This window comes from Paludisphaera rhizosphaerae (assembly GCF_011065895.1).
Lineage (GTDB): Bacteria > Planctomycetota > Planctomycetia > Isosphaerales > Isosphaeraceae > Paludisphaera > Paludisphaera rhizosphaerae.
In genome coordinates, this window is sequence record NZ_JAALCR010000019.1 from 57,534 (window position 1) to 157,058 (window position 99,525).

Consider the following 99,525-nt stretch of genomic DNA (forward strand, 5'->3'; position numbering starts at 1 on the left):
TGGCATCGCTGCGGGTCCTGCATGCGGATCGAGCCGCGTCGCCGTCGGGCACCCTCGCCGTTGGCCGGGCACCTAAGGGAGAGTAACGCCGAGGCGGCGAGGAGTCCATGCCCCGCCCGAAGTCGTCGTCCTGGATCGTGGGGACGGACCGGCGGTCGGGTCGCGATGCGGTCTCCGATCACAGAGAAGCAGGCTCCCAAAGTGAATCAGACGACCGCCCCTTGCGAGACGGCCGTCCGATGGACCGAGGGGGAAGGCGATGCAGCGTCGACGGCCGCGGGGCGGTCACTTCAGGTTGATTTCGATCGGCGTCTGCCCCTTGGCGACGGTCGCCTCCACGCCTGAGGTCGCGGCGTCGCTGTACTTCTTGGGGACGAGGTCCTTGGTCGGCTTGTAGCCGGGAGAGGAGCCCGGCATCACGTCGACCGGCTGGTTGTTGGCGACGACTCGCACCCGGTGGTGGCCGAGCACGGCTCCGTCGCCCTCTCCGAAGGTGCTCAGGCCGAAGGTGCCGTCGGATTTGATGGCGCCCGACGCCGTGTGACCGCCGTCGGAGACGAAGCTGATCGTCCCGGAGTCCAGCGGCTTGCCCTTGTAAGAGACGGTGCCCGTGACGGGGGTCGTCTCGGGATGTTCGACGTCGGTCCCGCCGCAGCCCGGCCCCGCCGCGAGGCCGAGAGAGCATGCGATGGCGAACGCGACGGGCCTGCGCCATTTCGCTTTCATCGTGGTGGTCCTCGTGAGGATCGGCGTCCCGGGTCAGTAAGCGTCGGAGCTGACGACCTCGCCGGCCGCCCTCGTGGAGAGCGCCCAGTAGACGGGAGGCGCGATCGACTCTTTGAGGAATCGGACGGAGCCGTCGGCGAAGCCCACGTTGATGCCGCCGGGGTGCTTGCTTCGGAAACCGAAGCAGTAGGCCCAGTTCGCGCGATCGAGGTTCGCCTTCTGGTTCATCGGGATGCTGGTGACGGCCACCGACGAGTTGCTCTCGGACCAGGCGTTCCAGTTGCAGGTGTTGGGGAGGGCTTCTCCGGCGAGCATCGTGTTGCTTGTACCGTCGACGACGCCCGCGATGGTGACGGCCATCTGGGCCCGCCAGAACATGCCTCGGGCCGTCGGCTGGCCGTTGACGAGGTCGCCCAGCGTGGCCGCCGCGCCGGGGTAGGCGCTCGTCATGTTGTCGCCCAGGTTCCCCTTGTAGCAGGTGCCGCCGATCCACCACAGCTTCATCTCGGCCCCGATCGTGCCGGCGTAGCCGTTCCAGTCGGACTGGCCCTGTTGCACGGCCGGTCCATCGTAGCTGGGGCAGATGTACGAGGAGATCTGCAGGGCCATCACCGTCGTGTTGTTGAACGAGTAGGCGGCCCGGTCGGCGGCGAAGTTGTACGCGTTGAAGGCCTGCATCTGCTCGATCTGCGGCAGGATCTGAACCATCCAGCTCGTCCGATAGTCGGAGTTGCCGAACCAGTTCGGGACGCCGCCGATCTGCGTCGGGAACACCCCGTTGACGTCCTCGTAATTGTGGCAGGCCAGGCCGATCTGCTTGAGGTTGTTGACGCACTGGGCCCTGCGGGCGGCCTCGCGCGCCGCCTGAACCGCGGGGAGCAACAAGGCGATGAGCACGGCGATGATCGCGATCACCACCAACAACTCGATGAGCGTGAAGGCGCGACGACGGTTACGCAACATGGCACGACCCTGCTGGTGAAGTGAGGTGAGGAAGTGGCAGATGTGATGTTCTTTAATAAATCCTCTGGTCCAGGTGTGCAAGGAAAAAGATGCATGAATCCCATGGATTTCGCGAGAGCCATGGATCGCGGCGATTGGCGCGCGATTCGCTTTGTCGGCCCGGGAAAACGAAAAAGTTAAGAATCCAGATGTAAGTGGTAAGCGATTCGTCATGGTCGCTCCCTGCTCATCAGTCATGCTGCCCGTTCCTGGCTGGTAAGTGCATACAATGGCGATGGTTGGGCGGCGCGCACTCTCGCGTGGTCGTGGCGGCGGCGTCCGCCGCGTGGTAACTTCCGGAGTGCGTCGATCGGGGACGGAGGACGACGGGAGGGGCCCATGCGAAGTCGAGTGGCGAGGATCGGCTCGGCGTTGGCGATCATCGGATTCATCGGAGCGGCCGCGGCGGACGATCGGGTGCAGACGAAGCTGGGGACCGTCGAGGGGACGACGCGGCCGAACGGCGTTCGGGCGTTCCTGGGGATCCCGTTCGCCGAGCCTCCCCTGGGCGACCTGCGCTGGAAGCCTCCTCAGCCGGCGAAGCCGTGGGAAGGCGTTCGATCGGCCAGGGCGTTCGCGCCGGCGCCGGTCCAGAACCGGGGCGTCGCCCTGATCACCGGGGCCTCCAATCTCAGCGAAGATTGCTTGTACTTGAACGTGTGGACGCCTGCGAAGGACTCCGGCGACAGGCTGCCGGTGATGGTCTGGATCTACGGCGGGGCGTTCATGATGGGGGCCACGAGCACGCCGGCCTACGAGGGCGCGCGGCTGGCCGAGAAGGGGGTCGTGGTCGTCTCGGTCGCCTATCGCGTGGGGCCGCTGGGGTTCCTGGCGCATCCGGATCTGAGCAAGGAGGCCGGCGGCGTCTCAGGCAACTACGGGCTCCGCGATCAGGTCGCCGGGCTGGAGTGGGTCCGCGACAACATCGAGGCCTTCGGCGGCGACCCCAAGAACGTGACGATCTTCGGCGAATCGGCCGGGGGGATCTCGGTCAGCATGCTGGCGGCCTCGCCGAAGGCCCGAGGGCTGTTTCACCGGGCGATCTCGCAGAGCGGCGGCTCGTTCGGCCCCCCCAAGTCGGCGAACGAGGGAGGCCAGAACGGCCGTCCGCTGCGGCTGGCCGAGTCCGAGGGCGTCCGCTACCTCGAAGACCTGGAGGTCGCCGACCTCGCCGCCGCGCGGGCCTTGCCGGCGGCCGATCTCCTGAAACTCCAGCGCTGGTGGTGGCCGAACTTCGACGGCGACGTCCTCCCCGGCGACCAGTACGAGCTGTACCGCGCGGGCAAGTTCAACGACACGCCCGTCCTGGTCGGCTGGAACTCCGACGAAGGGGCGATGTTCGTCCAGCCCAACGGACCGGCGACGACCCCCGAGGGCTTCGCGGCGGTCGTCCGAGCCGGCTACGGCGAGCACGCCGACCGCATCCTGTCCGCCTATCCCCACGCCAACGCCGATGAGGCTTTCCGATCGGCCAAGGCTCTGTTCCGCGACGCCGCCTTCGGCTGGCACACCTGGACCTGGGCCCGGCTCCAATCCGAGAAGGGGGACGGCAAGGCGTTCGTCTACTACTTCGACCTGCACGCCCCGGGTGCCGACGGGGCCTCGCACGCGGCGGAGATCCCCTTCGTCTTCCGTCGCCTGAACATCCTGGGCGGCCTCCTGCGCAAGACCCGTCCCGAGGACGAGGCCGCGTCCGATCTGATGAGCGACTACTGGGTCCAGTTCGCCAGGACTGGAGACCCCAACCGCCCCGGTCTTCCTCGGTGGCCCGCCTTTGACGCGGCCGACGCCAAGCTCATGACCTTCGACGCGACCCCATCCGCCCGAGGCGTCCCGAACGTGCCCCAGTTGGAGGCGCTTGAGGCTTATTACGCCTGGCGTCGCGAACGGGCTCGCAAGCCGAAAGCCGCCGCGCCCGTCGGAGCCGTTCCGGCCACGCCGTGAGTCGTGGTCCGATCCCGTCGATCACGTCCGCGGGTCGCCGCCGATCCAGAAGCGGCCCATCGGGGTCATGGAGACGATGGCGTAGGCCGGGCGGGTGTGGTGGTCGGGGGAGTAGGCCATGGCGACGGCTCGGTAGCGGCCGTTGGCGAGGGCCTGGTCGGTGGAGACGCTCCAGTGGCCGGTGGCGTCGGCTGTGACGACGTCGTAGACGTTGATCCTGGTCAGGTCGGACGTCGGGCCGATGTAGACGCGGACCTTGGCGTTGGGGGCGGCCGTTCCGGAGAACGTCGGCGAGTCTCCCTGAACGACCATGTCCGGGCCGAAGTTCTCAAGCTGCCGCTGGCCGCTGGCGGTGGTCGGCGTGTAGGTCGAAGGGGTCCCGTTGGTCAGGTTCCCTTCCGTCGCCAGGTCGTAGACCAGCGGCGTCTGATCGGCGAGCGTCGTCGCGATGAAGTTCCGATACCAGAGGGCCACGCCCGTCACGCCGCTGTGGGTGGCGTTGGTCGCCGTCAGGTTGTAGTAGTGGATCGGCGAATCGCTCTGGTTGGGGATTGGAACCTGTCCCCAGAGGTTGTAGCCGCTGGCTGTGATCTTGGTCACGTCCTGAATCTTGGTGTGCTGGTAGAAGACCTCGGCCTCGTCGACGTCGGCCGGGACGGTCACGGTCGGGTCCTTGGCCCGAGCCTGGTAGTTGTTCACGATCATCCGCGCCAGGACGCCGACCGGGTTGCTGGCGGTGCTCATCTGGCCGGGGACGTAGTTGTTGGCCGCGTGGGGGTCCAGCATCGTGTCCTTGATCCAGCCCCCCTTGAGCTGCGCCGGGGCGTCCTTTTCAAGCTGCTGGAGCGCGACCATGTTGACCACGGTCCCCTGGCTGTGGCCGACCATGTGGAGGTCGACCACCGTGTCGGCGGGAAGCTGATCGAGGATCTTCTCGATCTGGTTGGCCAGCTTGAAGCCCTGGGGCGCGGCGTGCCCCGGCTGGTTGCTTTCGTCGATCCAGTTGAACGGGATGACGGCGTCGTAGCCCCCCTGCTCCATCAGTTTGCCGATCTGGAGCTGCCAAGGCGCGCCGTAGGTCCAGCTCTGGTTGATGATGCCGCCGTGCGAGACCACGCCGATGGTGAACTTGCGGAACTCGGCCGTGCGCGTCGGGTCGGTGGTCGCGCCGGCGGTATATTCCGGATTCGAGACGACCAGCACGTAGGGCCTGGCCGGGTCGATCGTCAGGCCGTCGTCGACGGGGATCGTCAGGTCGTGCTCGCCGACCGTCTTGGCCGAGTCGGGCGCCGTATAGGTCGTGACGAGTTGGTCGGACGCGTCGAAGGTGGGGTCGGCCGATCGGTAGACGCCGAACGTCAGGCCGGCGGCGGGCTCCGTGGCCTTGTAGTGGATTGTGACCGACTTCGAGTCCGTGGTTGTGGCCGATTGCATCTCGACCGCCGAGGCCGCCACAACCTGCTTGGCCGGCTGGCTCGTCGCCGAGGCCGTCGCGGACGCCGTGGCCGTCGCGACGGCCGGGATCGCCGCGGCGATTTCGGATGCGGTCGTTGACGCCTGGGTCGTGACCGAGGAGATCGCCGCGCGCAGGGCGGCCGTCGCCGAGGCCGCCTCGGCCTTCAACGTCGTCGCGGAATCGGTTGCGCTTGCGGACGAGGACGAGGACGAGGACGAAGATGTCTCGGCGCTCCTCATGGTGGCCGGGTCCTCGGCGGTCCACGAGGAGGTTTCAGCGGGCGCGAGGGTGGGGCTCACCTGGGCCAGCAGCGCCGAGGCCGTCGAGAGGGCCAGCCGGGTTTCCAGCGCCTCGGGCGAACCAGGGCGCAGGGACGAAGAACGTCGCCGGCCTATTTCTCGATCGTTTCTCAGGAACGCGAACATCGACGGACACTCCCCAGGATCGGGTCGGACGCTGGTCAGCCCCGCGAGACGGCCGGCTCGGGCTCGGCTGCGTCGACGCGGAGGTGGGGCGGCGGGACGGCGGCCCGCTTCGGGGCGTTGCGGCCCCTCGACCCGATCATCAGGTTTCGTATGTAGATGAAAACGCCCATCGACTGGCCCACGGCGAAGACCGGATCGCCGCGGGAGATTGCGTAGAAGAGAAGCGCGACCGCCCCGATGATGCTCAACCACCAGAAGGCGGCGGGGACCACCACGGCGCCCTCGCGCTCGGACGCCAGCCACTGCACGAGGAACCGCGCGGTGAAGACCCCCTGCCCCACGAAGCCGACGACCAGCCAGAAGTGCGTAGATGACAGGGACATGACCTCAGCCGGCCCTCCGGCCGGCGACCTGCCGGGAGGGGACGGCCGCGACCGCCGATTCGCCCGACGCGACGTTCGGGTCGACGCCTCGGGGCTCGAAGGCGTCGTAACGGACCGAGCGCCGCATCAGCCAGGCGACGCCCAGCAGGTCGACGACCACGCCGAACGATCGGTTGCGGAAGTTGTAGTGCGACGCCCCGTGCGGCCGGGCGCGATGGTTCACGGGGACCTGAACGATCCGGGCCCCTTCGCGGAGCAGGAGCGGACCCAGGAACCGGTGCGATCCCCGGAACATCGGCAGCCGCAGGGCCAGGTCGCGGCGGAAGATGCGGGTCGAACAGCCGGTGTCGCGGACGTCCTGCCCGAGCGCCGCGTTGCGGACCCGGTTGGCCCATCGACTGACGATCCGGCGGCTCCATTTATCCTGACGCTCGCGACGCCAGCCCAGGGCGGCGTCGTGGCCGGGGATCGCCCGCCAGAGGGTCGCCAGGTCGGCCGGGTCGTTTTGCAGGTCGGCGTCGAGGGTGGCGATCCACTCGCCCCTCGCGGCGCGAAAGCCGGCGGCGGTGGCGGCGGATTGGCCGACGTTGGCTCGCAGGCGGATCGGCCGAAGCTCCGGGAAGTCGACCTCCAGCCCGCGGAGGACGGCCGGCGTGTCGTCGGTCGATCCGTCGTCGATCACGAGGATCTCGAAGCCTCCCAGCCGCGTGCCGCGGGGCTCGCCGTCGGCGCAGAGCGGCCGGAGCGCGGCGGCGACCTCGGCCGCAAGCCGGGGGAGGCTCGCGGCCTCGTTCTTGGCCGGCGCGATCACGGAGAGGACCGGCGGCGGGCCTGACGGGCCGTCGAGGGATTCAGGCGCGTCCAGCCGCCACGTCCTGGCGGCAGCCTGGCCTGACTGGGCGGCGAAATGCGGCCGTCCCGAGGGAATCGGCGTCACGGCGAACCTCCTTGCTCGTCCGAGCGACCGCCCTGATGTTCGTGACGAACCGGGGGCGAAGTGGACCGGCGGACCGGGCTTATGAGCATCCCTGCTCTACCCTCTCGCCGCCGAGCGAGCCGGTTCGTTCTCAGAACGAGATCGATTCCGGCGGTCGGCATTCTCCACGGATTCCCCGATTCGTCCAGGCTGAATTTCGGGGTTGAAACGGTTTGAGCGGTTCGCCGGAAATACGGCGCGAACGTCGGGAAATAACGATCACGGCGCTGGCGCCAAACCCACCAACGCTCCGCCAGCCCAGCGATTCCACCGTCAGGAGCACCGAGGGCCTTATTCGGAAGACCGAACTGCCACCGAGGGCCTTCCTGACGGCCACTTCCCGATGGCCGGCCGCACGGCTAGGATCTGGCTCGGGTGGGCCGGCTTCGTCCCGCCATCCCCCTTCCTGGAACGTTGAGGAGCTTCGTGATGAGAAAGTGGGTCCTCTCGGCCTTGCTCTTCGTCGCGGCGACACTGGCGTGGCATCCTGCGGCACGGTCCCAGGAGCGTCCGGCTCGGCCTCCGGAGTTCGTCTCGCCCGAGGTCACGTCGGAGAAGAAGGTGACGTTCCGCGTGCACGCTCCGAAGGCCGAAGCGGTCCGGCTCACCGGCGGCGACATGCCCGGCGTGGGCGGGGGCGTGAACATGACGAAGTCCGACGCCGGCGTCTGGGAGGCGACCGTCGGCCCGGTCCCCCCCGGTGCCTATCGCTACAAGTTCCTCGTCGACGGACTGGCCGTGGACGACCCCCGCAACCCCGCGACGAGCGAGTCCAACGCGACGACCTGGAGCCTCGCCTACGTCCCCGGCTCCGACTCATCGGACGCGAAGGAGGTCCCTCACGGCGCGGTGGCCGAGGTCTTCTATCCATCTTCGACGCTCAAGCGGATGCGTCGGATGCACGTCTACACGCCGCCGGGGTACGAGAAGGGGAACGCTTCTTACCCCGTGTTCTACCTGCTCCACGGCGCGTCCGACAGCGACGACTCATGGACCACGGTCGGCCGGGCCGGCTTCATCCTGGACAACCTGATCGCCGAGGGCAAGGCGAAGCCCATGATCGTGGTGATGCCCGCGGGCCATACCGGGCCCATGCGCCCCCGGCCGCAGGCGGGCTCTCCCGAGCGCCGGGTCGACGAGTTCATCGACGAGTTCGCCAAGGACATTCGCCCGTACGTGGAGAAGACCTACCGCACCGCCGAAGGCCGGGGCAACCGCGCGATCGCCGGGCTGTCGATGGGGGGCGGTCAGACGCTCAACGTGACGGTCACGAACCTGGGCGACTACGGCTACATCGGCGTGTTCAGCTCGGGCGTCTTCGGCATCGTCGGCGGCCGTGACGGCGGCGAGCCCAACACCCGATGGGAGGACGACCACCGCGCGACCCTGGACGACGCTGGGCTTAAGCAGGGCCTGCGCCTGGTCTGGTTCGGCTGCGGCAAGGAGGATTTCCTGGTGAAGACCTCCGAGGCGACCGCCGCCATGCTCCGCAACCACAAGTTCGACGTGACGTCCGTCGATTCCGACGGCGGCCACACCTGGGCCAACTGGCGCGCCTACCTCGCCCAGTTCGCCCCGCTCCTGTTCAGGGGCGAATGACCTCGAGGCGGAATGCGGTCTGAATGATCGAACAGGGGAAAATCGGTGTTGGGAAAGTCGAGTAGGGTGGGCATTGCTCATGTCCGAATCCCTTGGCGGACATGGGCTTGAGGAAAGGTGGGCGGTGCCCGCCCAGCTCGGCTGCCGGCCCGATCTTCCAGATCAGGTCGTCCGTGGCGGCACCGATGACGCCCGGCCTTCTATCTACCGATGAACGAAGCTAGGATCCCCTCGTTCACGAACAACTTCGTCCCAAGCGCATTGGCCACCAGGTTACCACCGGCGTGGTGGAGGGCGACCACCTTCCAGGCGTCGTTGAAGACGGGCGAGCCGCTCGAACCTGGCAGGGTGTCGGTCGTGTATTGGAGTCGGTGGTCGAAGATGTTCACTACCTGATTGGCAGTCAAGGCAACCTGCTTCGGGCCGCCCGCCGGGTGCTGGACGATCGTGACGTGGTCGCCCACCTTCGGCGGCGTCGTCGCCCACTCCAGTTGCCCCCAATCGCCGAGGGGTCGCGCCGGGTCGTCTACGACCTCAACGATGCACCAGTCTAGTTCCTCGTTCACTCGGGTGGTCTCCGGCCTGAGCCGATAGGGTGCGAGGGCCTGGAGCCGCCCACCGAAGTCTTCCTCGAAATTGAACTCGATCCGGCTCTCGGCGGCGGTCCGGGCATCGGGGATGACGTGGTGATTGGTCACCATGATGTTCCCCGCGAGCAGGAACCCGCTGCCCATCCCATGCGGGGTCACGACCCGTCCTACAGCCTTCGACGCCTGTAACCCCCGTTGCAGCCAGGCGATGCTCTTGAGGTGGCTGACGGCGCCTAGGATCTTCTCCAGGCCGCCTGCGTCCGGCACTGGGGCCGAGATAGGCTCGATCGGGAACGGCCGCACCGTCGCCCGCGAATCGACCACGTCGATGAACTCCAAGACTCGATCTTTGAGCCGAGCGCGGCTGACCGAGGCGTCATCGCCGGAGATCAGCCCCTGCCGCTCCTTCTGCCGGATGTCGTTCAGGGAGGAAATATGGAGGATGCATTCATGAAGCAGACGACGATCCGGCACCGACTTGATCCAGCTCTTCAACTGGTCCAAGGCCACGTCGAGCCGTCCCTCTTCCACGAGATCGCGCAGCGAATCGAAAAAGTCCCGCCCATCGATCAGGCTCATTGACCGACCCTCATCACCTGGGCAACGCGTGCAGTCTCGTGTAGAGCCGAGTCAGCATCGGCGCGAACGCGAAAGTCAGGACGACCCCCACCACTTCGCCGAGGATGTAGAGATACCGCTCGTCCTGGCATTCTACTGAGAGCCGATCGGCGGCGACCAGACCCAGCCCCGTGGCCAGCTTCAGGCCCCAGAGCGGCAAGAGCGGGATCGCGCCGCCAAACAGTCCCATCGCGGTGTCGATGGCTGGCCCCGAGCGCCGGACCCGCGTTGCCAGGATGACGAACGGAACCGTAGCCGCGAAGGCGAAGAGGTAGATCGGGCTGTCCACCGGCGTCTGAGACCCTGCCAGGAACGCCAAGTCACGCGAGATCAGGCCGGGGTTCACATCCCCGGCCAGGCTCAGTTCCTTGTTCCCGAACCAGCCGCTGGCGAACAGTTGCTTCAGCAGGACCAGGCCTCCCACGACGGCGACGAAATAGGAGCGGGGCCGCGTCGGCACCGCGCGCAGAATATACAACGCCTGGGCCAGGCAGGTCACGGCGAAGACGAACGCTACCCAGTAGTCGGCGCTACGAGTCGGGTATTTGTATTTATGGAGATTAAAGTACTTCGTGAGTAGTTCCAGATTCCTGCTTGCCTGTTCCGGCTTGCCGACACGTCGGTAGTCGAGCAACGGTGTGGTGAAAACTTTATCCGAGTTCGGATACGGCCCGGTCGAGTATTTCTTGAGGAAAAACAGAAGGAGCAAACCCGCGTCTCGTTGGCCCGGTTTCGAGACGCCGGCAGGGGTATGATCGCGCTCGACCCTGTCTAGGTGCTTTTCCGCTGCGGCGACGATCCGACTCTGAGCCTCCTCGGGCGAAGCAAGTGTAGAATTCTGCTTCAAATAACCATTATTGTAGTCGACTTCGTCATGTATAGCTAGATTCATCCAAGCCATTCTATTCGAATTATTAGCTGCCGCGTTGATTATATTCGAGTCCTCCAGGAATGTATCCCTGTTGACCGCGCGGGTAATCTTACACTCCAGGAGGTTGCTGATCACCATGGGAGGCAGTAACAGAGCCGTCAGGCAAGCGAAGTAGGCCGGGAGGATGCGCCAATCGCAGGCGCGGCGGTACCAGGGGAGGCGGTTGAAGACGCGGACCTGGAGGTAGATCCAACCGACGGCCATCGGGGAGGCGACTACGAAGAAGGTCTGTAGGGCGCGGTCGGTGTCGAGAACAGCCGACGGGCCGACCGGGTAGGCGGTTACGCCCAGGAGGCTCAGGAGCAGGACGATTAGGCTGAAGGCCGCGAGATAGTGGACCCGCATCAACCATAGTTCGGGATGATTTTTGAGCAAGTGAGCATCTATTCGGTGCCAGGTACTTAGGAGGCGACTCATCACAGGGTATCCTCCTCGGTCGTTAAGAATCTCCGAGTCGAGCGGGTCAGGTCCCGGAAGGCGCGGATCGCGACCCCATTGTCCAGCAGCCAGCGGAGCAGGTCCTTGCCTTCGACCTTCGACGGCGTCTGGATGACGAGGCTCCCCGCGAGCCGCTCGACGTTGAGGACGATCGAGTCGGGGGGATCGGAGAGGAGTTCCACGGCCGGGTTGGCGGGGATCAGCTCGAAGCGGTTGCGCTTGCCGGCCAGATCGTCGGCCCGGCCAGCGAACACGGCCTGGCCGTCGCGGAAGAAGAGAAGGCGGTCGACGATCGGCTCGACCTCGTCGACGTGCTGCGAGCTGATCAGGACCGCAAGCGGTACCGTTTCCGACGAGGCGAACGCACGCAGGTCGCGTAGGAACCCTTGCATCGACACGATGTCCAAGTGGGCCAGCGGTTCGTCGAGTATCAGCAGTCGTGGCCTTCGGACCAGCGCCCGAGCCAGCTCGAAGCGAATCCGGAACCCCCCGGAGATCTCGTCCCAGCGATAATCCGCGTAGCGCCGGAGTCCCAGCCGTTCCAGGACCAAATTCACCTGGATCTGGTTGGTCTCGCCCTTGAGGCCATGCTCCGATGCGGTCAGGTGGAGGTTGTCCGCCAATTTGCCGTACCAGCGCGGAGGATACTGGGGGATATAGGCGATTTGATCCCGGATCGCCGACCAGTCCAACCCTCCGGAGTCGAGGGCCGGGTACGCGATCACCCCCTTGTCCACGGCGAGCTCGCCAGCGACGATCCGCAAGAGAGTCGTCTTGCCGCTCCCGTTGACGCCGAGCAGGCCGGTTATCTCCCGCGTGTTCAACTCAAGGTCGATCCCGGCGAGCCGGAAACCGCGATAAGTCTTGGTCAGGCCGACGCCCCGGAAGACGGGCTTCGCTGCCGACGACGATCCGATCGGCTCTTGAGGCAGGAAAGCCTCGGGCCTGAACTCATCGCGGATCTCGTCGCGAAGTCCGAGGATGCCCATGAACAGGTTCTTCCATCGCACCTCATAATCATTCCGGGTGATGCTATCTTGCCGATGCTCCTGCTGCAGCTCCTTCGCAGCGCGCGAGAAGAAGATGGCCCTGTGTGCGTGCTTGCGGTCGAGCGAGAATTCCTTGGCGAAGTCGAGCAGCCGGTCCGCTATGTGTTTGAGATCGTGCCTAGGGTCCACGAGCAGGTGCTCGAGTTGCTCCGTCCTCTTGTCGATCTCGGCGTTGAGGTCTTCTACGGTCACCATACGCCGTCCCCCGCCGACCGCGAAGAGGTCGCCTTTTCATCCTTCTTGGTCTATCGCCCGATCCGGGCCTCGGGCTTGAGCCGAACGGCGAAAGGAAAGGTTTGATCGGGTCGCACAAGAATGTTTAAGTTCAGTATCTCGCTTTGTGGCCGAGGTGATTCGCGCCGATATGAGAATGGACTGCTGTCAGACGACAACTCGGGCTAACAGGCCGATGGCTGCCTTCTCGGCTCGTATCGCATGGCCACGGCTCCTGAACCGAGTTCCAGCCGGTCCACGAGTTTCAGGTCGACGTACTTCGCCAGGCCCGCGAACAGGGTCGGCCCGTGGCCCACGATTATGGGGTGCACGACGAACTCGTACTCATCGATCAGGTCCATCTCCGCCAACGCCATCGGGAGCTGCACGCCTCCCACGAACAGTCCCCTGCCTGGCTGTTGCTTGAGCTGCTGAACGGCCTTTTCCAGGTCTCCGCGGACGATTTCCGCGTTCCAATCGACCCGGTCCAGGGTGCTCGTCACCACGTACTTCTTCGCCGCGTCGATCGTCCGGGCGAAGGGGGCCATCCAGTCGGGTCTCGCTTCCGCCTCCACACCCGGCTGCGGCCGAAACGCCGCCTCCATCATCTGGTAGATCACCCGGCCGAAGAGGAGGGCGTCGGCCCTCTCGAGGTTCTCGACCGCGTGACGATGCAATTCCTCGTCGGGTCCGATCGTCCGATGATCGCAGCACCCGTCCAGGGTGACGTTGATGGAATACCGAAGCGGTTGCATCACGTGTGAATTCCGATCGCCAGAGGAATGACCCACCTCAAAGCCGAGCGGGCCTGACCTTTCGCCCGGCCAGCCCCGCGTCCGTGGCCTATTCTCCAACAGAGGCGTCAGGCGGTCACGGGAATATCCGCATGACTGTGTGACGTCCGCAGGAGCCATGCCACCCATGTCGAACCGTCGTACGTCCCGTTTCACCCTGAGCGTTGAGGACATCGAGCCTCGAATATGCCCGAGCAGCGGCTTCTTCGGGAATGTCTTCGACATCATGAAGGTGTTCCAGCAAATCGGGGAGCAGCAAAGAGCGACGGTCCGCGAATCGCGCGAGCTGACGCGGGAAGCTCAGCACGAGGCGATACAGGCGGAAGCCGCCAAGATCCGGGAAGCCGCAAACGTCGCGTTCGCGACGGGGATCTCCCAGGGAGCCGTGTCGATCGCCAGCGGGGCGGTCTCCGTGGGCTCAAGCCAGGCCAAGATTTCAGCCCTCGGGGAGGCCGGCAAGCTGACGCCCGAGGGTCGGACGGTTGGAGTGACGGGCCAGACCGGGAGCCTGGCTCAGATTCTCGGGGGGATCGGCCAGCTGGGACACAGTGCTTTGCTTGCCATCAGCGACGCCCACCTGGCGGAACAAAAGGTTCTGCTCGCCGAGGCTCGCGAGCGCCAGGCGAACCAGGCGCAATCCTTCGACAAGGAAATGGCGGAGTTGCAGCAGCAGATGGCCGCGACAATGCAGAAGATCCAGGAACAGTTGGCACGAATGCAGGAGGCCCAGGCGCAAATCATCGCGAACCTCAGGCGAGTTTGAACGGCCCCGGGCTTGAGCGAGGACTGCGATTGGCCCCTGCGGTCGAGCTCGGCTGTCTGACGGATCGAGGAGATGCGCCGGTTGGTGCGGGGGAGAACCCGGAAACCACGCCGGCTGGGTCGGAATGGTCGTCGAGCGTGCGGCTCCAGGGACCATGATATCCCTAGAGAACAGTGGAGATCGGGCGCGGCGGATACGGCGGACAAGGCGGCGAGACGAGAGTAAAGCGATCGAACGAAGCCGCCTGGTTGGCGCGTCGACTGCAGCGTAACGTTCTTTGGCAATTCGGTTTACGCGTTCGATTGGGTCCGGTTTCGCGGGGCGAACCAACCCAATCGAAGCCGCCGACGTTTCCATCCTCACGGGTTATCCCAACTCGCGATGTGTGGCGTGCGCCATCCGTGTCGGATCGCCTTTTGTGTTCTGGGGAGAACGGTCTGGGGAACAGGTCGGGCATGACTTCCGGAGGCTCTTTCGCGTAGGATGACAGGTATCCAGTCGGGCGAGAGTCAGGTCAGGGGAGAGACGCCGTGAGCCGATGCTTCGGTCTCAAATTCGGATGTGCGTGGATCTTGGCTCTGGCCGTGACGACAGCGACGCGCGGCGACGATCCCGTCAAGCTGCCGGCGCCGGCTTCGCGGACGGTCGATTTCGGCCGCGACGTCGCCCCGCTCCTGGAGAACCGGTGCTACTCCTGCCACGGCCCCAAGAAGCAGAAGGCAGGGCTCGCTCTGCACGAGCAGGCCAAGGCGATGACCGGCGGCGACGGCGGGCCGGTGATCGTCCCCAGCAAGTCGGCCGAGAGCCCTTTGATCCTGGCCGTGGCGCGGGTCGAGGAAGACTCGGCCATGCCCCCGGAAGGCGTCGGCGATCCGCTGACCGCCGAGGAGGTCGGCGTCCTCCGCGCCTGGATCGACCAGGGGGCGAAGTGGGCCGGCGGCGGTCCGGTGAAGGCCGCGGCCCCCGACCACTGGTCGTTCATCCCCCCGAAGTCCCCGCGCGTCCCCGACGTCAAGCTCGCCGACTGGGCCCGGAACCCGATCGACCGCTTCGTCCTGGCCCGGCTGGAGAAGGAAGGGCTGAAGCCCTCGCCCGAGGCCGACCGCCGCACCCTGATCCGCCGAGTTAGCCTGGATCTCGTCGGTCTGCCGCCAACCCCCGCGGAAGTCGACGCTTTCCTCGCCGACACCCGCTCCGACGCCTATGAGCGCCTGATCGACCGCCTGCTGGATTCGCCCCGACACGGCGAGCAATGGGGCCGCCACTGGCTCGACCGCGCCCGATTCGCCGACACCAACGGCTATGAGAAGGACCGCGAACGCTCCATCTGGCCCTATCGCGACTGGGTCGTCCGCGCCATCAACGCCGACATGCCCTTCGACCGCTTCACCGTCGAGCAGATCGCCGGCGACCTTCTTCCGAACCCGACGCCCGACCAGATCACGGCCACGGGATTTCATCGCAACACGATGATCAACGAGGAAGGGGGCATCGACGTCGAGGAGTTCCGGTTCGCCGCCGTCGTCGACCGGATCGCCACCACCGGGGCCACCTGGCTCGGCCTCACGATCCAGTGCGCCCAGTGCCACACCCATAAGTACGACCCGATCACCCAGCGCGAGTATTACCAGCTCTTCGCCTTCCTCAACAACGCCGACGAGCCCGAGGTCGACGTCCCCAACCCGGACATCGCCGCCCGTCGCGAGGCCGTCGAGACGAAGGCCCGCGAGATGGAGGACGCTCTCGCCTCCCGGTATCCCGCCGAGGGCCCGGACTCGCTCCATGCGAAGCTGGCCGCCTGGGAGAAGACGATCCACCCCGCATCCTGGACGATCGTCCCGCCGGAGAAGGTCGTCTCCAAGAAGCACGCCACGATGACCGTCCTGCCCGACGGTTCCGTCCTGGCGACGGGCGACAAGCCGAACAACGACGTGTACGACGTGGACCTGAAGGTGGACGGCAAGGCGTCGGCGATCCGGCTGGAAGTCCTCCCCGACCCCAGCCTCCCCGAAGGCGGCCCCGGCCGCGCTCCCCTGTTCCGCGTCGGCGACTTCCTGCTGACCGAGGTCGTGGCGACGGCTCGTCCCGAGGGCTCGACCGAGGCGCCCCGGAAGCTGAAGTTCGCCCAGGTCACCCAGGACTTCGCCGCCAAGGGTTATGAAGCGGCGAAGGCGATCGACGGCGTGACCGACACCGGCTGGAGCGTCAACGGCGGCGTCGGCCGGGCGCACGCGGCGGTCTTCGAGCTGGCCGAGGAGATCGACGGCCCGACCGAGCTGCACGTCACGCTCCACCAGGAGTTCATCCACCAGACGACCATCGGCCGGTTCCGCCTCTCCGTCGCCCCCGGCCCCCGGCCGGTCGTCGCCAGCGGCCTGCCGGCGGAGGTCGAGGAGACCCTGACGCTCGACGCCGCGAAGCGATCGCCCGAACAGGTGAAAGCGCTCACGAAGTATTATCTGTCGATCGCCCCCGAGACGGCCGAGGCCCGCAAGCCGATCGCCGCCCTGCGGGCGACGGAGCCGAAGTTCGCGACGACGATGGTGATGCAGGAGCGCGACCCCGCCCACGCGAGGACGACCCGCATCCACAAGCGGGGCGAGTTCCTCAAGCCGACGGACCCCGTCGAGCCCGGCGTGCCGGCCGTGCTCCACCCGCTCCCCCAGGGCGCGCCGGCGAACCGGCTGACGTTCGCCCGCTGGCTGGTCGCGCCGGGGAATCCACTGGTCGGCCGCGTGGTGATGAACCAGTTCTGGCAGACCTACTTCGGCCGCGGCCTGGTCACCACGCCCGAGGACTTCGGCCTCCAGGGGAGCAAGCCCTCGCATCCGGAGCTGCTCGACTGGCTGGCGACGGAGTTCCCCCGCCGGGGCTGGAGCATGAAGGACATGCACCGGCTGATCGTCACCAGCGCGACGTATCGGCAGTCGAGCCTGGCCACGCCCGAGATGATCGCCCGCGACCCGAAGAACGACCTGCTGGCGCGCGGGCCTCGCTTCCGCGTCGGCGCCGAGACGATCCGCGACATCGCGCTGGACGCCGCCGGCCTGCTCGACGACCGCATCGGCGGCCGGAGCGTGAAGCCGCCCCAGCCCGACGGCGCGACCTCGCTGGCCTACGGCTCGGAGGCTTGGAAGCCCAGCGTCGGCGCCGACCGCTACCGCCGCGGCCTCTACACGTACCTGAAACGGACGGCCCCGTTCGCCGCGTTCATGACCATGGACGCCCCCAGCCCGGACGTCGCCTGCACGCGGAGGGAGCGGTCCAACACCCCGCTCCAGGCCCTCACCATGCTCAACGACGTCGTCTTCGTCGAGGCCGCTCAGGCCCTGGCGCGGCGGATCGTCCGCGAGGCCCCCTCGCCCTCGCCCGAGGCCCGGCTCGACCGCGCGTACCTCCTCGTCCTGGGCCGGCTCCCTCGCGACGAAGAGCGCTCGCGCGTGCTGGCCTACCAGGCCGAGCAACTCGGCCGCTTCCGCGAAGGACGCCTCGACGCTGCCAAGATGACCGGCGCGTCGAACGCAACCCCGCCCACGCCGGCCCTCGCCGCCCCCACCGGCGTCGACCTCCCCGACCTCGCCTCCTGGACGGCCGTCGCCCGCGTGATCCTGAACCTGGATGAGGCTGTGACCAAGGAGTGAAGTTCAACCCGTCTGCTGCGGCATCTCCCGGGCCAACGTCTCCATGTAGGCGTTCGGATCGAACCCGTGGGCCTTCGCCAGCGCGGCGAGGGCCTTGGCCGTTGCGGGGGCGGCACCGGTCTCGATGCGACGCAAGTGGCGGGCAGTGAGTCCGTCGATGTCCGATTGCGCGAGGCTCGCGGCTTCGCGAACGCGGCGGATCGCGGCTCCGTATCGCTTGTTGAAATCCGCGTTCCGCCTCTGCGCCTTGTGCAATTCGGCCGTGTCGACGACCTGAAGGAACTGGTCCCACCCCAGATGGACGTCCAGATCCGGCCAGTAGAGGAACGAGCCGTCCGGGTCCACCTCAAAGTTGCGGAGCGTCTCGAAGGCCTGATCACGCAGAGCGGAAACCGAGGAGATCGGAACCTCCAGCTTCCGCAGCCTCGGGCCGACGACGACGAGCGTGCGGCCGTCGAGGTAGGCGTCCACGATTACACCCCGAGATTCAGCCAGGCCGATGCGTTCGAGGAGTTCGATCAACTGCGGGGATTTCAGGTCGTTCACCTCCCGAATGTAGTACCGGGTCTTGGTCGTCATCCCAAGCTCCTGAACCCAACGGCCCAGTCGATCGGGCGGTGTGGAGGGCTCAGTAAGTAGGAGACGAGGCATCCCTGAGAGCCGCGATTTGATCTCTGGACCGGGCAAGACGATCTCGTCGTTGACGTGCGACAGGAGATAGCCTTGGACCTGTCGGGCCTTCAACTCGTCCGATGGGGATGCGATGGGCCAGGAGTCGGCCGTAGTGAATCGGCGCAGCGTCCCGTGCTTCCTCGCTGCTTTGCGGTAGGCGTCCAGGATTTCGGGCGAGGTCGTATAGAATCCCGCAATTCGTCGCTCTTTGGTCCTGGCGCTCATCGATTCACCTTCGCTTCCCACTCCGCCTGCAATTGAATTCTGTGGGCGGCGACCAACTCCGCGAGCCGTCGCAGCAATCTGGTCCCTGGCCTGTTTCCCCACTTCAATTCGAACATACGGGCCTCGCCTTCGGCGAAGTAAACCCTCATCTCCCACTCCCCGCGTCGCTTGACATGGAAATGCGGCGGGTCGTGGTCGTTCGAGTAGAACCAGCACTGCAAGCCGTCGATCTCGAAGCAGTCGACCTTGGACATGTTCAACCTGCCCGTCCCAGACGAATGCTAGTCCGCCGGCGGACATTTTTCAACGCTGTTTTGGGTTGAAAAATGTCCGCATGGAGAGGGGCTGGGTCTCATGAGATAGCGAGCTTGCCCCTTGGGAAGGTACTCCCGCCGTCGTCCGAGCCCTCGCTCACTCGTCGCCGGATGGGCCGTACATGCCTGGGACGGGGATGTCGTTGAGGCGGAGGTAGGCGCAGACGTGGGCGCGGTGGTGGATCAGGTGGTTCATGATGTAGACGCGCATCATTGTGGCGCGGGGCATGCTGAAGAACTCCTTCCCGCCCTGGGCGAGCGTCCAGGTCACGCCCATGTCCTCGTCCTTGGCCTGGGCGATCGCCTCGCGGGCGGCGGCCACGTTTCGGTCGAAGCACTCCACGATCTCCCGGGTCGTCTTGAACTCGGGAGACTTGTGCGGTTCGCCGTCGATCGGGGCGATGTCGAAGACCGTCTTCGTCAAGACCTCGACCGCCCAGCAAGGGATGTCGGCGATGTGGTTGGCGTTCCAGCCGATCGTGTTCGACTTCGGGTGCGACTTCCAGTCGAGCTTGTCGTCGGGGATCCGCTCCAGCACCTTGCGGGTGCTGGCCATCTCCTGATCGAACTCGGGCAGAAGCGTTTCCGCGTAGCTCATGACGAATCCCCTGAACGGAAGGAGTGGGAGTTTCGAGGGATTGAAGCCTGGATTCGATCGGTTGTCAACGCCTGTCCACTGAATATTTGAACAGAATTTGTGATCGCTGGATGAAGCCGATCCGTTCCGTCTTGCCGACACGGGGGCGAACCTGCCAGGGTGGTGGGGCGTCGGTACGACGGTGAATCCCGGAATCGATTGTGGAACGGAAGCATGGATCGTCTCCAGAAGGACCTGTTGCGGCAGGGTGTTCGTGAGGAGCTGGGGCCGATGCTCCGGCTGGCGGGGCCGGTGGTCTCGGCCGAGCTGGGCTGGATGGCGATGGGGATCGTCGACACGATCTTCGTCGGCCGGCTGGGGGCGGAGGCCATCGGCGCGGTCAGCCTGGGGAATGCGCTCTACTTCGCGGTCGCCATCTTCGGGATGGGGCTTTTGCTGGGGCTCGACGCCCTGGTCTCGCAGGCGTACGGGGCCGGCGACCTCCACGAGTGCCACGACTGGCTCGTGCAGGGGCTCTACCTCGGCCTGGTCGTCTGCCCGGCGTCGATGGCCCTCCTGTGGTGGGTCGATTCGGTGTCGGACCGGATGGGGTTCAATCCCGAGGTTCTGGCGCAGGCCCGGCCGTTCCTGCGGGCCTCGATGTGGGGGACTCCCGCCCTGTTCACCTACGCGGCCTTCCGGCGCTACTTGCAGGGGATGGGCTTGGTGAAGCCGGTGATGGCCGCCCTGATCTCGGCGAACCTCGTCAACGCGCTGATGGACTGGATCCTCATCTACGGCCATCTCGGCGCGCCGGAGATGGGCGTGGCGGGCTCGGGCTGGGCGACGATGATCTCGCGCTGCTACATGGCCTCGTTCCTGGTCGTCTATGCGATCGGGCGCGACCTGCGGACGGGCCGGGGGCTGATCCGGACGAGCCTGGCGCCGAGGCTCGCGGCGATCCGCCGGCTGTTCTCCATCGGCCTGCCGGCGGCGACGCACATCCTGCTGGAGGTCGGCGTCTTCGCGCTGGCGACGATGCTGGCGGGGCGGCTCGACGCCGCGTCGCTGGCGGCGCATCACGTCGTGCTGGACGTGGCGAGCGTGACGTTCATGATCCCCCTGGGCCTGGCGACCGCCGGCGCGATCCGCGTCGGCCAGGCGATCGGCCGGGGCGAGCCGGCGGCGGCCTCGCGCGCCGGCTGGACGGCCCTGCTCCTGGGCGCGAGCTTCATGGCGACGTCCGGGCTGGTCATGGCGATCATCCCCGGCCCGCTCTCGACGCTGTTCACCGACGACGCGCGGGTGGTCGCGCTGGCCTCGCGGCTGATGCTGCTGGCGGCGGCCTTCCAGCTCTTCGACGGCCTCCAGGGGGTCGCCACCGGCGCGCTCCGGGGGGCCGGCGACACCCGCACGGCCATGATCTGCACGCTCTGCTGCTACTGGGCCGTCGGCCTGCCCGTGGGCTGGTCGCTGGCCTTCCGCGACGACCGGGGCGTCTTCGGCCTCTGGATCGGCCTGACCCTGGGCCTGTTCATCGCCGGCGTCGTCCTGCTCTGGGCCTGGAGCCGACGTGCCGCCGCCCTGGCGCGCGGGGAGTTCTCCCTGGCCGGGGCCGGCGTGGGGCACTGAACGCAGCAACGTTGGAGGGGGCTGATTCTCAGGCCGAGCGCCGGAGCCGCAAGGCCGCGGCCCCGCCGGCGATCAGGGCGACCAGCCAGGTACTCGGCTCGGGCGTCGCGATCGGCGTGAAGGAGGTGATCGTCCCGGTGCCGTTGTAGAACTGGCCGTCGGCGTCGTAGCGCAGGGTGGCGGTCGAGGTGCCAGGCTCGAAATTGAGCGTCCTCAGATCGGCAAGGTCCTGCGACGACGAGGGGGTGTACGACATGATGGCGAAGTTCGCCCCCCCCAGGGCCGGGAGATTGAGCGCCACCGACCCGAGGAACATGATCTCGTCCTGGCGCGGCCCCGTGGGATCCGACAACCATGTGGGCGACACACCTACGTACATGTTGTGCATGGCGGATCTGGGGTCCTGGCTCAACATCTCGATGGTATGGCCGCCGGCGTTCAGGGTCATGTCGGCGTACTGACTGACTCGGGCCCAGGTATTCCCGGTCGAGATGTATTCCGTCGGCTTTGAATTGAAAGTGACCGTGCCGCGGAACTCCCGCGAGCCGTTGAAGGGGTTGTTCAACGTCCCGGTGAAGGAGTAGGAGATCGGGCTGGCGGCGGCGGGGCTGGCGGCGAGAAGCAGGAGCGCGAACGTGACGGCCAGCGCGAGGTGGCTCCTCATGGTGGAATCCTTTCCGGCGTGTGTGGCTGCGAAGCCTTAACCTCCCATCGATGAGGGAATTAGAACCTCGTCGTGTTAATCCGACAAGGTTGATCGGTCGTGGGATGCCGTGGTGAGTTGCTCACGCTGGCTTCGCGACTGGCGGCGGTTTCGCATTTCGACCGGGCGTGCGACGTCGCATTCCTCTGGCGGGTGAGCCTGGAACGGGACGGCGGGGGCGTGGAACGTCGGTTGTAATCCGGATTCGAGGATCAACTCTTACCGCCGACGGACAAGTTTCCGGCTTTCCTCCTCGCGCCAGGGACATCCGGAGCCCCTAGTTCGGTAGAGGGTGTTCTCTGGCAATCCGGCGGTCGGTCCTGGGGCGGCGAAGCTTCGTCCTCGCTCGACACCGATAGCACACGACGGAAGCTATTTCTAGATTGACGGTTATGGTCGGGTGCCATGGCCACGCTTGCGTGGCCATGCGATCGGCGACGGTCATGCAACCGTCCCCTGCCGGTTCATGGCCACGCAAGCGTGGCCATGGCACCCAGCGACACGTGGTTGTCGGCTGAGTAGGAAAAGCCGAGACAGGCCACCGATGGACACGGATGAACACAGATGGGAGCCAGGGAGAGAAGGAGGGCAAGCATCCCTGAGGATCTCTTCCTCCCTTATCTGCGTCCATCCGAGTTCATCTGTGGCCGTTTTCCCGCCTGGAGTCACGGGTTGTGCGAATGCCCCGCGGATTCTCGAGAGCGACATCGAGATCCCTTGCGGACGGACTCGATGTCGCGTGGTTGCCCCCGCCGGTCCATGGCCACGCAAGCGTGGCCATGGCACCCGGAGTTGTCTTTTGCTCGGTGGAGTTGAGCGAAGAGCGCCGCGAATTTGACCGAACGAAGCCGTTGGCCGGGCAGGATTTTGGGTGTCTATGTCCTTGTCTTGAAATCGGTTGCGTCAGGTGGGTTCGCACGTCGTCGGGCGCGAGGGAAGCCAATCGAAGCCGGGCGTCTTAGAGGCGGCAGATTTGCAGCTCGCGTTCGTAGACGGTCTCGGGCGGCAGGCGGTCGTGCAGCTCGATGAGCAGTTCCTCGTGGCCCAGCAGCTCGGTCTTCCAGGCGGTGCGGTCGACGTACTGGAGTTGGTCGAACTTCTCCCTGGGGAAGTCGAGGCCGTTCCAGTCGATGTCCTCGTAATGGGGGACCCAGCCGATCGGGGTTTCCTTGCCCACGGCGCGGCCGCGGACGCGGTCGATGATCCAGCGGAGGACGCGCATGTTCTCGCCGAAGCCGGGCCAGATGAAGCCCCCCTGCTCGTCCTTGCGAAACCAGTTGACGTGGAAGATGCGGGGGGTCTCGGAGAAGTCGCGCTGCATGCGGATCCAGTGGCGGAAGTATTCCCCCATGTGGTAGCCGCAGAAGGGGAGCATGGCCATGGGGTCGCGACGCACCTTGCCGACCTCGCCGACGGCCGCGGCCGTCTTCTCGGAACTCATCGTGGCGCCGACGTAGACGCCGGCGCTCCAGTTGAAGGCCTGGTAGACGAGCGGGATGGTGGTCGCTCGACGGCCGCCGAAGATGATGGCGCTGATGGGGACGCCGGCCGGGTCTTCCCAGGCCGGGTCGATCGTCGGGCACTGCGAGGCCGGCGCGGTGAACCGCGAGTTCGGGTGCGCTGCCTTGGCTCCGGTCTCGCGGGCGATCTCGGGCGTCCAGGGGTTGCCCCGCCAGTCGGTGCATTCGGCGGGGGGCTCGTCGGTCATCCCCTCCCACCAGACGCCCCCCTCGGGGGTCAGGGCGACGTTCGTGAAGATCGTGTTCCGCGCGAGCGAGGCCATCGCGTTGGGGTTGGTCTTCTTGGACGTCCCCGGCGCCACGCCGAAGAAGCCGGCCTCGGGGTTGATCGCCCGCAGCCGGCCGCTGGAGTCGGGCTTCAGCCAGGCGATGTCGTCGCCGACCGTCCAGACCTTCCAGCCCTCGAACCCCTTCGGCGGCACCAACATCGCGAAGTTGGTCTTGCCGCAGGCGGACGGGAAGGCGGCCGCGACGTACGTCTTCTCCCCCCTGGGGTCCTCGATGCCGAGGATCAGCATGTGCTCGGCCATCCAGCCCTCGTCACGCGCCATGTTCGACGCGATCCGAAGCGCGAAGCACTTCTTGCCCAGCAGCGCGTTGCCGCCGTAGCCGGAGCCGTAAGACCAGATCTCGCGGGTCTCGGGGAAGTGGACGATGTACTTCTCCGGGTTGCACGGCCAGGGGACGTCCTTCCTCCCCGGCGTCAGCGGCATCCCGACCGTGTGCATGCAGGGCACGACCCGTTTGTCTCCCTTGTCGATCTCGGCGATGACCGGCAGACCGATCCGGGCCATGATCCGCGTGTTCACGACGACGTAAGGCGAGTCGGTCAACTGGACGCCGATCCGGGACATCGGCGAGCCGATCGGCCCCATGCTGAACGGGAGGACGTACATCGTCCGCCCGCGCATCGAGCCGTCGAACAGGGTCTTGAGCCGCCGCTTCATCGCGAACGGCTCTTCCCAGTTGTTCGTCGGCCCGGCGGCGTCTCGCGAGTAAGAGCAGATGAAGGTCCGGTCCTCCACCCGCGCCACGTCGTCGGGGGCCGACCGCGCGTAATAGCAGCCCGGCCAGAGGTCCTGGTTAAGCCGGATCAGCGAGCCCGACGCGACCATCTGATCGCAGAGCGCGTCGTACTCCTGCTGCGAGCCGTCGACCCAGTGGATGGCGTCTGGCTTGGTGAGCCTCGCCATTTTCTCGACCCATCGCAGAAGGTGGACGTTCTTGCTGAGAGGGGCGGACGGGTCGCGATCGAGAGCCATGCTGATGGTCCTTCGTCCCGAAGAAATGCGTCGCGCCGCTGACGACCGACGCCCGGCCGAAGCCGCGCGGGGCGGCGAAAAGGCTTCAGGGCGTGGTCCTGGGCTCGTCGGGGGACGCGGCGTTCCCACAGTCATGAGGATAACGCCCGGTCGCGTCGGCCGAAATCCGGAAAGCCTCGGATCACGGGAGCGTCACTCTCGATTCGGGATTATCAAGGCCGATCTTCAGGCTCAGTCCGACCGCCCTGCGAGGGGTCGTCCCCGGCCGGTGTCGTCGAGGTGCGACCCCTCGCCTCGGCCTCGTTCGCGCCTTCGAGTTGAGTCGGTTGCGCGAGGCGGTTGCAGAACTCGTCGAGTCGCAGCGGGCGGTCGATCACCTTGAGCCATTGCGTCGGTTGGTCCAGCGGCAGCTTCGCAGCCTCGGAGAGGCGGAGAACGTTGTTCCAGGAGCCGAACAGAATCGTCGCCGCCACGGCGCCCTGGACGAAGCCGGCCCGGTCGGCCTGGACGGCCAGGCCGGCCGTCAGCATGAGCAACGCCCAGAAGTGGAAGGCGTACAGGAACGTCTCATCGCCATAGATGAGATGCAAGACGACCTGAGCCGCCAAAACCATCCCAAGCATCAGCCGAAAACGAGCCGGCGCTGGTCCCCGCACCAGGGCCGCCAGCCCCGCCGCCAGGACGAGTAGCCAGGCGACGGCCGCCGCGACGGCCGGCCTTCCCGCGGCCAAAATCGAGGCTCCCTGGAACGAGAGAACCCGGAAGCCCGGCTCCTTCTCCACGGTGACTCCAAGAGGGGCGACGACGGGATGCACCAACTCGCCCGCCAGTGCGCCTCGGGGCGCAACCAGGTAGTCTGCTTCACCCCTCAGGATGGTTGGCTTCAAGAAGAAGGAAGGCATCCGAGTGAAGAGGGCCTTTTCCACGAACCAGCCTGCGATGGTGATCGCGGCCGTCGCGGCGACGATCGCCGCCGCCCTGTTGAGGGGCCTGTGGAACGCAGCCAGCGCGATTCCGGCCGACCAGTTCGTGATCGTGATTCCCAGGCTGAAGATCCCGGAGAGCAAGAACCAGAGGTCGCCGGCCGACCCTCGAGCCGCGGCCGCCGCCGTCGCAAAGCACGCCAGCAGCGAGAGCGCGCCCAGCAGGTAGGTTTCCGGAACCGTCGTCCAGAAGAGCAAGGAGGAACTCGACAGCGCAAGCAGGCAGACAAGGACTGCAGCGCGTCGCGGAGATCCCAGCAGGCGTTGGATTGTGTACAGAAGCGATACCGAGGCCGCGGCGGTCGCCGCGTTGCAGATCCAGATCGCCTGTAGCCGACTCGCCCCCAGGGCGACGAAGGCCCGGGCGACCGGCATGACCAACAGGCAGTAGAGGGGGTGGACCGTCAGCCGCCAGTGGACGCCTTCGGGATCAAGCGAGTCGCCGAGGACGCGGAAGCCGTCCGCTTCCAGCAACTGCCCCGTGATCCCCAATCGAGCGAGCGAGTCGCCGAAGACCGCGAGAATCAGTAGAAAGACCCCCACCGTCGCCCCGGCCATGACGGCGGCGAGCGCGAGATCAACGCGGTCCAACACGTCACCGGTTTTTATATGAGTTCGGTCAGCTTTTTTCAGCGTAAGCGGGGCCCTCGCGCGCATTCGCACCAAGTGCCGGCCTGCCGGGCTCTTCGACGTCGAAGCCATGCGGACTTCCTCGCGGTCGTTGGATTTGATCGACGTTCTGTGAGTCGCGATGCACGGAATCATCGCCGACCGGTCATGAAGACGCTCTAAAAGGTTTCCTAGGTCACGGTTCATAGGGGAGGCGTAGCCATATCGCCTAAGGTCGGCGGTGAAAAGTGTGGCTTAGGCTTGTTTCAAGGCGGGCGCGTCCGGCATAACTCGGGAGCTCGGCGGGGCCAGGCTCCTTTATTGAGCCGAAGGTTCGAAACATGACGATGCTTGCGACGGTCGTCGAACGTCCGCTTTGCGTGGACCTCGACGGCACTCTGATTGCGTCGGATATGCTCTGGGAATCGCTGTTCGACGTGGCGAAGAAGCGGCCGTCGGACCTGATGAAGCTGCCGACGTGGTTCGTCGACGGTCGGGCGATGCTCAAGCGGCGCCTTGCCGATCGGTCGGACGTCGATGTGACGCTCCTCCCCTACCGCGCCGACGTGCTCGAGTTCCTCCGACGGGAGCGGGCTCGGGGGAGGCGGGTCGTGCTTGCGACGGCCGCCGACGAGCGGATCGCCAACGAGATCGCCGAGCACCTTGAGGTCTTCGACGAGGTGATCGCCTCGGACGGCCAGCGGAACCTCAAGGGCCGGGCCAAGCGCGAGGTTCTGGAGGCTCGCTTCGGAGCCGGGGGGTTCGACTACATCGGCGACTCGACGTCGGACTGCGAGGTCTGGTCGTCCGCCGCGGACGCCCTCGTCGTTGGCGGTCGTCTCGTCAGGAGGTGCAGGGGGATTGTGAGAGAACCAGCGATGGTCTTCGAAACCCAGAGCAGGATTCGGCCGCTGATCCGGGCGATGCGGCCTCACCAGTGGGCCAAGAACGTCCTCCTGTTCGTCGTGCCGCTGGTCGCGCATGCCTTCGACGTTGCGACGTGGATGGCGGCGGCGGTCGCGTTCGTCTGCTTCAGCCTGACTGCCTCATCCGTCTACATTCTCAACGACCTGCTCGACCTGGAAGCTGATCGAAGGCACGTCCGGAAGCGGCTGCGGCCTTTCGCCAGCGGCGCGGCGTCGATCCCGGCCGGCGTCGCGGTCAGCCTCGCGTCGCTCGCCGCGGCCGCGGCGCTGGCCGCGACCCTCCCTCCCGCCTTCGGCGGGCTGCTGCTGCTTTACCTCGTCCTGACCACGCTCTATTCGACCGTCTTCAAGCGAAGGTTGATGATCGACGTGGTCTGCCTTGCAGGTCTTTACACTCTTCGGATCGTGGCCGGCGGCGCGGCCGTCTCCATCGTTCCGTCGCACTGGCTGCTCGCCTTTTCGATGTTCTTCTTTCTCAGCCTGGCCTTCGCCAAGCGATACTCCGAGCTGTCGCGCTGTCGCGTGGCGGGTCGGCTCCCCGGCCGAGGCTACGGGTTGGAAGACCTGGACCTGATCCGTTCGCTTGGGCCGACGAGTTCCTACGTCTGCGTTCTCGTGTTCGCGATGTACCTCAACAGCCCGGACGTTCACTCCCACTACCGCCGGCCCGAGATCCTCTGGCTCATGAGCCCAGTGCTTCTTTACTGGCTCTCCCGGCTTTGGTTTCTTGCGTGCCGCAAGCAACTCGACGAGGACCCCGTCCTGTTCGCGCTCCACGATCGGATCAGCCGCGTTTGCGGGGTGATCATGGCCATCCTCTTCGCCGCGGCGATCTGATCCTCGGCTCCTTCTTCCTTTCCCCTTGGGATTGTGCCCCCCGGCGCGGGGGAGCTATCTTCGACGGCTCCTCTCAGGACGGTCGAACAGGGAAGGAAGGGAGATCCGAGCATGATCTGGGATCGATGGGTGTTCCGTCTCGTCGCGGCCGCGTGCGCGACGGCCTCGGCCGTCGCGCCGGCCAGGGCCTGCACCAGCATCCTCGTGAGCCGCGGCGCCTCGCGCGACGGCTCGGTGATGGTGACGTACTCGGCCGACGCCCCGTTTATGCCCAAGCTCCTGCGGGTGGCCGGCGGGAAGTGGCCGGCCGGCTCGACGGTCGAGGTCAAGGCCTGGGAGGACGACGAGGTCCGAGGCACGATCCCCCAGGCCGAGCGGACCTACACGGTCGTCGGCCTGATGAACGAGAACCAGGTCTCGCTGGTGGAGACCACCACCGGCGGCCGCTCGGAGCTGGTCGATCCGAAGGGGAAGCTCGACTACGACGCCCTGATGATGCTGGTCCTCCAGCGCGCCAAGACCGCCCGCGAGGCGATCGGCCTGGTCGACTCGCTCTGCCGCGAGCACGGCTACAGCAGCTCGGGCGAGAGCTTCTCCATCGCCGACAAGAACGAGGTCTGGCTGATGGAGCTGATCGGCAAGGGCCCCGGGACCAAGGGGATCGTCTGGGTCGCCGCGCGCGTCCCCGACGGCTGCATCACGGCCCACGCCAACATGAGCCGGATCACCACCTTCCCGATGAACGATCCGGAGAACTGGCTCCACTCGCCGGACGTCATCCAGTTCGCCGCCGATCGCGGCTACTACCGGACCGATTCGGGCAAGCCGTTCAGCTTCCGCGACGCCTATCATCCGGATCAATCCGCCTCGGCCCGACGCGCCTGCGCAGGGAGGGTCTGGAGCGTCTACCGGCGGTCGACTCCGTCGGCGAACTTCTCCGACGCCTGGTTCCGCGGCGAGGAAGGGTCTGAGGACTACCCCCTCTTCATCAAGCCCGACCGACCGCTGGAACTCGCCGACGTTATGGGCCTGATGCGCGACCACTACGAAGGGACCCCCTACGACATGACCAAGGGGGTCGACGCCGGACCGTTCGGCAGCCCCCTGCGGGCCCGCGACCTGAAGTTTAAGGTCGACGGCAAGGACTACATGTGGGAGCGGCCGATCTCCACCCAGCAGGCCGGCTTCGTGGTCGTCAACCAGATGCGGGCGAACCTCCCCGACGCCGTCGGCGGGGTCTCGTGGTTCACCCCCGACGAGGCGTCGACCTCGTGCTTCACCCCCCTGTACTGCTCGATCGACGCCCTCCCCGCGTCTTACGTGAGCGGCGACTACGGCAAGTTTTCGTGGGATTCGGCCTGGTGGGTCACGAACCTGGTCTCCAACCTGACCTACGACCGCTGGTCGCGCGTCTTCCCCGACGTCAAGAAGGCCCAGGCCGAGCGTGAGGGGGCCCTGCTGAAGATGCAGCCGGTCGTCGAGGAGACCGCGACGAAGCTGGCGGCCGACGACCCGACGCTCACGCGGGCGTTCCTCACCAATTACTCCGTCTCCACGGCCTACGCCGTCTTCCGCCGCTGGCGCGAGCTGGCCGAGGCGATTCTCACCAAGCACGTCGACGCCTACCAGAAAGACGACCGGGGCGAAGCCCAGGCCCCCGGATATTCCCCCGAATGGCTCCGCAAGGTCGTCGCCGGAGAATCCGGCGCACGCCTTAAACTGCCCGCGAACGTCGGCGGCGCCGACCACTGAGCGCGCGGTTCAAGTTGGCGATTGAAAAACGCCCGGTCGCGCCGGACAATGGAGTTTCGCGCGAACACGAATGAAAGGCCCGCATGTTTCGCGGGGCCCCCAACGGGCCCCGGCGGGCTTCTTCCACGCGGCACAAGGGGAAGGGCGATGGAGATTCACCGTCACTTCGAGAAGCGACGGCGGCCCGGAGCGAGCAGGGCGTCCACGTCGTCGGCTGCAGCCGTGGTCGCGACGATCTGGGCCCTGGCGATCTCGGCTTCGGTCGGACTCGCCAAGGACGGCCGGCTGCCCGACCCCCGCCTGGAACTCGCCAAGGGCGCCCACGTCAGCGTCATCGGCAACACGCTCCCCGACCGCATGCAGCACACCGGCTGGCTCGAAGCCGTCATGCACAGCCGGTTCCCCGATCACGAGCTGACCGTCCGCAACCTGGCTTTTTCCGGCGACGAGCTGACGATCCGCCTCCGCTCCGCCGCCTTCGGCACGCCCGACGAATGGCTGACGAAGAACCGAACGGACGTCGTCTGCGCGTTCTTCGGCTACAACGAGTCGTACGGCGGTCTGGCCCAGTTCCGGACGGACCTCGACGAATTCATCAAGCACACGCTGGCGCAGAAGTACAACGGCGAGTCGGCCCCGAAGCTCGTCCTCTTCTCTCCGATCGCCTTCGAGGATCTGCACGACCCCTCGCTCCCCGACGGCAAGGACGTCAACCTCCGGCTGGAGCGGCTCACGGCCGTCATGTCCGACCTGGCCGAGACCCGCAACATCCGGTTCATCGACCTGTTCCACCCGACCCAGAAGCTCTACGCCAAGGCCGAGAAGCCGCTGACCATCAACGGCATCCACCTCACCTCCGAGGGAGACAAGGCGGTCGCCGAGATCGTCGAACGGGCTCTCTTCGGCGACAACAAGGTGCAGGATCCTGTCCAGTTCGCCAAGCTGCACAAGGCCGTCCTCGACAAGTCCGACGTCTGGTTCAACCGCTATCGGACGGTCGACGGCTACTCCATCTACGGCGGCCGCGCCGACCTCGCCTTCGTCGAGAAGCAGACCAACCGCGTGGTCGCCCAGCGTGAGATGGAAGTCCTCGACGTGATGACGGCCAACCGCGACAAGCAGATCTGGGCCATCGCCCAGGGGGGCGACCCCGGTCCGGTCGACGACTCCAACACCCCGCCGTTCATCCCGGTCGTCACCAACAAGCCCGGCGCGGGGCCCGACGGCGCCCACATCTATCAGGGCGGTGAGGAAGCCATCTCCAAGATGACCCCCGGCAAGAGCCTGAAGGTCAACCTGTTCGCCTCCGAGGAGACGTTTCCCGACCTGGCCAAGCCGGTGCAGATGACGTTTGACGCCAAGGGCCGGCTCTGGGTCGCCTGCTGGCCGACCTATCCGCACTGGAAGCCCAAGTCCCCTCGCAACGACAAGATCATCATCCTGGAAGACACCGACGGCGACGGCAAGGCCGACAAGCAGACCACCTTCGCCGACGACCTCCACTGCCCGACCGGCTTCGAGATCATCCCCCAGGGCGTGCTGGTCGCCCAGGCCCCCGACATCATGCTGCTGAAGGACACGAACGGCGACGACAAGGCCGACGAGCGCGTCCGCGTTCTGAGCGGCGTCGACTCGGCCGACACCCACCACACCTCCAACAGCTTCCGCGTCGGTCCCGGCGGCGACGTCTACTTCCAGGAAGGGACGTTCCACCACTCCCAGATCGAGACCCCGTTCGGCCCGCCGATCCGCAACGCCAACGCCGGCGTCTATCGGTACGAGCCGAGGTCGCAGAAGATCGACGTCTACGTCACGTACCCGTTCGCCAACCCTCACGGCCACGTCTTCGACCGCTGGGGGCAGGACTTCGTCACCGACGGCACGGGCAACGTCAACTACTACGCCACGGCCTTCTCGGGGCACCTGGAGTTTCCCGACAAGCACCGGCCGGTGAAGCCGTACTTCCAGCAGCGCACCCGCCCGTGCGCCGGGACCGAGATCCTCTCCAGCAAGCACTTCCCCGAAGACTGGCAGGGCGACCTGCTGGTCTGCAACGTGATCGGCTTCCAGGGGATCCACCGCTACAAGTACCAGGACGCCGGATCCGGCTTCACGGCCGTCGAGCAGGAGCCGCTGGTCTTCTCCAGCGACACCAACTTCCGGCCCTCCGACGTTGAGACCGGCCCTGACGGCGCTATCTACTTCCTCGACTGGCACAACCCGCTGATCGGCCACATGCAGCACAACCTGCGGGATCCCAGCCGAGACGCGACCCACGGCCGGATCTACCGCGTCACCTACGAGGGCCGGCCGCTCTCGGAGAAGGCCGTCATCGCGGGCCGGTCGATCGAGGAGCAGCTTGAGCTGCTGAAGTCGCCCGAGGACCGCGTCCGCTACCGCGTGAAGGCCGCCCTGTGCGCCACCGACCCGGCGAAGGTCCTGCCCGCTCTGGCCTCCTGGCTGAACAAGCTCGACCCCAACGATCCGGCGCTTGAGCATCACGTCCTGGAAGCCCTGTGGGTCCACCAGACGTACGACCTGGTGAACCTGGACCTCCTCCGTCGCTGCCTGACGGCGACCGACCCCCGGGCTCGCGCCGCCGCCGTCCGCGTTCTCTGCTGCTGGCGAGACCGGGTGCCCGACGTGATCGACGTCCTCCGCAAGCTGGCTCGCGACGAAAACCCGCGCGTCCGGCTGGAAGTCGTCCGCGCGGCGAGCTTCTTCGAGGAGCCTGACGCCCTGGACGTCGCCCTGAGCACGACTGAGCTTCCTTCCGACTACTACCTGGATTACACCCGCGGCGAAACCCTCCGGGCGCTGGAGCCGGTGGTGAAGAAGGCTCTGCGGGAGGGCCGCGAGATCGAGTTCCGCAGCGAGGCCGCCGCTCGCTACTTCCTCGACCGCGCCGCGGCCGAGGATCTGATCCAGATGAAGCGGACGGCTCCGGTCCTCCGCGAGATCCTCTTCCGCTCCGGCGTCCGCGAGGACGACCGCCGCAAGGCCCTGGCCGAGCTTTCGGCCTCGCTGGGCTTCACCCCGGCGAAGGTGCTGGCGGAACAGCTTTCGGCCCGCGACGCCGAGGGCGCGGCGGCGATCGACGACGCGGTGGCGATGGAACTGGCCCGAATGCTCGGCGAGCGCGACCGGGCCGAGCTGACCGCCGTTCGGCCGCTGGCCGAGACCCTGGCGACCTCCGCCAAGTCTCCCATCGTCCGCCGGATCGGCCTGGCGACGCTGGTCGCCGCCGACGGCTCGGCCGACCCCGCGTGGACGCTCTCGCTCCGCTCGGCCGCCGGCCTCCGCGACTTCCTGGCCGCGGCCCCGCTGATCCGCGACCCGATCGTCCGCTCGGGCCTCTACTCGAAAATCGAGCCTCTGCTGCACGACCTTCCCGCGAACCTCGCCGGTCCCAAGGGGGGCAAGGGGACGGTCGGCCGCTACGTCCGCGTCGCCCTTCCCCGCCGCGGGACGTTGACCCTGGCGGAAGTCGAGGTGATGAGCGACGGCCGCAACATCGCCCTCGGCTGCAAGGCCTCGCAGAAGAACACCGCCAACGACGGCGTGGCCTCCCGGGCCGTCGACGGCCAGACCTCCGGTCTGTACAGCATGAGCAGCCAGACCCACACCCAGGAGAACACCGACTCCCCCTGGTGGGAGGTCGACCTCGGCGACGAGTACCCGATCGAGGCGATCGTGATCCACAACCGCCGCGATGGGAACCTCGGCCGTCGGCTCCAGGGATATGAGCTGTCGATCCTCGACGGTTCTCGCCAGGTCGTCGACCGCCGGGCCGACCTGCCGGCGCCCGAGACCAAGGCCCGCCAGGACTATGCGGGCGACGGCCCCGCCGGCGTGGTCCGACGCGCCGCGATGGACGCCCTGACCACCCTCCGCGGCCATGAGGCCGAGACCTTCCGGGCCCTGGCGAAGTTCGTCCGCGACGGCGTCGACCGTCCGGCCGCCATCCTGGCCATCCAGAAACTGCCGGCGACCACCTGGCCGTCCGACGAACTCCCGACGCTGGCCGACGCCCTCCTGAAGAACGTCGCCGCGATCCCCGTCGCCGACCGTCGCACCCCCGCGGCGCTCGACGCCCTGCAACTCGGGGACATGATCGCCGCCAATCTTCCGGCCGACCGGTCCAAGGCCGTCCGCAAGGCGCTCGGCGAACTGGGCGTCCGGGCGATCCGGATCGGCACGGTTCTCGAACAGATGCGCTACGACGTCGACCGGATCGTCGTCCAGGCGGGTCGGCCCGTCGAGTTCGTCTTCGAGAACGTCGACGTGATGCCCCACAACTTCGTGGTGACCCAGGCCGGGTCGCTCGAAGAGGTGGGCCAACTCGCCGAGGCCACCGGCCTCCAGCCCGACGCGATGAAGCGGCAGTACGTTCCGCCCTCGAACAAGATCCTGCTGGCGAGCAAGCTGCTCCAGCCCCGCGAGGTCGAGCGGATCGCCTTCACTGCGCCGACGACCCCGGGCGTGCTGCCTTACGTCTGCACGTACCCCGGCCACTGGCGGCGGATGTACGGGGCCCTCTACGTCGTGGAGGACCTGGACGAGTATCTCGCCTCGCCCGAGGGCTATCTGGCCGCCCACCCGCTGCCGATCGCCGACGAGATGCTGAAGTCGACGCGGCCCCGGACGGAGTGGACCTTCGACGACCTCAAGGCGTCGATCGCCCAGCTCGACCCCGCCGCCTCGGGCGACGTGGGCCGGTCGTACCAGAACGGCCGCCAGCTCTTCCAACTGGCCTCGTGCGCCTCGTGCCACCAGGTCGGCGGCGTCGGCGCCGTGTTCGGCCCGGATCTGGCGAAGCTCGATCCCAAGCAGACCCCGGCCGACCTGTTGAAGAACGTTCTCGACCCCTCGGCGAACATCAACGACAAGTACGCCGGCTACGCCCTCGAGCTGTCCTCCGGCCAGGTCGCCAACGGTCTGATCGTCGAGGAGACGGCCGACGCCATCAAGCTCGTGGAGAACCCGCTGGCCAGCGTCGTCCCGCGGGTCATCCCCAAGGCCGAGGTCGAAGCGCGGGCCAAGTCCAAGGTCTCGATCATGCCCAAGGGCCTGCTTGACAAGCTGACCCGCGAGGAGATCCTGGACCTCATCGCGTACGTCGCCGCCGCCGGCGATCCCAACCATCCTCTCTTCCGCTCCGCCCACGCCGGCCACGGCCATGGGCATGGGCCGGCTCACCCCCCTGCCGCTGCTGCGAGCGGCTCTGGGCACTGAGCCCGGCCAGGTCCGACGCGGGGAGTTGCCCTTGGGGTCCATGGCCACGCAAGCGTGGCCATGGACCGGCATGGGATGATCGCGCGGCCGTCGCCGATTGCATGGCCACGCAAGCTTGGCCATGGACCCCAGCAAGCGGATCTGGATACCGAGCGAGACCGATTCGCCGCGCCTCCTGGACTCTCCGTTTGGCCGTGGATTTGCGGGAATGGCGTTCCATCTCAACGAGGAGCCGACGATGTCGAACGCCCCCGAACTCATCCTGCGCAACGGCCGAATTGCTACCCTCGATACTCACAAGCCGTTTGCGCAGGCCGTGGCGATCGCCGGCGGCCGATTCGTCGCCGTGGGCGACGACGCCGAGGTGATGAGGCTCAAGACCGACGCGACGAAGGTCGTCGACCTTCAGGGCCGCACGGCCGTCCCGGGCCTGAACGACTCCCACCTGCACCTGATCCGGGGCGGACTCAACTACAACATGGAGCTGCGCTGGGACGGCGTCCCCAGCCTGGCCGACGCCCTGCGGATGCTCAAGGAACAGGCCCGGCGCACGCCGCCGCCGCAGTGGGTCCGGGTCGTCGGCGGCTGGAACGAATTCCAGTTCGCCGAGCGTCGGCTCCCCACGCTGGCGGAGATCAACGCCGCCGCGCCCGAGACTCCCGTCTTCATCCTTCACCTGTACGACAGCGCCCTGCTCAACGCCGCCGCCCTCCGCGCCTGCGGATACACCAAGGACACGCCAAACCCGCCCGGCGGTGAGATTCAGCGCGGCAAGAACGGCGAGCCCACCGGCCTCCTGATCGCGCGCCCCAACGCCAGCATCCTCTACTCGACCCTGGCCAAGGGGCCCAAGCTTCCCCCCGAATTCCAGGAGAACTCCACCCGGCATTTCATGCGCGAGATGAACCGACTGGGGATCACCAGCGCCATCGACGCCGGCGGCGGGTTCCAGAACTACCCCGAGGATTACCAGGTGGTCGACGCCCTCCACAAGAAGGGCGAGATGACCGTCCGCATCGCCTACAACCTCTTCACCCAGCGCCCCAAGCACGAGTTCGACGACTTCTCCAAATGGGTCGCGATGACCAAGCCCGGAGCCGGTGACGACCTCTACCGGGTGAACGGCGCGGGCGAGATGCTCGTCTTCTCGGCGGCCGATTTCGAGGACTTCCTCGAACCTCGCCCCGACCTGCCGGACACGCTGGAGGACGAGCTGCACAAGGTCGTGAAGCTCCTGGCCGAGCACCGTTGGCCTTTCCGCATCCACGCGACGTATAACGAGTCAATCACCCGTTTCCTCGACGTGTTCGAGCGGGTCGACCGCGAGGTCCCCTTCGACGGCCTGCGCTGGTTCTTCGACCACGCGGAGACGATCGACGAGCGGAACCTGGAGCGTGTGAAGGCCCTGCAAGGCGGGATCGCCGTGCAGCACCGGATGGCCTACCAGGGCGAGTACTTCATCGACCGTTACGGCGCCGAGGCCGTCGCGCATTCGCCGCCGTTCAAGAAGATGCTGGCGATGGGCGTCCCCGTCGGCGCGGGGACCGACGCCACCCGCGTCGCCAGCTACAACCCCTGGGTCGCCCTGTACTGGTTGACCGCCGGCAAGACGGTCGGCGGCGCGACGCTCTACCCTGAGGCGAACCGCCTGGACCGCACGGAAGCCCTCCGTCGCTACACCCACGGCAGCGCCTGGTTCTCCGGCGAGGAAGATTCCAAAGGCCTTGTGGCGCCCGGATACCTGGCCGACCTCGCGGTCCTCAGCGACGACTACTTCTCGGTCCCCGAGGAACAGATCAAGGGGATTGAATCCGTTCTGACCATCCTCGGCGGCAGGCCCGTCTACGCCCGCGACGAGTTCCGCGACCTTGACCCGCCCGTGCTCCCCGTCATGCCGGACTGGTCGCCGGTGAAGTTCTACGGCGGTTACTATTCCGCGGCCGCCTCGTCCGCGGTCGTCCAACGCGCCTGTTGTTCGCCTTCGCCGTCAAGGCTCCATGCCTGGCTCCACAAGCTCGGCGGCGCCTTCGACGGGCCTCGCGGCTTCGGGCTCGGCTGCGACTGCTTCGCATTCTGACGACTTCAACACGACGGCGAGGAGATCAAAACGGGGTGCCATGCCCACGCTCGTCGTGGGCATTCGATCGGCGACGGTCGCGCAATCTTCATACGCCGATCCATGGCCGCGCAAGCGTAGCCAGGCCGCCCCGAGTTAGGTAGAGAGCGGACCTCGAAACAACTCGGTGCTGCTGGTTGATGGGTTTCAAGAAAGGCGAAGATATGGGTAGACGTCGAATCGTCCTGCGCCTCGCGTGCCTCGTCGCGGCTTCTATTCCCGTCGCGCAAACCTTGGCGCAGGAGCCGGTGAAAGAGACCGTCCTGACCGCCCCGCGCGGGCTGCCGGTGAAGGTTCGGATGGAGGGGCCGTACACGGCCGTCGCCTCGCTGCAGGTCGTCTGCTACTTCAAGCACAAGCCGACGGGCGACTTCGCCAGGGGCGCTCCGGTCGAGCTGGACAAGCACATGGGCGGCGTGATCGCCTCGCTCCGCGATCGCGAGGAGTTTCGCGGCGATCCGCTGGAAACGATCCTGCTGACGCCCCCGCCGAACGCCATCAAGGCCCAGGCGCTCTTGCTGATCGGCCTGGGGGATGAGGCGATGCTCTCGACGGGCCTGATGGAGCAAGTCGGCCGCGCTGCGGTCCGCGAGGCGTCCCGGCTGCGGGCGGCGACCGTCGCCTTCGCCCCGCTCATCCGCGACCAGGGGAACGACACGATCGGCACGGGCGAGATCGAGCGGGCCGTCACCCGCGGCGTGTTCCTCGCCTACGACACCGAGAAGCGGCTTCAGGAGCAGGGGCTCGCCCCCGCATGGACGCTCGAAAGCTGGGAGGTCGAGGCCGGGCCCGCCTTCTACGACGAGACGATCGCCGGCGTCCAGAAGGCGATCGCTGAGGCCGCGGCCGCCATCGCTGCTCGATCGACCGAGCCCTATCGTCGGCCCGCACGATGAGGATCAACCCCTTCGCCTCCGGTTTGTGCGATGGTATGGTTGGCGAGGAAACATCGGCTTCAACGCGAGGCTTCGCATGGACTCAGCGGGCGACTTCTCCCACATCCCGGTGATCGACGTCGCCGAGCTTGTCGCGGGCGCGCCGGGGCGGTTCGAGGTCGCCGAACGCCTGGGCGAGGCGTGTCGCGAGAGCGGCTTCTTCTACGTCGTCGGCCACGGCGTCGACGATGACTTGCAGGGGCGCTTATATGAATTGAGCCGCACCTTCTTCGCGCGGCCCGTCGAGGAGAAGATGCGGATCCGGATGGCCCTCGGCGGTCGGGCCTGGCGGGGATACTTTCGCGTCGGCGACGAGCTGACCTCGGGCAAGCCCGACCAGAAGGAGGGCGTCTACTTCGGCGCCGAGCTTTCGCCCGACGATCCCCGCACCCTGGCCGGCAAGCCGCTGCACGGCCCCAACCTCTTCCCCGTCGAGCCGCCGGGCTTTCGCGAGGCCGTCCTCGACTACATGGCCGCGCTCACGACGCTGGGCCATCGCCTGATGGCGGGCCTCGCGCTGAGCCTGGGGCTGGAGGAGTCGTACTTCGCCGAGACGCTCACCGGCGACCCTCTCGCACTCTTCCGCATCTTCAACTATCCGCCGCCCGCCGATACCTCGCTCTGGGGCGTCGGCGAGCACACCGACTACGGCCTGCTGACGATCCTGCTCCAGGACGACGCCGGCGGCCTTGAGGTGAAGTCGCGGTCGCAGTGGGTCCCAGCGCCTCCCCTGCCCGGCTCGTTCGTCTGCAACATCGGCGACATGCTCGACCGGATGACCGGCGGCCTGTATCGCTCGACGCCGCATCGCGTTCGCAACCCCGCCCCACGCGACCGGCTCTCGTTCCCGTTCTTCTTCGACCCGTCCTTCGACGCGCCCGTTCGACCGATCGCGATCCCCGGCTGCAGCCCGATCGCCGATGACAGGGACGAGCGCTGGGACCGCGCCAGCGTCCACGCCTTCCAGGGGACCTACGGCGATTACCTGCTCGCCAAGGTCGGCAAGGTGTTCCCGGAGCTGCGGGCGTCGGTGCTGTGACCTGAATGTTCTTCAGCCATGAATCGGAGTCCTCGACCATGAACCTCGACGAGATCCACAAGGCCAAGGCCGATCACCCGATCCACGAGCTGTTCGCTCGCCGCTGGAGCCCTTACGCGTACTCCGACAAACCCGTCTCCGACGCCGATCTGCGGTCGTTGTTCGAGGCGTCGCGGTGGGCGGCCTCGTCGTACAATGAGCAGCCGTGGTCTTACATCGTGGCGACGAAGGCCGACCCGGAGGCTCATGCGAAGCTTCTCTCGTGTCTCGTCGAGGGGAACCAGGCCTGGGCGGCCATTGCGCCGGTGCTGGCGATCGGCTGCACCAGCCTGCACTTCAAGCATAACGGCAAGCGGAACGCGGCCGCCGAGCACGACCTGGGCGCGGCCAGCTTCAGCCTGGCCCTCCAGGCCGTGGCGCTGGGGCTGCACGCCCACCAGATGATCGGCATCCACCCGGATCGCGTCCGCGAACTTTACAAGGTTCCTGAGGGCGTCGAGCCGCTGACGGGCATCGCCGTCGGCTACCTTGGCGACATCAACGACCTCCCGGAGAACATCCGCGGCCGCGACACCGCCGCCAAGCCGCGCAAGCCGCTTGCGGAGTTCGTCTTCGGCGAGGCCTGGGGGACGACCTCGCCGCAGATCGGTTGATGCGATTCAACAGCCGACCTTGGCCGTCGCGCGGAGTTTCGCGATAATGGAGATCAGCAAGATCGAGTGGTCCGAATCCTCCCCCGCCCAGCGAGGCTGTATCCGATGTCGCGCAACACGCCCTTCGATCGCCTGGCTGCCTGGAATCTGCACCGCACGCGCCGGCACTTCTTCCGGGAATGCGGCGTGGGTGTTGGGAAGATGGCGCTGGCGTCGCTGCTGATGCAGCAGTCGCAGGGGGGCGCACGGGCTTCCGAGATTGCGATCCCGGGCGATCCGATGGCGCCTCGGGCCCCGCATTACGCCCCCAAGGCGAAGCGGGTGATCTTCATGTTCATGGCTGGAGCGCCCAGCCAGCTTGATCTCTTCGACAACAAGCTGGAACTGACCCGGCACGACGGCAAGCCCATCCCCGCCGAGGTCGTGAAGGACCAGCGCTACGCTTTCATCCGACCCGACGCCAGCCTGATGTCGTCGCGGTACAAGTTCGGCCGGTACGGCGAGTCCGGGGCCGAACTGTCGGAGATGCTGCCGAACCTGGCGAAGGTGGTCGACGACATCGCCCTCGTCAAGTCGATGCACACCGACCAGTTCAATCACGCCCCCGCGCAGATCTTCATGGAGACCGGCTCGCCCTTCCCGGGCCGGCCGGCGATCGGCTCGTGGGCCGTCTACGGGTTGGGGAGCGAGTCGACCGACCTGCCGGGCTTCGTCGTCCTGTCGTCGGGCGCCGGCCTCAGCGGCGGGGCGGCGCTCTGGTCCAGCGGGTTCCTCCCCACGTCGTTCCAGGGGGTGCCGTTCCGCTCGAAGGGAGACCCGATCCTCGACGTCGCCAGCCCGTCGGGCGTTGATCGCCGCTTCGACCGCGACTCGCTCGACCTGATCCGCGACCTCAACCGCGACCATCTCGGAGCCGTGGGCGATCCCGAGATCGCCACCCGCGTCGCTGCTTACGAGATGGCCTTCCGCATGCAGGCCAGCGCTCCGGAACTGATGGATCTCTCAGGCGAGGACCCCGAGACCCTGGCCCTCTACGGCGTCACCCCGGGCAAGCCGTCGTTCGCGATGAACTGCCTCCTCGCGCGGCGACTGGTCGAGCGCGGCGTTCGGTTCATCAACCTCTTCCACGAAGGTTGGGACCACCACTCGGACGTCGCAGGCGGCCTGAAGGGCCAGTGCGGGGCGACCGACAGAGGCTCCGCCGCCCTGGTGATGGACCTGAAGCGCCGGGGGCTGCTGGAAGACACCCTGGTCGTCTGGGGGGGCGAATTCGGCCGCACGCCGATGGTCGAATCCAACGCGGCGCTCGGCCGCAGCATGGGCCGCGACCACCACCCGCAGGCGTTCACCATGTGGCTCGCCGGCGGCGGGATCAAGCCGGGGCAGACCATCGGCCGGACCGACGACCTGGGCTTCCACATCGTCGAGGACCCGATCCACGTCCACGACCTCCAGGCCACCATCCTCCACCTGCTGGGCTTCGACCACACCCGACTCACCTTCCGCTCGCAGGGCCGCGACTTCCGACTCACGGACGTTCACGGTGAGGTCGTCAAGAAGCTCCTGGCCTGACGACCGACTCGGTTGGTATGCTTCTTGCCCGTGAGGAGTACGATCGGCGCGGCCCACCCGCGCGCCGAAATCGAGTCATCGCGAAAAGGGAGTGTCCAGATGAGTGGTATCAGGCGATTCGGCGCGGCGGCGACTCTCGGAGCCATGCTGGCGGTCGGCGGGGCCTCCGCCTGGGGGCTGCAGGAACCGGGACCCATCGAGCGCGCCGGCGCGTCCCTCGACGAGGCCGGTCGATCGCTCCGTCAGGGGCTTGAACGCGGCTTCAACCGCACCCGCGAGGCCGTCCGCGAGTCGTTCGAGCGGACCCGCGACAAGGTCAACGACATGAGCATCGAGGCCCGCGTCTACGGCCGCCTCCACTGGGACAAGATGCTGGAGTCCAGCACCTTCGACATCTCGTCCGAGGGGCCCGGAATCCTCACCATCCGCGGCTCGGTCCCCAGCGCCGAGGCTCGCAAGCACGCCGTCGACCTGGCCGCCGACACCGTGGGCGTCACCCGCGTCGTCGACCAACTCGCCGTGCAGACGACCACCCGGACGATCGAGAGCGAAACGGCCCCGGCCCCGGGCTCGACACCGGCCACGCGAGTCCGTCCCGCCCCGGCTCCACGAGCGACGCCGGCTCCTGAGCCAAAGCCCGAGTGACCGACACCGCTCGATCGCTTGTGACGTGTCGAATGCACCGACGCCCGGCTCGACGCCGGGCGTCGTCATGCGCGGGCTATCACACCCGCAGGAACGTCTTCGTCCGGTAGAGGTGATAGAGGAACAGCCACTTCAGGACGAGCACGCCGATCGCGCCGACGATCGCCGCGACGGGCGCGCTCATCAGCGCCATCGTCCCACCCAGGAAATACGTGCGGATGTCCGGGAACTTCACGATGCTCTGGACCACGTAGATCGTGATGGCGTTCATGCCGATCACGACGAAGAAGAAAGACCACCCGCGCAGCTTCCAGACGTCGATCACCAGGTAGAACAGCCCCAGCAGCACGAGGCTGAACCCGCCGGCGACCAGGACGAAACTGCTGGTCCACAGGTTCTTGATGACCGGGAAGACGTGCCCCCAGCCGTAGCCGGCCGCGACACAGAGCACACCCGCGCCCAGCAGGCCGAGGGCCTTCATCCCGGGCTTACGCGCTGAGAGGAGCCACTCGCCGGCCAGCACTCCCAGGAGCGCCGTGGCGACGGCCGGGATGGTGGAGAGCAGTCCCTCGTTATCGCCCGTGCCGTAGTAGCTCGGCATGATCCGTCCCGGCAGGACGTGGCGGTCGACCCAGCCGACGAGATTCGTCGCCTTGGAGTAATCGCCGCGCATGTGGGTCTCGGGCGCGGGGACGAGAGCCAGCAGGGCCCAGTAGCCAAGCAGGATCGCCACGGCTGTGATCGCCTGCGTGCGCACCGAGGTGAACAGATAGAGAAGCGAGGCGACGCAGTAGCAGACGGCGATCCGCTGAAGCACGCCCACGTATCGCAGGTTGGCCCAGTCCCACTTGAGCGCGCCGTTGTAGATGAACGCGATCACGAGCATCAGCGCCGTGCGGCGGAGCGTCCGCCAGAGGGCGTGGCCGCGGGGGCTGTCGCCGGTCTGGTACTTCTTCAGCGAGAAGGGAACCACGGTCCCAACGACGAAGAGGAAGAGCGGGAAGATCAGGTCGTAGAACCGGAACCCTTCCCACTCGACGTGCTCGAACTGTTCGCCGATCGTCGCCGCCTGGGGCGTGTCCCACCACTTGCAGAGGGCGCGGGCGAGCGCGTCGCCGCCGATGATCCAGAACATGTCGAACCCGCGCAGGGCGTCGATCGAGACCAGCCGTTCGGGCTTCGGCGGCGGCTCGGGCGTCGCAACCGCCGGCGCTTCGGCTTCGAAGCCCGTCGCTTCGGGATCTTCGTTCAGATCATCTCCAATCGGCTCGGTCGCGGTGCTGGACATGCAGGCTCCCCCATCGTCGGGCGTCGTTCACCACGCCGATTGTAGCGGGGCGGAGGGCGCGGCGTCGATCGCTCGCCCCTCCGCGAGGGCTTGCGCGTCTGCTTACTTCGCGGCGGTCGGAAAGTCCGCGGGGACGGGGAGGGTGACCGCGCCGGTGGCCGCCCATTCGCAGGAACGGGCGATCAGGGTGCGGAAGTCGGCGGCGGCGACGGCGCCCAGGTCGTCGGCCGTGGTGTGGCCCATGACGTTCGTGACCACCCGGCCCTTGCCGAAGGGGATCGCCCAAACCATCGGCTCATTGGTTCCGGTGCCGCCCTTGGACGGGGCTGAATATGCGGTGGCGAGCACGTCCATGTCCTTCGCCGGCCCGCGCTGGCCGTGGTAAAGCTCGTCGATGGCGTGCGGCCAGATCGGCGGCAAGCCTTTCATGATCGGGTGATCGGGCTTGCGGACGAGGACGGCGAAGGAGTGCCGCGCGCCGTGGCCGGCCCCAGGCCCCTCCCCCTTCGGCGTGCGGACGACCTTGCCGGCGTCGTCGATCGTGAGTCGATCGCCGTACTTGGCGTCGCGCCAGCCCAGGCCGATCATCTCGTTGTAGGCCGGCCAGTCGGGGAAGGCGTTGTTGGCCGCGTGCATCACCACGAGGCCGCCGCCGCCGGAGACGTACTCCTCAAGCGCCTTGCGGACCGGGGCCGGCCAGGAGTCGCCGTTGTAGTTGGTCAGGACGACGTCGTACGCCTTGAAGTCAGGTCGGAACGAGTCCCAGGCGGCGGCCGGGGACTTCTTCGGCGGCGTGGTCGCGACGCCCACCTCGAACCGGCCGGTCTTCTCCAGGTCGGCCTTCAACAGCGGCGTGGTCGTTTCCCAGACGTGGTTGTTTTGCCCTTCGATGAACAGGACCTTGACCTTCTCCGCAGCGTCGGCGTTGGCAGCCGTTGCGATGAGAAGGGCCGCCCCGATCGCCGTCGCCGCTCGCACGATCTTCACTCGCGACATACTCGTCGTCCTCCATTTCCTGAACGTCCTGTCGGTTTGAGCCGTCTCCACGATACCGGACCAGGTTCGTCACGCAATCGGACGTCGGCTGAGGCAAGCCCCGTCCGGACGGCCGAGGCCGGGGATTCACGTGTCGTCGAAGACGAACAGATCGAGGCAGGGACGCGGCGATTCATCGTCGGTGATTCATCTCATCATCATCACGGTCACGCCGATGTGCGTAAATCGCATCGATCATAGACGGATCATTGCATTGCCATGTAACGTCCGTGCGTGGGAGCGAAACGCCGCTGAAGTTCTCCCCCCCCAGTTCGATTCTTGTTCCGATTTCAATGATCGCGCCCGTTGATTCGAAACCCGCGACGCCGCGGATTCCTTGGCCGCCGATGTGCTCGGCGCGAACGGATCCAAGAGCGACCAACGAAGGTTGTCGTCGTTGTTTGACGGATTGACGGACTCATCGAGGAGATGGTCGACGATGATTATTCAAGGCAAGTCCGCGTTGCGCCTTGGCGCATGTATTCTGGCAATGGGATGGGCGTCGTTCGCCCGAGCAGATTTCGTCTACTATTCGTTGCGGACCTCGTTCGACGCCGCCGCCCCTGGTACGACTCTGGAGAATTTCGAGAACTCCCACTCAAGCAGCGCCCTGGTTGACGGGCCGCTCGATCAGACCACCAACAATATTGCGTTCCATACCGGCGAGATTATCCCGAACTTGCGGATCACGAGCGTAGGGAGTTCGACGGGAGATTTCTACGTCAACAATTTCTACGCGTCGACTATTCTGTTGACGGTCAACCGGAGTGATAACTTCGCTCGGCTCGACTTCTACCAGAGCGCGATCACTCAGTTCGGAATAGATCTCTTCACCAGCAGCTCCGGTGGAGACTATACCGTCCGGATCTACGGCAACTCGGGTCTACTTGACACGAAGACGGTTACTTCGAGCGGCTTCTTTGGGTTCACGAGCACCGTGGGCGTTACGCGGGTGGAACTCCAGGCGAACTCCTTTGAATCGTTCGACAACATCGCCATCGGCGGCGGCATCAGCGCCGAGGCGGTTCCCGAGCCGACCAGCCTGGCGTTGCTGGGTCTGGGAGCGGGTGGTTTGATGATCCAAGGCTGGCGTCGCCGTCGCGCGACGACCCCCGCCTGCTGATCTCGATCGTCCGGAGCCAGAAAACGACGACGCCTCGGCTGGTCGCGACGAAGCGCGGGCCGAGGCGGGCGTCTTTTTTTTTCGATGCGTCGTCTCAGAGCGACGGGTTGTCACTTGGTTTCGCGGGTCAGCTCGAAGGCCATGTTTTCCTTCTTGGCCCCCTGGGTGGACTGCCAATCGGCCTTGACGCGGGAGTCGGACTGGAAGTCCAGGACCAGGCCGCTGATGTGGAGCCCCTTCTCTGAGTCAATGTTCGAGCCGCCGTCGAACACGAAGACCAGGTGGTCGGGCTTGGACGCCGCCCGGTCGAGCTTCAGCCTCGGCTGATTCTGGGCGGCGCAGTAGTGGGTCATCTTCAGGTCGTCGCCGTCGAGGTGATAGACGGAGATCATCTCCATCTTGGTGCCTGGCGAACTGGTCTCGACCAGGGCCGAGCCGGCGCCGGTGACCTTGTACTGGACCTGATCGTTCCCTTCCTCGTTGCAGGGCGTGCCCAGGTTCTTCCACTCGCCCGCCATCGTCTTGAGGCGGTCGAAGGCCGCCTTCGCCGTGACCGGGCCGTCCTTCTTACCCTCGTCGCCAGCGCCCAGGGCGGACGCGACCAGGCTTGCCGACAGAACCAGCGCATTGAACGCGAAGAGTCGCCGCATGAGAACCTCCCCCTATAATCCGTTTTGGGAACGCGTTTCGTATGACGAACCGACCGTCCGTGGTCACCGCTCCGGTTGCTCCGTCGCCAGGGACAGGGAAACATACAACCGTGGTGTACGGGCGTCAAGTTTCGGTGGGAGGAATTTCGAAAATATGGCTCAGTTGAACATGTCGTTCGAGCATGGCCAGCCCTGGGACGCGGCGCGAGCGAATTTCGAGTCGTCGATCGAGAGGGCTCGGCAGGAACACGGGCGCTGGATTCATTCGGTGACGTGGTCGGAGGATCGGACGTCGGCGAGGCTGGCGGGGCCGTCCTACGAGGTCGTCCTGAATCTGGACCCAACCCACGTTCGGGCGCAGGGCAAGATCCCGCTGGCGCTCAAGCTGCTGGAGCCGGCGGTGCGACGGTTCGTGGAGCGGACGTTGCGGGATCAGCGGCCGGAATCGGCGTAATCACCTGGAGACAAGCCCATTCGGGCGTGTTCGGCGACCTCCAAGGCCGAGAGCGCTCGATCGTAGACCGCGACCTCGTCGAGCTTGCCCTCGAAACTGTCCGCGTGTTCGGCCCGGTCTCCGAGCGTGAATGCGGCAAGAGTACCGCGGGGTGCGGGGACGGAATCGGCGTCGGCTTCGACGTCGAGCTTGCCGTCGAGGAAAACCCGCACCTGGCGCCCCTGGCGAACGAAGGCCAGGTGATGCCAGGTTTTGGCGGTTGCGTCGGCTTTGCCGATTGCTGGGCGGTCGTTCTTCGGGTCTCCGTGGGTGAAGACGAGTCGGTTGGGCGGGGCGCCCTCGGCGTCTCCCGAGATGACGACTGCGTCGCCCGGTCCCCCGTCGCGATTCTGTTCAAACAGGACGCCGGCGACGGGTCGACGGGCGGGGTCGAGTCCGTTCCAGAACCAGAGGTCGATGGAATAGACCTCGGGCGAGACCGGCAGACTCGCTGTAATCGCTCCTCCCGCCAGGTGGTTGGCGCGGTTGACTCCGCCGTCGGCGAGGCGGAATCCAGGGAATTCGGGACCCGGGAGGAAGAGGGCGACGCCCCCGCGGCGGGTCGCCGACCATTCATGTCCGGTCGCGTCGAAGGCCGAAGCGCCGTCCATCTCGTCGAGTCGCCAGAAGGCTGCGGGGCGCGAGGCGAGCACGACCTTGGAGTAGGGCGTGACGAGGGGCTCTTCGCGACGCCGAGGACGGCCGGCGACGCGTTCCAGTAGTTCGAGCGCCGCGTCGACGATTCGAGGCTCGGCGTGGACTTCCAGCCCGGCGGTGCGTGCCGGCCAGGTCGTGTAGCCGCCGAGTACGTGCTGTTCAGGGGGTGGGATGTAGCCCTCGGAGCCGTTGGCCAGCTCGATGTTCATGGTCAGCGGCAGGGGGCTGCGGGCCTTGAGCTTCAGGCCGGTCAGCGCGTAGACCTCGTCCGGGATGGCGACGATCCCCAGCGCGCCGATGCGGACCGCCTGGAGCTTGAGCGTCCGCTCGGGTTGCTCGTCGATCAGGACGGCCTCGCGGGCGTAGACTTCGGGGATGCTCTTGGGCTGGCGGTCGCCCATCGCGGCGACGATCGGCCGGGCCCATTCCAGGCGATCGGCGTCGGGCGTGCGACGCCGGAGCGTCATCGTGGTTTCGGCCATCGCCAGCGATGGCCTTTCGAAGGACTTGATCGACTGCACCGCGCGCAGGGCCGTGTCGGCGACCTGGTCGGCGTAGGCGTCGAGGCCGGGGTCGGCCTTGGGTCGGCCGTAGTCCATCCAGTGCTGGTCGCCGCTGGTCCCCTGCGACATGATGCAGACCGGCGGCGGACCATCGGCCGCCATCCGCTTCGCCAGCGTCGAGGCGAACCGACCGTAGTAGTCGGCTGAGACAGGCGTCGAGCCGTAGTAGTGCATCGAGTAGTTCGCCAGCACGGCGATCGGTCGGCCGCCGGGCTCTCGGATCATCAACACAGTGAGCGCGGGGTCGGATGGACCGGAGGGGCCGATCACGTCCGGGTTCACGTAACCGGGGTGCATGTGCGCCCGGACGGTTTTGTGGCCGAACGGGTCGTCGATCATGCGGTCGGGCCTTCGGATCCAGCGTCGGGTGTGGGTGTGATCGGGATCATCGACGACGCCCCAGCCGGCTTCCGCCGGCGCGAGGGCCGCCGCAGCGCCTTCGATCGCCTCGGCGATCTTGCTCGGGAGGCTCGCCGCATAAGTTGGGTCAAGGGGCGTCCCCAGCGCGCCCATGACCGAGGGGGCGGTGTGCGTGTGCGTGGCCGAGACGAGCATCCGATCGAAGGCGATCCCCGTGCGACGAGCGGCGATCCCCTTGGCCTCGTCGATCAGTTCGCGGGGCATCATGCAACTGTCGACGACGACGATCGCCAGTCGGGTCGAGCCGTCGTCCAGCACGAGGCACCGTGCGGAGAGTGGGTCTCGGACGGTGTTCGCCGTCGCCTGGAGGAAGCCGCCGTTGACGATCACGGGGAACGCCGTCGGCGAAACGTCAACCACCGTCGCTCCCGCGCGGAACGCGACGGCCTCCCCAGCGCTCGCCGTCGCCGCCGTCACCAGGATCGTCGCCAGCGTCAGCAGTCTTCGAATGGTCGTGCTCATTCGGATCGTCCCGAGGAATGTCGACTTCGACTCTAATCGACCGACTCGCCAAGTTCGCGCAGACGTTGCGCCAGGCGTTCGGCGCGTTGTTCGGCGGCTTCTCTCTCAAGGCGTTCGGCTTCGGCGCGTTGTTCGGCCGCTTCCTTCTCGCGGCGTTCGACCTGGGTCTGGCGTTCGGCGGCCTGGGCCCGCTCGCGTTCGGCGATGGCGGCCTCCTGCATTTCCAGGGCGGTTTGGAAGGGGGAGCCGTCGGGGTGGTAGATCCGGAGGCTCTCCGGGCCCTCGCCGGGGACGAATCGGACGCCCAATCGTGGGCTGACCCACCCGTTCAGGTCATCGATCTTTCGAAGCCGTCCGTCGCTTCTGAGCCAGCCTTGCAGGCCTCCCTCTTCGGGGTCGTAGACGTAGTATTCCTCGACGCCCAGGTCGTCGTAGGTGCGGAACTTGCGGGCCATCTCGACGCCCCGGTTGCCGGGCGAGAGGACTTCGAAGACGACCTGAGGCGCGACTCCCCCTTCCTCCCACTGGCGGTAGGAGCCGCGATCCACCTTCGGCCGGCCGAAGACGACCATGGCGTCCGGGGCGATCCGGGCTTTGGGGGTCCCTTCCTCGTAGTACCAGAGCAAGTCGCCGGCGACGAAGACGTCGGGCCGGTTGCGGAAGAGGAACTCCAGGCCTTCCTTGATGAGGACGATCCAGCGGAACTGAACGGTGTTCTCCGACATGGGCTCGCCGTCGTCGTCGGGGTAGAGGTCCTGGTCCTGCCGGGTCCGTAGGGTCGTGCTCATGGTCGCGTCCGCCTGACGTTCCGGGGATGTCGTCCCGCCTGCGCGCCAGTATGGCGTGGAAACTCGTACAGAGCAAGGCGACCGGCGCGATCCCGATCCAATCCCGCTCTCGATTCCGCGAACGACTTCCTGAACCCTCTTCGTCCGGGGATGGCGGCGGAATACTATGGTGGGACGTGGTGGATTGGATCGGTCCGGCAAGCGGGAAAGGGGCGTTGCGTGACGGTGCTCTGGATCGTGGCCGGCGTCGTGGCCCTGGCGCTGGTGTACCTGGCGTGGACGTACAACCGGCTGGTCAGCCTGAGCCGTCGGGCCGACGGCGCGTGGAGCGACATCGACGTCCAGCTCAAGCGGCGGTGGGACCTCGTCCCAGCGCTCGTCGAGACGGTCAAGGGCTACGCCCGGCATGAGACCGGGACGCTGGAGAGCGTCGTCAAGGCCCGCACCGACGCCACCCGCGCGGCCACCGTCCCTGAGCGCGGCGAGACCGAACGCGACCTCGCCGGCGCGGTCGGCCGTCTCTTCGCGGTGGCCGAGGCTTACCCCGATCTGAAGGCCGGCCGGAACTTCCAGGAGCTGCATCGAGCCCTCGTCGACATCGAGAACAATGTCCAGTACGCGCGGCGGTACTACAACGCCGTGGTCCGTGATCTGAACACGTTGATCGAATCGTTCCCCTCATCGCTGGTGGCCTCGGCGGCCGGGTTCACTCCCCGGGGCTTCTTCCAGATCGAGGAAGGCGAACGCGCCACGCCCCGCGTCTCCTTCGACGCCTCCGCGAAGCCCGAATCCGGGGAGGCACGGCCTTGACGAGGATGCACAACAGCCTGGGCGTCCGCGTGGCAGCGCTGGTTCTGGCGGCGGTGCTCGCAGGCGGAGCGTCCCAGGCCCAGGCCCAGCTTGACGACGGCTGGTCGATTGCCCGCCTCGACGTCGACGTCGCGATTCACCCCGACGCCGGCCTCGACGTCGTGGAGACCATCGACGCCGACTTCGCCAGGGCCAAGCACGGCATCCTCCGCGAGATCCCCGTCCGTTACGCCGTGGGCATGCACCAGTACGCCCTGCGCTTCCGGCTGCTGGGGGTGGACGACGGCGAAGGGCGGACGTGGCCGGCGTCGGTCTCTTATGAGTCGAACCTGGTGAAGATCAAGATCGGCGACCCCGATCGCGTCGTTCGGGGGCGGAACCGCTACCGGATTCGATACCACGTCCAGCGGGCCATCCTCTGGGAGGGGAATCAGGCGTGGGAGGATGGCGGGCGAGCCGTGCTGCGCTGGAACGCCACGGGGACCGAGTGGCAGGTGCCGATCGCGCATTCCGTGGTGACGGTCCATCTCCCGCGCGACCTGAACGACGCCCAACTGGCCTACGACGCCTGGGTCGGCCGCTACGGCGCCAAGGGCCGCGACTTCCGCAAGCGACGGATCGACCCCAGCACGATCGAGTACGAGACCGGCCCCCTGAACGCCCGCGAGGGGATCACCGTCGAGGTCGTCATGCCGTCCGACGCCGTCGCCCGGCCGGGCTGGACCACGCAACTGCGATGGTGGCTCGTGGACAACTTCCCGTACGCCGTCTTCCCGATCACCGCCGCCCTCTGCTTCTTCGCCTGGCTCACCAAGGGCCGCGACCACCCCGGGCTGGGGACGATCGTCGTCGGCTACGAACCCCCGGACAACCTCACCCCGGCGGAGGTCGGCACGCTGATCGATGAGAAGGTCGACCTCCAGGACATCTCGGCCTCCATCATCGACATGGCCGTCCGCGGCTATCTCCGCATCGAGGACGTCGCTCGCGGCGGCTGGTTCTCCTCGGGGAACGACTACCGATTCATCCGTCTGAAGGGGCCTTCCGGGCTCAAGCCGTTCGAGAAGCGGCTGTACGACCAGATCTTCCAGGGCGGGGCCGACTCGGTCTTGCTGAGCGAGCTTCGCGAGGAGTTCTACCCGGTCCTGCCGGTGGTTACCAACGAGCTGTACCGGACGCTGAGCAAGAACCAGTACTTCGACGGCCACCCGGAGAACGTCCGCACCGGCTTCCTGGCGTTCGGCCTGGTCTGCGTGGCGGCGGCGATCGCCCTGTCGGCCTTCATCCAACTCGCGCTGATCGACCGGATCTTCTTTATACCCGTGATCGTCGCAGCGGTCCTGTCGGCCGCGTCGGTGGTGGCGACGAGTCGATATATGTCGAGGAAGACGCGCAAGGGGCGGATCGCCTGGGAGAAGATCGCCGGCCTGGAGGAGTTCATCCGCCGGGCCGAGGTGGACGAGATCCGCGAGCAGGAGCGGCGGGGCGTCTTCGAGCGGCTCTTGCCGTACGCGATCATCTTCGGCCTCTCCGACCGCTGGGGCAAGGCGTTCGCCGACCTCTACCGGACGCCCCCCGACTGGTACCGCCCATCCAACCCGGACGACTTCTCCACCTGGGTCCTGATCAACGACATGGACCGTTCCATGTGGATGATGAACCGGACCTTCCCTACCCAGCCCCGCGCCCAGATCGAAACCGGCTCCGGCCGAGGCGGCGGCTACAGTTGGTCCTCCGGCGGTTTCGGCGGCGGCGGCTCCTCCGGCGGCGGCTTCGGCGGCGGCGGCGGCTCCTCCTGGTGACCCCGAACCAACCCGCCGCGACGGCTTCGTTCGCGCGACGGGCCTGGGATTGACGTCGCTGTAACCATGATTCTCACGGGTTGTTGCGTCGATTGTTTGGGTTCAGGAATTGGCTTCGAGCGGCAAGGAAACAATCAAGTCCACTGCCCCAAGGGCCGTTCTACGGGCGGTATTCCCGCTCTTGAGTTCCTCTATAAATAGTCTGGGACGCGGCAGGCCATTTGTGCGCGAATTCCATTCTGGTTGGTCGGTTTTCCGCCCTCTCAATCCCCGCTTCCGTCAGGGCCACCACCGGCCTACAGCTACGATCGTTTCTGCCAGCCCTTTCATCAATGGTGGGCCATCGATCGCTTCGGGACTCGCCAAATATTGCATGAACACGCGCGAAATCAGATCGCTTCTCAGGAGTGGAGGAGAGCAAGAACGGGTTTGTTCATGGAGGTAGGAAGGCCAGTGATGGCGGTACTGCTTTGATACGGACTCACGATTCATCCCCGTGAGGAGAGGGAGGACCGCAGCTGATTCCTCAATGGAGCTTCCACTATCTTCCAGGGAGCAGGTCAGGTCCGCGATACGGGCCTGGATTGAAGGCTCCGGGAACCGGGCCAGCTCCTGCAGGATCGAGCCGCGAAAGTAACCTCCGCGCACCTCGGAGGCGGTCATGAGGGCCTCGTCGATGGCGCGAACTTGCCAGGGACCGCACAAGCAGTTGGCCAGTTTCACAAGTGTTCGTGCTCGCTGCGGCTTTTCAGGGATGCTCAACGCGTCATCGATGGACTCGTCAAAAACGTGGACGCGTCGCTGGTCGCCCAACTCGTGGGCCAGGGTTGCTAACGTCGTGACGCGATGCTCGCCCCTGGGCATGCTCGAGGCTGCAACGAGGGCCGCATCGAGGGCGCGGCCCCGCATCGTGCCATCCAGCGTGGCGGCCAGCGCCTTGAATGCCCGGAAGCGGTTATAGGGACCAGGGATTGCCGAGGCGGCTTCGGACGCGTCGGCAATCGCAGAGGTTCGCTGCGGTTCACTCAAATCCGGAATCAAAGCCGCCAGGATCTCCACGCGGGTATGCTCATTACCGATCGTTGAAGCCGTGAGCAGGGCGTCGTTGAGGATGCAGGCTCGATTCGGCTCGCTCAATCCTTCGGCCAGAGCGGTTAAGGCGCTGGCACGCGGGGGGGCATCGCTGATACTCAGTGCGGAGTCGACTGCGAGGCGACGCTGGTGTTCGTTCAGGAAGGGGGCCAGCCCTGATAAGGCCTGGGCACGGCGACATTCATTTTCGATGTCGAACGCGGCATCAAGGGCGAGGTCTCGCTGCCGCTCGTTGAGCGAAGGGGCTAACGTCGTCAGCAGTTTGGCGCGATGATGAGGGTTGGCGATCGTCGAAGCTGCGAGGAGGATTTCGTCGAGCTTGCAGGCCCGCTGATCGGCGTTCAAGAGCGGGATCAATGCGATCACCGCATCTGCAAGCTGTTGTTCATCGTGCATCGTCAGTACGATGTTGAGGGCGTGGCCCCGTTGCTGCTCGTCCAGTAATGGGGCCATCGTTGCCAGGAGTTGGGCGCATCCGGACTCCTCGCGAGCCGCTAGCGCGATGGCGAGAGCGTTTTCGAGAGCGTACGCTCTTGCTTCGCCTTCCAGTCTCCGTGCCAAAGCGATCAAGGCCCTCGCGCGGGTCTGCTCGTCGCTGATGGCTGAGGCGGCCTTAAGAGCGCATTCCACACGGGAGGTATCCAGCATGGGTGCCAATGTTCTCAATACACCGGTATGGGAGCCGTTACTTCTCATGCCTGTGAGGGAGGCGAGCGTTGCGTCGACGGCCATGAACTTCTGGGAATCATCCAGCAACGGAATCAACCGAAGCAACGAACCCACGCGGGAAGTGGCATGGGTGATGGCCAGTGCGGATTCGAGCGCAAGTCCGAGGATATGCGCCCGTTGCGAGTTATCCAGCAAGGGGATCAGATTCATCAGCGCTTCGATACGTCCGTCTACTCGCGCGATGGCAAGTGCCGAACCAAGCGCGGATTCGAGAGCGGTGGCTCGGTGCAGGTTGTCGAGGGTTGGAATTAATTTGGCAAGAATGTGAACCCTGGCCTCTTCTTTGGGGATGGCCAAGGCTGAGGGGAGGGCGGCGTCAAGAGCTCGTGTCCTCTGTTGTCCGTTCAGGATAGGGGCCAACAAAGTCAATACATGGGCACGCGTGGTCGCTTGGGGAATAGATAATGCGTGGCCGAGGACGGCATCGAGGACGCGGGTTCGTTGTGGGTCGTCTAGAAACGGCGTTAATTCGACGACGACTTTCACGCAGGATATTCCTGGAGTGACGGTCCGTGTGGATTCAAGGGCTGCGTCGATCGCGCGGCCCCGATCTTGGCCGTCTAGCAGTGGTGCCAACCTGATTAGTTCAGAGGCGCGCGTCGATGCGTCAGTGATGGTCAAGGCGGCGGCGAGGGCGGCGTTGAGAGCGTATGGCCGCTGTTGGTGGTTAAGCGCCGGTGCCAGTATCGCCAACGCCTGGACGCGTCTTTCCTCCGTGCGGATGGTCAGTACAGATTCGAGCGCGCCCGATAGCTGCGCGCTATTTAACAGCGGAGCCAAACTCGCGAGCGCTTCGATCCCACGATGTCCGCCGATGATGGGGAGCAAGTTTTCAAGGGCTTCTGCGATGAGCGAGCGTTTCACCGCCGGTCCGAAGTGGGAGATGAGGGCGATACGCGACCTGACTCCTTCGGCTAGGTCGGGACAACAACGGGCGTACGTCAGGGCAGCTTCGGCCGTCAGTGTCCCCGAATCGACGGCGGCTTTCAGAAGCTCGAACGGAATTACGGAGCCTAGGGTGGAAGCCCGGATGAGCGAACAGCGAACTTGACGGATCATGGCGGCTGGGGATGGGTCGCTGGCGAATTCGTCGTCGGCGAGCTGCCAGGCGCGTTCAACATCGGCGAAGTAGCCGGAGAGTTGGCCGAGGCGGAGACGCGCCCGATGCCAGCCGTTCTTGCCGGCCTCGTCCTCGGTCCAGAGAAGGACATGAATTTCGTCGAAGCGGCCGGCTTGCTCCAAGTGCCAGATCAGGTGGTCGTAGAGGTAGCCGTCTTCAGCGACGGCGTGCCAAGGGACGTCGGCTCGGCCGCGGGAGAGATCGAGATAGCGGCCGTGCGCATCGGCGAGGTCGAGGCCGAGGCCGGGGAGTTCGAATGCCTCTTTGGGTCCGGTCGGTGAAGTGAGTAGGTGGATTGCTTCGTGGCGCAACAGGTCGTGAAGGCGGTACGTGGGCGTACCGTCGGGGAGGGGGACGCCTGGGGCTAGAAGGGACTTGTCGTGGAGGTAGCGAAACGACTTGCGGGCTTTGGGGAGATCGCAGGTCCAAAGGCGGGTCAGATGTTCGGGGATTACGGATGCGTCCTCTTGGAACACACCCAACCAGGCGAATCGCTCGCGTTCTTCGCTGGACATTCTCCTTAGGCCGACGCGGAAGCTAGCACGGACGCTCAGGTTGAGACGTCGCTGATCTGATTCGTTCTTCTCCTCCGTGCCTGGAGGTTCCAGGATCCGCAGATCGGCGACTTCCTTCCGGAACTCTTTCAGAAGTTCGCCCCATGGCACGCCGCCGTTAACTTCGGAGGCGGCCAACGCCAACGCCAGGGGCAGGTTGCCCAACTCTTCAGCCAGTTCTGCTGCGAGGGCTTCTTCATTGGCGCGTAGCGGATGGGTCAACCTCTTGTCGATCAACTCGCGGGCCTCGGCGGGCGACATCGCACCCAGCTTGATCGGCGCGACGCCGGGAACGGCCGAGGCGTCGCGGGTGGTGACGAGAAGCCGACTGGTCTTGTCGACGACCCGAAACGGCTCCAGGTGCTCGGCCGCCCAAGCGTCGTCGACGACGATTAGGGCTCGCTTGCCTCGTAGCAGGCTGCGCAAACGCGCCGAGGTGGGGGCAGTCTCTCGAGCCTGATAGGCAGAGTCCCCGAAGAAGTGGACCAGATCTCCGAGCCAGGCCAGGCGCTGAGGCTCGGTCGATTCCTCTCCCAGAGTCAGCCAGAAGATCCCGTCCGGGAACGCCCCCGAGTCAGCCAAGCCTGTCACGACACTTGCCGCCAGAGCGGTTTTGCCGACACCTCCCAGGCCGTGGAGAGCGCTGATGACGGCTGTCGACGAGGCTGGCGTTTCGCCTTCCAACGCCTTGCGGATTGCGTCGGCCGCATTGGAACGCTCAACGAACTCGGGCGATACCGCTGGAAGCCCCTCCACACGCGACTGGCGCGGAGGGGTCACCGAGGGTTTATCAGGCACTCCTTCACGAGCCGTCGCACCCGCTTGTATAGCAGGGCGTCTCGCGAGAGGGGCTTGCAGATGGAGAGGTGGTCCTCGTCGAGCGGGACCGGAACGACGCCGGGGAGGCCTGGGTCGGCGCTGCGGTCGTCGACGACGATCACGCCCAGGCCCTTCCAGCCCGTGACCTTCTTCTCGCAGTAAGCTTGGGTCTTGAACCGGGTGAAGGCGTGATTGCGATACCACCGATTCAATTCGAGCAGGCGAGGATCGTTCGCCTCGAGATCCTTGACAGCGACAGTGGCCAGGAAACGTGTGAGGAACTTGACGTAATTGGCTAAGTCGGCTCCTGTATGGGGTGTGGAGATGAAGCAGATTCCTCTCGTCGCATCGGCGATCGCTTTCCAGCGTACGTCGCCGAAATCTAGGCCGTTTCGGATCATCTGCTTGACCAGCAGCCCGCCCATGCTGTGGGTAATGAACACGATGGGCTTCGCGCCGATCTCGTCTGCGTCCAGCAGGGCTAATGCGTGTGTCGCCCGATCGACCAGGGGCATTGCGGTCCCCTGCCAGGCGAACTTGGCGGCGTCGTAGCCCAGCGACCAGACGCCGAGGTTTGGGAAGTCCTTGGCGATCCACTCGGGCCAGAACGTCCCCGGCTTACTTGGGTCGGCCATCCAGTAGTCGCGTGGGTTGCCGCCGAGGCCGTGGACGAAGACGACGTCGCCGACGCGGTCGTCGCCGGCTTCGGAAACCTTGACCAACTCGCTCATTCGCTCCCGACCTCCCGCTTCACGACTTCCGAGGCCAGCCTGCATGGAATCGACGCGTGATCCATCATAACGTCGGTTGAGCGTGGGAGAAGCGAATCGGTGGTTGCGTCGTCGCGTCCGCTCGCTTACAAGGGGCGGGACGATTGGGACCAGGCGACCACTCGGCGGATAGGACCAGGCTCATGCTCGGCGCGAGATCATTGCGGACGTTTCGGGGTTGGTCGGTGATCGTTGGGGCGGCGCTCTTCGCCCCCGTCGTCTCCGCGAGCGAGCTGCATGTGGGGGCGGCTGGGGTGAGCATCACGCCTGATCGGCCGGTGGCGCTCTCCGGGCAGATGCACACCCGGATTTCCAGGTCGGTCCGCAGCCCGGTCGTCGCTAACGCGCTGGCGCTGGAGTCGCGCGAGGGGGATCGGGTTATCGACCAGGCCGTCATGGTCGCCTGCGACCTCGTCGCGATCCCGGGTCCGATCCTCCGGAGGTCCCGCGAACTCGTCGGGGCTCGAATCCCCGACTTCGACGCCGCCAAGCTGATTCTGAGCGCGACCCACACCCACACGGCCCCCGTGCTGGAGGAGGGTTTCTACGAGATCCCCAAGGATGGCGTGATGCAGCCCGGCGAGTACGCCGACTTCCTCGTCGCCCGCGTCGCCGACGCGGCCGTCGCGGCGTGGCGGGCTCGCAAGCCGAGCAAGGTGGGCTGGGGATTGGGCCACGCCGTCGTCGCCCAGAACCGCCGATCCATCTACGCCGACGGCCGCTCCGTGATGTACGGGGCGACCGCCCTCCCCGACTTCCGCGGCATCGAGGGCCCAGAGGATCACGGCGTCGAGGTGCTGTTCGTCTGGGACGAGGCGGGCAAGCTCATCGCGACGGCCGTGAATCTCGCCTGCCCCTCGCAGGAGGTGGAAGGCGAGTCGTCGGTCGACGCGGACGCCTGGCATGAGATCCGCGAATCCCTGAAGGCCCGCCACGGCGCCGACCTCGTGGTGCTGGGCTGGACCGGCGCGGCGGGGGACCAGTCGCCACACCTGATGTATCGCAAGCGGGCCGAGGAACGCATGCGAGCCCTCCGCAAACGCTCTCGCCTGGAGGAACTGGCTGCGCGGGTCGTCGCCGCCTGGGACGAGGCCCACGAGGGGGCGAAGCAGGAGGCCGTCGCCGGGGCCCCGCTCGTCCACAAGGTGGCGTCGCTCGACCTCCCCCCTCGGATCGTCTCCGAGGCCGACGCAGCTTCCGCCGCCGAGAAGGTCGCCAAGCTCTCCAAGGACCCAGCCAACCGCCGGCTCGTCCTCTGGCATCAGGACGTCGTCGACCGTCGCCGCCAGCAACAGGCGGGCGAGGCCCGGCCGTACCGCATCGAGATGCACGCGCTGCGGCTGGGCGACGTGGCGATCGCGACCAACCCCTTCGAGCTTTACACCCAGTACGGCATCCAGATGAAGGCCCGCAGCAAGGCCCTCCAGACATTCATCATCCAGCTCGCCGGCCCCGGCACCTACCTCCCCACCGAACCCGCCGTCCGCGGCGGCGGCTACAGCGCCATCGCCGAGAGCAACCAGGTCGGCCCCGAAGGCGGCCAGGTGCTCTCCGACAAGACGGTCGAGATCCTCAACGCCATGTGGCCGGAGTGACCGGACGTCGATCACCGCCGTCCGGGCCGCCGGCTCAGGCGATCAGGACGTCGCAGGCCACTTCGCCGCGAACTTGTCGGAGGCGTCGGCGGGGATCGGTTTGCCGTGGCCGAAGACGGCGGTTCGGAAGTTGAGGGCGGCGAGTTTCGCCAGGCTGCAACGGCCTTCGGCGAGGTCTTCGTAGAGGGGGCTGAGGGCCAGGCCGAAGGCGTTGGCGGCGGTGTCAGCGGCGATCAGGACGCCGCCGTGTTCGGGCCAGAGCAAGGCGATCTGGCCGGCGCAATGGCCCGGGACGTGGATCGCGCGCAGGCCGCCGGGGAGCGTGTCGCCGTCGTTCACGTCGTGCTCGATCTCGGCCGGCTCGACGGCCGTCGGGGCCTTCCCCACCAGGAACTTGCAGACGAACCAGTTGAACAGCCCCGGCGCGGGGTGGAGGGGGCGGATGCACTCGCCCTTGCGGACGAGGGCGGCGTCGACGGGGTGCATGAACGCCTCCGCGTCGACGGCCCGCTTCAACTCCGCGAGGCTGCCGGAGTGGTCGCTGTGGCAGTGCGTGACGAAGATCCGCCGCACGTCGCCAGGCTTCCGGCCGATCGATTCCACCGCCCCCAGGATCGTCGGCACGCTCCCCGGGATACCGGTGTCGATGACCGTCAGGCCGTCGCCGCGGCCGTCGTCCAGGAGGAACGCGTTCACGAACGAGATCTTCGCCTGCCACAAACCGGGGACCACCTGTTCGACGCTCATCTCGTTCGGCTCCTTGATCCCCGGATCACGTTCGCGACGCACAGGGCGATTGTACGGGCCCTGGGAAGCGGCTCGGATGGATCGCGAGAACCATTGCGCCTACAGTAGAAGAAACACGCATTGCGCGGTCGTCGCGCGGAAGGGATCGTGAGATGGGGTTGCTTGGGCCGGTCGCCGTTCTGGGCGGGTTCATCCTGGTGGCGACGTTCTTCGTTCTGTGGAATTTCCGGGGGCGTGGATTCGGCGAGCTGATGCCCTGGCGGCGTTCCGAGCCGCGCCCGGGGAGCGGGCCGCGCAAAGCGCGCTGAGCGGTCGTTCGCATGATCGCGACTGCGGCGGTTTCGCCGGTTGGGGCGTGCGTGCGACGACTCCCCGCTCCGCTTCGGCCGATCGTCTGATCCCCCCGCGCCGGCGATGCCGATGGGAGATTCGGCGTCGATGGGCGGCCCCGATCTCGGACGGCGGGCGAGGCGAAGGTTCATGGAAGGGCTCGATTCGGAGCCGACGACCCGGGCAGCCTCTTCGAGGCCCTCGCGACGGTTCGCCGTGCGACGCGATGGGACGCGGCCGGGATCGTCGTCTCGCCTCGATATGGTCTGCTGGACGATTGCGACCGTCGGTCTGGCCCTGTGGCTGCGGTCGGGGCCGAACGCGCGGTTCGCACCGTTGTTCGGGCTGGTCGCGCCGGGCCTCCGATGGGCGGTGAATGCGGACTATCGCCGACGCATTCGCCGATGGGTCGCCGAGGCGTGGGAAGACGTTGAGGCGTGGTCGCGCGGAGCTGATTCCATCCCCTGGCGGGCGGCGCTGGCGTTCGCGGTCGGGCCGTATTTTCTGCTTCAGGCCGTCAACGGCGCCTCGCTGGGGACGTTCGACACCCGGCCAGTGATTCCGACGACCGTGAGCCTTGTGCGGCAGGGCGACGTCGACCTGCGCGAGTTCGAGGCGATGCGGCCTCCCCTGCTCCGGGCTCGCGACGACTCGCTCTTGTATTGCTTCCAGGACGTTCGGGGCCGGCTGGTTTCATCGTACCCCTCGGGGATGGTCCCGTTGGCGCTGGCGACAGTCGCGCCGGCTTATTTGCTGGGGGCGGACCTCGATTCGGCGGCGACGTTCCGGCACCTGGAGAAAGGGACCGCGGCGGCCGTCGCGGCGCTGGCGCTGGGGTTGTTCTTCCTGGCGGCGACGCGGTTGGGGTCGCCCTGGGGTGCAATCGTGACGACCGTCACGCTGGCCTTCGCGAGCGGCCTGCTGACGACGGTCGGGTTGGGGCTTTGGCAGCACGGGGGCGTTGTGACGTGGCTGCTTGCGGCCCTGCTGGTTGAGTTCGCCGCGAAGGGTTCGCCCGGCCGGTGGGCCACGGCCTTTCAGGGATTCGCGCTGGCCCAGATGGTCGCCTGCCGGCCGACGGCCGGGCTGGTCGTCGTCGCCTTCGGCGTGTGGGTCCTCGTCCGGTCGCCCCGGCGCGGCTTGTGGCTGGGGCTTTGCGGTGTGGTCGGCCTGGCGCCGTGGTTGGTCTTCCATCGGGTCGTCTATGGGAACCTGATCGGCGCGGGGACGATCGCCTCGCACACGCATTCGGCCTGGTCGTTCTTCGCGCTCGAACCGATGCTCGGCGTGTTGTTCAGCCCGGCGCGGGGGCTGTTCGTGTATCAGCCGTGGGCCCTGCTGGCGATCGCGGCGATCTTCGGGAGCCGCCGCGGCGACGCCGGCCCGGCCGGCTGGCGAAGCTTCTGCCTGACGGCCGTTGCGCTGCACGTCGTGCTGGTCGCCGCCTGGTGGGAATGGGCCGGCGGCTACTGCTACGGCTCGCGATTGCTGACCGACGTCCTCCCGCTCCTGGCGCTGGCGGCGACTCCCGTGGCGGCCTCGCTGATGCAACGCAGGAGCGGTCGGGCCGGGCTCGCCGTGATGCTGGTGGTCGGGCTCCTCGTCCAACTCCCCTGCATCACGAACGAGGCCCATCGCTGGAACCTCGTCCAGCCGCGCGACCTCTGGGGCTGGTCGACCGCCCCGTTCTTCTATCGGGGGTGATGGGCTTTGGACGTCCTATACCCGGATAAACAGACGCAACAGCCGCCAGACGGCGCTGACGAGCAGGCAGGCGAGGCCAAGGTAGACGAGGAAGCCGGAGAAGCCCACGGACGACTGCTCCTCCAACCGCTTTTTGATCTCCCGATCGCTCATCCGAGGGTCGATCCACTTCGCCGAGGAGCGATTGGACCCGAAAATCGCCCCCGATATCGCCCCGAGGATCAAGAGCAACAGACCGACCGCGAAGAGATACCAGGGAACGGCGATCATTGTAGAAGGGAACTCCCCGTTCTGCCTTCGTAGGCGCTCGCCCGCGGCCGATTCGGCTCGTACGGTAATGGCAGGCTTGCGAGGCCGCAAGCGGATCGAGGGATGACGACCGGAGCGCCGTCCAGGTCGCGTTGGGGGCGAGCGACGGCAGGAGGTTGGACTGATGGATCCCAAGGCGCCGAAGCTACAGCACCCCGTCCGTGCCGTGGTTATCGTGGCCGTGTTCGTCGCCTTGGTCGTCCTCGTCGGCACCTGGACGGTCGACGTCCCCGGGGGCCGCCCATCGCCTTTGGTCGCTCTGATCATGGGCCTGGGCTACGGCCTTTTCCTCGGGGCGGTCTCCGTTGGTTGGGTGCTGGCCCTCGACTTGCCGGTGATGCGCTGGTGGTGGCCCGTTTCGTCTCTGCCACTGGCTTGTGTGGGGGGGACCGCCTTTGGGTTGGCGAACGGGGCAGACGTCTTCTCGGGTTGGTTTCCGATTGCCTTGCGGGCGACTTACTTCGTGCTCATGTTGTGGTTGCTGGCGGGCGGCCTGTTGGCTCTCGCCGGCTGGTGGAGGTATCTGCGACGGCGAGGAATCGTCGTCAAATGTTGATCTACGCCAGCCAATCGTCGAGGTGTTCGCGGACGAAGGCGTCGTCGTTGAGTTCGGGATAGGCCTGGTAGACGCGGTCGATCTCCTCGGCCTGGCCGGGGCTGAGGGATTCGGCGGGGTCGAGGCACCAGAGGCCTTCCAGGAGGCCCTGGCGGCGGAGGACTTCGTGGAGGCCGGCGATGCAACCGGCGAAGCCGTTGGCGGCGTCGAAGAAGGCGGCGTTGCTGTCGGTGACGGCGACGGCCTTGCGGAAGAGGTCGGCCGGGATGGGGGAGTCGCCGGTCGCGAGGGTGCGGCACTCCCGCAGCAGCTCGACGGCGCGGAGGGTCCAGACCGACCAGTGGCCGAGCAGGCCGCCGACGATCCGGCGCTCGACGGGACGGCCGGCCACGTCGAACCGGAAGGGGGTCAGCAGGTCGAGGACGATCTGGTCGTCGTTGCCCGTGTACAGGGCGACGTCCTCGCGCCCGGATTCGGCCACGGCGCGGACGACGTCGAGGGTGCGATACCGGTTGAACGGGGCGATCTTCACGGCGGCGACGTTGGGGATCTCGGCGAACTCGCGCCAGAAATCGTACGAGAGTTTGGGCCCGCCGACGGCCTCCTGGAGGTAGAAGCCGACGAGCGGGATCGCCTGGGCGACTTCGCGGCAGTGGGCCAGCCGCGCGTGGTCGTCGTCGCGGGCGAGGGCCGCCAGGCTGAGGAGGCCGGCGTGGTATCCCAGGTCGCGGAGGGTGCGGGCCTCGGCCGTCGCCTGCGCGGTCCGGCCGCAGATCCCGCCGATCCGGACGATCGGCTCAGGGCGATTCGCCTGGGCCCGGTCCATCTCCTCGGCGGCGAGGGCCAGCACCGGCTCGAACAGCCCGTGCGCCGGTTCGCGAATGGCGAACTGCGTTGTGTGGACCCCGACCGCCAGGCCCCCCGAACCAACCTCCAGGTAATAGCGGCACAGCGCCCGCTGGCGGCGTTCGTCCAGCTTTCGCGCGGCATTCAGCGCCAGCGGCATGGCGGGGATGACGACGCCTCGGTTGAGGACGTCGCGGAAGGTTGAGGAGGTGGTCGGTGCCATCGTTCGTCCCGTCAGCATGTCGGTGATCTTGCGGTCGGATTCACGTCCGACGAAACGACTTCAGAGCGACGCCGATCCCCCCTCATCCGGCCCTTCGGGCCACCTTCCCCCGCGAGGGGGGAAGGCCGTTATGGGTCGGGTGTCAGAACCGTCCGTCGCGGACTTCGAACTTCGTCGGCTTGCCCAGCGACTGGCCGCCGCGGGCGATCCAGTCGGCCGTCCAGCGCATCAGGCGGTCGATATCGATGCGGGGCTTGCCCAACTGGGCGATGGTGCGGCTGGCGTCGTTCAGGAGGGCGTCGGGGGCTTCGGCTCCCTCGAATGTCACCGGCTTGTCCATGAGCCGGCCGAACACCTCGGCCAAGTGGCGGACTTCCAGGATCTCGGGGCCGGTCGCGTTGACGATCCTCGCGGGGCTGGCGGCAAGCTCCAGGGATTGGAGGGCCGTGGCGTTGGCGTCGCCCTGCCAGACGGCGTTGAGTCGACCCATCGCCAGGCCGACGGGGCGGCCTTCGTACACCTTGCGGGCGAGGTCGGCCAGCACGCCGTAGCGCATCTCGACGGCGTAGTTGAGGCGGAAGAGGACCGTCGGCGTCCCCTGGGTCAGGCTGAAGTGCTGGAAGATACGCTCGCGGCCCAGGCAGCTCATCGCGTACTCGCCGCGCGGGTCGGGGGCGTCTTCTTCCTTCGAGCCCCCCTGCTCCGGCCGGGTCAGGCCGTAGACGTTGCCCGTGGAGAAGGCGACGACCCGGCTGTCGCGATAGCGCCGGGCGGCCAGCGCGGGCGTCAGGCAGTTGACGGCCCAGGTCATCGGCTCCTGGCCCGTCGAACCGAACTTCATCCCGGCCATGAACACGACGTTGGGCGCGTCGGGAAGGCGGTCGACCTGGGCCGGGTCGAGGAGGTCGGCGGCGATCGTCTCCACGCCGAACCCTTTCAGCCGCTCCGCGAGCGACGGGTCGGAGAACCGGGCGACGCCGATCACCCGTCGTCGCGACCCGGCCTCATCGAACGCCCGCCTCGCCATCCGCGCGAGCGTCGGCCCCATCTTGCCGCCGACGCCCAGGACGAGCACGTCGCCGTCGAGCCGCGCGAGGGCCTCGATCACCGCCGGCGTCGGCTCGCTGAGGAGATCTTCCAGGTGCTCGACGTCTCGGATCGAGTCGAGGCGATCGGCTGGGCTCGGCATCGTCGCTCCTTTAGAACGTCCACCGGTAGACGACGTACAAGCAGGCGATCACCCCCACGATGATCCACCACGGCTTCCGCTCGTAGGGCGCGTCCTCACGCGAAAGGTAATTCCCGCAGTGAGGGCACTGCACCGAATCGCCGAAGACGTCGCGCCCGCAGTACGGGCAAGGGTCGAGGCCGTCGTCGTCCTCGTCTTCTTGCCATTCGTCGTCGTCTTCATTGTTCCATTCGTCGTGGTGCATAAGAAACCCGGCGGCTGCGTTGGTTGCGTCAGGAGTGGCTTGCCGGATCTTCCACGATGAGTCCCTCGGCGATCGCGGCGGCGTTCAATTCGCGATCTGCGGAGACGAACGTCACCGGGCCGAGGTCTGCCTCGCGGTTCAAGCGGTCGATCTCAGTTGCCGCGGCCAGTTGAACTGGGTCGTAGGCCCTCAATCGACGCTTGCGGGCGAGGATCATGGCCTTCTCGATAAGGGCCGGAGGTGTTTCCAGGATGTTGTAGCGGTTCTGCGTCAAGTGCCGTCGGAAGTGTCCAAGAATGGCTCCGGACTGGGCGCCGGACAGGCCCTGCCTGCGGCTGACCGCGGCGAAGATCTCGACGGCCGTAATGCGAGCGATGTAAAGCGAATGCCCGGCTTTGGGGGCCGTGATTAATAGCACCCAGCGGGTGCCAACCTCTTTGACGTGCCGCTTGACGAGCGCGCTGGAGTCCAGGAAATAGTCTCCCACGTCAACGGCGCTCGCGGATGATGTCGGCGGACAGCGGCTCGCCCTCGATCTCGATCGGTCGGTCTTCGGGATCGTCGAGATCGGACGAGGCTTCGGCCGGCTGGGTCATCAAGCCCATCTCCATGAGACGTCGGTGGAGCGAAGCCTTCGCGGCATTCCGTTCGTTCGACGTCGCCTGCTCTTCCGGCGGCATCGTCACCCTAAGGCGTTCGAGAGCGTCCTCCACAACCTGCGCTTCGGTGGCGTAACGTCCGGCGCGGACGACTTCGTGGACGAACTGTGCCAGATCCTTCGACAGATGGATGGTCATGATGCGGACAGCCCTCCTTCTCAGTCATTCTATCACCCCCGGCGCGGGGAATCACTTCGGCATCGGCGGGTCGGGCTCGATGGGGAGCCAGGGGCGTTCGACGGCGGCGGCGTACTTGGCGGCCATGGCCCTGTAATGGTCGACGATCCGGCCGTAGACGTCGACGTTGCTTTTGCCGATGTCGGCCTGACGCTGTTCTTCGTTGGCGATCAGGGCGTAGCGCTGCTTCTTGTAGTCCTCGGTCGCGGTGCCGTCGAGCGACTTCAGGAAGGCGGCCTGACGTGGGTCCAGGCCGTCGGGGATTCGGCCGGCGCGGAGGGCCTTGGCGTTCTCCGACCGCTTCGCCTGCTGGATTTGCTGGTCGAGAAGGTTCTGGAAGACCGCCCCGCCGGATTGCGCGTTGTGGTAATTGTTGAGGGCGATCTTTGCCGCCGAGGTCACCTGGTGCGTTTGCACGACCAACCCCAGCCAGAAAGCCAGGTAAGCCGTCAGGATCATCACCGTCGACAGGCTGAGGCGGAAGTTGCGGAGCGAGGGCTTGGGATCGCCCGGTCGCAGCCCCAGGTTCATGCCCATCAGCGCGCCGAAGTAAGGGCCGAGGAACATCCCCATCCCCAACGCATCCCCCAGATAGGGCCAGCCTCGCCAGGCGAAGTCGAGCGCCGCGTTCACCAGGGCGGCCACGATCCCGACGCCGAAGCCCGTCCACACCCACTTGCGCAGGCGGCGGGCTCGCGCCTCTCGTTCGTCGTCAGGAATCGGCCCCTCGGCGAAGAAGCCCGGCGGCCGGCGCCAGCCGGTGGCGTAAGGGTGACGACTGACCGCCAGCCCGCTGGCGATGCCGACAATCGGGCAGACGATCAGGAGCGTCGGCAGGGCGACATCGCGGAGGCTCCTTGCTCGAAAGTAGAGATCGATCGCCAAGGGGCCGGCGCCGATCGCCATCCCGAGCAGCGTCCCGCCCAGGATGGATCGCCAGACCGCAGCCGGCTTTGCGGCGGTTTCAGGCGCGCTCGGATCCACCGCAACACCGCTCTCCGACATCGGCGTCCTCCCTCGGCTATTCTCCGTTCTCTTCGGCGAGATCGCGGAGATATTCCAGGGCTTCCTCCAGCTCGCAGACGATCGCCCCGCGCTGGCGGCCTCGGGAGTCCAGCTCACGGAGGAGCATCAGGTCGTCGAACTCCTCGGACTGCTCCAGCCGGAGCCGGGCGCGGGCGCCGAGCGTTCCCTGACGGTACGCGAGGGCGTCCATGTGCAGGGCGATCAGCGTCTCGGTCCTCGGCGTGATCATCCCCTCAAGCGCCTGGAGCCCGGCGGCGACGTGGTCGGACGAGTCGATCGCCTTGCCGACGTCGTGCAGAAGCGCCGCCAGGAGGAACTCCTCGTCGTACCCGCGCTCCTCGCGGGCCAGCTCGAAGACCTGGAGGCTGTGGTAGAGGGCGTCCCCCTCCGGGTGGTACTTGGGGTTCTGCTTCACGCCTTCCAGCGGCTTCAGCAGCATCCGGTAGATCTCGAAGCGGTCGACGTGGTCCTCGACCCGCTCGACCTCGAAGTCCAGGTCGACGTCCGGCTCCTCGGCCTTCAGGAACGCCTCCAGCTCGGCGATCGAGGCGCGCTCGATGGCCTTGCCGGTGATGCTGCTCTTGAAGACGAAGTGGACCTTGTCCTCCGGGTAGACGGTCAACTCGAAGGGGTGGCGGTCGTCGATGTGGACGTGGGTGAAGACGCGCTCCTCGCCGTACTTGACGATCCGCTTGTGCTGGACGTCGTACGAAAGGCCGTGCTCGTCCAGGACGTCGGTGATCAGCGACAGTGAGTCGCTGAAGACGTGCAGGTCGATGTCCGACCCGCGTCGGACGTGCCCCGTCCAGACGCTGCCGATCAGCCGGGGGCGGAACCGCGCCAGCAGGCGCATCATGCGAAGGGCCTCCAGCCGCATCTCGCGGAGCGTGTCCAGGCGTTTGGGGCCCTCGTGCATGCGGGCCATGGCCTGGATCTGGTCGCGGATCTCGGCGTTGGAGGGGAGGTCTCCGGGACGGAACCGATACTCCAGGCCAAGCTGTTTTGCGGCCTTGCGCTTGGCGGTGAAGTACTCGGACTCCGTGCGCTGGTACATCATCTGGGCGGCTAGAAAGGCGATCTGCCGCCGGATGCGTTCGTCGGCCATGGAGGGGAGGTGCGTCGAATTAAGCCCATCGAAGCGACGCCGGGCGAAAACCCCGCCGGACGAACGCCGGCGCGGGGGGAACGACTCGTATCGAGGCGATTCTGTTGAGGATCGTAAGCCCGCTGGAGCCTGGCGTCAAGGGCGGCGAGCCCCGGGGATGGATCCTGAACGAACGATGCGGTGAACGGCGAGGAAGCGAATTTGTGACCCCTTGAGTATCGAAGTCGAGTTATTTTGAGCCATTGTGTAATAAAATGTTTGCTGCGTGTCGGCTTTTTTCAACATGAACGGGGGATGGCTCTTGAAACGGGGCGAGGCTTGGGCATTATTCTTGGAAAACGTGTCCACTCTTTGCTGCTCGCTTCGTAGACCTGGAGGCCGTCTCCTGAAGGGACGGACTCTGGGAGACCCGTTCGTCCTCGCCTTGCCTGGGCGGCGTCGATCCCTTGACGCCTTCGCCGCGAGAACTCGCCAATAATTGTTAACTCTTAATCTTTCTGGGCGGCTCACTCCCCTGGGCGGCCGGTTTAAGGGTTGACGTCAAGGCTGAATGGAATCTGGTTGAACCTGCGCCGAAGCTGGAACACGACCTTAACATGGATCGAGGTCTCTCCCCATGTCCGACGATGAGCCGGACGAAATACCGAGCCACCACAACGCCAGCCGCCGGGCCATGGCGGAGACGTTCTTCCGGGGCCGAACGACGTATGAGGCGTACGACGGTCTGGAAGAAGCCCGCAAGCACGCGGACGCGGTGGCCATCCTGGATTCAAGCGATGATGAGACGCTCGCGGTCTTTCCTGTCCGGCTGATCGACGCCGACGGCCCGACGATGGATCGACTGATCGACGCGCTTGAGGACGTTCTTCGCGGCCTGCGAGGGGAGAAGCCGCGGGGGCGGAGGAAATCGCGCGGGCGGGTCTTCTTCGAGCCGCCGGCGCTGGTGTCGGAGTACGTCCGCGCCAATCCGGACGGAGTCTCGTTCGACGAGGAGTTGGCCGGGCTCGGCCTGGAGACCGCCGTGGAAGCCGTCTTCCGCGGCGAGGCGACCGACCTGGACCCCGCCGCCGTGGACCGGATCTCCTTGATGCAGGAGTGGTGGCCGGCCCTCGAGCGTCGGGACGTCGACGCGGTGGGTTCGCTGCTCGACCAGGGCGTCCCAATCGACGCCCGCGACGTGGAGGGGGCGACCGCGCTGCTGATCGCCGCTCGCAAAGGATACGCCGGACTCTCCCGCCTGCTGCTGGACCGCGGCGCGGACCCGAACGCGGCCGACCGCGCGACGTGGACCCCCATGACCGCCGCGGCCTCGATCGAGAAGCCTGCGCTGATCGAGGCGATCGAGGCGGCCGGCGGCCTGAAGGGGCTTCGCGAGGCCGTCCTCCTGGGGGACGTGGACCTGGCGCGGAAGCTCCTCGACGAAACTCCGACGCTCGACGTCTCGGCCGACGCCCGCACATCGGACGGCCATTCGTTCCTGGCGGTCGCCGCCGACCGGGGACGCCTGGAGATGTGTCGATTCCTGATCGATCGCGGCGCCGACCTCGAATCGACGGGCGGCGACTTCGGCTGGACGGCCCTGACCCTGGCTGCGGCGGCCGGTCACGCGGCCGTCGTCGAGTTGCTGCTGGACCGCGGCGCGCAGATCAAGCCCGACCAGGGGGACGGCCACTCGCCGCTCTCGCTCGCCGCGAAGAACGGGCGCGAGGACGTCGCCCGGCTGCTGCTCGGCCGTGGGGCGCCCCGAGGGCTGATGGAGGCCGTCGTGCTCGGAGACGTAGCGGGAGTCGCCGCCGCGCTCGCGCCGGGCGCGAACCCCGACCCGGCCGACCTCTGCGACGCCCTTGACGCCGCCGTCGACCGTGGCGACGCCGCCATCGTCCGCATGATCCTCGACCACGGCCCGGCCACGCTCCCGGCCGACTGCGGCGGCCGCGAACTGCTGGGCCACGCCGCCAAGGCCGGCCGGCTCGACGTCGTCAAGCTCCTCGTCGAACGGGGCGTCGACCCACGCAAGCCCGACCTCGACGGCTTCACCCCCCTGGCCCGCGCCGAGCGCGCCGGCCATTCGGACGTCGTCCGGTTCCTCCGCGGGCTGAGGTGACGTCGGGCTTCGTCCGATTCCGACGAGGCGGTCCATGCAGACGAGCAACCGATCCAGGATCGCCAAGCCTATCGTTTGGTTGGTCTTGGTCGCCCTGGGGGCCTTCGGTTTGAGCTTCCTGGGGTTCTTCCCCTGGAGCGGTCTGAACTGCTCGATGCTCGAAGTCGACCTTGACTCGGGCCGGACGCGGACGACCCGATACCTCTTTTGGATCCCCGTTCAACGGACGATCGCCGACACGTCGTTCACGCGCGTCCTGAATGTAGACGACCGGAAAGGCCCGCCCGACTGGCAGGCGGTGAACCTCACGTCGCCGGGAACGCATCATTCGCCGCACTTTCGCTTTCACGGCGCCGCCTGGCAGATCCGACTCCTGGAAGTGATTTGGGATCTGGCGGAGACTCTTCCGTCGGTTCGGCGCGCCCAGGCCCTTGAGGTCCGTCGGCTCTGGCGAGGACGGGGGAACTATCACGGCGCAGATGAGTATCTCGCAAGCCTGGAGGAAAACCTGCCGCCGCCATGATCCGCCGGCTCCTTCATTCCGACTCTCCGACGCCGTATAGTCGAACCGGCGACGGGGTTCGGCGACCCGACGCCGCGACATGGCGCCGACGCTTGCCAAGGCGATGCGAGGAGGAGTCGGGAATGTTCCGCATGCGCGTTCTTCTGGCTGCGGTCGCGACGACGGCCGCCTTCACGACGGCCCAGGCCGACGTGAAGATGCCGGCGATCTTCGGCGATCACATGGTTCTTCAGCGCGATATGCCGCTGAACGTCTGGGGGTGGGCCGCGCCCGGCGAGGAGGTCACGGTCAAGTTCCACGGCCAGACCCGCACCACGAAGGGGGGCGACGACGGCAAGTGGAGCGTCGTCCTGGAGCCCGTGGGCGTCGGCGGCCCGTTCGAGATGGTCGTCTCCGGCAAGAACTCGATCACCTTCAACGACATCCTCATGGGCGAGGTCTGGGTCTGCTCCGGCCAGTCGAACATGCAGTGGTCGGTCAACAGCGCGACGGACTCCGACCTGGAGATCGCCGCGGCCAAGTACCCGAACATCCGGCTCATCTCCGTGCCCCAGGTCGGCACGCAAGAACCGCAGAAGGACTTCAAGGGCCAGTGGAAGGTCTGCTCGCCGGAGACCGTCGGGCCGTTCTCGGCCGTCGGCTACTTCTTCGGCCGCCAGCTCCACGAGACCCTCGGCGTCCCCGTCGGCCTGATCAACGACGCCTGGGGCGGATCCGCCTGCGAGGCCTGGGTCCCCCGCGACAAGCTCGCCGCCGACGCCAAGTACAAGGATCTTCTCACCGCCTGGGAAGAGCGCGAGAAGGGCTTCGAGGCCGCCAAGAAGAAGTATGAAGACGCCAAGGCGAAGGCCAAGGCCGATGGCAAGCCGGCCCCGAATCCGAACCAGGACCCCGAAAATCAGATGAAGGGGAATTCCCGCCCCGGCAACATCTACAACGGCGTGCTGCTGCCGACGATCGGCTACGGCATCAAGGGCGCCATCTGGTATCAAGGCGAATCCAACGCCGGCCGCGCCTACCAGTATCGCGACCTCTTCCCGCTCATGATCCAGACCTGGCGCGAGCAGTGGGGACAGGGGAACTTCCCCTTCTACTGGGTCCAACTCGCCGACTTCATGGCGGAAAAGCCCGAGCCCGCCGACAGCACCTGGGCCGAACTGCGCGAGGCCCAGACGATGACCATGAAGCGGCTGCCGAACACCGGCGAGGCCGTCATCATCGACCTGGGCGAAGGGAAGGACATCCATCCCAAGAACAAGCAGGAGGTCGCCAAGCGACTCGTTCGCTGGGCGCTCGCCCGCGACTATGGCGTGAACATCCCCTACCAGAGCCCGACCTACCGCTCGATGGAGAAGCAGGGGAACAAGGTCGTCCTGACCTTCGACCACGTCGCCAAGGGCTTCCGGCCGTTCGACGTCGCCGATCTTCGCGGGTTCTCGATCGCGGGCCCCGACCAGAAGTTCGTCTGGGCGCAGGCGAAGGTCGTCGGCCCGGACAAGGTCGAGGTCTGGTCCGACAAGGTCGCCGAACCCGCCTCCGTCCGCTACGCCTGGGCCGACAACCCGGTCTGCAACCTCTACAGCGGCGCCGACCTCCCCGTCACCCCGTTCCGCACCGACGACTGGCCGGGCGTAACCGTCAACACGACGCGCTGAAACGGCGACGGAGTGAGCGGGAAACGCAACGCAACGTAGTCGGCCGGGCCCTTCACGGGGCCCGGCCCCGACGCTCCGATTGCCCCCCGGCCTGCGGAACCGCTAAAATGCCCATTCTTCGGGCGTCCACCCAGACGGTGGCCTGCCGGCCGGGGGTTGCGGGGATGGGAAGCCGATGCGTTTGCTCGTGATCGATCGAGGGATTACGCTGGGTTCGCCGGAAGGCCACCAGGCAATCCCTTTTCACATGTACGGTCGAGAATTGAAGGAACAACTGGGCCTGACCGTCGACCAGGTGACCGCCTGGAAGCCGGCCGAGGTGGAGGCCGCCGTCCGTGAACGGCCGGCCGACGTCGCCCTCGTCCTTCTCGACTGGGCCCTCTCCCCCCGGGAAGCGGCCGAAGCCTGCGACCGGATGCGGGCGATTCCGAACGGCCCTCGGATCGCCTTCATGGATCATCTCGACCCAATCGGCTCTCCCTTCCTGGAGGTGGCCGAGCACGTCGATTGCTACGTGAAGCGGCAGCACCTGGCCGACCCGGCGCTCTACCTGAAGGACTATCAGGGCGGCCACCCGTTCACGCACTTCCTCGCCGAGACGATGGGCTACGACCTGGGCGGCTGGTTCTTCGCCAGCAAGCCCGGCCCGACCTTCGCCGACAAGCTGACGACCAGTTGGAACCTGGGCGTCACGCCGAGGTATCGCAGCCGGCTCCGCGTCGCCCGCCGACTCCGCGGGCTCTGGCGGTTCCGTCCGTTCGCCATCCACCAGCGGTTCAGCCCGATGCCGGTTCCCGGCAAGAAGCGGGAATGGTACGAGCAATACCGCGACAAGGCCGCCGAGATCCTCAGGCCCCTGGCCTCCCGATACCGGATGACGGGGACCGGCCGCGTCGACCACCGCGTCTACCTGGCCGAGCTCTGCGCATCGAAAGTGGTGGTCAGTCCCTTCGGCTGGGGCGAGGTCTGCTTCCGCGACTATGAGACGGTCGTCACCGGCGGGCTGCTGGTCAAGCCGAACATGGACCACGTCGTCACCCGGCCGAACATCTACAAGGCGTTCGAGACCTACGTCCCCGTCAAGTGGGACCTCTCGGACCTCGTCGAGACCTGCGAGTACTACCTGACCCACCCCAAGGAGTCGATGCGGATCATCGCCAACGCGCAGGACGCCCTCACCGACTACTACGAGAAGGGCGGCTTCGTGGAGGACGTCCAGCGGCTGATAGAGGTCGCCACCAGGCCCCGCGTCGGCGAGGCCGTCTCCACGCCGGCTCCTCCTCAGAGCTGAGTCAGCCGGGTCGACCCGGCGCGGCGGGAGGGGCGGATCGATGCAGCCACCCGGACCCGAGCCCTGGGACGCCGACGAGGCGTTTCGACGGCTGCGCAAGGCGGTGCGCGGGTACGCCAAGGCGGCGGTCTTCGACCTCCGCGACCGGGGGTTCGGCTCTCCGTTCCAGGTCCTCGTCTCCAGCCTGATCTCAGCCCGGACCCGCGACGAGACGACGTTGGCCGTCTGCCTGCGGCTGTTTCCCCTCGCCCCGACCCCCTCGGCGATGCTGGCGCTGGGGGAGGAAAGTCTGGTCGAACAGCTTCGCCCGGCGACGTTTCCCGAGCCCAAGGCGCGCGACATCCTCGCGCTGTCTCGGCGGATCCTCGACGATCACGGCGGCGAGGTTCCCGAGACGATGGAAGGGCTGACGGCTTTCCGAGGCGTCGGCCCCAAGATCGCGGCACTGACCTTGGCCGTGGCGTTCGACGTGCCGATCATCCCGGTCGACGTTCACGTCCACCGGATCGCCAACCGCTGGGGGATCGTCGCGACTCGCACGCCCGAGCAGACCATGACCGCCCTGGAGAAGGTCTTGCCGAAACGCCTCTGGATCGAGACCAACGAGCGGCTGGTCCCCTTCGGCAAGCACGTCTGCACGGCCGCCGCGCCGAGGTGCTCGACGTGCCTGCTGCTGTCGATGTGCCGGCGGGTGGGCGTCGAGAAGAGCCGCTGAGGCTCAATCCGGCGTGGCTTCTCCGCCGCGCGACCGCCACCAGTCCTTGAGGCGGTTCAACCGCAGGTGGTTGCGCTCGCGGCCGGTCTGCTGCTCGGCGTCGAAAGGGTCCATGTTGCGCTCGATCTGACGGTACTCGACCGGGTCGATGTACCAGTTGAGGGTCTCGACGTTCTGGGACGCCTGGCCGACCTGGATCGTGTCGCAGGTGAAGACGACGGTGCGGAAGAACTCGTCGTCGCCGGTGAGCCGGCGGAAGTTGTCGTGGAGCATTTGCAGGCTCTCGTCGTTCCGGAAGAACATCGACGACTCCCGGGCCATGGCGACCCCCTGCGCCGGGATGGCGACCGCCCTCGCTCCGTCGCTCAGCATGGTGAGGAACTGCGGGACGAGCCCCGCCCCCCAGGCGACCCATTCGTAGACTCCGGGACGGGCCTCGGCCTGGGGAGTGAGCGGCGCGTAGGCTTCTTGATCCAGGATCTTCAGCCGCTTCTCGTTGCGGAAGGCCCGGATCTGCACGACCAGCACGCCGGACGCGTTCCGGCGGAGCCAGTCCTTGTGGGACTGAATCCAGGACGAGGCCAGGTCGACGCCGTAGTTGTCGTAGTAGCCGGCGTCCACGACGTGCCGAGCCGGGAACGTCGGCAGGGCGACGACCGAGGTAATGAACGGGAACGTCGCGCTCATCCTCACGGCCGAGGCCAGCCGGAGGTGGTCGAGCGCCCGTTCCTGGGCGAACAGCTTGGAGAACTCCATCGCCGAGAACGAGCTGAGGGCCGGGTACTCCAGGTCGTAATCGTCGACGTCGGCCTCGGTCTTCACCCGGCCTTCCTTGTCCTTGGGCTTTCCTTCGAGGTAGCGCTTGATGAGGTCGTCGCGGCTCTCGTCCAGCAGCACGCCGTGGAGGTGGACGGTCAGGTCGGCCAGAGGGAGGTTGGAGATCAGAACCCGCCGGCCGTCTTCCACGAGCATCGGCGAGAAGACGATCGACGGGATCGAGCCGGAGTGTTCCGCCCCGGCGATCGCGCCGAAGGTCGTCCCCAACTCGGGCGCGTAGGCGAGCCAGGAGTCTTCCAGCCGGTCGCCTCGGTTGTAGACCGGCAGGGGGAGGAGGGCGTTGGGGAGGAAGTCTCGGAAGGCGATCTGCCAGGCGATCGGGCCGAGGAAGTCGGGCTGCGGCCCCCCCTCCTCCATCACGTGCGGCTGTTCGGGTTGGAGGGCGTGCCGCGCGACGTACCTCGCCGCGCCGAGCATCCCACCGGACGCCCCGGTGATGAGCCGGGCGTGGCGATGGAAGCCCGGGAAGGCCTCGTCCAGCTTGCGGAGCACGCTCTCGGTCCAGACCCCTGCGCGGAGGGCGCCGCCGCTGGTCGTCACCACCACGACCACCGGCTTGGCCGAGCCGCCGGCTTCCGGGGCTTCCCGCTTGATCCCGGCCAGCCAGCGGTCGAGCATCGCCTCGCGGACCTTGAAGTCCTCGCGGCCCTCGGAAAGCTTGCGGGACTTCTGGAACTCGGTCAGGTCGACCACCCGGCCGTACGAGGTCGGTTTGGATTCGCTGAGGCTCAGGTGGTAGCGGTACTGCTCCAGGGGCGTGGGATAGAGGTCTGGCGCGCCCAGCGTCCGGCCGGCGAGGTCGCGGACCACCACGTCGTAGTCGAGCATTCCCGACGCCGCCACCAGGACGAGCACGGCGGCCGCGACGATCGCCCGAGACTTCCAGTGACCACCCATCCCCAGCCAGACCACCGTCGTGGCGATCACCCCCAAGAGGATGCACAGCGAGAAGGCGGGCGGGAACAGACGCCGGGTGGCGTCGGGGAAAACCCAGGACGCCAGATACAAGAGCCCGACGATGATCAGCATGTTCCGCGCGTGGCCTTCCGGGTCGATCCGGTCGGCGTCGAGCCGCCAGAGGTGGCCCAGGTCGAACCGGCCGGCCAGCGCTTGACGCCGCAGCTCGTTGAGCCTCGTCGGGATCCGGGTGGCGACCACAAGGACGGCCGCCGCCACGCCTGCCGCCAGGCCCGCCAGCCAGGGCTCGGCCACGATCTCCTGCACCGCGCCGGCGCGGATCGAGGGGAGCATGGCCGGCAGGGCGAGCATGTTGACGAACGGGGCCGCGGCGAAGAAGACGAACCACCCCATCTGGCCGCTGACCGACGGCCGATCGGGGATGAATCGGGCGAGCCATGCGGGAAGGAACGTCCGCAGGGCCGGTCCCAGGCGGGTCCAGATCCGATGCTCGGGATCCTCGCGGTGGGCCTCGTAGTCGCTGACGAACAGCAGGTAGAGCATCCAGAAGACGAAGAGGGTCGCCGCCAGACCGGCCATGAACTGGTTGTCGCGCGCGGGGCTCCAGAAGAGGCCGGGCATCCCCATGCCGGAGAGCCCGCCGTAGACCAGCCAGAGCAGGAAGACGATCCCCAGCATCACCAGGTGGTTGGCGAACCCGTCGTGGATCGCCCGCCAGAGGATCGGGTACAACCGCCACGTCGAGAGGACCGTCAGGCCCGCGACGATTGCGAGGATGGTCCACTGCGAGTCGTGGAAGATCCGGGCCACCGTGGGCAGGTTCGAGTCGGCCGCGCTGCCGCCGCCGCGAGCCACGGTGACGACCCGTTGCGGGTCGGCCACGCCCTTCCTGGCGCCCTCCTCGGCGAATGACATCACGTAGAGCAGGTGCCACGGAGCCAGGGTCAGCACGACCCAGGCCAGGGCCGCCATGCGAAACCCGCCGCCCACCCCGCGCTGGGGCTTCTCCGCCGTGCCTTCGCTGGCGTCCGCCATGTTTCTATTTTCCTTCACGACCCCGCCGCCCCGGCGTCCCAGCCGATCCTCCCGCGACGGTTCCCCACAATGCGGCACAAGCCCAAGGGAATCAAGACCGATCGCCGAGCGATCCTTCTCCGGAAGGAGGCCGGACCATCAACGGCTGGTTGAGGGGGGCGACCGGTAACGGGCGGGCGCGCAACTCCTGATCAAGCGCATGCGATGCGAATCGTCCCTTCTCCCGCCGGGAGAAGGTGCCGCGCAGCGGCGGATGAGGGTCGCCGGAGTGCAGAGGGCATGTCGTTCGCGCAGATTGCGTGGCTGGGCTATGCGTACAGGTCCGACGACCCTCACCCGCCGCTGCGCGGCTGCCCTCTCCCGGCGGGAGAGGGAATTGCTCTCACTGGCCTCGGTTGCTCGAATCCGACGCTGGTCTTGTCTCGCAAGGAGGAAGACGTCAAAAAGTCGCTCACGTCAACCCGCGAAGATAATCCGCGACCTCCGCATGTCCCTCCCGTTCCGCCCATTCGAGAGGGGAAAGCCCGTCGCCCCCAACCTCGCGAGGATCCAGGCCGTGGTCGACCAGCACCCGGACGACATCGAGCCGACCTGTCGCGGCGGCCTCGGCGACCATCGTGCGGTCGGAACTGTATCCTGACCAGTTCTCCACCGGCCCCGCGTTCAGCAGGCGGGCGACGATCGCCGCATGGCCGCGCTTGACGGCGATCCGCAAGGGGGAGGCGAAGTCGGGCTCGCGCCCGGGATCGGCCCCGTCTGCGAGCAATCGCGCAACGAGCGCTTCGTCGCCCAGATAGGCCGCGTCCGGCAGGCTGCGCCTCGCTCCCCGGGCGATCAGCAAGGCGACGGCCTCATCGTGACCGAAGGCCGCCGCCTCGGCGAGTGCGGTACGGCCGGACCAATCTTCGTGGTCGATGTCTGCCCCGCGGTCCAGCAGCAACTCGACGAACGCCGTGCGACCATCCGCCGCGGCGATCCCCAGAGCTTGGTAACCGATGTCGTCGTCCGTTGACCTCAGGTCCGCCCCGCGGTCGATCAAGAGGCGGACCATATCCAGGTCGCCTTTCGAGACGGCGAGCATGAGGAAAGAGTACGAATAAACGAATCGAGCGCTGGCCGAGACGTCGATCGTCGGCTCGGCCTCAAGGATTTCCCGCGCCAGATCGACGTCTCCCATCAGGACGGCCTCGCGGAGGCCGACCCGGCCGCCGGCGGCGATCAGCATCTCCACCACGCCGCGATCGGCCCAGCGTGCCGCGGCTGTGACCGACGTCCATGACGAGTGGTCGACCGTGTTCGGATCGGCCCCGCGGTCGAGAAGTAGGCGGATCATCGCGGGCTCCCCCGCTCGGGAGGCGTGGTCCAGGGCCGTCTTCCGCCACTTGTCGGGCGTATCGACGGGAACCCCGCGCTCGAGCAGCCCGCGCACGGCGTCCAAATCGCCCTTTTCCACGGCCGGCCACCATTCCTGGACCAGCGGAATCCTGGCCACCGCCTCGGGATCCAGCCGTGAGGCGACGCCTCGGAACACGGCCTCGACGGCACCGCCCAGGCCGGCGAGGTAAAGGTCTTCATGGAGCCAGAGGCGGTCCACGGCCGTGTCGTATATGAGCCGGAAAACGTCCGGGGGCTCGTAGAAAACTCGACCGTGGGCTTCGGGCGGCGGCCAGTCACGGAGTCTCGCCGCGACGTCCTCCAACTCGACGAGCAGTTGGTTCAAATCCTCCTCGGACGCCTCGATCCGCCGCAACGGATAGGTGGCGAGCGTCTTGCCGTCGGCGTCGTCCAGGATCGCCAGCGCATCGGCCCGCCCCCTCGCCTCGGCCATGTCGCGAAACGCCTCATACCGCAGCGAGGGGTGCGAATGATACTCGACCACCCAGTTTCGGGACGGCGAATGGTGCGGCGGAAGATCGGCCATCGTGGTCGGCCCTCGAGGTTCAAGAATCCACGACCGAAGCGCGAGACACCGCTGGCGAGCTTCGTCGGTTGCGATCAATCCGATGGGACCCCCACCCATTATGGTTCGCCCTCCGATCGGAGCCTATCGCCGCCCTCGTTTCGATCGAAACAAGCGGTACAAGAGGACGCACGGTCATTGCGTTGTGACGGTTCTCCGGTCGTTTGAGATAAGGTCGACGATTGGGTCGTATCGTCTAGTTGGAAAGGCTTGCACGGGATGAGCTGGGGCACGTTCCGAGGGCAAGCCCGTCGGCCAGGGTGATCGAGTGGACGGTGGTGGAAAATGATCAAACGAACCCACCTGGAAGGCCGAATTCGTGAGCCGAAGTTCGCATGTGCGATACGGTTGCGTTCGATGGGTCTGGTCGTCGAGGGCAGCGAGCGAACCCAACCCGGGCGCAGCGCAAGGCACCTGGGCGGAAGTCGAAATACGGCCGAACAAACCCACGCCCAGAGCTGGTTTTCCGCGCTGAGTCCGAGGCGTGGCAATCACTTGCGTCCGATGGGTTCGCTCGTCGGGAGAAGCAAGCGAACCCATTCCGGCGGGGTCCGCTCAGTGGGTCTTGAAGAGGGTGAATTCCGAGACCGCCGGGCAGGCGGCGGCCTTCACGATGCGGAGGCGGACGCGGTCGGTGGTCGTGGGGAGCGCGATCAGGCGCTGGGCGCCGATGCTGGTGGCCGTGGCGATCGGCTTCCATTCGCCGCCGTCCCAGGCGTCGACGGCGACCTCGTCGATCCGCTGGCCGAGCGGGAGGTGCTCGCGGACGCGGACGACGTCGAAGGTCGTCGGCTTGCCCAGGTCGAGCGTCAGGGCGGCGGAGGTCGCGGCGTCGTCGGTCGACCAGTAGGTGGCAGGGTCGCCGTCGACGACCTTGTCGGGGGCGTAAGCCGGATCGCCGCCGCGAGACTGGTCGGCGGTCGCCTTCGCGCCCTGGGCCAGGTCGACGGCGAAGGCGGCGTCGAGGCGGCTCCGCCATTCCTTGATCGCCCTGGCGTCGGCCTCGTGGATCCGGCCTCGGCGGTCGGGCGGGATGTTGAGGATCAGGTTGCAGCCCCGGCCAACGGAATCGAAATAAAGCTGATAGAGCCGGTCGACCGACTTGACCTTGGCGTCCTCGGCCGCGTGGTAGAACCAGCCGGGACGGATCGAAACGTCGACCTCGGCCGGCAGCCAGAGCGGGCCGTCGCGCATGCCGACGTTCAGGATCGAGCCCGGCGTCTTGCCCACGGCGTAGGCCTTGGGGTCGAACGTCGACCAGCAGGTGTCGCCGGCGACCCCCTTCTCATTGCCGACCCAGCGAGTGTCGGGACCGAGGTCGCTGAAGATGCAGGCGTCGGGCTGGAGTTCGCGGACCAGGGCGATCGTCTCGTCCCAGCCGTAGTAGGTGACCGGGTCGATCTTCCGCTTCGTCCGAGCGCCGCCGTAATAGCCGTCGCCGCCGTTGGCGCCGTCGAACCAGACCTCGAAAATCGGCCCGTACTCGGTGAGCAGCTCGCGGAGCTGGGATCGGTAGTAGGTGATATATTCGGGCGCGCCGTAGTCTTGATGGTTTCGATCCCACGGCGAGAGGTAGACGCCGAAGAGGAGCCCTGCGCGTCGGCAGGCGTCGGCCATCTCGCGGACGACGTCTCCCTTGCCGTTGCGCCAGGGGCTGTTCTTGACGGAGTGCTCGGTGAATTTGCTGGGCCAGAGGCAGAAGCCGTCATGATGCTTGGCCGTCAGGACCAGGCCGCGGAGGCCGCCGTCCTTGAGGGCCGCGACGACGGCGTCGGCGTTGAAGTCGGTCGGGTTGAACAGCGCGGGAGACTCGTCGCCGTACCCCCATTCCTTGTCGGTGAACGTGTTGGGGCCGAAGTGGAGGAAGGCGTAGGACTCCAGGCCCTGCCAGCGAAGCTGCCGGGCGCTGGGGACCGGACGGCGGGGCTCCGGGGGCTCGGCGGCCGCCGCGATCGAGGCGCTGATGGTCAGGAGGGATGCGAGGGCGAGGCTGCGCTTGAGGTTCATCGTTCGGCCGCCGTGGTGGGGGGCGAGGACCGCCGGCGCTCGGGGGCCGGCCGGCTCCATACTCGCCCCGCTCGCGACCGAATGCCAGGGCCTTCAGCCCTCCGGGGCGATCTGGCGGGTTGCGTCGGCCTCTCGCGCCTCGTACGATGTCCCCGGTCCACTCCATCCCCCCCAAAGATCGGAGATGTGTTCATGGCCGCCCCCCGCATCAGCCGCCGGGCCGCGCTCGGCGGTCTCGCCGCATCGTTCGCCGCCCCGGCCCTCTTCCGTCGTCACGCTCTCGCCGCCCCCAGCGAGACGGTCCGCCACGCCAGCTTCGGCGCCTCGGGCATGGCCCTGGCGGACGTCCGCAGTCTCGCGAGCCACCCGAACTTCAAGCTCGTCGCCGTGGCCGACGTCGACCTCAAACGCACGGGCGAGATCAAGTCGCTCTTTCCCGACGTGAAGATCTATCAGGACTGGCGCAAGCTGCTGGACGAGGAGAAGGGGCTGGACTCGGTCAACGTCTCAACCCCCGACCACATGCACGCCCCGATCGGCATGAGCGCCCTTCAGCGCGGGCTGCACGTCTACGGCCAGAAGCCGCTGACGCAGACGATCTATGAGGCTCGCCGGCTGACGGAGGTCGCCGCCCAGAATCCGAAGCTCGTCACCCAGATGGGCATCCAGATCCACTCGCACGCCGTCCACAGGCAGGTCGTCGCGACGATCCAGTCGGGGGCCATCGGCGCGGTGAAGGAAGTCCATAGTTGGAGCGGCAAGCAGTGGGGCGACCGCAACCCCCGCCCGGCCGGTGCAGACCCCGTCCCCGAAGGCCTCGACTGGGAGGGCTGGCTGGGCGTCGCCTCCAGTCGTCCATACCTGGGCAAGGGATACTACCACCCAGGCAACTGGCGGAAGCGGCTCGACTTCGGCACGGGTACGTTCGGCGACATGGGCTGCCACATCCTCGACCCCGTTTATGAGTCGCTCGCGCTGACCGCCCCCAAGACCGTCCGCTCCGACGGCGACGCCCCCGGCGAGGATTCATGGGGCCTGGACGTCCGCGTTCACTACGTCTTCCCCAAGACCCCCCACACGGCCGAAGAGTTGGTGTTGCACTGGTACAACGGCGGCAACCGCCCCCCCGAGGAGATCAAGTCCCACCTCGGCGGCCGCGAGTTGTCGAGCCAGGGGTCGATCTACATCGGCTCGGAGGGCGTGCTCTACTCGCCGTATATCGACACGCCCGTCCTGTTCCCCGTCGACAAGTTCAAGGAGACGAAGCTCCCCGACCCCGGCGGCTCGAACCACTGGCATCAATTCGTCAACGCATGCCGAGGCGAGGGGAAGACGTCCGCCCCCTTCGCCTACGCCGGCCCGCTGACCGAGACCGTCCTGCTGGGGTGCCTGTCCACTCGGTATCCCGGGACGACCCTCGAATGGGATCCCGCCGGCCTCAAGGTGACCAACGTCCCCGAAGCCTCCCCATTCATTCGCAAGAAGTACCGCGCTGGTTGGGAGGTGGAGGGGCTCTGACGAGCCTTCAACCTCGCGCGACGATCGCGTCGGCGACGATGCGGCTCCCCAGGCAGCAGGCGACCGTCCCCAGGCCCGGCCAGACCCCGTCCCCGGCGAGCCAGACCCCGGGGACGCCCACATCGTGGGGCACGGCCTTCTGATTGGCGTTCGCCAGGCTCAACCGCGCCCCGCCGACCGCTCCTCGAGGCCGCTTCGTGTAACGCTCATACGTGCGCGGGGTGGCGATCTCGAACACCCGCGCATCCCTTCCCAGATCCGGATAGACGCGGCGGGCAAGGCCGACGAGGCGCTCGCCCGCCTCACGCTTGCGGCGGTCGTACTCCTCGTCGGAGAGCCCTTCCCAGGGGGCGAGTTCGCAATGAGTCGAGATCGCCACCGAGCGGAAACCCTCCGGGGCCGTCTCCAGGTCGCCTTCAGGAGATACAGAGATAAACATGTTGTTGCCATCACCCAGCGGCCGGTCGTAGTCCTCCAGCACCAGGTGGTGGAGGACCGGTTGGCCGGCGACCTCGGAATCGGGCACGCCCAGGAAGACGACCACTGCGCCCCCCATCGTCGCGTCGTCGCGGCGGCGATAACGCGCGAGGACCTCCGCCACGCCGGGCGGGCCGATCGCCGATGCGGCCGCGACCGGAACCCCCAGCACGACCCGCCGCGCCTCGAAGCTCTCCTTCCGCGTCTCCAGCCGAAACGCTCCCGATCGGCCCTCGACCTTCAGGACTTCACGACCAACCCGCAGCACGCCGCCAAGCTCTCGATACCGACTGACGAGGGCATTCCAGAACCCGCGCATCCCGCCCCGGGCTCGGCTCTGGCCCGCGCCCCAGATCGTCACCCCGAGGGCCGCGTTGACCAGGGGAGCATCCTCGACGGTGCTATGCACGGCGTTCTCGATCAGCATCCCCAGCAGCGCGACGAGCGGCCGATCGTCCTGCAGGCCCTCGCGGCGGAGGGCGTCGCCCAGCGTCCAGTTCAGGTAGCGGACGACGCCGAGGTTCGCGAGACCGAGCGAGCGGACGGCGAGGATCGCGTCGGCCGGGCTGCGGATCGGCAGCTTCACGCCCTTCCGACTGGCCTTCCAGAAGACGTCGGCCAGGTGGTCGAGCAGGCCCCAAAACCGCCGATGCGCGGGGGTGTCGCCAAGGGCCCGGGCGCGCTCGACGGCCCACGCGGCCGGGTCGCGGTCGAGGGGGACGACTCGATCGGGGAGCCAGGCGATATAGCCCTGCAACTCGTCCCGATCGATTGGCGGCGAACCGATCTCCTCCAGGAACTCGCCGCCGACGCCGCCCGGCCCGAAGTCGACCAGGGTCGTCGCGCCGACGTCGAAGCAGAAGGCCCGCCGTCGATAGTAGCCCGCACAGCCGCCCGGCTGCCCGTGCGCCTCCAGGACGATCGTCGTCAGTCCCCGACGCTGCAAACGCGCCGCCGTCGCCATCCCGCCGATGCCGCCCCCCACGATCGCCGCGTCGTACATCCGCTCCCTCCCCAGCCCGTCCGCCATGTCGATCCGATCTTCCACGCCGCGAACGCCGTGCCGCAACTCCGCCCTTGACGCCTCCCGCCGATTCATTAGATTTGGGGAACCAAATTTGAGTAACCAAATCAAGCCGCATCAAGGAGGGACGGCATGGCCAGGCCGCCGGCGAAGGATCTGACGGAGCGTGAGCTGGAGGTGATGCACGTCTTCTGGTCGCGCGGCGAGGCGACCGCTGCTGAAGCCCGCGACCGGCTGGAGGCGAACGGGCTCGACCGGACGTATACGACGATCGCCAACCTCGTTCGCGGCCTGCACGAGAAGGGCTTTCTCCAGCAGGTGAACGAGGAGCGTCCGTTCGTCTACCGCGCGGCGAAGACCTTCGAGGAAGTCTCCGGCCGACTGCTGGGAGACCTCGTCTCGCGGGTCTTCCGCGGGTCGCGAGCGCAGCTCCTGCGTCAGTTGGTCGACGATCGCAAGCTGACCGCCGAGGAACGCGCGGTTCTGGAACGCATTCTCAAGGAGGGGGGCCGATGAACGACTTCGGGATCACCCTGGCGTGGCTGGCCGTACAGGTGGCCTTGCTCATGGCCCCTGCCCTGGCACTCAATCTGTGGGCCTCGCGACGAGGCCCGGCGGCGGGCGCTTCGGTCGCGGCCACGGCCCTAATCCTGGTGCTCGCGCTGAGTGTTGCAACGTGGTTCGTGGGGCGAGCCCGCGAGGCGGTGTCCTCTCCTGCTCTTCCCCCGGCATCGTCCTTGACGGCAGTACCGACGACTCAGCCCCGGACCGGTGAAGCGCTCTCGGTTGCAGCCCCGTCGTCCGATGCGGGCTGGCGGTTCGATCGACTCCCGCTGACGTGGCGATTGCTGGAGCGTGGGGTGGCCGAGCCGGTGGCGAGGTGTCGGCCCTGGGGGGCCGCGCTGGCGGGCTTCGTGCTGGCCGGCATGGGTCTGGGACTGTTGCGGCTGGCGTTGGGGCTCGGGGCGGTTTCTCTCTGTCGACGTCGCGGAAGGTCTGTCGACGATCCGGAGATCGTAGCCCTCCGCGATGAGTTGGCGAGGGCGCTCGCGATCGTGCGGCGCGTTGAGCTTCGCGAGATCGACGACCTTCCCGGACCGGCGACGGCCGGTTGGCTGCGGCCGACGATCCTGCTGCCAGCCGATTGGAAGTCATGGAGCGTTGACGAGCGCCGGGCCGTGCTGGCGCACGAGTTGGCTCACATCGCCGGCGGCGACTATGCGACGGGCCTGCTGGCGCGGCTGGCTCTCGCGATCCATTTCTATCACCCGATGGTTCGGATGGCCGTCGGTAAGCTCGGTTTGCAGCAGGAGCAGGCGGCCGATGCGCTGGCCGCTCGACTCGCGGGCGGGACCGACCGCTACCTCGCGGCGCTCTCGCGATTGGCCTTGATGCAGGATGGACGGTCCCCGGCCTGGGCGGCGAGAGGTTTCCTCGCCGGCCGCGGGACCCTGATCAGGAGGATCGCCATGTTGCGTGAACAGACTGGAACGCGTGCATTCGAGACCTCGTCCCGCCTTCCGAGCTTCCTCAGCGCAGGTTTGCTCGCCGCGTTGGCCATCGGCGTCGGTTCGCTCCGCGGCCCGGTCCTCGCCGAAGAGACCGCCCACCTGGGCGAACCCGCCCTCGCCTTTCCGTATCTCAACGCGAACCACTGCGGGCTCGTCTCCATCCGCCCCGCGGCGGCAGTCCATCGGATGGGAGCCGATATCGTGCTTCGCTTCGCGACGGCTGTCCTGGATCTTGGTCCCCAACTCAGCATCGACTACGTCGCCAAGGAACTCGGAGTTAACGCGAATGTCCCCGGGTTCCTGAAGCCAGGATTCGGAGACGTCGAATCGGTGACCTTCGGCTTCGGGTTTGGACACGGATCGAACGCCGAGAGGAAGGATCTGCACAGCATCTTCTTCAGTGGATTGTGTGTTCGGATGACCGCCCCGTTCGACTGGCTGGCTTTTGTACGCCAGTGGGGAGGCGAGCTGACGGAGGTGCACGAGGGGAGCCGAACTTACTACAGGATCACGGCGCCTTGGACCCCGTCGAAACGGCCTTTGCCGTGCGTGCTGCTGGTCGATGAGCGGACGGCGATCTTCGACGAGGAGCCGCCGTTGATCGCGGCGATTCGGGGCGAGTCGAAGCCTCCTGCGCTTTTCGCGAGCCCCGATTGGCAAGATGCGAGTCGCGGCCTCTTTGCCGTGGCGATCGGTAATGAAGACGGCAAGTTCCTGAAGCAGTACGACCTGGGGCCCGACGTCCATCGCGAAGACGATCAGATCGCGATGGCTCTGTTCCGGGGCGTTGACCGCTGGCTGCTAAGCGTCACGGACGCCGACACCCTGTCGATCTCCGCATCTGCGGCATGTCGCAACGAAGTCGTGAACGAGGTTGTCGCCGCAGCGATGGAGAAGCTGCTAGTCGGGGGACGCGACGCCGTCGCGAAGGCTGAGGCCGTGACGCCAATCCGTGGAGAAGACGACCTCTTCATCCACATCGGCAAGGCGGTTCTGCCGAAGCTACGCATCGACCGCGATAACCACTTGCTGAAAATTGAAACCCACGACGTCGGCACGGTCGCTGAGGCGGCCGCCTTCATCACGAACCTCATGGCCAACGCCCAGCCGAGGCCGGCCTCAAAGCCGTGAACTTTGCGAGGCCGAATCGCCCCGGCCCAGCGGCGGGGCGATTCGGCGGGCCCAACGGTGTAGGATGGCGTCCATCTTGATCGACCCCGAGGGAGAGCGACGTCATGATTCGCAGGTTGGTGTTCGCGGCGGTGATGATGGGAATCGGACTCGGCGCTCGGGCAGGGGACGATTTCTTCCCGCTCATGGGCTGGGGGCATACGCCGAATGATCCGGCCGTCTTGAAGAAGATGCGCGAGTGCGGGTTGACCGTCGCTGGGTTCGTGGAGCCGGCGGCGCTCGACGCCTGCCGCGACGCGGGGCTCAAGGCGATCGTGTCCGACCCTCGGACGGCTGGGTACGACTGGGCGAAGGTCGACGCGGCCGAGGCTCGGTCGCGGGTGGAATCGCTGGTTAAGGAGGTGAAGGGGAACCCGGCGGTTTATGGGTATCTCCTGCGTGACGAGCCGTCGTCGGCGTTCTTCCCGGGGCTTGCCGCGGTGGCCTCGGCGGTGAAGGAGTTCCACCCCAGCGCATGGCCTTACATCAACCTCTTCCCCAACTATGCCACGCCCGAGCAACTCGGCTCGCCCGACTATGATTCGCACATCAAGACGTTCGTGGAAGTCTGCAAGCCGACGGCCCTCAGCTACGACAACTACTCCATGCTGTACGGCGGAGGGCTTCGCGAAGGGTATTTCGCGAACCTGGATTCGATGCGACGCGCTGGGCTGGAGAACAAGCTGCCGTTCTGGAACATCGTGCTGACCTCGGCCCACTTCAATTATCGCGAGGCCACCGACGCCGACATCCGCTTTCAGGTGTACACTTCGCTGGCCTACGGGGCGCGGGGGATCGCGTACTTCACGTACTTCACCCCGGCGATCGGCAACTATCGCCTGGGGCCGATCGACCAGTTCGGCCACGAGACGCCCACCTGGGCCAAGCTGCGGACCGTCAACCTCCAGGTTGCCAAGCTGGCCCCCACGCTGCTCAAGCTCCGGTCGGATGCCGTCTACCACTTCGGCGACGCCCCCAAGGAGTGTCGCGGCCCGGACGACCACTCGTTGATCACCTCGATCGCCGGCCCCATGCTCGTCGGCGATTTCACCCACGAGGACGGCTCGCGGTACGTGATGATCGTCAACCGCAGCTTCACCGAGTCGATCCCATCCCAGCCGACGTTCCGCCAGCCGCCGAAGAAGGTCGAACAGGTCTCCCCCTACGACGGCCGCCTCCACAATTTCGGCGGCGAGATGATCTGGCTTGCGCCCGGCCAGGGGACGTTGTTGAAGGTTTCGCCGTGAGCGAACCTGGCGGGCGTTGAATCCGTCAGAGCGCGGGAGGATATGAATCATGAAGCGTTCTCAACGCGCTCAGATGGCCGAGGAGACGGTGGCGATCGTCGAGAGCGGCTCGTACCGATCCTCCTCCGGCCGCCACATCGACATCACCGAGGAAGTCCGCACCTGCCTCGAAAGGACCACGTATCACCAGCCCGAGGATCTGGGACGCATCCGCGATGAGATCCTTGCTGTCCCGGCTGAAGGGCTCGCGAGGACGATCGAGGTCGTGAATGAGACGACGCTCGCCGGGATCGCGAGGCTCCTGAATTCGGCGGGCGGGCCGGTAGCGGCCCTGAACTTCGCCTCGGCGAAGAACCCGGGCGGCGGCTTCCTCAACGGGAGTCAGGCGCAGGAGGAGTCCCTGGCTCGCAGTTCGGCGCTGTTTGCCTCGCAGCAACGGGCCTTCGTCTTCTATGAACGACACCGGGCGTCATCGTCGCTTCTGTATTCGGATTCAATCATCCTCTCGCCGGATTGCCCGATCTTCCGAGACGACGACGGGGCTCTGCTCGACGAACCTCGGTCGGCGGCCTTCATCACCTGCGCCGCGCCAAACGCCGGGGCGATCGCCACGAACCGGCCCCAGGAACATTCGGAGATTCCGGAGACGCTCGCTCGACGTGCAGAACGGGTTCTGGCCCTGGCGGCGTCGCGCGGGTATCGCCAGATCGTCCTGGGCGCGTGGGGCTGCGGAGTGTTTCGCAACGAGCCGGCTCTCGTCGCCTCGATCTTCGCCCGGCTGCTCAACGGTCCCTGGTCGGGTCGTTTCGATCACGTCGCGTTTTCGGTTCTAGACGACTCGCCCTCGCTCGAAACCCTTCGAGCTTTCGAGTCAGCCTTGAATGTGCGTTCGGTCCGAAGCGGGTCGGATTGATCTGTGGCCGTGAACCGCCGCATAATCAGGAATTGCAGGGTGCCATGGCCACGCTTGTCGTGGCCATGAACCGGCGTGGGACGGCTGCAAGACCGTCGCTGATCGCATGCCCACGACGAGCGTGGGCATGGCACCCAGGTTCAGTGTTTCGGTGGTGATGTTGAGCGAGGAGTTTCGGCCTGATGCGTCGTTTCATGTTTTGCCTGGCATTGGTTCTAGCCTTTGGCTCGGGGACGTTCGCTCAGAAGGCGGAGCCAGGTCGCGAGGCGCTGCTGGACGGCGTGAAGGAGATCACCGCGCCGGGGATTCCTGGATCGGTAGCGTTGTACGCGCCGGGGGCGGAGGCGATCGTCGCGGGGAAGACCGGAGGCGGTCGCGCGGTGGTCGTCGCGACGGCGAGGCTCGGCCGGGGGCGGATCGTCGCGTTTGGGCACGACGGCTATTTCAAAGAAGAGGCGCTGGAGAAGCTCGACACCGGCCGGCTCGTCGCCAACGCGGCGAAGTGGGTGGCGGGGGGGAAGGCTAAAGCGAAGGTCGGCGTGGGGCGGTCGGTGGCGATGGAGGCGTTTCTCCGGGACAAGGGCTTCCTGGTGTCTCGGGCTCCGGTCGCCGAGGCCGCGCGCGGTGCCGATGTGCTGGTCATTGAACCGGGATCGCTCGGGCCGCAGGACGTCGAGGCGGTTCGGGCGTTCGTCGAGCGCGGCGGCGGCCTGCTCGCCGCGGCGACGGGCTGGGGATGGCAGCAGGGGAGCCGGCTGCCGATGGCCGAGTTTGCCGGCAACAAGCTGCTCGCCGGGACGGGGCTGGCCTGGTCCGACGGCATGGTCGATCGGACGACGAAGGAGGGCTTCTCGACCGACGGCACCCTCCCCGATGCGCTCAACGCGACCGTCGCGCTGGCGGCGCTGAAGGATCGGAAGAAGCTCGCGGGCGACGACCTGGCGGTGGGTCTGAGCAGCGTGATGCTGGCGCTGCGCAGCGTGCCGGCGTCCGAGTCGAAGTTCCGGGCCGAGGTTCTCGCCGCGGTGAAGAATCTGGGCGACGTGGACGTGATCCCGACGGAGAAGAACCCCGCGACGGCCAAGGACCCGATCCGACGGTTCGCGATCGGCCTGCAGGCGGCCCTGGCGGAGTCGACGCCCGCCGCCGAGATCGTCGCGCTCCCCGCCGCGGCCGACTTCCCCGGCGCGGTCGACCCGAAGGCCCCGCGAGTGACTCGCAAGGTTGCCATCGACCTGTCCATCCCGCATTGGCACAGCCTGGGCCTGTACGCGCCGGCGGGGGGGAAGGTCGTCGTCACGGGGCCGGAATCGCTCGGCTCGCTGAAGCTGGCCGTGCAGGTCGGCTGCCACACCGACGGACTCTGGGACCTGAAGAAGTGGGAGCGACTCCCCGAGGTCGCCCGCCGGTTCCCCATCGACGGATCGAAGACGGAAGTGGCCTCCGCGCTCGGCGGCCTCGTCTACATCGACGTCCCCCAGAACGCCCCGAAGGAGAAGGTGGAACTGACCGTCGAGGGTGCCGTGGAAGCCCCGCTCTTCCGCCTGGGCGAGACCACCGCCGTCGACTGGAAGACGATCCGCCAGCGTCCCGCTCCCTGGGCCGAACTGGCCGGGAACAACGTGATCTTCACCGTCCCCGCCGAACTGGCCCGGCGCGTGGACGATCCCGCGCCGCTGATGACGTTCTGGGATGAAGTCGTCGCCATGCAGGACGCACTGGCTGTCAGCCCTCCCCGGCGCTCGCCCGAGCGGATCGTCTGCGACCGCCAGATCTCGGCCGGATACATGCACTCCGGCTACCCGATCATGACCCCGATCGACGGGAGCGCCGAGCAGGCGATGGATCTCGCCAAGCTCCGCGCCGAGGGCTCGTGGGGACACTTCCACGAACTCGGCCACAATCACCAGAAGCCCGAGTGGACGTTCAATGGCACGGGCGAGGTCACGAACAACGTGTTGGCCGTCTACGTCTTCGACCGGCTGCTGAAGCTGCCGTACGACTCAGGCCATCCGGCCATCCGCGACCGGGCGAAACGGGCGGAGAAGATCCGCGACCACATCGCCAAGGGTGCTCCGTTCGATAAGTGGAAGGACGACCCGTTCCTGGCGCTCTCGATGTACCTCCAGCTCTTCGAGGGCTTCGGCTGGGAGCCCTTCGAGCGCGTCTTCGCCGAATACGCGAAGCTCCCGCGCGGCGAGCGGCCGAGGAACGACGACGCCAAGCGCGACCAGTGGCTCGTCCGTTTCTCCAGGGCGGTCGGCAAAAATCTCGGCCCGTTCTTCCAGGCCTGGGGCGTCCCCACGAGCCAGTCCGCGCGGGACTCGATCAAGGATCTGCCAGCCTGGTCGCCGCCGGGGATGGACGTGAAGCCCTGATCGGCCGCTGATCAGTGTCTCATCTCCAGGCGTACTGGCGAGGGGGAATAAACGGCCTTCCCCCCTCGCGGGGGAAGGTGGCCCGAAGGGCCGGATGAGGGGGGAAGACCGTCGAGAGGGGACCGTCTCTCAGAACCGGATGACGGCGGGGAGCTTCTCGACGCTGAGGCGGCGGTTGATCGCGACTTGCCGCGCGAGGTCGGCGGGGAGCCCTCCGCGGGCGAGGAGGCGGTCGGCGATCGCCACGGCCTCGGAGTGGCCGCCGGTGTAGTAGAGCGAGACGCCGTACTCCAACTCCAGGAGATGCTCGTAGATCGTCCGCCAGACGAACAGGCGTTGGGGGCCTGGACGCGGGATCTTGAGAGCCTGGCGGAAGAAGACCTGGGCCGTGTGGAATTCGCGGGCCCGTTGGTAGTGCATGGCGATCTGGTACAGCGGCTCGGCGCGATCGGGGGAGTTCTCGAAGGCCCTCAGGTAGGCCGTGAGCACTTCGGGCCAGGGGTCACCCCGGCGCTCCATCAGCGTGGCGATCTGGAAGAGCGAGTACCAGATCTCGTCGATCCAACCGCCCATCTCGGTTCGGCGGCGGTAGTGGCGGATGGACAGGTCCAGGTCGCCGGCGTCGCGGTAGCTCTGCGCGAGGTAGAAGACGTACCGCGAGTCGTCGGGATCGTCGAGCAGAGCCTTCTCCAGCACGAGCACGTCGCGGCGGTAGGTCAGCGGGTCGTGCGCGCGGGCGCCGTCGTGCGTTGTGACCGTCCGAGGGTTGTGGAGAAATCCCGTCGTGCGGGCCTCCGGACAGGTCAGGTATTCGTGCAGTACTCCCTTGTAGGCCCACGGGAGCGTGTTGCGGACGAGCCGCTTGCGGTGGAAGCAGGTGGACCCGTGGTTGAGGGTCATGTCGTACGAATCGGCCGAGAGGCTGGGGCGGCGGAACCCGTCGTCGAACTCCAACTCCTCGTCGGCGTCGATCGTGAAGGTGTACGAGGCGCGGCCGCGGGCGGCCTCGAGCACCTCGTTGCGGTTGTGGGAGAAGTCAACCCAGGGGCGCTGGAGGAGCGTTCCGGGGAGGTCGGCGAGGGCCTCGATGATCAGGTCCTGCGTGCCGTCGGTCGAGCCGGTGTCGGCGATTACCCAGGAGTCGATGAAGGGGCGGACCGAGTCGAGGCAGCGGCGGATCACCTTGGCCTCGTTCTTCACGATCATCCCGAGGCAGATCGTCGAATCGCTGGAGGTCGTCATCGTCCTTATCCTTCTCCCGAGGAGATCCCTGAGGCCGCCCCGGGGCCTCTCGGCATAGCGTACGACACTCCCACGTTGATGCGAACGACGCCGCCGAAATCGAGGGTCTCGGGGCTTTGGGGGGATAAAAACGAGTTCACTATCTTCGTGTGCACGCCTCATTAGGCCAAAAACGTTCTACGTTCAAGCCGTACGATCGGCCGACTCCGCAGCATGGTCGCGGCGGCCTGATTCATGAGAGCGCCAGGGGATATCCACCGATGAAGAAGCGACGAAGCGTCAAGTTCCAGGCGAACCTTCATGACGTTCTCGAGCAGCGGGTGGTGTTGAACGCCACAAGTCCGCTGAGCGAGTCCAACCTGCTTTCCGCGACGCCCTGGGTCTCGAGCCTCAGTCAGGGGGCGGCCTCGTCGAACGGCCTCGTCGCTCAATCGGCTTCCGCGGCGGATTCGACTTCAGGGGTTCCGGTCGCCGCCTTCCGGGGCCGGATCGCCGGCGTGACGAACGGCGAGGCGACCCTCACGTTCCAGGTCTACGGTCGCGGCCACGTCCTCCTGTTCCAGGAGACTCAGACGGTCGCCGTCAGCCGCCACACGTTCACCGCCTACCTCGGCTCGGCGACCGAGGGCGGTCTCCCAGCCAACGTCTACGCCAGCGGCGCGGCCCGGATGGTGACGTTCCAGCAAGCGGGTTCCAGCAGGCTTGCCGGAACTGGTCGCCTTCGGACGATCGGCCTGACCTTCATCACCCCCACCGGCGGTTCGCAGGGCCCGACGGGGGCCACCGGCGCGACGGGTGCCACCGGAGCCCAGGGCGATCCCGGGGCCACGGGCGCGACGGGTGCCACCGGCGCTCAAGGCGACCCCGGCGCGACAGGAGCCACCGGAGCCACGGGCGCGACGGGTGCCACCGGGGCGACTGGCCCTGGCGGAGGTGCGACAGGACCCACGGGCGCGACCGGGGCTACCGGAGCGACGGGGGCCACGGGAGCGACTGGCCCCACGGGCGAGACCGGCCCCACGGGACCCACGGGTGAGACCGGTCCCACCGGCGAGACCGGCCCCACGGGACCCACGGGCACCGCAGGGAGCTCCACCATCATCCCGTTCTCATCGGGTATGCCGGCGAGCATGACCACGATTGCCGGCGGCTTGCCGGGGACCGGCGTCCTCGTCGGCTTCGGCGATTCGGTGCAGACGCCTTCCGTGGTCGGATCGAACATCGACCTCACTGGCGGGGCTGGAGTCGACCTCAATGAGGCGTTCTCGATGCCGCGCGACGGCACGATTACGTCGATCTCGGCGTTCTTCAGTTCGACCCAGGCGCTGGCTCTCGTTGGCACGACCGTGACCGTCACGGCCCAGCTTTATTCGTCGACGACGCCTGACAACAACTTCACGCCGATTGCGGGTGCTCTTGTCACTCTGTCTCCGGCGCTCACGGGCGTTGTCGGTATCGGGACTGTCAGCGACGGCATCACGACCGGCCTGAGCATCCCGGTTACCGCGGAGACTCGGCTGCTCATGGTCTTCTCGGTCTCGGCCGCTGGGGTTACTTTGATCAACACCGTCTCTGGCTACATGAGCGCCGGGCTAAGTATCGCCTGATCCCGTTCGCTCTGAAGGATGAAATCTCAAGAGGCTCTCTTCCTTCTGTGAAGGCAGGGAGCCTCTTGCGTTTGGACGAGGGTGATCTGCCCCCGGAAATGCAGCCCTGTGCTCTGGGACTCTTTCGAAATTCGGTCGCCATGGGACCCGTCGGCGGCGACTCCGACATTCCTGTGTGAGCGAGTTTGCGGTTCTCGGGCCGGTCAACCGGCCAGCCCTCCAAGCTCAGCAAAAGGGGGGGGCTGACGGACGGCGTCGGACCGGCCCTTCCGCGGCTTGTGGGCGTCAGTTGTTCCGAAGGATCGAGCGCCAGATGAGGCTGTTGGGGGGGCTCCAATCATCCGGAGCGATGCTGGCGCGCAGGTGGACGATCTCCGCGCGGAGGCGGCGGAGATTCCGGAGGCAGGTGGGACAGGATTCGATGTGCGGCCGCAGAGACGGAGGGACGTCGGTCGATCCGGCCGCGAGGGCGAGCAGTTGGCTCTCCTCAGGGCAGGCGGTCGTCCGGTTCATGTTTCAGGTCCTCGTCGTAGCAGTGGCACACCTCCTTGACGTTTTGCAGGACCCGCCAGGAGTTGACGTATACCACGTTGGTCGTGACTTTCAGCGCTTCGGCCACGTCCGCCCCGGACATCCCCTTGATCACCGACATCTCGAAGCAGCTCCACACGCGCGGGGACGACCGCTTCCGCACCTTATCGAAGGCGAACTGGAGCACCCGCGCGTGATGTTGCTTCTCGAATTCGACGCGCTGTCGCTCTTCCTCGTCGGCGGCGGTGGCCAGTACCCGCTTGGTCCAGCCGTCGAGCGCGTTACGCTGGGTGTCCCGCCGTCGCGCCTGGTCGATCAGGGTGTTGCGGGCCACGGTGAACAGCCAGGTGCGGAACCTGGTCTTGGTGCGGTCGTAGCTGCGGATCTTCTCGAATAGTTTCAAGAAGACGTCGTGCGTCAGATCCTGCGCCGTGCCGTCGCACAGGCCCTGTCGATGGAAGTAGCCCATCAACATGGGTTTGTAGATGGTGTAGAATTCCGTCCAGCGGTCCGGATCCCGCTCTCGAACTGCGTTGATGATCGAGACACGCGTGTCTGAATCGTGGCTGTTCATGGCGTGAGTCCGTCTCTGCCTCATTTGGAAGTCGACGTTCCGCTCCGTCGTCACGATACCACGGAAGATGACATGAAGATCACGGAAAAAGGAGGCCGTTCCCGCCGGCTGGTCATCAGAAACATACGGCCGTGTTTTTCGATCCTTACATAGCCGCGTCGGATTTCTGAAGGAGTCGTGTAGAATGGGTGGTCGGCGGCGCGCAGCGGCGTCCAATCCTAAAGGTTGAGGGCGGCGGGACATGGCGATTGATTCGCGGATCCAGCGCAAGGTGATGGGCAAGTTCGCAACCGGGGTGACGGTGGTCACGACGGGCGGTCCGATGGGCTTGCACGGCCTGACGGCGAACGCCGTCGCGTCGCTCTCGCTCGACCCGCCGCTCGTCCTGGTCGCCGTCGACAAACGGGCCCAGACGCTGGAATTCCTTAAAGCCAATCGCTGCTTCGCCTTGAACATTCTGACGCGGGACCAGGAAGCGGTCTCGCAGCGGTTCGCCCAACCCGGGCCCAAGGATTTCCTCGGCCTCGACCTGACCACCGACGTGACCCAGGCCCCCATCATCGGCGGCTGCCTGGGTTACCTGGACTGTCAGCTCTACGACGTCCTCCCCGGCGGCGACCATGAGATCTTCGTCGGCGAGGTCGTCGGCGGCTCGGCCTCCGACGATGGCGACCCCCTCCTCTACTACGCCGGCGGTTACCGCCGGCTGGCCGACTGATGGCCGCCGGGACGGCCGAGGAAACCGGCCACAAGCTGACAAAGACCCACTGGTGGATCCTCGCCGCCGCCTCGCTGGGCTGGCTGTTCGACGCGATGGACCAGCGGATCTTCGTTCTCGCCCGCACCCCCGCCCTGCGCGATCTGAACCCGGGGGCCGACCCCGCGAGCCTGCCGACGATGGCCGGTTGGGCGACGGCTCTGTTTATCGCCGGCTGGGCGACGGGCGGCCTCGTCTTCGGTATGGTCGGCGACCGCTGGGGACGAGTCAGGACGATGTCGCTGACGATCCTGTTGTATTCGATCTTCACCGGCATGTCCGGCCTGGCGCAATCCTGGCCTGAGTTCCTCGCCTACCGCTTCCTCTGCGGCATGGGGATCGGCGGCGAGTACGCGGCGGGCGTCGCCCTGACGGCCGAGGCCATCCCGGCGCGGTCGCGGGCCGTCTGCCTGGCGCTCGTGCAGGCGTCGTCGTCCATCGGCGCGATCCTGGGTTCGGCGCTCAGCCTCTGGGTCGGGCCGCAAGCCACGGAGTCGATCCTCGGCTACCCCGGGTGGCGGGTCCTCTTCTTCTTCGGCGTGATCCCCAGCATCTTGCTGGTCCTGATCCGTTCGCGAGTCCCCGAACCCGACCGCTGGATCCGCGCCCGCGAGGAGGCCGAACGCGATCCCGAGGCCGGGTATCGCATGGGCGACGTCCGCGAGCTGGTCGTCGACCCGGTCTTGCGTCGGCGGTCGTTGATCGCCCTGGCCCTGGGGTTCGTCGGCCAGGTCGGGTTGTGGAGCATCGGCCTGTACTCGCCGGAGTTGGTTCGCGACGTCGTGTTCCGCGATCATCGCAACAGGGTCGTCGAACAGGTGCGTGAACAGGGCGGTGACGTGACGGCCGTCGAACAGGCTGCGACGCTCGACAAACTGGCCCTCGAGTGGGGAAAGACCGGCAAGTCCGAGACCGACCAGCAAGCCGCGTTAGCCTCCTGGAAAGCAGAGTCCGACGGGTTCGTCGGCCGGGGGACGCTCTTGCAGGACGTCGGCTCGTTCTTCGGGGCGCCGTTCTGCACCTGGATCGCCGTCCAGTTCGGCCGGCGTTGGGCGTTCGCGACGGCCTACTCGCTGGCGCTGGCCTCGATCTGGCTGGCCTTCGGCTGGATGTCCACGGGGACGGACGCTTACTGGATGCTGCCGTTCCTGGGATTCTCCACCTGCGCGATCTTCGGCGTGATCGTCCTCTACCTCCCCGAGTTGTTCCCGACTCGGCTGCGGACGACGGGGATGGGCTTCAGCTACAACATCGCCCGATACCTGACCGCCGGATTCCCGATCCTTCTCGGTTGGCTGGCGGCCGGCGCTGGGGGGTACTCGCGGGCGGCGCTCATCATGTCGTCCGTCTACATCCTCGGCCTGGCCGTCGTCCCGTTCGCCCCCGAGACCCGCGGCAAACCCCTGCCCGACTGAGAGTTCTCCCATGATCCGACGGCTCCCGGCGCTCCTGCTGCTCGCCCTCACGACGACGACCCAGGCCGCGGAGCCGAGGTTCGTCCTCGAGGGGCTGGTCCTCCCCGGCGGAGGCCGTCGCGGGGCGCGTCGCGAGGCGATCCCGAGCGACCCGATCGTCGCGCGGATCGTCGCCGGCACGTGGGCCATGCCGAAGGCGGGCGAAGCTCTCGACTCCGGCGACGGCCGCGAGCGCAAGTGGACCTCGATCCAGGCCCAGGCCGGCGGGTTCCATGTGTCGCCCGGATCGTACCTGGCCGTCGACGCCTCCTCGACCGACGAGCGGGTCGTGATCCTGGAGGCATCCGGCCACGGTTCGGTCTATGTGGGAGACGAACCGCACGCCGGCGACCCTTACGGCTACGGCTACGTCCGAATCCCGATCAAGCTCCGCAAGGGGTCGAACCCGCTCCTCTTCCTGGGTGGTCGCGGCCGGCCGATCCCAGTGAAGCTGTCTGAACCCAAGGCCCCCGCCCTGTTCAACGCCTCCGACGTCACCACCCCGGACCTCGTCGACGGTGAATCGCTGGAGGCCGATGCGGCGATCGTCCTCATCAACGCAACCGACGCGACGCTCGACGGCCTGTCGATCGCGGCGAAGGTCGACGACGGACCCGAGGTCCGCACTTCGGTCCCCGCTCTCGCGCCTCTCTCGACGTGCAAGGCCCGGTTCGCGATCAAGGCCGACGCGAAGTCCGGCGCCGATGTTCGACCGATGGCGGTACGACTGGCGGCCGCTGATGGAAAGACGCTCGACGAGGTGAAGGTCGACCTGCGAAACCGTCCGCCCGGCGAGTCTCGCAGGCGGACGTTCGTCAGCGGCATCGACGGCAGCGTCCAGTATTACGGCTGGGTGCCCGCCCTGCCGGAAGAAGGTGGTCGACGCCCGGGGCTGGTGCTGACGCTGCACGGGGCTTCGGTGGAGGGGATCGGCCAGGCGGCCGCGTATCGGCCGAAGCCGGGGCTGCACCTCGTCGCGCCGACCAACCGTCGGCCCTACGGTTTCGACTGGGAAGACTGGGGGCGGAAAGATGCAATCGAGGTTCTGGACACGGCCTCGGCCGCGCTCGGCGTCGACCCGCTCCGAACGTATCTGACGGGGCACTCGATGGGGGGCCACGGGACCTGGCACGTCGGCGTGACGTTCCCCGGACGATTCGCGGCGATCGCTCCGAGCGCCGGCTGGATCAGCATGTTCAGCTACGCGGGGGCTGCTCGGCCCGAGTCTCCAGATCCGGTCGACGCGATGTTCGCCCGCGCCGGCAATCCCAGCGACACCCTGGCCCTGCAGCGGAACCTCGCCGGCCTGGGCGTGTACGTCCTGCACGGCGACGCCGACGACAATGTCCCCGTGACGCAGGCTCGGACCATGCGCGAGCAGTTGGGGGCGTTCCACCCGGATTTCGTCTACTACGAACGCCCCGGCGCGGGCCACTGGTGGGGCAACGAATGCGTCGACTGGCCGCCGCTCTTCGCGTTCCTGCGCCAGCATGAGCTGAAGGCCGTCGACCAGATCCACCGCGTCGATTTCACCACCATGAGCCCGGGCGTCTCCGCACGTTCCGGCTGGGCGACGATCGAGGCCCAGCAGAAGTCCCTGAACCCCAGCGCCGTGCACCTGACGTACGACCCCGCGAAGAAGCGGTTCGACGGGACGACGGAGAACGTCGCGCGACTGTCGCTGGAGGTGCCGACCTCACCCGTCGACGCGACGATCGACGGTCGCAAACTTGAAGGATTGGCGGCCGACGGTGGCCGGATTCGGCTGGCTCGATCGGCGGACGGCGCGTGGTCGGCGCAGGCCGGTCCGGCCTCGCCCGCGTTGAAGAATCCCGAGCGCTGTGGGCCGTTCAAGGAGGCGTTCAACCGGCGGTTCGTGTTGGTGTACGGCACGATCGGAACCCCCGAGGAAAACGCCTGGTCGTTGGCTCGCGCCCGTTACGACGCCGAGGCTTTCTGGTACCGCGGCAACGGCTCGATGGACGTCGTCTCCGACACGGCCTTCCTGGACGCTTCCCGGGCCGAAGAGTTCCGCGACCGGAGCGTGATCCTGTACGGCCACGCGACGAGCCACGCCGCCTGGTCATCTCTCCTCGGCGACGGCCCAGTGGGGGTGGATCGCGGCGTGGTCCGGATCGGCGGCCGGGAGATCAAGGGCGACGACCTGACCTGCCTGTTCGTGCGACCTCGCCCGGGGAGCGACGGCGCGTCGGTGGGGGTCGTCTCGGGCACGGGGTCGGCCGGGCTGCGGCTGTCGGCGACGATCCCCTACTTCGTCTCGGGCGTCGCCCTGCCGGACGTCGCCGTCATTCGCGCCGGGACGCCCGCGAAGGCCGTCGCCGCCGGGTTCTTCGGCGAAGACTGGGGCGTGGATTCGGGCGAGTTCGCCTGGCGGGATTGAGGGGCTGTTCGATTGAAAACGGTCTTCCCCCCTCGC

The 99,525-nt window shown here is 66.9% G+C and carries 76 protein-coding genes (1 of these 76 cut by a window edge); 37 read left to right on the forward strand and 39 right to left on the reverse strand.

Going from position 1 to position 99,525, the window contains the following annotated elements; translation table 11 throughout:
* The 3 genes from G5C50_RS22350 to G5C50_RS22360 all read right to left on the reverse strand — a co-directional run.
* On the reverse strand, positions 1 to 6 hold the start of the coding sequence (locus tag G5C50_RS22350; protein WP_165073131.1) for a bestrophin-like domain. Its footprint begins 807 nt before the window's first position; the window shows 6 of its 813 coding nt (coding positions 1-6); it begins with the start codon at positions 4 to 6; the stop codon falls past the left edge of the window.
* 279 nt (positions 7 to 285) lie between these two features.
* On the reverse strand, positions 286 to 726 hold the full coding sequence (locus G5C50_RS22355) for a hypothetical protein (protein ID WP_165073133.1): 441 nt from the start codon (positions 724 to 726) through the stop codon (positions 286 to 288).
* Between the two features lie 33 nt (positions 727 to 759).
* Positions 760 to 1,689, reverse strand: a complete 930-nt coding sequence (locus G5C50_RS22360) for a DUF1559 family PulG-like putative transporter (RefSeq protein ID WP_165073135.1) — start codon at positions 1,687 to 1,689, stop codon at positions 760 to 762.
* Between the two features lie 378 nt (positions 1,690 to 2,067).
* On the opposite strand from G5C50_RS22360, the gene G5C50_RS22365 reads away from it, so the two are divergent.
* Positions 2,068 to 3,672, forward strand: coding sequence for a carboxylesterase/lipase family protein (locus tag G5C50_RS22365; protein ID WP_165073136.1), 1,605 nt, complete (start codon positions 2,068 to 2,070; stop codon positions 3,670 to 3,672).
* Between the two features lie 21 nt (positions 3,673 to 3,693).
* On the opposite strand, the gene G5C50_RS22370 is transcribed toward G5C50_RS22365, so the two are convergent.
* Genes G5C50_RS22370 through G5C50_RS22380 form a run of 3 tightly spaced genes read right to left on the reverse strand, consistent with a single transcriptional unit; the run spans position 3,694 to position 6,873 of the window.
* On the reverse strand, positions 3,694 to 5,553 hold the full coding sequence (locus G5C50_RS22370) for an Ig-like domain-containing protein (RefSeq protein ID WP_165073138.1): 1,860 nt from the start codon (positions 5,551 to 5,553) through the stop codon (positions 3,694 to 3,696).
* 35 nt (positions 5,554 to 5,588) lie between these two features.
* Positions 5,589 to 5,936, reverse strand: coding sequence for a lipid-A-disaccharide synthase N-terminal domain-containing protein (locus tag G5C50_RS22375; protein WP_165073140.1), 348 nt, complete (start codon positions 5,934 to 5,936; stop codon positions 5,589 to 5,591).
* 4 nt (positions 5,937 to 5,940) lie between these two features.
* On the reverse strand, positions 5,941 to 6,873 hold the full coding sequence (locus G5C50_RS22380) for a glycosyltransferase (RefSeq protein ID WP_240907315.1): 933 nt from the start codon (positions 6,871 to 6,873) through the stop codon (positions 5,941 to 5,943).
* Between the two features lie 468 nt (positions 6,874 to 7,341).
* On the opposite strand from G5C50_RS22380, the gene G5C50_RS22385 reads away from it, so the two are divergent.
* A complete protein-coding gene (locus G5C50_RS22385; RefSeq protein WP_165073142.1) occupies positions 7,342 to 8,511 on the forward strand; it encodes an esterase in 1,170 nt (389 codons plus the stop codon).
* Positions 8,512 to 8,711: 200 nt separating this feature from the next.
* Here the strand turns inward: G5C50_RS22385 and G5C50_RS22390 are convergent, their stop codons facing one another.
* The 4 genes from G5C50_RS22390 to G5C50_RS22405 all read right to left on the reverse strand — a co-directional run bounded on the left by G5C50_RS22390 (position 8,712) and on the right by G5C50_RS22405 (position 13,105).
* On the reverse strand, positions 8,712 to 9,680 hold the full coding sequence (locus G5C50_RS22390) for a trypsin-like peptidase domain-containing protein (protein ID WP_165073144.1): 969 nt from the start codon (positions 9,678 to 9,680) through the stop codon (positions 8,712 to 8,714).
* Positions 9,681 to 9,693: 13 nt separating this feature from the next.
* A complete protein-coding gene (locus G5C50_RS22395) occupies positions 9,694 to 10,995 on the reverse strand; it encodes a hypothetical protein (protein ID WP_165073146.1) in 1,302 nt (433 codons plus the stop codon).
* Between the two features lie 71 nt (positions 10,996 to 11,066).
* Positions 11,067 to 12,332 carry an ATP-binding cassette domain-containing protein gene (locus G5C50_RS22400; protein ID WP_165073147.1) on the reverse strand — a complete coding sequence of 422 codons (1,266 nt, stop codon included), beginning with the start codon at positions 12,330 to 12,332 and terminating at the stop codon, positions 11,067 to 11,069.
* 203 nt (positions 12,333 to 12,535) lie between these two features.
* Complete coding sequence (locus G5C50_RS22405; RefSeq protein ID WP_165073149.1) at positions 12,536 to 13,105, reverse strand: dihydrofolate reductase family protein; 570 nt, start codon at positions 13,103 to 13,105, stop codon at positions 12,536 to 12,538.
* Between the two features lie 157 nt (positions 13,106 to 13,262).
* On the opposite strand from G5C50_RS22405, the gene G5C50_RS22410 reads away from it, so the two are divergent.
* The gene (locus tag G5C50_RS22410) at positions 13,263 to 13,907 is read left to right on the forward strand and encodes a hypothetical protein (RefSeq protein ID WP_206107804.1); all 645 of its coding nucleotides are present in this window, start codon (positions 13,263 to 13,265) and stop codon (positions 13,905 to 13,907) included.
* Positions 13,908 to 14,491: 584 nt separating this feature from the next.
* The gene (locus G5C50_RS22415; protein ID WP_240907316.1) at positions 14,492 to 17,548 is read left to right on the forward strand and encodes a PSD1 and planctomycete cytochrome C domain-containing protein; all 3,057 of its coding nucleotides are present in this window, start codon (positions 14,492 to 14,494) and stop codon (positions 17,546 to 17,548) included.
* 3 nt (positions 17,549 to 17,551) lie between these two features.
* Here G5C50_RS22415 and G5C50_RS22420 read toward each other — a convergent pair whose 3' ends face one another.
* The 3 genes from G5C50_RS22420 to G5C50_RS22430 form a co-directional block, all read right to left on the reverse strand.
* Positions 17,552 to 18,445 carry a DUF2442 domain-containing protein gene (locus G5C50_RS22420; RefSeq protein WP_165073156.1) on the reverse strand — a complete coding sequence of 298 codons (894 nt, stop codon included), beginning with the start codon at positions 18,443 to 18,445 and terminating at the stop codon, positions 17,552 to 17,554.
* The gene (locus tag G5C50_RS22425; RefSeq protein ID WP_165073158.1) at positions 18,442 to 18,699 is read right to left on the reverse strand and encodes a DUF4160 domain-containing protein; all 258 of its coding nucleotides are present in this window, start codon (positions 18,697 to 18,699) and stop codon (positions 18,442 to 18,444) included. Before G5C50_RS22425 ends, G5C50_RS22420 begins: the two co-directional genes overlap by 4 nt.
* 157 nt (positions 18,700 to 18,856) lie before the next feature.
* A complete protein-coding gene (locus G5C50_RS22430; RefSeq protein ID WP_165073160.1) occupies positions 18,857 to 19,357 on the reverse strand; it encodes a DinB family protein in 501 nt (166 codons plus the stop codon).
* A 213-nt stretch (positions 19,358 to 19,570) separates the two neighbouring features.
* Here G5C50_RS22430 and G5C50_RS22435 point away from each other — a divergent pair, with 213 nt between their 5' ends.
* A complete protein-coding gene (locus G5C50_RS22435; protein WP_165073162.1) occupies positions 19,571 to 20,968 on the forward strand; it encodes an MATE family efflux transporter in 1,398 nt (465 codons plus the stop codon).
* Between the two features lie 28 nt (positions 20,969 to 20,996).
* Here the strand turns inward: G5C50_RS22435 and G5C50_RS22440 are convergent, their stop codons facing one another.
* Positions 20,997 to 21,632 (reverse strand): PEP-CTERM sorting domain-containing protein, encoded by a 636-nt coding sequence (locus tag G5C50_RS22440; protein ID WP_165073164.1) that lies wholly within the window; start codon positions 21,630 to 21,632, stop codon positions 20,997 to 20,999.
* A 99-nt stretch (positions 21,633 to 21,731) separates the two neighbouring features.
* Here G5C50_RS22440 and G5C50_RS22445 point away from each other — a divergent pair, with 99 nt between their 5' ends.
* Complete coding sequence (locus G5C50_RS22445) at positions 21,732 to 21,869, forward strand: hypothetical protein (protein ID WP_165073166.1); 138 nt, start codon at positions 21,732 to 21,734, stop codon at positions 21,867 to 21,869.
* A gap of 760 nt (positions 21,870 to 22,629) precedes the next feature.
* Here G5C50_RS22445 and G5C50_RS22450 read toward each other — a convergent pair.
* Both G5C50_RS22450 and G5C50_RS22455 read right to left on the reverse strand, forming a co-directional pair.
* Entirely contained in the window at positions 22,630 to 24,453 is a 1,824-nt protein-coding gene (locus G5C50_RS22450; RefSeq protein WP_165073168.1) for a phosphoenolpyruvate carboxykinase (GTP), read from the reverse strand.
* A 212-nt stretch (positions 24,454 to 24,665) separates the two neighbouring features.
* On the reverse strand, positions 24,666 to 26,030 hold the full coding sequence (locus G5C50_RS22455; protein ID WP_165073170.1) for a hypothetical protein: 1,365 nt from the start codon (positions 26,028 to 26,030) through the stop codon (positions 24,666 to 24,668).
* 356 nt (positions 26,031 to 26,386) lie between these two features.
* On the opposite strand from G5C50_RS22455, the gene G5C50_RS22460 reads away from it, so the two are divergent.
* From G5C50_RS22460 to G5C50_RS22500, 9 genes are all read left to right on the forward strand, one after another.
* Positions 26,387 to 27,808 carry a UbiA family prenyltransferase gene (locus tag G5C50_RS22460; RefSeq protein WP_206107806.1) on the forward strand — a complete coding sequence of 474 codons (1,422 nt, stop codon included), beginning with the start codon at positions 26,387 to 26,389 and terminating at the stop codon, positions 27,806 to 27,808.
* A 111-nt stretch (positions 27,809 to 27,919) separates the two neighbouring features.
* A complete protein-coding gene (locus G5C50_RS22465) occupies positions 27,920 to 29,560 on the forward strand; it encodes a dipeptidase (RefSeq protein WP_165073172.1) in 1,641 nt (546 codons plus the stop codon).
* A 147-nt stretch (positions 29,561 to 29,707) separates the two neighbouring features.
* On the forward strand, positions 29,708 to 34,795 hold the full coding sequence (locus G5C50_RS22470) for a PVC-type heme-binding CxxCH protein (RefSeq protein ID WP_165073174.1): 5,088 nt from the start codon (positions 29,708 to 29,710) through the stop codon (positions 34,793 to 34,795).
* 238 nt (positions 34,796 to 35,033) lie between these two features.
* Positions 35,034 to 36,872: an amidohydrolase gene (locus G5C50_RS22475; protein ID WP_165073176.1), complete on the forward strand. Its 1,839-nt coding sequence runs from the start codon at positions 35,034 to 35,036 to the stop codon at positions 36,870 to 36,872.
* A gap of 287 nt (positions 36,873 to 37,159) precedes the next feature.
* Positions 37,160 to 37,807, forward strand: a complete 648-nt coding sequence (locus tag G5C50_RS22480) for a M17 family peptidase N-terminal domain-containing protein (RefSeq protein ID WP_240907317.1) — start codon at positions 37,160 to 37,162, stop codon at positions 37,805 to 37,807.
* 76 nt (positions 37,808 to 37,883) lie between these two features.
* Complete coding sequence (locus G5C50_RS22485; protein WP_165073178.1) at positions 37,884 to 38,885, forward strand: isopenicillin N synthase family dioxygenase; 1,002 nt, start codon at positions 37,884 to 37,886, stop codon at positions 38,883 to 38,885.
* 38 nt (positions 38,886 to 38,923) lie between these two features.
* Entirely contained in the window at positions 38,924 to 39,538 is a 615-nt protein-coding gene (locus tag G5C50_RS22490) for a nitroreductase family protein (RefSeq protein WP_206107807.1), read from the forward strand.
* A 105-nt stretch (positions 39,539 to 39,643) separates the two neighbouring features.
* Positions 39,644 to 41,110 carry a DUF1501 domain-containing protein gene (locus tag G5C50_RS22495; protein ID WP_165073180.1) on the forward strand — a complete coding sequence of 489 codons (1,467 nt, stop codon included), beginning with the start codon at positions 39,644 to 39,646 and terminating at the stop codon, positions 41,108 to 41,110.
* 99 nt (positions 41,111 to 41,209) lie between these two features.
* The gene (locus G5C50_RS22500; RefSeq protein ID WP_165073182.1) at positions 41,210 to 41,755 is read left to right on the forward strand and encodes a BON domain-containing protein; all 546 of its coding nucleotides are present in this window, start codon (positions 41,210 to 41,212) and stop codon (positions 41,753 to 41,755) included.
* A 79-nt stretch (positions 41,756 to 41,834) separates the two neighbouring features.
* Here G5C50_RS22500 and G5C50_RS22505 read toward each other — a convergent pair whose 3' ends face one another.
* A complete protein-coding gene (locus G5C50_RS22505) occupies positions 41,835 to 43,043 on the reverse strand; it encodes an acyltransferase family protein (protein ID WP_165073184.1) in 1,209 nt (402 codons plus the stop codon).
* 102 nt (positions 43,044 to 43,145) lie between these two features.
* On the reverse strand, positions 43,146 to 44,039 hold the full coding sequence (locus G5C50_RS22510) for a ThuA domain-containing protein (protein WP_165073186.1): 894 nt from the start codon (positions 44,037 to 44,039) through the stop codon (positions 43,146 to 43,148).
* Between the two features lie 376 nt (positions 44,040 to 44,415).
* Here G5C50_RS22510 and G5C50_RS22515 point away from each other — a divergent pair, with 376 nt between their 5' ends.
* Positions 44,416 to 45,201 carry a PEP-CTERM sorting domain-containing protein gene (locus G5C50_RS22515; protein ID WP_165073188.1) on the forward strand — a complete coding sequence of 262 codons (786 nt, stop codon included), beginning with the start codon at positions 44,416 to 44,418 and terminating at the stop codon, positions 45,199 to 45,201.
* A gap of 110 nt (positions 45,202 to 45,311) precedes the next feature.
* Here G5C50_RS22515 and G5C50_RS22520 read toward each other — a convergent pair whose 3' ends face one another.
* Positions 45,312 to 45,851, reverse strand: a complete 540-nt coding sequence (locus tag G5C50_RS22520) for a lipocalin/fatty acid-binding family protein (RefSeq protein ID WP_165073190.1) — start codon at positions 45,849 to 45,851, stop codon at positions 45,312 to 45,314.
* 154 nt (positions 45,852 to 46,005) lie between these two features.
* Between G5C50_RS22520 and G5C50_RS22525 the strand changes: the two genes are divergently transcribed.
* Complete coding sequence (locus G5C50_RS22525; RefSeq protein ID WP_165073192.1) at positions 46,006 to 46,305, forward strand: polyhydroxyalkanoic acid system family protein; 300 nt, start codon at positions 46,006 to 46,008, stop codon at positions 46,303 to 46,305.
* On the opposite strand, the gene G5C50_RS22530 is transcribed toward G5C50_RS22525, so the two are convergent.
* Both G5C50_RS22530 and G5C50_RS22535 read right to left on the reverse strand, forming a co-directional pair.
* On the reverse strand, positions 46,284 to 48,446 hold the full coding sequence (locus tag G5C50_RS22530; protein WP_165073194.1) for a LamG domain-containing protein: 2,163 nt from the start codon (positions 48,444 to 48,446) through the stop codon (positions 46,284 to 46,286). The two genes, G5C50_RS22525 and G5C50_RS22530, sit on opposite strands and share 22 nt — an antisense overlap.
* Positions 48,447 to 48,478: 32 nt before the next feature.
* Positions 48,479 to 49,234, reverse strand: coding sequence for a Uma2 family endonuclease (locus G5C50_RS22535; RefSeq protein WP_165073196.1), 756 nt, complete (start codon positions 49,232 to 49,234; stop codon positions 48,479 to 48,481).
* 219 nt (positions 49,235 to 49,453) lie between these two features.
* Here G5C50_RS22535 and G5C50_RS22540 point away from each other — a divergent pair, with 219 nt between their 5' ends.
* Positions 49,454 to 50,044: a LemA family protein gene (locus G5C50_RS22540; protein WP_240907318.1), complete on the forward strand. Its 591-nt coding sequence runs from the start codon at positions 49,454 to 49,456 to the stop codon at positions 50,042 to 50,044.
* Positions 50,045 to 50,049: 5 nt separating this feature from the next.
* Positions 50,050 to 51,846, forward strand: a complete 1,797-nt coding sequence (locus tag G5C50_RS22545; RefSeq protein ID WP_240907322.1) for a DUF2207 domain-containing protein — start codon at positions 50,050 to 50,052, stop codon at positions 51,844 to 51,846.
* A gap of 279 nt (positions 51,847 to 52,125) precedes the next feature.
* Here G5C50_RS22545 and G5C50_RS22550 read toward each other — a convergent pair whose 3' ends face one another.
* Entirely contained in the window at positions 52,126 to 56,121 is a 3,996-nt protein-coding gene (locus tag G5C50_RS22550) for an NB-ARC domain-containing protein (protein ID WP_206107808.1), read from the reverse strand.
* Positions 56,118 to 56,891: an esterase/lipase family protein gene (locus G5C50_RS22555; protein ID WP_165073204.1), complete on the reverse strand. Its 774-nt coding sequence runs from the start codon at positions 56,889 to 56,891 to the stop codon at positions 56,118 to 56,120. Before G5C50_RS22555 ends, G5C50_RS22550 begins: the two co-directional genes overlap by 4 nt.
* A 182-nt stretch (positions 56,892 to 57,073) precedes the next feature.
* On the opposite strand from G5C50_RS22555, the gene G5C50_RS22560 reads away from it, so the two are divergent.
* A complete protein-coding gene (locus G5C50_RS22560) occupies positions 57,074 to 58,525 on the forward strand; it encodes a hypothetical protein (RefSeq protein WP_165073206.1) in 1,452 nt (483 codons plus the stop codon).
* A 42-nt stretch (positions 58,526 to 58,567) separates the two neighbouring features.
* Here G5C50_RS22560 and G5C50_RS22565 read toward each other — a convergent pair whose 3' ends face one another.
* Positions 58,568 to 59,272 (reverse strand): MBL fold metallo-hydrolase, encoded by a 705-nt coding sequence (locus G5C50_RS22565; RefSeq protein WP_165073208.1) that lies wholly within the window; start codon positions 59,270 to 59,272, stop codon positions 58,568 to 58,570.
* 546 nt (positions 59,273 to 59,818) lie between these two features.
* On the opposite strand from G5C50_RS22565, the gene G5C50_RS22575 reads away from it, so the two are divergent.
* Positions 59,819 to 61,306, forward strand: coding sequence for a hypothetical protein (locus G5C50_RS22575; protein ID WP_165073211.1), 1,488 nt, complete (start codon positions 59,819 to 59,821; stop codon positions 61,304 to 61,306).
* Positions 61,307 to 61,321: 15 nt separating this feature from the next.
* Here G5C50_RS22575 and G5C50_RS22580 read toward each other — a convergent pair whose 3' ends face one another.
* Complete coding sequence (locus G5C50_RS22580; RefSeq protein WP_165073213.1) at positions 61,322 to 61,576, reverse strand: hypothetical protein; 255 nt, start codon at positions 61,574 to 61,576, stop codon at positions 61,322 to 61,324.
* Positions 61,577 to 61,739: 163 nt separating this feature from the next.
* On the opposite strand from G5C50_RS22580, the gene G5C50_RS22585 reads away from it, so the two are divergent.
* Positions 61,740 to 62,171, forward strand: a complete 432-nt coding sequence (locus G5C50_RS22585; RefSeq protein ID WP_165073215.1) for a hypothetical protein — start codon at positions 61,740 to 61,742, stop codon at positions 62,169 to 62,171.
* A gap of 1 nt (position 62,172) precedes the next feature.
* On the opposite strand, the gene G5C50_RS22590 is transcribed toward G5C50_RS22585, so the two are convergent.
* The 7 genes from G5C50_RS22590 to G5C50_RS22620 form a co-directional block, all read right to left on the reverse strand.
* Positions 62,173 to 63,258, reverse strand: coding sequence for a dihydrodipicolinate synthase family protein (locus G5C50_RS22590; protein ID WP_240907319.1), 1,086 nt, complete (start codon positions 63,256 to 63,258; stop codon positions 62,173 to 62,175).
* 124 nt (positions 63,259 to 63,382) lie between these two features.
* Positions 63,383 to 64,429 (reverse strand): NAD-dependent epimerase/dehydratase family protein, encoded by a 1,047-nt coding sequence (locus G5C50_RS22595; protein WP_165073217.1) that lies wholly within the window; start codon positions 64,427 to 64,429, stop codon positions 63,383 to 63,385.
* Positions 64,430 to 64,439: 10 nt separating this feature from the next.
* Positions 64,440 to 64,673: a zinc ribbon domain-containing protein gene (locus G5C50_RS22600; RefSeq protein ID WP_165073218.1), complete on the reverse strand. Its 234-nt coding sequence runs from the start codon at positions 64,671 to 64,673 to the stop codon at positions 64,440 to 64,442.
* A gap of 28 nt (positions 64,674 to 64,701) precedes the next feature.
* On the reverse strand, positions 64,702 to 65,160 hold the full coding sequence (locus G5C50_RS22605) for a type II toxin-antitoxin system VapC family toxin (protein ID WP_165073220.1): 459 nt from the start codon (positions 65,158 to 65,160) through the stop codon (positions 64,702 to 64,704).
* 1 nt (position 65,161) lies between these two features.
* Entirely contained in the window at positions 65,162 to 65,470 is a 309-nt protein-coding gene (locus G5C50_RS22610) for a hypothetical protein (protein ID WP_165073222.1), read from the reverse strand.
* A 51-nt stretch (positions 65,471 to 65,521) separates the two neighbouring features.
* Positions 65,522 to 66,514, reverse strand: a complete 993-nt coding sequence (locus tag G5C50_RS22615; protein WP_165073224.1) for an HlyD/EmrA/EmrK family protein — start codon at positions 66,512 to 66,514, stop codon at positions 65,522 to 65,524.
* 16 nt (positions 66,515 to 66,530) lie between these two features.
* Positions 66,531 to 67,640, reverse strand: a complete 1,110-nt coding sequence (locus G5C50_RS22620; protein ID WP_165073226.1) for an HD domain-containing protein — start codon at positions 67,638 to 67,640, stop codon at positions 66,531 to 66,533.
* A 616-nt stretch (positions 67,641 to 68,256) separates the two neighbouring features.
* On the opposite strand from G5C50_RS22620, the gene G5C50_RS22625 reads away from it, so the two are divergent.
* The 5 genes from G5C50_RS22625 (at position 68,257) to G5C50_RS22645 (ending at position 73,928) form a co-directional block, all read left to right on the forward strand.
* The gene (locus G5C50_RS22625; protein ID WP_165073227.1) at positions 68,257 to 69,744 is read left to right on the forward strand and encodes an ankyrin repeat domain-containing protein; all 1,488 of its coding nucleotides are present in this window, start codon (positions 68,257 to 68,259) and stop codon (positions 69,742 to 69,744) included.
* Positions 69,745 to 69,778: 34 nt separating this feature from the next.
* Positions 69,779 to 70,267, forward strand: coding sequence for a hypothetical protein (locus tag G5C50_RS22630; RefSeq protein ID WP_165073229.1), 489 nt, complete (start codon positions 69,779 to 69,781; stop codon positions 70,265 to 70,267).
* Positions 70,268 to 70,389: 122 nt separating this feature from the next.
* Positions 70,390 to 71,922 carry a sialate O-acetylesterase gene (locus G5C50_RS22635; protein ID WP_165073231.1) on the forward strand — a complete coding sequence of 511 codons (1,533 nt, stop codon included), beginning with the start codon at positions 70,390 to 70,392 and terminating at the stop codon, positions 71,920 to 71,922.
* 175 nt (positions 71,923 to 72,097) lie between these two features.
* A complete protein-coding gene (locus G5C50_RS22640) occupies positions 72,098 to 73,213 on the forward strand; it encodes a hypothetical protein (protein WP_165073233.1) in 1,116 nt (371 codons plus the stop codon).
* 40 nt (positions 73,214 to 73,253) lie between these two features.
* A complete protein-coding gene (locus G5C50_RS22645) occupies positions 73,254 to 73,928 on the forward strand; it encodes an endonuclease III domain-containing protein (RefSeq protein ID WP_165073234.1) in 675 nt (224 codons plus the stop codon).
* A 3-nt stretch (positions 73,929 to 73,931) separates the two neighbouring features.
* Here the strand turns inward: G5C50_RS22645 and G5C50_RS22650 are convergent, their stop codons facing one another.
* The 3 genes from G5C50_RS22650 to G5C50_RS22660 form a co-directional block, all read right to left on the reverse strand.
* On the reverse strand, positions 73,932 to 76,718 hold the full coding sequence (locus G5C50_RS22650; protein WP_165073235.1) for a patatin-like phospholipase family protein: 2,787 nt from the start codon (positions 76,716 to 76,718) through the stop codon (positions 73,932 to 73,934).
* A gap of 451 nt (positions 76,719 to 77,169) precedes the next feature.
* Complete coding sequence (locus G5C50_RS22655) at positions 77,170 to 78,639, reverse strand: ankyrin repeat domain-containing protein (protein ID WP_165073236.1); 1,470 nt, start codon at positions 78,637 to 78,639, stop codon at positions 77,170 to 77,172.
* Positions 78,640 to 79,233: 594 nt separating this feature from the next.
* A complete protein-coding gene (locus G5C50_RS22660) occupies positions 79,234 to 80,745 on the reverse strand; it encodes an alpha-L-fucosidase (RefSeq protein ID WP_206107809.1) in 1,512 nt (503 codons plus the stop codon).
* A gap of 132 nt (positions 80,746 to 80,877) precedes the next feature.
* On the opposite strand from G5C50_RS22660, the gene G5C50_RS22665 reads away from it, so the two are divergent.
* A complete protein-coding gene (locus tag G5C50_RS22665; RefSeq protein WP_165073237.1) occupies positions 80,878 to 82,203 on the forward strand; it encodes a Gfo/Idh/MocA family protein in 1,326 nt (441 codons plus the stop codon).
* 7 nt (positions 82,204 to 82,210) lie between these two features.
* Here the strand turns inward: G5C50_RS22665 and G5C50_RS22670 are convergent, their stop codons facing one another.
* Positions 82,211 to 83,710 (reverse strand): phytoene desaturase family protein, encoded by a 1,500-nt coding sequence (locus G5C50_RS22670; protein WP_165073259.1) that lies wholly within the window; start codon positions 83,708 to 83,710, stop codon positions 82,211 to 82,213.
* Between the two features lie 126 nt (positions 83,711 to 83,836).
* Here G5C50_RS22670 and G5C50_RS22675 point away from each other — a divergent pair, with 126 nt between their 5' ends.
* From G5C50_RS22675 to G5C50_RS22695, 5 genes are all read left to right on the forward strand, one after another.
* A complete protein-coding gene (locus tag G5C50_RS22675; RefSeq protein ID WP_165073238.1) occupies positions 83,837 to 84,220 on the forward strand; it encodes a BlaI/MecI/CopY family transcriptional regulator in 384 nt (127 codons plus the stop codon).
* Positions 84,217 to 86,346, forward strand: coding sequence for a M56 family metallopeptidase (locus tag G5C50_RS22680; protein WP_165073239.1), 2,130 nt, complete (start codon positions 84,217 to 84,219; stop codon positions 86,344 to 86,346). The genes G5C50_RS22675 and G5C50_RS22680 overlap by 4 nt, the downstream gene beginning before the upstream one ends.
* A 104-nt stretch (positions 86,347 to 86,450) precedes the next feature.
* Entirely contained in the window at positions 86,451 to 87,632 is a 1,182-nt protein-coding gene (locus G5C50_RS22685; protein WP_165073240.1) for a hypothetical protein, read from the forward strand.
* 49 nt (positions 87,633 to 87,681) lie between these two features.
* Positions 87,682 to 88,545 (forward strand): TIGR02452 family protein, encoded by an 864-nt coding sequence (locus tag G5C50_RS22690; protein WP_165073241.1) that lies wholly within the window; start codon positions 87,682 to 87,684, stop codon positions 88,543 to 88,545.
* Positions 88,546 to 88,727: 182 nt separating this feature from the next.
* Positions 88,728 to 90,923 carry a M60 family metallopeptidase gene (locus tag G5C50_RS22695; RefSeq protein WP_165073242.1) on the forward strand — a complete coding sequence of 732 codons (2,196 nt, stop codon included), beginning with the start codon at positions 88,728 to 88,730 and terminating at the stop codon, positions 90,921 to 90,923.
* Between the two features lie 129 nt (positions 90,924 to 91,052).
* Here the strand turns inward: G5C50_RS22695 and G5C50_RS22700 are convergent, their stop codons facing one another.
* Entirely contained in the window at positions 91,053 to 92,165 is a 1,113-nt protein-coding gene (locus G5C50_RS22700) for a glycosyltransferase (RefSeq protein WP_165073243.1), read from the reverse strand.
* A 260-nt stretch (positions 92,166 to 92,425) separates the two neighbouring features.
* On the opposite strand from G5C50_RS22700, the gene G5C50_RS33115 reads away from it, so the two are divergent.
* Positions 92,426 to 93,772, forward strand: coding sequence for an exosporium glycoprotein BclB-related protein (locus tag G5C50_RS33115; RefSeq protein ID WP_165073244.1), 1,347 nt, complete (start codon positions 92,426 to 92,428; stop codon positions 93,770 to 93,772).
* A 285-nt stretch (positions 93,773 to 94,057) separates the two neighbouring features.
* Here the strand turns inward: G5C50_RS33115 and G5C50_RS22710 are convergent, their stop codons facing one another.
* Entirely contained in the window at positions 94,058 to 94,285 is a 228-nt protein-coding gene (locus tag G5C50_RS22710; RefSeq protein WP_165073245.1) for a cupin domain-containing protein, read from the reverse strand.
* Entirely contained in the window at positions 94,260 to 94,877 is a 618-nt protein-coding gene (locus G5C50_RS22715) for an RNA polymerase sigma factor (protein WP_165073246.1), read from the reverse strand. Before G5C50_RS22715 ends, G5C50_RS22710 begins: the two co-directional genes overlap by 26 nt.
* 241 nt (positions 94,878 to 95,118) lie before the next feature.
* Here G5C50_RS22715 and G5C50_RS22720 point away from each other — a divergent pair, with 241 nt between their 5' ends.
* From G5C50_RS22720 to G5C50_RS22730, 3 genes are read left to right on the forward strand one after another with little or no spacing between them, the layout of a single operon-like run.
* Positions 95,119 to 95,595 (forward strand): flavin reductase family protein, encoded by a 477-nt coding sequence (locus G5C50_RS22720; protein WP_165073247.1) that lies wholly within the window; start codon positions 95,119 to 95,121, stop codon positions 95,593 to 95,595.
* On the forward strand, positions 95,595 to 97,049 hold the full coding sequence (locus tag G5C50_RS22725) for an MFS transporter (protein ID WP_165073248.1): 1,455 nt from the start codon (positions 95,595 to 95,597) through the stop codon (positions 97,047 to 97,049). Before G5C50_RS22720 ends, G5C50_RS22725 begins: the two co-directional genes overlap by 1 nt.
* Before the next feature lie 10 nt (positions 97,050 to 97,059).
* A complete protein-coding gene (locus G5C50_RS22730) occupies positions 97,060 to 99,489 on the forward strand; it encodes a carboxylesterase family protein (protein WP_165073249.1) in 2,430 nt (809 codons plus the stop codon).
* Positions 99,490 to 99,525: the final 36 nt, after the last annotated feature.

Excerpts from the sequence above, each read along its gene's own strand:
- G5C50_RS22490 (WP_206107807.1), top strand. The coding sequence starts at position 38,924 with ATGAACCTCGACGAGATCCACAAGGCCAAGGCCGATCACCCGATCCAC.
- G5C50_RS22465 (WP_165073172.1), top strand. The coding sequence starts at position 27,920 with ATGATCTGGGATCGATGGGTGTTCCGTCTCGTCGCGGCCGCGTGCGCG.
- G5C50_RS22510 (WP_165073186.1), bottom strand. The coding sequence starts at position 44,039 with ATGTCGCGAGTGAAGATCGTGCGAGCGGCGACGGCGATCGGGGCGGCC.
- G5C50_RS22505 (WP_165073184.1), bottom strand. The coding sequence starts at position 43,043 with ATGTCCAGCACCGCGACCGAGCCGATTGGAGATGATCTGAACGAAGAT.
- G5C50_RS22405 (WP_165073149.1), bottom strand. The coding sequence starts at position 13,105 with ATGCAACCGCTTCGGTATTCCATCAACGTCACCCTGGACGGGTGCTGC.
- G5C50_RS22400 (WP_165073147.1), bottom strand. The coding sequence starts at position 12,332 with ATGGTGACCGTAGAAGACCTCAACGCCGAGATCGACAAGAGGACGGAG.
- G5C50_RS22410 (WP_206107804.1), top strand. The coding sequence starts at position 13,263 with ATGCCACCCATGTCGAACCGTCGTACGTCCCGTTTCACCCTGAGCGTT.
- G5C50_RS22560 (WP_165073206.1), top strand. The coding sequence starts at position 57,074 with ATGCTCGGCGCGAGATCATTGCGGACGTTTCGGGGTTGGTCGGTGATC.
- G5C50_RS22365 (WP_165073136.1), top strand. The coding sequence starts at position 2,068 with ATGCGAAGTCGAGTGGCGAGGATCGGCTCGGCGTTGGCGATCATCGGA.
- G5C50_RS22580 (WP_165073213.1), bottom strand. The coding sequence starts at position 61,576 with ATGATCGCCGTTCCCTGGTATCTCTTCGCGGTCGGTCTGTTGCTCTTG.
- G5C50_RS22535 (WP_165073196.1), bottom strand. The coding sequence starts at position 49,234 with ATGAGCACGACCCTACGGACCCGGCAGGACCAGGACCTCTACCCCGAC.
- G5C50_RS22555 (WP_165073204.1), bottom strand. The coding sequence starts at position 56,891 with ATGAGCGAGTTGGTCAAGGTTTCCGAAGCCGGCGACGACCGCGTCGGC.
- G5C50_RS22600 (WP_165073218.1), bottom strand. The coding sequence starts at position 64,673 with ATGCACCACGACGAATGGAACAATGAAGACGACGACGAATGGCAAGAA.
- G5C50_RS22645 (WP_165073234.1), top strand. The coding sequence starts at position 73,254 with ATGCAGCCACCCGGACCCGAGCCCTGGGACGCCGACGAGGCGTTTCGA.
- G5C50_RS22680 (WP_165073239.1), top strand. The coding sequence starts at position 84,217 with ATGAACGACTTCGGGATCACCCTGGCGTGGCTGGCCGTACAGGTGGCC.
- G5C50_RS22650 (WP_165073235.1), bottom strand. The coding sequence starts at position 76,718 with ATGGCGGACGCCAGCGAAGGCACGGCGGAGAAGCCCCAGCGCGGGGTG.
- G5C50_RS22590 (WP_240907319.1), bottom strand. The coding sequence starts at position 63,258 with ATGCTGACGGGACGAACGATGGCACCGACCACCTCCTCAACCTTCCGC.
- G5C50_RS22720 (WP_165073247.1), top strand. The coding sequence starts at position 95,119 with ATGGCGATTGATTCGCGGATCCAGCGCAAGGTGATGGGCAAGTTCGCA.
- G5C50_RS22520 (WP_165073190.1), bottom strand. The coding sequence starts at position 45,851 with ATGCGGCGACTCTTCGCGTTCAATGCGCTGGTTCTGTCGGCAAGCCTG.
- G5C50_RS22385 (WP_165073142.1), top strand. The coding sequence starts at position 7,342 with ATGAGAAAGTGGGTCCTCTCGGCCTTGCTCTTCGTCGCGGCGACACTG.
- G5C50_RS22565 (WP_165073208.1), bottom strand. The coding sequence starts at position 59,272 with ATGAGCGTCGAACAGGTGGTCCCCGGTTTGTGGCAGGCGAAGATCTCG.
- G5C50_RS22730 (WP_165073249.1), top strand. The coding sequence starts at position 97,060 with ATGATCCGACGGCTCCCGGCGCTCCTGCTGCTCGCCCTCACGACGACG.
- G5C50_RS22615 (WP_165073224.1), bottom strand. The coding sequence starts at position 66,514 with ATGTCGGAGAGCGGTGTTGCGGTGGATCCGAGCGCGCCTGAAACCGCC.
- G5C50_RS22375 (WP_165073140.1), bottom strand. The coding sequence starts at position 5,936 with ATGTCCCTGTCATCTACGCACTTCTGGCTGGTCGTCGGCTTCGTGGGG.
- G5C50_RS22715 (WP_165073246.1), bottom strand. The coding sequence starts at position 94,877 with ATGAACAGCCACGATTCAGACACGCGTGTCTCGATCATCAACGCAGTT.
- G5C50_RS22700 (WP_165073243.1), bottom strand. The coding sequence starts at position 92,165 with ATGACGACCTCCAGCGATTCGACGATCTGCCTCGGGATGATCGTGAAG.
- G5C50_RS22390 (WP_165073144.1), bottom strand. The coding sequence starts at position 9,680 with ATGAGCCTGATCGATGGGCGGGACTTTTTCGATTCGCTGCGCGATCTC.
- G5C50_RS22430 (WP_165073160.1), bottom strand. The coding sequence starts at position 19,357 with ATGAGCTACGCGGAAACGCTTCTGCCCGAGTTCGATCAGGAGATGGCC.
- G5C50_RS22435 (WP_165073162.1), top strand. The coding sequence starts at position 19,571 with ATGGATCGTCTCCAGAAGGACCTGTTGCGGCAGGGTGTTCGTGAGGAG.
- G5C50_RS22525 (WP_165073192.1), top strand. The coding sequence starts at position 46,006 with ATGGCTCAGTTGAACATGTCGTTCGAGCATGGCCAGCCCTGGGACGCG.
- G5C50_RS22475 (WP_165073176.1), top strand. The coding sequence starts at position 35,034 with ATGTCGAACGCCCCCGAACTCATCCTGCGCAACGGCCGAATTGCTACC.
- G5C50_RS22665 (WP_165073237.1), top strand. The coding sequence starts at position 80,878 with ATGGCCGCCCCCCGCATCAGCCGCCGGGCCGCGCTCGGCGGTCTCGCC.
- G5C50_RS22545 (WP_240907322.1), top strand. The coding sequence starts at position 50,050 with ATGCACAACAGCCTGGGCGTCCGCGTGGCAGCGCTGGTTCTGGCGGCG.
- G5C50_RS22440 (WP_165073164.1), bottom strand. The coding sequence starts at position 21,632 with ATGAGGAGCCACCTCGCGCTGGCCGTCACGTTCGCGCTCCTGCTTCTC.
- G5C50_RS22360 (WP_165073135.1), bottom strand. The coding sequence starts at position 1,689 with ATGTTGCGTAACCGTCGTCGCGCCTTCACGCTCATCGAGTTGTTGGTG.
- G5C50_RS22450 (WP_165073168.1), bottom strand. The coding sequence starts at position 24,453 with ATGGCTCTCGATCGCGACCCGTCCGCCCCTCTCAGCAAGAACGTCCAC.
- G5C50_RS22625 (WP_165073227.1), top strand. The coding sequence starts at position 68,257 with ATGTCCGACGATGAGCCGGACGAAATACCGAGCCACCACAACGCCAGC.
- G5C50_RS22420 (WP_165073156.1), bottom strand. The coding sequence starts at position 18,445 with ATGAGCGCCAGGACCAAAGAGCGACGAATTGCGGGATTCTATACGACC.
- G5C50_RS22725 (WP_165073248.1), top strand. The coding sequence starts at position 95,595 with ATGGCCGCCGGGACGGCCGAGGAAACCGGCCACAAGCTGACAAAGACC.
- G5C50_RS22530 (WP_165073194.1), bottom strand. The coding sequence starts at position 48,446 with ATGAGCACGACCATTCGAAGACTGCTGACGCTGGCGACGATCCTGGTG.
- G5C50_RS22630 (WP_165073229.1), top strand. The coding sequence starts at position 69,779 with ATGCAGACGAGCAACCGATCCAGGATCGCCAAGCCTATCGTTTGGTTG.
- G5C50_RS22495 (WP_165073180.1), top strand. The coding sequence starts at position 39,644 with ATGTCGCGCAACACGCCCTTCGATCGCCTGGCTGCCTGGAATCTGCAC.
- G5C50_RS22355 (WP_165073133.1), bottom strand. The coding sequence starts at position 726 with ATGAAAGCGAAATGGCGCAGGCCCGTCGCGTTCGCCATCGCATGCTCT.
- G5C50_RS22610 (WP_165073222.1), bottom strand. The coding sequence starts at position 65,470 with ATGACCATCCATCTGTCGAAGGATCTGGCACAGTTCGTCCACGAAGTC.
- G5C50_RS22660 (WP_206107809.1), bottom strand. The coding sequence starts at position 80,745 with ATGGAGCCGGCCGGCCCCCGAGCGCCGGCGGTCCTCGCCCCCCACCAC.
- G5C50_RS22620 (WP_165073226.1), bottom strand. The coding sequence starts at position 67,640 with ATGGCCGACGAACGCATCCGGCGGCAGATCGCCTTTCTAGCCGCCCAG.
- G5C50_RS22460 (WP_206107806.1), top strand. The coding sequence starts at position 26,387 with ATGACGATGCTTGCGACGGTCGTCGAACGTCCGCTTTGCGTGGACCTC.
- G5C50_RS22695 (WP_165073242.1), top strand. The coding sequence starts at position 88,728 with ATGCGTCGTTTCATGTTTTGCCTGGCATTGGTTCTAGCCTTTGGCTCG.
- G5C50_RS33115 (WP_165073244.1), top strand. The coding sequence starts at position 92,426 with ATGAAGAAGCGACGAAGCGTCAAGTTCCAGGCGAACCTTCATGACGTT.
- G5C50_RS22585 (WP_165073215.1), top strand. The coding sequence starts at position 61,740 with ATGGATCCCAAGGCGCCGAAGCTACAGCACCCCGTCCGTGCCGTGGTT.
- G5C50_RS22655 (WP_165073236.1), bottom strand. The coding sequence starts at position 78,639 with ATGGCCGATCTTCCGCCGCACCATTCGCCGTCCCGAAACTGGGTGGTC.
- G5C50_RS22635 (WP_165073231.1), top strand. The coding sequence starts at position 70,390 with ATGTTCCGCATGCGCGTTCTTCTGGCTGCGGTCGCGACGACGGCCGCC.
- G5C50_RS22675 (WP_165073238.1), top strand. The coding sequence starts at position 83,837 with ATGGCCAGGCCGCCGGCGAAGGATCTGACGGAGCGTGAGCTGGAGGTG.
- G5C50_RS22425 (WP_165073158.1), bottom strand. The coding sequence starts at position 18,699 with ATGTCCAAGGTCGACTGCTTCGAGATCGACGGCTTGCAGTGCTGGTTC.
- G5C50_RS22500 (WP_165073182.1), top strand. The coding sequence starts at position 41,210 with ATGAGTGGTATCAGGCGATTCGGCGCGGCGGCGACTCTCGGAGCCATG.
- G5C50_RS22370 (WP_165073138.1), bottom strand. The coding sequence starts at position 5,553 with ATGTTCGCGTTCCTGAGAAACGATCGAGAAATAGGCCGGCGACGTTCT.
- G5C50_RS22485 (WP_165073178.1), top strand. The coding sequence starts at position 37,884 with ATGGACTCAGCGGGCGACTTCTCCCACATCCCGGTGATCGACGTCGCC.
- G5C50_RS22640 (WP_165073233.1), top strand. The coding sequence starts at position 72,098 with ATGCGTTTGCTCGTGATCGATCGAGGGATTACGCTGGGTTCGCCGGAA.
- G5C50_RS22690 (WP_165073241.1), top strand. The coding sequence starts at position 87,682 with ATGAAGCGTTCTCAACGCGCTCAGATGGCCGAGGAGACGGTGGCGATC.
- G5C50_RS22470 (WP_165073174.1), top strand. The coding sequence starts at position 29,708 with ATGGAGATTCACCGTCACTTCGAGAAGCGACGGCGGCCCGGAGCGAGC.
- G5C50_RS22710 (WP_165073245.1), bottom strand. The coding sequence starts at position 94,285 with ATGAACCGGACGACCGCCTGCCCTGAGGAGAGCCAACTGCTCGCCCTC.
- G5C50_RS22395 (WP_165073146.1), bottom strand. The coding sequence starts at position 10,995 with ATGCGGGTCCACTATCTCGCGGCCTTCAGCCTAATCGTCCTGCTCCTG.
- G5C50_RS22670 (WP_165073259.1), bottom strand. The coding sequence starts at position 83,710 with ATGGCGGACGGGCTGGGGAGGGAGCGGATGTACGACGCGGCGATCGTG.
- G5C50_RS22685 (WP_165073240.1), top strand. The coding sequence starts at position 86,451 with ATGATTCGCAGGTTGGTGTTCGCGGCGGTGATGATGGGAATCGGACTC.
- G5C50_RS22595 (WP_165073217.1), bottom strand. The coding sequence starts at position 64,429 with ATGCCGAGCCCAGCCGATCGCCTCGACTCGATCCGAGACGTCGAGCAC.